Source organism: Thalassobacillus hwangdonensis (genome assembly GCF_042675915.1).
GTDB classification, from domain to species: domain Bacteria; phylum Bacillota; class Bacilli; order Bacillales; family Halobacillaceae; genus Thalassobacillus_A; species Thalassobacillus_A hwangdonensis.
In genome coordinates this window covers 115,064-227,189 of record NZ_JBHTKL010000006.1, presented here as the reverse complement: position 1 = coordinate 227,189, position 112,126 = coordinate 115,064, and the positions used below count along the sequence as shown (strand labels likewise).

Below are 112,126 nucleotides of genomic sequence, written 5' to 3'. Positions count from 1 at the left end.
AGGATGATTCCTGGTTGTTCGAGGAATATAAGTGGGACAATGGGGTGGCTCATAACCTTTATTACCTCTGGTATCACGTAATGGAGGATGAAATCAGTCATCGCGGTCAAATCAGAGCTATGCTGAGGCAAATGAACCTCTAAAGTAAAGAAAAGATTGCGCTGCATGCGTACGCGTGATATAGTGGATGAGCGATGAGCTAATTGCATAAGACGGACGATATGCTTCGTGCTAAACGATGAATGTGGTCATCGGTCGATCCGCCGCAATATCGGAGAGCTTCCCCAGTGATGGGGAAGCTTTTTTATTTGTCCAGGAACTGAATTGTGGGTAACTTCTGATAGTATTTTTTAAATTGACTACCCTATACTCGACATTTTCCTGATGGTGCATAAAGGTTTTTCGAATGTTTTAGGGCAAGCTCCTCCAGGGTATTGATGAATATAAGAGAGGAGTGATCTTATGTTATACCTATTAGCCATTCTGTTACCACCCGTTGCCGTATTGCTGACTGGTAAACCGATGAAAGCTTTGCTGAATCTTGTGTTGACGATCATTTTCTTCGTACCTGGAGCTGTACACGCAGCTTTGGTAGTGAAAGATCATAAAAATGCGAGAGCAGGTGTTTGAATCTTAATATAGGTTGGAAGGCTGTAAGGGAACTTGCAGTCTTTTTTTATTGTCTGTAAAAGTACCTCTAAGATGCTTTCAGTAATTTTTGTTCCCCTGTCGTTAAATCGACATATTCCACAATCGTCTTTTTTCCTTCATACATATGTTGGGAACAGACGGATGCTGATGTATAGAATTCCTCTAATTCTTTCTGATTACAATCGACCATGTATTTTTTGAATTGAACCCGGTTGGCTGTTGTTTGGATCAACGTATGCGTCAATGTATAGGATTTTTCGATCGACTTATCGAATACACTCCACTTGTCACAAAACCACCTTGTTTCATCCTGATGTTCCGGCAACTGCTTCAGGAAGTGGTCGATGACCTGTGCGAAAGTGATGGACTCGCACCCGTTCAGCCATGTTCCGCTGTGCTCGACCTTTTTTTGATACGCACCAATCAATTGTAAAACGGATAACGCAGTTCTACGATACTTGGGCAGTTGATATAAATGATAAAGGACTTCATCTACAAGATGCTGCAGAAATTGTTCGGAAGTATCACTGTATCGCATGTCTCCCACCTCCCATTAGTTGATGTTCATTATATATTAATTGAAAACGATTATCAATATCATTTACCTATTGACGTTGAGAATGATTTTCAATTATACTTTATGGCACAGAAGACAAGGAGGTTTATTCCATGGACTCGGTTTTTATTACAATGGAGGAATTCCAGCATCAGATTGATTGCTTTTGTGCATCTCAAAAGCATGTGAATACTATCTACTTTCAAGTAGGTGACGAAATTGTTGTGACGGAGGAATTCAAATATGTGGATCAGCTGGGATGGTATGTGAAGGTCAAAGTCAGTAATACCTACCAGTTCTTCATCGCTACGGAGGACTTGGAAATGTACTATGAAGCTGGAAAGATCGCTTCAGAAACGGACCGACAGCTTTCCATCAACTATTTCCAATTCAAAGTCGATCAGGCGTTGGAGGAAAAGAACGAGGAAGCCTTCCTTTTTTATGTGAAGCAGCTTGAAAAATACCAACAGGTCAGTGAAAGCCTAAATACATAAAAGAAAAGAAACACTTGAAACCAGGAGCACGAGTTGCACCTGGTTCTTTTTTATGCGGAACATCAGGGCTTGCAAAAATACTTAACCAGGTGTACTATTCAATAAGTGATATTTTCGTATAGGGGAGATTTATTGTGTTGGATCAGGAAAAGGTGGCACTAATTACGGACCTGGAAAAGTCGATGCGTTCGTTCATCCGGGATTTCAGGAGACAATTGAACGAAGTTTTGGGAGAAAATTTCACGAGCAGTGAGTTTTCTTTCTTGCGTGCAATCAGTGAGGATAAAGAGCAGCGGGTGACTTCGCTTGCTGCACTGCTCAACGTATCGAACAGCCACGCAACATCGATTACCGACCGGCTGGTGGAAAAAGAATTGATTACAAGAGAACGCTCAACCGTGGATCGAAGAGCGGTTGTGCTTGCATTGTCTGAAAAGGGAGAAGCTCTATTCAAAGCGCTTGATCAGAAGCGGGCTGCTTATATGAATGAACGGTTCGAAAAGCTTACGAAAGAAGAGATCAGGCTCATGATCGATATTTTCAGTCGTTTATAAGTTTAGCTGCAACCAAGGGAGAGAGAAATGTGGAACATCTAGAACAAAGACAGAAGATCATCATCATGCTGGCGATCATGGCTGCCATGTTGTTTGCTGCACTGAATCAGACGATTGTCGGTACAGCATTGCCGGTCATCGTCGCTGACATTGGTGGAATGGATTATTTCAGTTGGGTATTTACGATTTATATGCTTACCACGAGTATTACGGCCATCCTTGTAGGAAAATTGTCTGACACGTACGGTCGTAAACCTTTCATTCTAGTAGGAATCGGTATTTTCATCATTGGATCATTCATGTGTGGAACATCGACGAATATCTATCAACTTATCATTTACCGTGGCTTTCAAGGCTTTGGTGGCGGAATGATCATGTCAACTGCATTCACTGCAGTAGGTGACCTATTCCCACCACGTGAACGCGGACGCTGGCAGGGACTGCTCAGTTCCGTCTTCGGTCTGGCAAGTGTGTTCGGTCCGACCATGGGTGGTTACATTGTGGACGTCTGGCAATGGAACTGGGTATTCTGGATATTCCTCCCGTTCGGTATTGTGGCATTCGCGATGATCTGGAAGCTGTTCCCGAATGTCACGACAGACGAAAAGGCTTCTGTCGATTTTGTCGGAGCGGTGCTGTTATCATCAGCGATTATCCCATTATTGCTGGCATTTTCATGGGCAGGAAAAACTTATGCCTGGGATTCGGTCACGATCATCGGACTGTTTACCTGGTCCGTTATCGCATTGGTGCTGTTCATCACCGTTGAACGGAAAGCGAAAAATCCAATCATTCCGTTGAAATTGTTCAAAAACAGTATTTTCACGATTTCCAATGTCGGTGGCCTACTGATGGGGATGGGCATGTTCGGGGCGATCATGTATATGCCGTTCTTCATTCAGGGGGTCCTCGGAATTTCGGCTACCAAAACAGGGTTCGTCATGATGTCGATGATGCTTAGCATGGTGACGACGAGTACGATTGGTGGACAGCTGGTAACCAAAACAGGAAGATATAAAATTTTCGCCATTGTAGGTTTGTTGACAATGGGCGCGGGGATGTACTCGATGTCCACGATGACCATCGACACGACATTGACCGGTGCAGTGATCAATCTCGTCATTGTCGGCCTTGGATTAGGATTGACGTTCCCTGTACTGACACTTGCTGTGCAAAATGCAGTTGAGCATAAATACCTTGGTGTAGCGACTTCTGCTTCCCAGTTCTTCCGCCAGGTGGGTGGAACGATCGGAGTATCTGTGATGGGAGCGATCATGAACGTCGTCATGGCGAATAAAATGGAAGAGATGATGGCATCCTCTGGTGGAGCAACTGCGAATCTAGGAAACTTGCAGGCGATGGAAGACCCTCAAGTACTGATGGATCCTGATAAAGTAGCCCAAGTGAAAGAAAGTGTGCCTCCAGAAGCGGTACCGATGTTCGAACAGGTCATTGCATCGATGCGTGAAATTCTAAGTACAGCACTAAGTGGTTCGTTCTTGTTCGGGACATTCATTTTAGGAGGAGCTTTCCTGATTATCATCTTCCTGAAAGAAATACCGTTGCGTATGACGAACGAAACGCCAGAATCAAAGGTGGAAACTCCTTTGGAAAGTTCCAAAGCAAGTTCGTAAGAGAAAGCTTGAGGCAGCAGCCTCAAGTTTTTTTTGTATGTAATGCCTTTGATCCATAGATTGCCAGTCCACCAATAAAGAAAAAGAAGAATGCAATCGGAAAACCGCTGGCCACGACGAAGGACATCGCGAACACGTACCCACCGACTGCATAGTTTACCAGATTCGTACTTTTTTATGGCCGTCCCCGACTCAAATCACTCCCCATTTTTGATGAATTACGATAGAATATAATCAGAATATTCCGTCGATTACAGGAGGGTAAATATGAAAGCACCTTACATAAAGGAAGAGCATGAAATCCTGCGTCAGTCATTCCGAAAGTTTCTGGATAAAGAATGCTATCCATTTTTCAATCAATGGGAAAAGGATGGAGCAATCCCTCGAGCGTTCTGGAATAGGCTCGGCTCAGAGGGGTACCTGTGTCCATGGCTGGACGAAAAATATGGAGGATTCGCTGCTGATTTCGGTTATTCGGTTGTGATCAATGAAGAGCTCGAAAAGGTTGGGACAGGGATGATCGGCATCGGGTTACATAATGATATCGTCGTGCCTTACCTCCACCATTACGGATCTGAAGAACAGAAGAAAAGGTGGCTGCCTAAGTGTACGTCAGGTGAAGTGGTGACAGCAATAGCGATGACTGAACCAGGTGCCGGATCGGATCTCGCTGGTATCCGAACGACTGCCGCCCGGGAAGGGGATACGTATATTCTTAACGGGGAAAAAACATTCATTACCAATGGAATCCATGCAGACCTGATCATCGTCGTTTGTAAAACGGACCCGAAGACAGAGCCTGCACATAAAGGGATCAGTCTGCTCGTGGTAGAACGGGATACGCCAGGTTTTTCGAGAGGAAAGAAGCTGGATAAAGTTGGTCTGCACAGTCAGGATACAGCTGAACTGATTTTTGAAGATGCTCGTGTACCAGCATCCAATCTGTTAGGAAACGAAGGGGAAGGGTTCTATTATTTGATGCAGCAACTGCAGCAGGAGCGGCTGATTGTAGGTATCGGCGGAATTACTGCAGCTGAACGAATGCTGGAGCTGACCATCAACTATGTAAAGGAGCGTAAAGCATTCGGGAAGACGATTGCCTCCTTCCAGCATACGCAGTTCCAGCTGGTAGAGCTGCAGACAGAAGTGGAACTCGGGCGTACCTTCCTTGATCGAATAATTGAAGCGCACATGAACGGGGAGGATGTCGTCAAAGAAGTCTCGATGGCGAAATGGTGGATTACCGACCTCGTCAAAAAGACATCCTCGATTTGCATGCAACTGCACGGGGGATATGGGTATATGGAAGAATACGAGATTGCCAGACGATTCCGCGATGCACCAGTGGCAGCGATTTACGCAGGATCGAATGAAATCATGAAGACCATCATTGCGAAGAAAATGGGGTTGAGCTGAGGATGGGGAAGCCGCTCGAGGACATTCGCGTGCTGGATTTTTCGAGGTACATACCGGGTCCTTATGCAACGTTAAGATTGGCAGAGCAGGGGGCAGATGTCGTATTGGTTGAGCCTGCAAATGGGGAACCTTCACGGACGCTGAGCTTCCAAAAAGACGGGCAGGGACTTGGGTTTCTTGTCCATAACCGCATGAAGCGCAGCATCGCGCTGGACTTGAAGGATGATAAAGATAAGGAAATTGCTAAGGAGCTTGCAATGAAAGCGGATGTGATTGTGGAAAGCTTCCGGCCCGGAGTGATGGAGCGGATGGGTCTTAGTTATGAATCATTGAAACAGCTGCACCCAAGTATCATCTATTGCTCGATATCCGGTTATGGTCAGCATACGGCAGGGTTGCGCCATCTGGGGAGTCATGACCTGAACTATATGGCGGTGTCAGGCATACTCAGTCAATTGAAAGATGAGCAGGGAAAGCCTGTCCATCCTTCCATCCAGCTGGCAGATTACATAGGTGGATTGGCAGCCTCTGAAAAGATAATGGCAGCCCTGATCCAACGATTCCGCACCGGAAAAGGAGCAGCCATCGACCTTTCATTGACAGACAGCTTGTACTCGATGATGAATATGAACCGTGTCATTCATGATGAGGCAGGATATCCTCGAGGGATTCGCGAAATAAGTGGAGAGTATGTATGTTATCACATCTATGAAACGAGCGATCAGAGGTATGTTGCCCTGGCCGCTTTGGAAAAGAAGTTCTGGCATGCCTTTTGCCGTTTAGCAGGTAGATCTGATTGGTTGGATCAACAGTTTGCGAAAGCGGAGAAAGGATCTTCCATATATGAAGAAGTAAGCGCTTACTTCAAGCGGTATCCTCTTTCAGAGTGGACGGAAATCTCAGTGCAAGTGGACTGCTGCCTGACACCGGTACTGGAGATGGGGGAGCTGGATCAGTGGCCGCTTCTGAAAGCTCGAGCACTCCAATTGGAAGCGGATGGCCTGAATCAGATCGGTACTGTTTTTCCCTCGGAGAAAGCAGGTGGGGAAGCACCCCGGCATGGGGATCATGGTGAACAGATTATACAGGAATGGCTGCAAACGACAAAAAATCATTTACATATCAGGAGGGAATAAAGGATGAGAGAAGTTGTCATTGTAGAAGCAGTAAGAAGTCCGATTGGAAAACGTAATGGAGGATTGAGCAGGAAACGTCCGGATGACCTGCTGGCAGATGTCATGAAAGAATTAGTGAATCGAGCGAACGTGAATCCTTCTGAAGTTGAAGATGTAATTGCTGGTTGTGTTACACAAGCCAGCGAACAGTCCGGGGATATCGCAAGGGTTGCGGCACTGATTGCCGGCTTTCCAGTTGAAGTCCCTGGTGTGACGTTGGATCGCCAGTGCGGTTCCAGCCAGCAGTCTGTACATTTTGCTGCGCAGGCTATCGCGAGTGGAGATATGGACACGGTGATTGCGTGTGGTGTAGAAAATATGAGCCGGGTTCCGATGTTTTCAGCTATGAGAGGTGCGGCATATAGCGAGCGACTGACTGAAAAATATGAAATCATTAACCAGGGATTATCCGCCGAACGCATTGCAGATAAATGGAATCTCTCCAAAGAGGAACTCGATCAGTTTTCCGTGGAAAGCCATGAAAAAGCACTGGCTTCGATCGAGGCAGGCAAGTTTGAAAAAGAGATCGTTCCTATTGAAACCGTGGATGAAGATGGAAATGACGTTACGATTACAAAAGACGAAGGACCGAGACCGAATACCTCTTTGGAAACATTGGCAGGGTTGAAGCCGGCTTTTCAGGAAGAGGGGAAAATCACTGCCGGTAACGCCAGTCAAATCAGTGATGGTGCATCTGCTGTCTTACTGATGTCCAAAGAGAAAGCAGAAGCACTAGGATTGAAGCCAAAGTTCAGGATCGTAGCAAGGAGTGTAGTCGGCTCCGATCCAACTTTGATGCTGACTGGCCCACATCCTGCCTCAATGAAAGTTTTGGCTAAAGCAGGGCTCGGTGTCGAGGATATCGACCTCTTCGAAGTGAATGAAGCGTTTGCCCCTGTGCCGATGTTCTGGCTGAAAGAAACAGGTGCAGATCCGGCACGTTTGAATGTCAATGGTGGGGCGATTGCATTAGGTCACCCGCTTGGTGCGACAGGGACCAGGTTGATGACTACGCTCGTCCACGAACTGGAGCGAAGCGGTAAGCGTTATGGATTACAGGCCGTTTGTGAAGGCATGGGGATGGCGAATGCCACCATTATAGAGAGGCTGGAGGTGTAGCAGATGGAACTGGCAAATTTGACAGCGATCGTTACTGGTGGAGCTTCCGGCTTAGGAGAGGCTACTGTCCGAAAAATCATCGCTGCAGGTGGAAGAGCAGTAATCGCAGATAGAAATGAGGATGGAGCCGCTGATCTTGCACAGGAGCTGGGGAACCGTTGCATTTTTCATTCCACCGATGTGACATCGACGAGTGATATTGAAGAGCTTCTTGAATTGACCCTTGATCAATTCGGTGCTGTCCATGTGTTGGTCAACTGTGCTGGAATCGGAGTCGCAGAGAAAGTACTTGGAAAAGAAGGACCGCATGACCTTGGCAAGTTTTCCAAAGTGATTGAAGTCAACCTGATCGGAACCTTCAACATGATCCGGATGGTCGGGGAGCGGATGAAAGAAAACGAAGCGAATGGCGATGGAGAGCGCGGTGTCATCATCAATACTGCTTCCGTTGCTGCCTTCGAAGGCCAGATCGGCCAGGCCGCATATAGTGCTTCAAAAGGTGGGGTGGCAAGCATGACGCTGCCGATCGCCAGAGAATACGCCCGCTATGGTATCCGTGTGATGACGATTGCGCCGGGACTGTTCGATACACCGATGTTCGCTTCTTTGCCGGAAGCAGCCAGAGAAGCCTTAGGCAAAATGACCCCATTCCCGAGCAGATTGGGACAACCGGCTGAATATGGGAAATTAGTAGAAAGCATCGTCGGAAATCCGATGCTGAATGGGGAGGTGATCCGCCTGGACGGAGCGATCCGGATGCAACCGAAATAAGCACGATACCACCTGGGGCTACACTGTCAGAAGATGTTATCAATTATAGGAGGGGAACCATTAATGGGACCAACGATACGTAGCATGTTCGAACAGACAGTCGCAAAGTATCCAGACAAAGAAGGCTTAGTCGATCTGAGGTTAGGAAAAAGGTGGACGTTCAGAGAATGGGATGAAGAGGTGAACCGGCTAGCCAACGCTTTTCGTGCATCAGGTGTGGAAAAAGGGGACAGAGTCTCTACCGTACTTTTCAATACTGCAGAATTTGCGCATGTGCTGTTTGCCTGTTTGAAAATTGGAGCTATCTTCAATCCAATCAATTTCCGTTTAACTGAAAAGGAGATCACCTTCATTTTGGAGGATGCTGATCCGAAAATCGTCGTTTTTGAAAATGCGACCGCAAGGCAAGTGGCTGGAACAGCAAAAGCTTTGCAGGGGATCCAGTACTGGTCGATCGATCAGCATGAATTGTCCTTTGCGGTGAACTTCTACCAGCAGATGGAAGGGATGGAAGCTACGCGTCCCGACTGTGAGCTTTCAGAGGATGATACGTATGCAATCATGTACACCTCAGGAACCACAGGCTTGCCTAAAGGCGTGCTTCACAGCCATCGGGATATGATCGACCAGGCGGTGATTATGGCTGGCGTCGTCCAGGTGACAGAAAGAGAACGCGGTTTGGTGACCGCCCCAATTTTCCATTGTGCAGAACTGCATTGTGCATTTTTCCCACGGGTGATGATGGGAGCGACCAACGTCATCATGCATCATTTTGATCCGAAAGCGGTACTTACTTATATTAAAGAAGAAAAAATCAGCTCGTTTTTTGCTGCACCGACAATGTGGAACATGATGCTGCAGGAAGATCTGACAAATGCTGATTTTTCCGACTTGGAAATAGGATTCTATGGTGGTGCTCCGATGGCACCTGCGCTCGTGAAGCAGCTTCATGACAAGATGGGCATCAAGCTGCTTCAGGCATACGGCATGACAGAAATGGGACCTGCCATTACTGCGCTGATGGAAGACGAGCAGCTCGTGAAAGCAGGATCGGCTGGACGAGCCATTCTCAATCATGAAGTGCGCGTGGTGAGGACGAGAGAGGATGGACCTTCTGAGCCAGAGGACATTTGCGGGCCGAATGAATTGGGTGAAATCATCGTCCGTGGTCCAAGCATGATGCAAGGGTACTACAAACGCCCGGAAGCTACAGAAGAAGCAATGTACAAAGGGTGGTACCACTCAGGTGATATCGGTGCATTTGATGAAGACGGCTATCTGTGGGTAAGTGACCGCGTCAAAGATATGATCGTATCAGGTGGAGAAAATATCTATTCCCGCGAAGTAGAAGATGCACTGTTCGATCATGAACTCGTCATGGATGCAGCAGTGATTGGAGAACCGGATGAAATGTGGGGCGAAACTGTAGTGGCCTATGTCGTTAAAAAGGATGAGGCGCTGACGGCGGAGGAATTGGATGAGTTCTGTACGTCGAATAACCGGTTGGCGAGGTATAAGCGTCCGCGTAGGTATGAGTTTGTCAGCGAACTGCCGAGGAATGCGAGCGGGAAGTTGCAGAAGTTCAAGTTGAGGGAGCAAGTGAAGGAAATGTAATAGGAAAAGCCAGTGGGCGATGTGCTCACTGGCTTTTTTGCTTTTTACTCAGGTTGTGGAATGGCACAACGGTTAACAATAGTTGAATTGACTTCGAAAGTACCTTTGAATCGAACAAAGCGGTCTGTACAGCGCCCTGCATCATCATTGGCGTCAGAAGTGATTTCCCGGAAATTTTTGCAGTTGAACAATCTAGCATCTGGACGTGAAGTGTTTCTAATTAACATACATGCATTTGGACCATTCAGAATGTCATTTAAGCAATCACAAACTCTCTGCGCTTCTTCTATAGACTGTGCAACAAATACTGTGTTGTCAAAGCAAACCATGCTTGTGCAGCAGATTGCATAAGATCTGTCACCGTCAGTATTACATACACCTGGGGAATCGAAGCGCCATTCAGCCTGGTAAGGCATACAACCCTTGATTACCACTGCGTATAACGTGATGGTTGGTGATTCAGAATTAGTCATACATGGGATAGGAACCTCACACTCTTCTACTCTACATGAAAGGCAAGTAGGGTCATAAGTCAATCGTTCATCATCAGGGTTTGTGCTGAAGTCATTATTGAAGAAAGTAGGAACTTGTTCTACACAGCAATAGTCTACTGAAAAATCACATTCACATGAATTTACTGGAGTAGGAGGAATTTCAGCAGAACTAGAGCTGCTTGAACTACTTGAGCTACTGGAGGATTCCAAAACTTCTATTTCTTCCCAGTCTGAGTGTCTGCCATTATTGGTGTTCTTCATCAAAACAATCATCCTTTCTAATGATTTTAGTTTTCTGTACAAGATATTCATGGAAAGGATTTAAGGTATAAGCTTAAGCCTACGGATAGTGAAGATAGGCAAAAAATGGTTTATTGCTGATGTAGGATAAGTGTCTTTTCTCTTTCGTGTGCCTTTCATATACATATTAATAAAGGTGATAAGGAGTGAATAGCTTGGGCCCAGACAAAGATAATGGGAATGTGGCCAAACGAAGGTATCCAAAGCGGAAGGGATGCGGCTGTAATCAGAGTAAGAAAGTTAACGTTAACGTGAAGCGAGAGGATGTCATAGAAGAGTTGTCTAGCCACGAGGAGTCGTCGGATAAACTGTTAGAGCGAATCAAGAAGTTCTTCTTGTGAAAATTTTATGGGCGAAATTTTGGATTTATGGGCGAAAAACTGGATTCATGAGCGAGTTTTGGAATTTATGGGCGAAAACCCGAATTTACGGGCGATATTTCACATTTATGAACGAAACCGCAAATCCTCTCCACAAAAAGATGACTGCTTCAGGCAGTCATCCTACTTACCATTCAATTGTAGCTCCGCCAACCCGTTTCACCCCACGGATTCCGGACACGTCTTCCACAAGCTGAATCAAGGCGCGGTCTTTTTGTTTAGCTTCAATCATTACATCGATCTCCGCATCCATCTCTTTCAATTTTTTCAAAAACGGCTTTAAGAATTCAAGATCTACATAATCCGCATGGCTGCGGTAGGCATTCTCTGATTTAGGCGAGGAAACGTGGACCTTAGGAGGGTAACCCGTCCGCTTCCAAGTGGCGAAAATTCTCGGCAACAGTTCATCGAGATCCTCTTCCTCATCATGATTCGCCATGTAATGGTGATAATCGAACATCAATGGAATGTCTTCGTTCTCACAGATAGCCAGCGTTTCGGTGGTCGTATAGGTTTTATCATCATTTTCCAACGTCATTTGCCGTTTCACTGGTGAGGGAAGTTGTTTTATATTTTCATAAAAACGTGCAGTCGCTGCATCTTTGTCTCCATAAGCGCCACCAACATGGATATTAATATGCCCCTGTTGGTCAAGCCCCATCGCTTCAAGCAAACAGAAGTGATATTCCATATCATGTACAGCATTTTCAGTAACGTGAGGCTTGTCACTCGTAAACAATGTGAACTGATTTGGATGAAAACTGACCCTCAACTTATGCTTCTTCACAAGTGCCCCAATTTCTTTATACAGATCTTTGAAAGGATTAAGATAATCCCAATCGACTTCCTTATGAGTTGCAAGTGGAACAATCGATGAAGACATCCGATACAGGTGAATTTCATGGGCAATGTTATAGTAAATCGCTCTGATTGTATTGTTCAAATTCGCTCTTGTCGTATCTTGCAGCTTTTCCATTCTTTTTTCTTTATCTAATTCACTCCAGCGCTTGAATGTCATTGTTTTGGAGGGGGTGGAATCCCACAGGTTCAATGCGTTTGCTACGTAGCCGAATCGAATGATCATACAATTACTCCTTTATGAAAAGTCCTAACGGTACTTTCCCCTTTTTCAGGAGATTTAAAGGTAATGATGTGCTGTAAGGTATATAATGGAAAAAAAGGAGGGGTTCCATGAAGAGGCATGAAGCGTTGTATCCATTGTCTCATCACCACCATCATGCACTGGTCAATGCAGTCGAATTGAAAAAAGCAGGTACGGAAAAGTCGAAAAAATCGTTACAGCAGCTGCGGAGGGACGTCATCGATTTTTGGGAAAAAGATGGACGTGATCACTTCAGAGATGAGGAAGAAGTGCTGCTGCCACTTTACGCCCGCTATGCATCAGTCGATCAGAAGCCTATAGCTGAAATGCTGATCCAGCACATTCAAATTCGTGGAAGAATCCAGGCAATCAGAGATCAGGAGAAAGTCAATGCAGACCAGTTCAGGGAGCTAGGGGAGCTACTCGAAACGCATGTAAGATTGGAGGAGCGGACGATTTTCCCGATGATCGAGGAAGTTGTACCAGAAAAATATCTCCATCAGGCGAATGGTAAATTCCATAGGGATTCCGTGAGTGGAAAATAAAAAAGATGCCATCCTGCTGAGGGTGGCATCTTCTATGATTAGAAATTCAATGCATTAGATAAGGACGATGTAATCTGCACATCACTGAAAGTAATACCGAGCTTGGCTGACGTGTTAGCAATTTCAGGACGCATACCGGAGATGTGTGGAGTGATTCCAAGCAACTTCAAAGCCTGGAGCAAATTTGAAATCTGATGGGCCACCATTGTATCAATCGAAGCAACGCCAGAAAGATCGATGTAAAGATCCGTCACTTTTTTTTCTGCGCATTGCTGCAGTGTTTGTTCAAGGATGACACCTGCACGTTCGCTATCGATTTCTCCAATTACAGGAAGTAAGGCTTTCTTGTCATCCAATGCGATGACTGGTGCACTTAGTTCTCTGATGATTGCCTCTTTTGCTTTCAATAATTCCTTGGAATTCTCATTGGCTGCTTGAACGTAATCAATCACAACCTGATCGAACATGCGAATGACAAGGTTGGTCCATTGATCCAGCTGGTCTTGAGAGACTTCATGCTCTTTGGCGAATTGCTTGACATATCCTAAGTATTGGAAACGTACACGTTTGAATTCGCGGATAACGTAATGGCTTGGGGTACGTAAATGCTCTTCATCGCTGGCGATCCACTGCAGCCATTTATCGAATTTCTGAAACCAGATTTCTTCGTCCTCTACAAAGATATTTGCAAAATATTGATGGAATTGGTTATTTTGTTCTTTCAATTGCTCAGTTAAAGTCGGATTTGTATTTGCATAGACAGATATTGGATCATGTTCCTCTAACGTCTCATACCAAGAATTCGTCATTTCATCGGCATGTCCCAGCAAATAATCCCTTAAGGCCTCATTCATATTCAATGATATTCCCTCCACAACCCATAGTAATGCTTAACAATAAGGTTTACCCTCCACAAAAGGTGTTAAAACTTATTTTGTCGTTTTTTTTACAAGCTGATAAGCAAAACAACGGAAACGATTGGAATGGCGCTGATTAATCCGACCGTGACGATCATTAAGCTTTTAAATTGAGGCTGGTATTTGGTATCGATGGAACCCAACGTATCCCTTCCAGACATCAATGTTTTCAAGACGATAGCAATATAGACAATAATGATGATTGCTATAGGTATGGTCGGGTTGAATTCCGCATTTTCCAATTGAGTCATGGCGAATACAATCAATAGAATTGGTATAACTTCCACGATTGCTGTGGCGATGAAGAGCTTTGTCTGAACCTTTTGTAAGAAGGCTGCGTCAATCTCTCTGTTCGGAAAATAACTGATTGCTTTCTGATAGGATGCAAAAATACCGATAACTGCGATCAGGCTGGCGATAACGAGTAAATATTCCATAATTCCTCTCCTTTTTCAATTTATGTACCATACTTATAGTATAACGGATTGCTAGCTTATGGAAGGGGCATTATGATAGGATAACGGAAGCGATAGAGAGGACGTGTAACGATGAAGAAAAACATCAAACTGATTGCATTGGATATGGATGGAACGCTTGTCAATGACGATGGCGGAGTGTCCGATGAAAATGCCGCGACCATTAAAAAGGCGAAAGAAAAAGGAATACATGTCGTATTGAGTACAGGACGTCCACTGGATCATTGCCGTGAGATTGATGATCTACTCGGAAGATCTTCCTATATCATTACCGTCAATGGCGGAGAAATCTATGATGAAAACTTTACGTTGGTCGACAGCAACCCTTTGGAAGCTAGCCACGTTCGACGCTTGTGGGAGATGACGAAAGAGCATGATGTTCACTTCTGGTCGACCACTAAACAAGGAAGGTTCAACTCCAGGGAGCCGTTTGAAAAAGAAGTGGAAGACTACGAATGGCTGAAATATGGGTTCGATATCGTAGATGATGCAGCTCGTGAAAGAGTGTTGGAAGAGCTTCATGCGAACCCTGAACTTGAAGTCACCAATTCCAGCCCGACCAACATTGAAGTGAATGCGATCGGAGTCAATAAAGCAGCCGCATTGGCGAAGGTGTGCAAGTGGCTCGACATCACGATGGATAATGTGATGGCCTGTGGAGATAGTTTGAATGACATCGCTATGATCCGCGAATCCGGCTTCGGCGTCGCGATGGGAAATGCTCAGGACGTAGTCAAAGATGCTGCTGATTGGGTAACTGCAACGAATGTCGAGCACGGCGTTGCGCGTGCAATCGAAAAAGTACTGGAAAGCTGAGTAGCCGAGGGGGCTACTCGGTTTTTTTGTGGTGGCGTTTATGACCGATAATCCCCACCTCTTGACAGAATCACTAAAAAAGCCCTGCATCTACAGGGCTTTTTCAACTTCCTTCATCTGCTCCAGGTGACGGAGCTCGTGCCAACCGATGAATTCTACCCATTGATCGAGGGTCATGTCACCGAACGCTGGATGAGGCATTGTATATTTCTCTAATGTCGCTTTATCTTTATTGTGAACTAAGAACAACGTGGCCTCCCGGGATTTAACTAAGGCGTCTTTCGCTTCAGACAACGTGGTAAACCTTCCGGCAGGTCGCAGCCGTTCTGGTGCTTCCACCTTATGCGAGCGGTCTGTCGTACGGTGGATCGGCTTCGATTTTGCAGTCGCCTGCTCACCAGTCTTCATCACGTGGTTAAGGCCCTTCACTACGGATTTTTCAATTAAGAAGAGGTGCTCCAGCGTTTCTAAAATGGACCATTCCTCTTCAGAAGGTCTTGTGGCAGCCTGCTCGTCGGTCAAGCCGTCGATGAATTGAAAAATCTGATCTCGTTTCTCCTCTAACTCATACATGCGATTCACCCTTCCTTTTCTCTGAGTCTATCATACAAGCTCCTGCCCTCACCAAACATAAGCTGCATCGCTTTATTTCGGTACCCGACTTCGATAAGATGAATGCACATCATGAAAATGAGGTGGACATTCTGTGAAAAACATACATAGTGACGTCTTGCAATTCCGAGGGACACATTATGATTTTGGAGTTATGCAAGGCGCACAACTGAAAGATTCTTTACTCGTAAAAAATAGAGAAAAGCAGTGGAAGATAAGAAAACCGAGGTTCAAAGTCGAAGCAACGGAAGTAGAACAGGCGATCAAGCGTTTCACGCCAGGGGTCTGGGACGAGCTTATTGGCATTCGCGACGCAATCGACTGGCCACTCGAACGCGTTCTGATGGAATTCGGCGGATACCGAGTCCCGTTGAAACCTTCCGGCTGCTCGATCATGACCGGGGAGAATTACTTCGTGCGGAATTATGATTATCAGCCAAAAACGTATGAAGGGCGTTATATCTTTTTCCAACCGACGGATCAGGGCTATGCGATCGCTGGTCCCACCCAGCGGATTACCGGTCGTATGGACGGAATGAATGAAAAGGGGCTCGTGATAGGCTACAATTTCATGCATCGCAAAAAACCGGGACCGGGATTCATCTGCTGTATGATCGGCAGGCTAATTCTTGAGAGCTGTGCGACGGTGGAAGAAGCGGTAGGCATGCTGAAGGAAATTCCGCATCGTCATTCGTTCAGCTATATCGTCTATGATACAAGCGGACAAACCTTCGTAGTGGAAGCTTCTCCTAGGGGAGTGAAGGTTCGCACGTCCAATGTCTGTACCAATCATTTCGAAATCATGCAGCATGAAAATCGCAACCATCTCGTCGATTCGCTTAAAAGGAAGAATGTACTTGATACAGAGGGACCCCAAATCTCGGAAGCTTATGATGCATTCCGGTTGATGAATGATCCAGATCGGGGCCTGTTCTCTGACCAATATAAAAACTGGGCTGGAACGATCCATACAACCGCCTACTTACCACACGAAATGAAGACATGGATTGCGCTAGGAAGCGACCAGCAGCCGCAGGAATTCGATTTTGGAAAATGGCTGAAAGGTGATCCTATTCAAACTGAACGTATCGAAGGTGAAGTAAATACGGACCTGCCTTTCCCACATATGGATGAAAATGCTAGGTAAATCGTTTTAGCACTCAGTCAATAAAACTGGGTGCTTTTTTGTATGCTTTCAATAGTTGATTCATCCATACACGGTGGGGTATGTTGGCGTATTATGAAGTATAGTCCTAGCTTGGACTAAATTGATAAAATGAAGGAGTGAGAAGTATGGCTTGTGGAAATTGTCCGGATTTGAATCCTGATATTTGTGTCAACGGCATCTACGGCATTACTTTTCTGAATGAAGAAATCGTCGATGGAACGACCCGAATAACGTATGAAGTATGTTCCTGTACAGCGATGGCACAGCCTGATATCAGCAATATTCAATTTGAAATCTGTCCCGTTGGTGATTTTCCTTCGCTTGATGCAGAAGCAACGCTTGAAGCGAACTCAGAAATCATTTTCGAAGTGGACAGGACTACTGTAGGTGATACAGAGTATATTAAGTTGGACTTTGTTGCAGATATTTTTGAAGAACAGGAATGCTATAATGTTGTGCTTGTCTACGATGGCGAATTCGAAGTCGGAGAAGGTATGATTGATTTACTCGTGAAGGCTGGAAGCGGTCCTGAACTGCCTGGAATCGTTCCTGGTCTGTCCGAATGTGAAACCGGAGAGTGCCCAACGGATTGTGACAATACAGAGGATTTCGAGTGTACAATTGAAGTTCCTTGTGATGACTTTGTCTTAGATGAGGAAACAGCACTTGCAGCTATTTGTACGGATACACTAGTGTGTACAGATTCCAGTTGTGTGTCCTTTATCGAAGTTTGTGGAGAAGTCTGTGAAATAATGGTTCCATTGAGAATCATCACTGGTAACTTGTCAATTTTGACTTCCGTTGAGTTCACAAGATGTGAAGGGGATCAAGAACAGCGTGTTGCACTTGGCTGTGATGTGACAATACCTGTAGAATTTATCTGCCCGACATGTCCAAATGGTGAACCACCATTGTGTCCAGAAGAATTGGACGTTTGTAGCTTGATTACAATTTCAGATGTAACTGCTACGCAAAATGATGATGGTACAGTAACCATTTCAGGAAGTGTGTCTGCGAATTGTAATGGAGTTTCGTCAAATTGTGGATAACACATCACCCACTCTTTTTTAAGAGTGGGTTTTTTACATAAAAAATGATACACCAAAATACAGCCCCGCTGCTACTCCGCCTGCAATCAACGCAGGCTTAAGTTTGAACTTCGCATAATTGATCGCATTGAGGTTCAAAATTCCGGCAGTCGTATTCGTATTATCACTAAGCGGAGAGGAGAAAGCGCCGAACGTCCCGCTGGCAAAGACTGCTCCGATGACGATGGGAAGGGAGCTGCCTGCTGCAACTGCGATGGAAACGCCGACTGGCATGAGGATGCCCCAAGTGCCCCAGGAGGATCCGATGAAGTAGGAGAGACTGCATCCGATCAGGAAGATGAGGACTGCGACGAAAGCACCAGGGATCCATTCGAACCATGAAGCGATCGTTTCGGAAAAATTCAATGCCTCCGATCCTGCGCTCAATCCCCACACCATCGCCAACAGCAGAATGACGCCCATCATATCGTTCCCGCCATCAATCAGGAATTCCATCATTTTTTTCAAAGGCTGGCCGCTGATCTTCAAATAGACGACGAACCAGATCAACGTAAGCACAACAGCCAGTACCATTGCATCCAACACGTTTGCATTGATAAGCGCCTGCAGTCCGGTTTCGTCCTTTTTCAACCCGAGCATGTACATGAGGAAAAATGTCAGCAGGATGACGCTGGCCAGTGGCAGGATCAGATTCCAAGGTTTGGCGGGCAAGTCCTTGGCTACACATGGGTGGCAGTCCTCCCATGAGTCATCCTGTTCTTCATCTTCTGGATTTTCCGCATCGGTGGCCTGTTTTTTCGATCGATGGAAAAAGCTTAGGTAAAAACCGATCAGGAGCATGGAAATGGCAAAAAAGTTGAACGGAATGCTGCGAATGTACAGCATGTATGCGTCTCCACTCGTCCCTGCCTGCTGGAGGGACAACTCGATGACGGAGGTCATGTAGCCGACAAACGCGGTGGCAACAGGAATCAAAACGACCAAAGGAGCAGCCGTTGTTTCGATGACGAACCCCAATTCCTGTTTCGTCATCGGTATTTTCTTAAGCATTGCTTTCATCACCGGGCCGATTGTCACAATCCGGAAGCTGGGAGCGGCGAACGTTCCAATTGAGGAAACCCATGTAAGCGTGAAAGCACCGCGTTTATCTGTGATTTTTTCAGTGGCAAGCTGGACGAATCCTTTGATGCCACCTGCCATCTTAATCAATCCTATCAAAGCAGAAAAACCGTACAGGAACAGGATGATTTTCAGGTTATTTTTATCCGTCAGCCCTTCAATGATGAAACTCAGTGTTGTCGTCATGCCGCCGAGCCAGTCCGGCTCAGTCAAATATCCTGCGACAATGACACCGAACAATAGGCTTGGGATGACTTGTTTCGTCCAAATGGCCGCAGCTACCACGACTAAGAACGGAATGATTGCAATCCAGCTCATTCTCGTACCCCTTTTCACATTTACTTCCTTATAGGTTGCGGGATACGAAGCTGAATTATTCCATTAAAAAATACCCGGCTGCTTTGAGTAGCAAAGTGCCGAGTATTTCATCCATAATGGTGACTGTCTGACATCATCTCACACCTGACCTCTTCCGTTTTTTGTTCGTCAACTTCTTTAATTTTCGTAAGTCTTCTCCCAATAAATCTACCGGAATGTTTTCCGTGAATCGTTCACGGTGGAATTTCTCCGCGAAGGTCTGGTCCTTTTCGAGAAAATTGGACTCATGCTCAAGCTGCTTGTCATCCGCCATCCGTCCACCCCCTCCACATAGAACTCGATTCTCTGAATTTTATGTGAAAGAAGTGGCGGCTATGCTTGCCACGGAATAAAATTTTCAGGGCTTAAATCAGCATGTTGCTCATAATATAAAAGGAGACCTTTTTAAGGTCCCCTGTCATTGATCATTCGGAATGTCGCAACTGTCGTCCGTGCATACGCCGGTTGCTTCATTATCGGATGACACCGTTTCAAACACGGGCTGTTGCTGTTCTTCGTCCCATGCTTTGCTCAGTGCATTTTTGAAGACATCGACCGGTTGTGCGCCAGAAACCGCGTACTTCCGGTTGATGACAAAGAATGGAACACCTTGTACGCCGATGGTGCGGGCTTCAGCTTCGTCTTTACGGACAGAATCGGTATAACGTTCGCTAGCTAACACCTCTCTGACTTCTGCTTCGTCCAGACCTGCATCCAGAGCCAGCTCCGTAAGTGTGTCATGGTCTCCCATGTTCTTGGCTTCTGTGAAGTAGGCGTGGAAGAAGCGCTCGTGTACTTCTTTTTCAACACCTTTGTCTTTAGCAAGGTGAGTGAGACGGTGGGCATCGAGTGTGTTGGTTGGGATGACATCATCAAATCGGAAATCGAGTCCTACACCTTTTGCCTGCTCCACCATGTTGTCACACATCTGCTTCGCTTGTTCAATGCTTGTGCCATACTTGCTCGCTAATCGTTCATACATGACAGATTCGGTGTTCTTTTCTGCACCAGGATCCAGTTCGAAGCTTTTGAATTCGATTTCGACTTGATTCTTTCCTTCGAAATCAGCTAAAGCTGCTTCTAGACGACGCTTACCTATATAACAAAATGGACATACAATATCGGACCAGATTTCAATTTTCATATGGGACACCTCTTTTGATTTTTTACATAAACTTGCTGTCAGTTTAACACGGAAGAGGGGGTGGGGCTTAACGATACGCTTGATGTGCCTATTTATCTCAAATTCTAAGCTTTGGGCTTTACAGGACTGTTGAAGGCATGTATAATTCCAATTAAATATTAAAAATACAACATAAACTTCTTATCCAGAGAGGCGGAGGGACTGGCCCTTTGATGCCCGGCAACCATCGGATCGATCGCGATCTGAACGGTGCCAATTCCTGCAGGAACCTAGTGATTCCTGAGAGATGAGAGGATCGTAAGCATACATTTACGACCCCCTTTCTTATGGATAAGAAAGGGGGTTCTTTCGTATAGAAAGAGCGCCACGATCTCTCGGAAAGAAGTGGAGTTTGTAGCGAAAGGAAGATGTAAGATGGCAACAGCGATTTTTGCAGCAGGGTGCTTCTGGGGAGTGGAAGCATGGTTTGAACGAATTGATGGCGTAGTGGAAACGAAGGTTGGATACACAGGTGGGAAGGTGGACCGACCTTATTATGAACTCGTAAAAACAGGGAAGACCGGTCATGCTGAGTCAATCAAAATCGACTATGATGCTTCCGTGATTTCTTATCAACAGCTGGTGGATGCGTTCTTCGAGTGTCATGACCCGACCTCGAAGAATCGCCAGGGCGAAGATGTAGGATCACAATATCGATCCGTCATTTTCTATCTGGATGAGAGTCAGCGTTATATTGCAGAGGAAAAAATCAAGCAATGGAATGAAAAAGGTGTATTCAAAAAATCGATCGTTACAGAGGTGGCGCAGGCAGGAACCTTTTACGATGCGGAGGAATACCACCAAAAATACTTGCAGAAGAACGGATCTGCTGCTTGTGGAATCGTGTGATGGCTACCCATCACACGATTTTTTTGAATATAGATAAAGCCCATCTGATTTTTTCGATTCAGGCCAACCACGAAAGGCGAAGGTATTCGATAGAATCCAGCCTTCATAGGTTCGTAAATTCTCCTGCAGTTGAATCATTCCACCAGTATAGAGGTAACAATATAAGAAGTCATACGTATCTAATGATTCGGTGAGGAAGTTTTTCCTTAAAATGACCAGGTTGTCCTGTGGCTGTAGCAGCAGTCGTAACTTCATATAAAGGTATGGAACCGGAGACGTTTCATAGGCTGTGATCCTAGTGTCAGGGAAAGCTTTTGCAAAAGCGAATGCTACTGTTCCCCAGCCAGCCCCGAGTTCAGCGATGCTCGCTGGCTTCACCTCTTTTGTATAAGCCAACACCTTTTTGATGGTCCGGCGTGATGTCGGTGTGGGACCGATCCCATTTTTCCAGGTGTATAGTAAAAGAGAAACAAGTGTCAATGTCGTGAATAGCAGGACGAAAAGGGGTAAAATGATATCAAGGATTGCAATCACCTCTAAAGGAAAGGATGGATCCTCCATGCAGATGGTCCACACAATGGAAGAATTGGAACATACTATCCATCATCATACGATGGCGCTCGTCTACATATCAAGACCGAACTGTTCTGTATGTCATGCATTGCTGCCCCAGGTGGAATTGCTGCTTGAAAGCTATCCTGAAGTGAAAGCTGTGCATGCCGACGCGGATGAAATTCCGGAAGTCGCGGGTGCTTTTTCGATTTTTACCGTCCCGGTCATCATGGTCTTTCTTGAGGGTAAGGAAATGTTCAGGGAAGCACGGTTTGTGCCGATGGAATCATTGGAGCGACAATTAAGCAAAATTTATAATGCGATACTATAAGTGTCTTTTGGCAGGGGGTCATTCGACCTAATTCTTTTAGGTGGATACTCCCCTTTTCGTGTCGAATTGCAGACTTTTTTGACGATTGCTATATAATTGGTAGCAAAGTGAAGGAAAGGGGAATATTCGTGGGAGAACTGAACGTAATAAAAAACGATACACAGCTTGCATTAGCAAAGAACAATTCTACGAGTATCCGTCTGCTTGAAGAAGGTGACGGAACGGAAATCATGAAACAGACGATCAATAAGGACAAGATGTTCTACGTCTATCCAAATGATGACCCGAATACCCTTGAATTCTTTTATATCTTATCAGGTGAAATTGAGTGGGATGAGGACGGAAAGCGGGTAAAGCTTGGACCGAATGATTCCTATTCTACCAGAGGATTGAAAAAGCCCGTACTGTTTGAAACGATTACGGACGTCACCTATTTGTGGTTCACGACTGCACCGATTTTCCATCAGATCAGTAAGAGCATGGCGGACTTATGGGAGTTCATCCAGATGGTCGACAGCGAGCAGAAGTTTGCGTATGACCACAGTGAACGGGTGGCGAAATATAGTATTAAAATTGCGAAAAAGCTGGAGTTTGGTCCAAAGCGACTGCAGGACATGTTCCATGCAGCGTTTTTACACGATATCGGAAAGCTGAACGTCTCAGATCATATTTTGAATAAGCCAGGCAAGTTGACGGAGCGTCAGTTCAATCAGGTTAAACGGCATCCGGTAGATGGTGCGAATATGATGGTAGGCTCAGCATATGAATCGATTTCTGATATCATCCTGGAACATCATGAACGGCTGGACGGTTCCGGGTATCCACGTGGGATGGAGGGAGATCATATCTCGCTTGAGGCGAAAATCATCGCTGTGTGTGACAGTTATGATGCGATGACCGAAAATAGAGTATACCGGACACCAATTACACCTGGGGATGCAATAGATGAAATAAAGCGTCTGTCCGGAAAGCTATATGATCCACTAGTCGTCGATTTTTTTGAACAAATATTGAAGGAAGACAAAATACTTTCAGAGTGAGCAGGGGCGTGGGCCTCTGCTTCTTTTTATTGTCTGAAATGGGGGACTGAATCCGCGCTTTCTTTCCTGAACCATGATACCAGTCCATCATCGTAGAGGCGACACCTCTTTTATCCGATTGCATAGGTTACTAAAAACATAAGGTGTGTGAACCGGATGAATGAAGAAGTGACCAAGGTTAGTCTTCCTGAGGATGCGGGCCCGCATGCGGATGCAAATGTGGAGTGGTGGTATTTTTATACGTTTTTACATTCAGATCGACGAAATCGCTATGCACTGATGGGTTCTTTTTTCAGGGTGGGAGAACTCGAGCCTTCCTGGACGAAAGGGCATTACCTTATTTATACGCTGATTGATTTAGAAACTAACAAAGCGACGCACGGGTCATGGATGGATAAAGGGCTAAAACGGAACATGCTTGCTTTTTATTTACCGGTGTACATGATGCTCAACCCAAAGGAAACGGATATGTGGCGCCTGTATGGAACGATGTTGAAAGGTGATTTGCCTAAACCTCATTCGTTTATGAAGAAAAGTACAGTCTATTCTGATCCAGTAAAATTGGAATACGAAAAGCACAATCTGGTTTTTCTTGGAGAGGAACAGGACAACTTTGAGTTGGTGCTTCAAGACAAAGCGATGAACATTGAACTGCAGTTTGTGCCGACCAAGCCGATCACACTGGTCGGTGGTGATGGAAAGCCTGATGATTTATATTACTATTCGTTCACAAGGAACCGCGTACAAGGAAAAGTGAACATGGGGAAAGGGACGGAATTTGTCCGAGGGGAAGGATGGTTCGATCATCAATGGGGAAAGGATTACAGTCTCGCAAAAGGAAGGGGCTGGAATTGGTTCGGTATTCAATTGGATGATGGGCGTGAACTGTTGTTGAATGAATTCCGTAGCCAGGATGGAAAAACATCTGCTCCGATGGCAAATCTGATTCGCTTTGACGGAAAGACAGTGCTTTCCAACAATGTAGAATTTGAACCTCGGAAGTATTGGAAAAGCATTCGTACTGGAGCTAAGTATCCGGTCGAATGGTTGATCCGCCTTCCGGATTTCTCTATGAAGCTTTACGTTCAGGCGATTTTTCCGAAGCAGGAAATGGAGATTCTGGGTCCGATACGAGCCATATGGGAAGGTGCATGTACAGTTCAAGGAAGAGAAACGCTTAGGAATGGCACGAAGGTAGCTTTGTCGGGGAAAGGTTTTTCTGAATTGGTGGGATACGCAAAGGCTAGATGAGATAGGCGATTAACCAGTATTGGGTGCTATGCATAGGATATTGCAAACGTGAGAGTGACTCTCGAAAGGATGACACCAATATGGTTTTGACAGCCGCCCACTGGGCTTATGCATTTGTGACGATTGCAGTTATCGTGACGATGATTTTCCGCAGAGGGGTCGTACTTCCGACATTGGTCGGTACATTTCTCGTCGCCTGGATTTACAGTGGGAGTATTGTCGATGGCTTTACTTCCGTATTCAATGCGAACCTGACTGCCGCTAAAGAATTATTCAGCATCTTCCTTATCATTACCTTCATGGTTGCATTGTTGCATGCGTTGAAAGATATGGGAGCGGATCGGCAAATGATCGCTCCGATACAGAAACTGATGACAAACGGGCATATCGCGTATCTGATTCTGATGGTCATTACGTTCGTCATCTCATTATTTTTCTGGCCAACACCTGCCGTACCGTTGATTTGTGCTTTGCTGGTTCCGGCGGCTGTAAGAGCCGGGCTGCCGATCATGGGAGCGGCAATGGTCGTAGCTTTGGCTGGGCAGGGGATGGCGTTATCGTCTGACTATGTGATCCAGGTAGCGCCGACGTTGAGTGCTACTTCTGCTGGTGTCGATGCAGCCATGGTTGCTGATAAAGCTTTGGTACTATCGTTGATTACCGGTTTGACCGCTTTGACTTTGGTGTACTTGGGCATTCGCAAGCATATCCGCAAACCGGGAGATCCTGCGAATGAAAAAGAGCTGAAAATTCTTGAAGGTAAGCGGGAAACTGGTGATTCATCCGATGGCAAAGGGAGCTCTAAATGGGGTAAAACCTTTGCAGTGCTTGTTCCTTTATCGATGCTTGCGGTCATGATCTACATGGTTTCCACGAAGTTCAGTGGTGGACGTATGGGTGGATTCGAAGGTGGAGACGGTGCAGCATTCATTGGTGGAGTAGCAGTTCTCCTACTGGCACTTGCAACGCTCGCTTATGGAAAAAGTAGCGCACTTGATCGCATCAGTGAGCATATCGTGGATGGTTTCGTCTTCGCTTTCAAGGCGATGGGGCCGGTCATACCGATAGCAGGATTTTTCTTCCTAGGAAGTGGAGATTTCTCGGCAAGTATCCTATCTTTAGGTGAAGAAGCAGGGCCTGCATTCCTGTTTGATCTCGTGCAACAGGGACAGACGTTCATACCGGATAACATCGTGCTTACTGCATTTGGCATATTGATCATCGGTATCATCACTGGACTTGATGGCTCAGGATTCTCGGGACTTCCACTGACAGGAGCGTTGTCTGGTGCGTTATCCTCCGGAGCAGCGGATGCATCGACACTCGCTGCCATCGGGCAAATGGGATCAATCTGGACTGGTGGAGGCACGCTGATTGCCTGGTCGTCGCTCGTAGCGGTAGCCGGTTTCTGTGGGGTGTCGGTGATGGAATTGGTACGGAAAAACTTCATCCCGGTCATGATTGGACTCGTACTGTCTACGATTGTCGGTATACTGATTTGGTAGAGTGAGGAATAGATAAAAGCGCTTGGATTTTATTCCAAGCGCTCTTGGCATGCCTTATTTTGTTTCCCACAGCCTTTGAACATTTACTAATTCGTTATCTTGAAATTCCATTCTATAGATATCAGGTTTCGATGTGCTATGTAAAAAATTGAGGTCATATTTGCTATCGAAATACTTCATCATCAAAGTCATAACTAAGCCATGGGTCCCTATGACAATTTTTTTGTCCTTAAAGGTTACTAAAAGGTCTTTTAAAACTTTCACAGCCCGTTTTTGACAAGCGGTATTGGACTCCGCGCCCTCTAAAGTGAAATCGGGTTGCTTGAACGATTTTTCCAAGAGTGGAAGTAGCTCCTGATCAGAAATTCGATTACCTTCAGATGAGAATTCCCGTTCTCTTAAATCTTCGTAAACTAAAACTTCCTTCCCTAGTTGTTCAGCTAACTTCTCAACTGTTAAGATGGAACGTTTGTATGGGCTTGAAATGACCGCATCAACGCCTTCATTTTTCAATATGTCGACCAGGCGATGCGACTGTTCCTGCCCTTTTTCAGTCAAATCTCTTGTTCTTTCATTTCCTTCTTTCGGTGAATCCCCATGTCTAACCATGTAAACAAATGTACTCATGATTTTCCTCCACATTCGTTCTTACTTTTTTTGACTCTAATAGTTTAACATTTGTTTATAAGGAACAGTTTTGCGGTAATGATAAACTAACTACTTTTTATAGGAGGGTTTTGCAGCTATGCCATGGGATACGAATGATTATCCGGATTCTCTGAAGAACCTTGATACATCAGTAAGAAAAAAAGCGATCGAGATTGCCAATGCGATGATCGATGAAGGCTATGATGAAGGTCGTGCGATTCCGATTGCCACCGAACAGGCGAAGGAATGGTATGATAACGCAAGCGAGAAGGAAATCAACGCGCAGAAAAATAAATCGGACCAGGCATTGAAAGAGCGGGATGAAGAGGACAAGCAGTATGATTCCCGTCCGGAGCTGCTTGAAAAAGGGCAGCATGTCGTCGCTCATGACGATGGTTGGGCGGTCCAGACGGAAGATGCGAAGAAACCTTCTGAAGTATTCGATTCAAAAGACGAAGCAGTCAAACGTGCCAAAGAGATCGCAGAAAATAAAGGGACTAAAGCGGTCATTCATAAGAAGGACGGCAGCATCCAGAACCAGCATACCTATGAAAGTCGATAAGCACCGAAAGGCTATCCCAGTAGAGGATAGCCTTTTATTATGCATATTCACATCACCGCGTTAAACCGGTGGGGGACAGTCCCTCACCAGAGCACTGCGGTGATGCTTTAATTGGTTGAGGGACTGTCCCCCCTTCTATTCACCGTTGGTGGTGGTGCTTCATATGTATAGGGTAGATGGGCGGAAGTGAGGGGAAGGATATGCATGCGTATTGGCTGATGGGATACTTAGGTGAACAGCGACGAACCGAACGGCAGCAGTACATCCTGGATGGCAAGCATGGGGATGTCGATGGAGGTGGAGTGAAGGATGCTGTGTACCTGACTGGAACCATGGAGGAAGGAAGTGCTTTCGCGGAAGACATTTCCCTTGTTGTTGAATTTAGTGAATCTGGCAATCGATCCGATGTATCATTGCCAGTAGATGTAGGATACAATGCCAGTCTTTTTCTCGGAGATTTCAACAAAGACGGGACACTCGATATCAAAGTGAATACGGAGACAGGAGGGAGCGGAGGGTATCAGAATACTTATATTTACACAATAAAGGATGAAGTACCTCAGCTCATCTTCAGTTCAGATGATTACAATGATCAAATTAACTATCGAGCTAAATACCTTGATCAATTCAAGTTACGTGTAAGTGACCTGCAGACAGATCGTGATTTCATTCTAGATCTTTTTCACAAGCGACCCGAATATATGGAGATGGATATTTATGATGAAGAAGGAAATCTCCTACAGTCAAAAGAAGCATATGTCAGTTATATCGATCGAGGGGTATTCCCGGTTCTTCGAGGGCCGGAGGCAGTGTACGATTTATTGATCAGCAGGAGGATTGTAGGTCTGACAAACGCTGATACACTTGGATACGTCAACACACTGCTTACCTGGAATCCTTCGCTGAAGAATTTTGACCTGATTCTCACAGAAGTCTCCATCACTGGGTATCTAGCTGATGAGTAATAAAGAAAATCCCTCCTTCATAGGATAATAAGAGAATGATGGGAGGGAGGATCATCCATGAGCTACTATTATTACTATCCCACGGATACTCGCCAGCAGGATAAGCTGATCCAGGACATTCAAAAAGCTATCAACGGGGAATTTAGTGCGATCCAATGTTACAGCCAGCTGATCGACCTGGCACCTACTAAGGCTGAAAAAGATCGCATCCGTGAAATTAGAAAAGATGAACGCAGGCATCTGCAGACCTTCAGTCAAATCTACACAAGTTTGACGGGAAGACAGCCTGATCCACAACAAACGGAAGAGTGTCCCCGTACTTACCGTCGCGGACTGGAAGCAGCATTCAGGGATGAACAGGAGACCGCGGACTTTTATCAGGACATCGCAGATGAAGCAGCCATGTACCCAGTGGTAAGTCAGTCGTTCAGAAGGGCTGCGGCAGATGAACAGAACCATGCAGTATGGTTTCTATCCTTCATCATGCAAAATAAACGGGAAGAATAGGCAGACATCAGCGTCTGCTTTTTCTATTTCATGGTACAATAGGGGCAACTTATTTTTGAAAGGTACGTGAACACAACATGACAGCAAATGGACAGAACAGAAAAGACATCAAGCCCGGGTTGGAAGTGGATATTGTGCTGAAAAAGGACCAGCGCTCAGGGAAGTTGACACGTGGAGTCGTAAAAGATATCCTGACGAATTCAGCTACACATCCTCATGGGATAAAAGTGAGACTGCAAGATGGACAGGTTGGAAGAGTGAAGGCCGTTCACTAGGCCGGTATGATAAGAAGTATCTTTTTTCTTAATTAAGAACATGCGAAAAAGTGAGTGAGGGGAAGATTTCATGAGGTTATGAGCATGGAACTTCTTGAACGGCTTTATATGGTTGTTTTCTAAAAAGAACAAAAATTGTATGATTACCTTAGGATTCTTAATTAAGAACGGGGGTTCAATCATACGGTGATTCGACTGACTGCCAGCTCATATATCGGTTTTCTTAATGGGAGAAAAATAGAACTAAGAAAATTGGAAGATGATTTGTGTGTACTGCACATTGATGAAGAGCAGCGTGGGATTTGTTCCTTTCGGTATGTAAAGGAACGTATCGAGATTATGGAGCGAATGAAGTATATGAGGAAGAACCTCACGAAATATGTATATGAAACCGAACCTTCTGTACAATTCGAATGTAGAGGATAAAATTGGACGAGCGGACCCGACTTATGTCAGATCCGCTCTTTTTATTAAACGTTATGAAATGATCAGGAACTTGCACACTTCGCAAGTGTGAATCAAAAATTTAAATTGCCGCGGTACTATTCCGTCTTTGGTAGTTTTCTTACTTAAACGACGCAAGCCCTACCTCTCTTGCATCCTTACGGCTCCGAAGCCGATCCAGTGTGAATAAGTCTTTCAAAAACATAGCAGAATGCCATATCGTTAACCTTACATTTCTTTCCGTTCAAGTTGCTTTATATAGCAACATCACCTAACAATACACCAAAAACATATCGATGTCAACAGCTATTTCATGTATTATCTATGTTTTCGAAACAACTACCTGACGGCTGCGTACTTATTTGTAATCTTGATCATATTTATCTTCGCTTGAAGAATCATCTTTGCTCTTTTCACCTTTTCGTTGTTCCTGCTCTTCTTTTTTGATTTCATCCAAAGGTACTGGATCGTCCAGTTCATCTTTGATTTTTTCGCGCTCGTTGCGTTTATCCTTTTTATCGCTCATCCCATCACCTCTATGTCAATTTCGCTGACGATATTCTCATTCCTCGTTCGGGCTTTTGTTAAACCTTTTTCCATAAAAAAACACAGCATCCCTTGTATGCTGTGCTATCGACTGCTTTTTAATTTATTTTTTAACGATTGGACGAACTTAGTGTGATAAATGACATCGATGGCTGTACTGATTACCAGCCCGTGCAAAACGACTCCGAAAATCGTCAGCACGACGATGATGAAGCTCCCGATAGGTGTAGAAGGTTCGAATTGGGAATGACCGAAGAAGGTGAGGGTGGACAACGCACTGATCAAAGCCTCCCAATAGCTTTCCAGGTCTTCTTCCAATTGATAAAGGGGAATGATTGCCAGAAAAACGATGACGGCAGTAGCTGAGGCAACTAGCAGCAGGTGCTGTCTTTTCAGGTATTTGATAAACGGCATTGTGTAGTACTTCGTAATGGATTTCAATCGTAGTAAATGTAAAATACGTGCGAACCTTGCAAATTGAAAAACGGCATCCAAAGGGATGGCTGCGATGACAATGAACGGGTTTGACTTGATGAATTCCCATTTCTTTTCACTATTCCAAAATCGATAGACAAAGTCCATGAAGAAAATCGCCCATGTGAACCAGACGAGGAAGGTATCGTAAGCGATACTTTTCCAAATCGTTGCAACAGAAAGGGTTGCCAGCAGAATCATGAAGATCTCATAAGCTGTTTTCGTCTTTGTCCGTTCATCTTTGAATATTTTCTTAAGTATGTTCATCTTACTCAACCCCACCTTGCACTCTATCATTCTATTATGAATGAAATCGGTCGGGAATAAAAGCGTAGGAAAAAGGTTCCGGTGGAGTCGCTTAAGTTAAGACATCAGCTTTTTACCGAAACGTTTCAGCTTTCCCAGTTTGCGTGATAAATAGATTTTTTTCGGTTTGAGGAATCCGTCCCTGAAGTAATAGGTATGCTGGTATGGAGAATCCGTCCTCCATACCCCTTTCCGATACTGTTGCCTGACATATTTCCGGAAAGGGAAGCTACGATACTGATCAGGATAATAATTATCTTTGGAATGGATGAATGGATAATCGTAAAGCCTGCCCTGGTATACCAACTGCAAATCTGGAGCGTGTCTGAAATCATCCGGTGTGACCAGCGCGCTTTCCTTATCGAATAGCTTCACTCCTGCGCGCGTAAGCACTTCAGCTACAAATTGTGAGCAAAAATATGACGCAGGTACTTGAATTGGACGGTTGAGCGGCACGCCAAGTACACCGATATAGTTGTACAGGTAGTTTTTATATTTTTTTTCGAACGCCTGGATGATCCGTTCCACTTTTTCAAATTTACGCTTAGGCAGCTTCAGTTTATATACTGCACAGGTGGAGGAAGGGTACCAGCTGAACGTGCCGGTTACAAGGTCTTCCTTCACAAACCCGCCCCAAAATGGATTAGTGGGCTTTCGTCGTCCGAAGCTGTATAAATTGCGGAATTCTTTATCGAGAGAAATCGAAGAATGATTATAAGGTGCGTCAGTTACGGTCTTGATCGCCTGATTGAAAAATGTGCCTGTGTTGGTCAACAGTATGTAGATCGCTTTCACGGAGCCCACCCTTTCCAGATTAGGAAGATAGGTCTATTTTATCGAAAGTTGTGAAAATATGGAATATAATTTGTCAAAAAATCCCCGGTTTTAAGACCGAGGATTGGTTATCAATTTACTATGCTCGTTCGAAAGGCTTGATCATGCCGTAAATCGACTCCGTGTAAGGCATTGCTAAACCGACAGCATCACCAAGGCGTAATGCGCCGCCATGCAAGTGCTCGACCTCCAATGTCAAACCCTTTCGTCGGTCCTGGTGCATTGATGAGGTAGATTCATAGCCGAAGTTTTCAAGATTTCCAAACGCTTTATCTACGTGGGTGTCCGTTAATGAGATTCCATGTTTATTCGCAAGGTCCTTCATTTCCTCAAGAACCATACGGGCGAGATGGAATGTCTCAGGATGTTCACGCACTGCACCGATTGGAAGATCCGTCGCTGTCGTTATTCCTGAGAAAGCGTTGATGAACATGTATTTACTCCAGAGATCTTCTAGGATTGACGGGCTTTGTCTGCCATCCATATTGGCTTGACTGCAAGCCAATGCAAGCTCTTCCGCGATTGCCTGCTGTGACTGATGAAGTGCTCCGAAGACTAAATCGTGAAATGGACTGGAATGGACGACATGTCCCTTATCATCAAGCGTGGCAATGATGTAGGATAACCCGCCCATAATGGCGGACTCGCCGAGTTCCTTTTGCAAAATAGAGATGTGCTCCATGCCGTTTAGGATCGGAAGCACTTTTGCGCCTTTATTCGTTAAGTGCTTCAATTGGTCCAGTGTTCCGGATAAGTGATAGCCTTTGACCGCAAGCAGAACAAGGTCCGCTTTCTCAATCGATGTGATATCGGTCGTGACTCGCGGCTGCTTGATTTCATAATCTCCCTGTGTACTGTGAAGGAGTATGCCATGTTCTTTGAGCTGGGCAGCTCTGCGTTCTCTTACGTAGAAGGTGACATCATGTCCTGCCTCTTCCCATCTTGCTCCGAAATAAGCACCGAGTGCTCCCGCTCCGATCACTACAATTTTCATCTTTCCACCTCCAGTGTTGATGCTTTTATCGTATCATAGATTGGTTGTGTAGCAGGCGGGCGGGGGCTTGTGAGCGAAACTTTGGATTTATGAGCGAGATTTCAGATTTATAGGCGATATTGGTAGATTTGTGAGCGACATCCTGGATTTGTGGGCGGAAATCAGATTTTATGAGCGAAAGGCTCATTCGAGAAAATAATAGCGGTTCTTTTTCGCGCCAGCTGACCTTAAATTCATATCCGACAGCAATCTTTTTACAGTATTTCTTGATTGTACTAGCAAAAAATCTCTCGCATCCTTGTTGCAGATTTTCTTGCTGAATAGAAGCTTGTAGTCATTAAATGCTGCCTGATGAGCAACTTTTGATGTTTCATTACAATGCTTACAACTCCACTTTCCATACAAACGAATCATAGGAATCACCCCACAGCTAGGGCAGCTAACTCCGATTTGAATTTCCTCTTTTGTTAAGCTGAATCTTTCGAGGATATTGGGATCATAGGGGGAGTGGTGGGTGAGAAATAACTGAGTCAATCGGTTGATATCGTCAGAATTAATGGCTTTATTATGATGAGTTGCGTGAATCTGCTTAATGGATGCAGCCAAGTTCTCTATGCGTGTTGTTTTAAGGCGTGCGTCAGCGTAGTCGGGGGAGGACTTGATGACGGAGGTTCGATTTGTGAAGACGACAAGCGAATCGATAGGCAAGGAAGGGAAGTGATGATGAAGTAGCCATTCGGATAAGTGGATGCGGTGGCGTTCTGCCTGTGATACAGGGTCCGGAAGCCCTGATTGTATTCCTTCTTTATCACGAATCAGTTGGCGGTGAATGCCATCAAGGAAGCTGGTTCCTGAGATGTTTTTCACTTCGAAGATTAACACATAGCGTTTTGTGAGGAGAACTGCATCAAGTTGGAAGTGGAAATTTTCATATAAAGGGAGTCGGAGGTCGAATAAAATCCGTGAATCAACATCAAGTGGAAGTTTCGAGAGTAGGGAGTACAAAGCTTTTTCACCTGCATAGCCAGCTGAAATGCGTGCATGCGTGTCGATGATCTCTTCTCGTTTAGGTTGTGCAGTGGGGATGCGTTTTTTTAACACCTCCAATTGTTCTAGAAATACTGGTTTGGATAGGGGTTTTACAATCATAAGCTTCACCTCTTTTAATGGATTCGCCGTAGTTTTGTTCAATCCTCTGAGGTTGCAGAAATTCGAAGAGTTGGTGTTTTGAGCGAAATTTTGAATTTGTGAGCGAAATCGGTGTTTTTATGAGCGGAAATTTGAATTTATGAGCGGAAATCCGAATTTATGGGCGGAAATCAGGTTTTATGAGCGAACGCACCGCCGCACCGCACCACCCAATCAAATAAAAAAGGACAACCATCAAGGTTGTCCTATCCTGTCACATCATATTCAGATGGGCTGGGTGCATTGAAAGTCGAACTCAGCATCTTTGAGATATCCACCGTGTTTTGAAGCTTATTTCCAAGATGGACGACAAGATCGTCTGTTTTCGAGCGTTTCATGACCTCTTTATAATGCGTTTTCGACTTGAAGTCGGTCTGTACAAGGTACACCTGTTCATGGTCTTCGACATCCATGAGATCCAGGAAGCCCATCGAACCATGACTTCCAGTAAGGAGATCGCCACAGAACAGACGATGATCAAGTGCCCCGTGCTTCACAAGCATTTCGCCCGTCTTGCGCTGAATTTCAAGAAATTCTTGTTCCTCTTCTGTCTTTACTCGGAATACGCATAGAATTGTATACATATCGAATTCCCCCATTTTCCAATGTTATCTATTTCAACATTTATTGCAAAAATCCTGCCTGATATTTAGAAAATGAGTAAAATTAATCGCGTTTGCGAGATGCACTCGATACTGCTGCGTCAATGACGAGCACAATTGCAGTCAACGTGTGGAGCATCCATCCGAGAATCGGGATGACTCCAAGCAGGTTGGCTACCATTCCAATGACGCTTCCTACGCTGAAACGGCCGTCCTTGATTGAAAACCCGAGTGTTACCGCGTGGAATATGAACATGAACAGAAGTGCCTGCCAGCCAGACCCGAGAATGAATAAACCACCCACAATAGGAATGGCCAATAACCCTTCCAATATTCCTGTAATCCATTTTAAAGCTGTAGAGATCATACCATCACATCCTTACAAATATAGATGATTCCTACTATAATTATATACTTTTCCATAAAAAAAGCACAAAGCATAACCATGCTTTGTGCTGAAACGTGTTTTATTTTGCTGCTTTTTGAAGCTTCATGATCATCTTCAACGAGCGGCCTGTACCGATTGCAACGGACTCCAGCGGGCTTGGTGCCATGTGGACCGGTACGACGATCTCATCCGAAAGCCATGCCTGCATTCCTTTCAGCAAAGATCCACCGCCTGTAAGAATGACTCCCTGGTCTACGATATCCCCACTAAGTTCAGGTGGGCAGTCTTCCAAGGTAGCACGGATCGTTTCAAGGATCTGCTCCAGCGACTCGCGAAGTGCATGCTGGATTTCTGTTGATCTTAGCTCAATGGTTTTTGGAAGACCTGTAACCATGTCTCTTCCGCGTACTTCCATCGTTTCTTCCTTGTGGTCGATCAGCGCATAACCGATTTCCATCTTGATGTTTTCTGCTGTACGTTCACCAATCAGGATGTTGTACTCTTTGCGGACATATTGGATGATTTCGTCGTCCATCTTATCTCCGCCCATACGGATGGAACGGCAGGAGACGACACCACCGAAGGAAATGATGGCTACTTCACTTGTTCCACCACCGATGTCGACGATGACGTTTGCGACTGGCTCATCGACTGGAAGATCCGCGCCGATTGCTGCTGCAATCGGTTCTTCGATCAAATGCACGTGCTTTGCTCCGTAACTTTTAACCGCATTGTCGATCGCACGGCGTTCAACAGATGTAGAACCGGACGGTGTACAAACGACGACTGTAGGCTTTCGCATCGATACACCAGTTGTCTTGCTTGCCTTTTTCAGGAACGCTTTCAACATTTGTGCTGTCATATCATAATCAGCGATTACGCCATCTTTCAACGGGCGGACAGGGATGACGTTCCGTGGGGTTTTACCGACCATAAGCTTGGCTTCTGCTCCGACAGCTACGACTTCTTTCGTTTCCGTGTTAAAAGCGACGACGGATGGTTCATTGAGGATGATTCCTTTGGACTTGGAATAGATGAGTATATTTGCAGTACCTAAATCGATACCGATTTCTGCATTAGATAACATTAGACGTACCTCCATAGATGACAAATTCTCTTATACACATTCTCGAAGATACTACATATTCTGGGGGTTTTCCTAGTGGTAATAATTGATAGTTGTAATTTCGGACTTTCTACTCAGGATGTATGCTATAAAGCTATGAAAAAAGGCAGGGGGATACCCTGCCTGATCAAGTGATTTATTCCTTCTCGGCTAATAGGTTTGCAAGTATGTGTTTTTTATACTTTTCAACCTTTCTGCCTTGAATCGTGTTCACACCGTTTTCTTTCAATTTTTGTACGTACCAGCCTTTGCTTCCTACGTGCATCTCTATCATCCTTTCGTTAGTAGTTTCGTTTCATTTCCGAATGCGATTGCCATTGTAACATCTCATTTTTTAGGTTTAAAGGGGTATACAGGAGAAAAATCCATTCTTTTTCCAGAGATGTGGTGTGAAGGTGCAGGACGATGTATAATGCAGGGTATAGAGATTCAAAGGAGCGCAATTATGAACGAATATTTAAGTCATCAGGAGATTATAGATAAATGCAGAAAATTGAATGAAACCTATGAATTGGATCCAGGTTTTTTTGAAGCGATTGTAGATGAGCTGTTAGATAGCGACAAAGATACCGAAAGTGTCATTCTTGATGGCTTCAAACGCCTGTTGAGTGAAGTCGACCATGAAATCAACCGGATGGAAGCCTCTGTCGGGATGCAGCCGAGCTGTTTCAAAGGCTGTGCTTTTTGCTGCTATTTTCCGATCATCATTACGAAAATGGAAGCGAAAATGATGCTGAAGGAAATCGAGAAGTTTCCTTCTGATCGGAAAGAAAAAATCTATCAGCACTGGGAGTCCTATTTTGACGAGCATAAAACGAAGTTGGACACCGCTCTTGGGATGGACCTGAATGGGGAAGACACGAAGCTGAATTACAAGCGATTGAACCTTCCTTGCCCGATGCTCGATCCGGAAACAGAGACATGCATGGCTTATGAAATCCGTCCGATACCGTGCAGAACGTACTTGAATTACGCCAATCCGAAAGTTTGTGCGGAGAATCATATGCCTGATGAACCGTTCAGTTACGAATTTTTGTACGAACATTATATGGCGGGTATCAATGAAATTATGCAGGCGCTTTATGAGAACGGTGAAGAGCTGTTCGTGGATTACCCGAGTGACGTGTGGAGTTATGATTATTTGCCAGCCTGGATCAAACGAAGGGATGAGATGGAGGATGACTCGTTATAACGTATGTTCCATCAATGTCGGAAAACCGATGGTAATGGAAACCTCCCACGGTGAGGTGGAAACAGCTTTTCAGAAAAAGCCAGTAGATGAGCCTGTCTATTTAGGTGAGCTGCATTTTGATGGGGATGAACAGGCGGATAAAAAGCATCATGGGGGTCCGGATCGCGCGGTCTGTCTTTATCCTGCTGATCATTACCCTTACTGGGGGGAAAAGTATGGGAAAGAGTTTACCTTTCCTTCGTTCGGGGAAAATCTCTCCGTAGCAGGTATTGATGAGGATGCATTGTGCATCGGGGATGTTTTTCAATTAGGAGAGGCAAGGCTCCAAGTGACCGAACCCCGTCAGCCTTGTTATAAAATTGCCCGGACGCATGAGCTGGACGATTTCCCTGCTCAAGTGATGAAAACTGGATTTACTGGGTGCTATTTACGTGTGCTTGAACCTGGCCAGGTAAAACCGGGTGATGATCTTAAACGGATTGAGAGTGATGCCCGGCAAGTCACGATTACGGAAGTGAATGACGTGAAGTATCATGACCGGGACAATAAGGATAAGATTAAGAGAATACTGGAATGTGAGGCGTTGGCTGCGGGGTTGAGGCAGTCATTAGAGAAGAAACTTGTAACATACGATTAACAGTCTGTAATAAAGCGAAAGCGTTGACAAAGGTGTCAACGCCTTTTTTTATGTAAAAAATAGAGAGATAACCAGCACCTTCCAGTTTATACCGTGGATGGTATGTGGTGAGACGTCTGATAATTCAAGGAACTTGCAGGTGTTGGGTGGTTAGTAGGGCTGGATGGAAATCTATGGTCGGATTGTTACGAAAAACGGATGCTATGATGTTGATGTAGCAAAAAAAGCAAAAGGAGAGGATCATCAACATGTTCAAAAAAATCACTACAGTTGCTGCTCTTTCTACAGCATTAGTATTCGGGGGCGCAACAGCAGCCAATGCACAATCCGATAGCGGGCAGCAAGCTCAGCCATCAGCAAAAGTATTCTATAAAGTACAATCTAACTTCGGAGCGGGATCATTCTCTGAAGAAGATATCAATAAATTCGTAAACAGCTTTTTGAAAGATTATCAGATTGACTGGAAGCAGTTCCAGACACCTCAGGCTCCACAACAACAGCCTAAACAAGAAGCACCTGCAAAGCCTAAGGTAGAACAGCCTAAAGAAGAAGCTCCTAAAGAGCAGCCGGCAGAGCAGAAAGCAGAAGCACCTGCGGCACCAGCTCAGCCAGCTCCACAACAACAGGAAGCTCCAGCTGAAAAACCAGCTGCAGAACAGAATCAGAACAGTCAATTGAACGAATTTGAACAACAGGTAGTAGAGTTGACGAACCAGAAGCGTCAGGAAAACGGTCTTCAGCCATTGAAAGTAGATACAGAGCTTAGTAAAGTAGCGCGTGAAAAGTCTCGTGACATGGCGCAGAATGGTTACTTCTCTCACAATAGCCCGACTTACGGTTCTCCATTCGATATGATGAAGCAATTTGGTATTGATTACCGTACTGCTGGAGAGAACATTGCGAAAGGTCAGCGTTCTCCTCAGGAAGTAGTCAATGCATGGATGAACAGTGAAGGTCACCGTAAGAACATCTTGAGCAGTGACTTCACACACATTGGTGTAGGCTATGTAGAAAACGGTAACGTATGGACACAACAATTCATCGGAAAATAATAGATTATGCATAAACCGTGCATATTCGGGGACAGTCCCTCACCACTTTAAAGTGGAGAGGGACTGTCCCCTTTTCTGCTATAATGATAGTGTAATTATTTCTAATAGGGGGGATGCGCGATGGATTTCACTTCTATTGTCGAGGAAAAGATCAAGCAATCGATTCAAAACGGTGAACTGGATAACCTGCCCGGAAAGGGAAAGCCCTTGCCTAAAGATGATTTGGAGCATATCCCGGATGAGCTGAAGATGGGTTATCGTATCCTGAAGAACGCTAATATCCTGCCTGAAGAATTGCAATTGAAGAAGGAAGTTGTCAGTTTGGAAGAAATGATTGCCTATTGTGAGGATCCTGAGCAGAAGGAGAAATATAGACGTCAGCTGACAGAAAAACAACTGAGATTTCAAATGATGATGGAGAAGCGGAGGATGAAGCAGTCATCCGCATTCCGGACATACGGAAATAAAATCAACAACCGAATGGGATTATGAATAGGGGGACAGTCCCTCAGCGCTTTAAAGCGTTGAGGGACTGTCCCTTTTTATGCATAAATTATTAGTGTGAGTGATTACTCACTTTACAAATTTCCACTACTCGTTATAATAGAAGTGAGTAATCACTCGCTTGGAGGAGGGGTCATATGAATGAGGTCATCAATCTTCACAACGTAGCTCACTCATTTGGAAAGGAAGTAGTACTGGATAATGTAGATTTATCCGTTAAGAATGGAGAAATTTTCGGTTTGTTGGGGCCTTCTGGTGCTGGAAAAACGACACTGGTGAAAATCATAACTGGAATTTTGAGCCCTACCAGGGGAACGTCCACTGTTCAGGGGACCATAATGCCTTCATTGCAACAGATGAGGAAAATTGGATTCATGGCGCAATCAGATGCTTTATACACAGAACTATCAGGGCGAGAAAATCTGGACTTTTTTGCATCTATTTATGAGATGAAAAAGACAGAGAGAAAAAATGCCATTCAGAAATTCGGTGCAGTAGTGGATCTACTGGACCATTTGGATAAACGCGTTGAAAATTACTCAGGTGGAATGAAAAGAAGGCTGTCACTGGCAGCTGCACTTCTTCACGAACCTGATGTGTTGATCCTGGATGAACCAACGGTTGGAATTGATCCTATTTTAAGGCAATCGATTTGGAATGAACTATATCGTTTAAAAGAAAGCGGAAAAACGATCATTGTCACCACCCACGTGATGGATGAAGCAGAAAAATGTGACCGATTGGCATTGTTAAGGGACGGATCGATCATTGCGCAGGGGACGCCTAATGATCTCAAACACAATGTTCAAGTAGATTCCATCGAGGAAGCATTTCTTCAATACGGAGGTGCAGGCAAATGAAGACGATTGCAATGATCAAACGAATTCTTGCCCAGTTCAGACGTGACAAGCGAAGCATTGCATTGATGATCGCTGCACCACTTTTAGTTTTGACATTAATGTGGCTGGTATTGGATGGGGATACGTATCAACCTGAAATTGCGATAATTGATGTTCCTGCCCCTTTTCAAACAGCACTTGAATCAGGCGATGCCGTAATTGAAACAATGTCCCAGGATGAAGCAGATGAAGCTCTGGAGGAGAAAGAAATAGATGCTACGATCCAATGGAGTGAAAACAAACCTGTGGTAAAGCTCGAAGGAAGTGATCCGAATGCTAATGCAGCCGTTCAAAAGCTGCTTCAGCAAACGAGTAAGTCGATGGCATCCGATCAACAAACCATTGATCCAACGATCAAGTACTTGCATGGTTCTTCCGATCTGAATCTATTTGATAACGTCGGTCCGGTCCTCATCGGATTTTTTGTTTTCTTTTTCGTGTTTATTGTAGGAGGGGTGTCGTTTTTGCGTGAACGTACCCAAGGGACTTTGGAGCGACTGTTATCCACCCCGCTAAAAAGATGGGAAATTGTCGTAGGTTATCTAGGAGGGTTTGGAATCTTTACGATCGTCCAGTCCTTGATCATTGCTGCCTATGCGATCTATGGTCTTGGCATGTTCATGGACGGAAGCTTCTGGTATGTCATGCTTGTCACCTTCCTGCTCGCAATGACTGCACTGAGCCTTGGCACGCTATTATCTGCTTATGCAAAAAATGAGTTTCAAATGATCCAGTTCATTCCTTTGGTCATTGTCCCTCAGGTCTTCTTTTCCGGAATGTTCAACCTTGACACGATGGAGCCCTGGGTTCGAGCAATCGGCAAAGTGATGCCGCTCACCTATGGAGCAGAAGCGTTGAGGGAAGTAATGATCCGTGGAAAAGGAATCGAAGAAATATACGTTCAGTTGGTAATTCTTATCGGGTTCGCCCTGGTGTTCATCTTGCTGAATATAGTGGCATTGAAACGGCACCGCAGTCTATAATAGAGGAATGAAGCGATAGGAGGGGCAGAATATGGACGAAAAACAGTATTTGCAGCAATTGATCGAAGCTGCAGAAAAAGAACCCGATCTTACACCTAAGCAAGCGAAAATTCTCGAAGCTGCGATCGAGATCTTTTCGGAAAAAGGCTATGCTGCCACCTCGACAAGTGAAATAGCAAAGAGGGCGGAGGTAGCGGAAGGAACGATTTTCCGTCACTATAAAACTAAGAAAGATTTGCTGCTGTCCATTGTAATGCCAATGATTACGAAGGTCGCGATGCCGTTTTTTGCTACCCATTTTATTAATCAAGTATTTGCAGAAGCACCTTCTGATTATAAGGACTTATTAAGGAAAATCATGCGGAACAGATATGAGTTTGCCAAAAAAAATGTGCCGATGTTGAAAATTCTTCTTCAGGAAGCAGCCTTTCATAATGAAATACACACTGCCTTTAAAGGGGTATTCATGGAAAAGGCTTATCCACGCTTCAAAGAATTGATTCACAAAAACCAGGAGGAAGGGATTTTGGTTGATTTTCCCGTCCACACGATCATTCGAATGACGATGACAACGATATTCGGTTTTTTGATTACAAGATTCATCATCATGCCGGATGCAGACTGGGATGACGAAGCAGAAATGGAACGGACAATCGAATTCATGCTCCACGGCTTATCAACTGAATCATCCAATAAATGAATCCAAAAGCCTCGCCAACCCGGCGAGGCTTTTATACTGTAAAGCAATGGGGGGACAGTCCCTCAGTGCTTTAAAGCGTTGAGGGACTGTCCCCATTTATGCATGTTTCGTGTATAATGGGGGGTGAAATTGAAGGGGGATTCATCGCAAATGAGGGGACTTTTTACATATACTTATGCTTTTTCTTATTTGTTCCGGAGCATTCCGGAATTACGAAAGGTAAAGAAACTGCCGGCTGATATGCCTGCCAAGGAAAAGGATGAAGCGATTTTTGCAATGCCGAAACATTGGGCAAGAGGAGTTGTCCGACAATCCGGGTCAACAGTACGCGTCATTAACGAGGATCGAATGCCGGAGGGACCTGCACTGCTTGTGGCCAATCACCAAGGGAATTTCGATATTCTTGCCCTGCTTGGCCATTTACAGAAACCGTTTGGGTTCATCTCAAAAATCGAAATGGAAAAGTGGCCGGTCGTAAAAGGCTGGATGAATGCGATCCACAGTGTCTTCATCGATCGTACAGATAAACGGCAGGCAGTCCGGGCGTTAAACGGAGCTATCGACAACCTGAAAAACGGTCACTCCATGCTGATTTTTCCGGAGGGAACACGATCGAAATCGAGCGACTTACTCCCTTTTAAACCGGGAAGCTTCAGGCTGGCTGTCAAAGCAGGTGTCCCGATTGTCCCTGTGGCAATCGACGGTAGTTATAAAGTAATGGAACAAAACGATGGGAAAATCAAACCGGCGGATATCTACTTGAACGTATGCCACCCGATTAATCCGTCAGAATATGCAGATCGCAAACTTCCGGAACTATCTGCAGAAGCAGAAAGCAAGATAAAAGAAGCGATCGATGAATTAAAAGTGATCCAAGAGAATTAAAGGAATTTCAATCGTAAACACTTCAATCAAGGAGGCGTTTGTCCATGTGCGGAAGGTACACACTGCTGGCTGAAGAAGTTGAGATTTTACGTGAATTTGGGCTGGAGCATCGTATAAACGGATACACACCAAGGTACAACATTGCGCCGGGTCAAAAAGTAGTAGCAGTCATCCATGATGGAAATGAAAAACGAGCGGGTTTTCTCAAGTGGGGACTTGTTCCCGGCTGGGCGAAGGATCCAAAAATAGGCTATAAGATGATCAATGCCCGCAGCGAAACTGCTCACGAAAAGCCGAGCTTCAAGCGTCTGATGACCAGTAAGCGCTGTTTGATCATCGCCGACAGCTTTTATGAATGGCAGCGCAACGGTAAGGAAAAACAGGCAAAGCGAATTTCGTTGAAGGACCGCAGTCTGTTTGCGTTTGCCGGTTTATGGGATAAGTGGGGGAGCGAGGATGAAGAATTGTTTACCTGTACGATCCTCACTCAGGATGCGAATTCCTTCATGGAGCCGATCCACAACCGGATGCCGATCATCCTTCCGAAAGAAATGGAAGACGAGTGGATCAGTCCTACTAAGTGGAAGCCTGACCAAGCGCTTCAATTTCTTCAACAAATGGAAATGGAAGACCTTGATGCTTACGATGTGAGTGATTACGTCAATTCCGCGAAGAACGAAGGTCCGACGTGTATCGAGCCAATTGCAAACTAAGATGGTCCATCCTGCGAGCATGTGAAAATATTCGCAGGATGGATTTTTTATTGAAAATTTGTAGGGATTCCTGGTCGATCACTCGTCAAGTAATATAGAGAGAAAAGCGATCGAAAGGAGGGGGCTGACATTCAGGAGGAACTTCTAATCAAGCATGCCAGAAGCGGCAACCAGCAAGCGATCCGAGTGCTGGTGGAACGATACAAGCATCACGTTTTTAAAGTCGCGTATGGTGTCGTGCGGGATGAGCGTCTTGCAGAAGACCTTGCGCAGGAAACATTCATTAAAATGATGGACGCCCTCCCCGGTTATCGATCAGAAGGGTTCAAAACATGGCTGAGCAGAATTGCATTGAATAAAGCGATTGATCATAAGCGCAAAGAAGCGAGACGGAAAGAGGACTTATCAGATTCTACATATGAACAAACGATTCACATCAGCGAAAGTGCAGAACAGGAAATGCTCCAGAAAGAATCAATCAGGAATATAAGGCGTCACCTTGATGGCATTCCGAAGAATTTTCAAGGTGTCGTCAAGGCCTACTACCTCGATGGGAAGTCCTATGAGGAAATCGCACAGACCTTTGACCTGGCTGAAAAAACGGTGGAAATGCGACTCTACAGAGCGAGAAAGTGGATGAAGCACAATTGGAAGGAGGAGAATTTCTGATGAAGCATCTCACAGAAACACAGCTGTCTGCCTATCTATCGGAAACTATGGACGAATCAGAAAAGCTTGCATTGGAACACCATCTCGAACAATGTGAATCCTGCTTCCATGACTATTTGACCGCCATGGAGGAGTGGGATCCGGCTATCACCTTATCTGGGTCTTTCACAGACGAAGTAATGACTGTCATAGGAGATCAGGTAGCTCCATCTCAACCAGCATCCAGCAAAAAACGGATGTGGATCAATTTTTCAGCGGCAGCAGGTTTGACGCTGATCCTGACAGTCTCAGGGCTGTTTCATGAAATGGTTTCATTTGCAGATCAAAAAGAATTCAAGCAAGCTCCATCCATTACCGAGAAGATGATGACTCAGACGAATGAGCTGCTGGATGGAATGAAAAAGGGGGACGACAAAAATGAATAAATCACCGATCATCGCTTTTTTCCTGGCGTTCATACCAGGGTTCGGACATTTATATTTCGGTAAAAAATTGAGAGGGCTTTTCTACTCATTCGCATTCTTTGGAACGTTGTTTCTAAGCGCTTTTATCCTTATGGAGTTCGGGACGTACAACGACCCATTAGGTTATCTACTTTTAATGGCTGCTGCTTTTATTTGGGGCATTAACATACTCGATATGATTATATCCCTGCTAATGGAAATGAACATACTAAGCGTTCAGGCGGCACGCCAAACGAATCCAGACACGTCCAACACGGCGAATCCTGCAAACCCTCAACAGCATGAAAGGTTCTACACGATTTTGTTATCTTTCATTCCGGGGGTAGGACATTTCCATCTGGGGTTGAACCAGCGTGGCCTGACTTTCCTTGCCGGGTTCGTCGGGATCGGTACGATGATTTTCTTTGTGTCGATCATCACCAACCAGGGAGGCTTTCTGGTATTTCTTTTGGCTTTGCCAATCATTTGGATTTACAGTCTGTTTGATGCCATCCAGTCATTGAACCGAATGGAGCAAGGGGAAGAAGTCAAAGACCGGACAATCATGGATGACTTTGAAATGCATCGACAAAGTGGCAAAAAGAATACGATGATTGCAACGATCCTGTCCATGTTCCCAGGAGCTGGCCACTTGTACCTTGGACTGCAAAAGCGCGGGGTGCAACTGATGATCGGATTCCTATTGTCGATCTATATTCTTGATGTGCTTCGCCTTTCGCTTTTCCTTTTCCTGATTCCTGTCATCTGGTTTTTCAGCTTCTTTGATGCACTTCAACAGGTGAGCCGTGTTAATGAGGGGACAGCTGAAGATATACCTGTCGTGAAGCATCTGTTCAACCATAGAGGATGGATCGGTATTGGACTGTTTTTCTTCGGGGCATATTACTTATTGGGAGAATTGATTCTGCCTTTATTCGCAAATCAGTTGCAATATTACTTCCCGGCCGAAATCGGCTTTTACTATGAACGGTATTTGCAAATTGGTGTTGTGAGTCTGGTTATGATCGGCCTTGGACTGAAGCTGATGATTTCTTCCAGGAAAAAATCCGGGACCACCAGTCAGGATTATAGAATGAACTAGGCATAAAGGCACCTTGAATTCGTTTTTGAAAAGACTATCTTTCCCATGGGATAGTCTTTTTTTCATGTGACATTTCGGGTATAATAATGGAAAGGTTGTCGATAAATGTAAAATCATGCATACAAAGGTGGAGTCTATGACTATCTTGAATCTGGATACGGTATTTGATCGAGAGAAAATCTCTTCTTTGATTCACTCCCTCGAAGATGAAGCAAACAACCAAGCAACTCAATTGAAAATTGAAGAACTGAAAAAACTCATCCATACATATATTTCAACCTATCATGATTTGAAGTATGCGCTGGATCAATCGACGACCATCACGGTAACGGATAAAAATGGTGTGATTACTTATGTTGACAATCACTTTTGCACCCTGTCCAATTATGAGCGGTCAGAACTGATCGGCAGGAATCACCGGATGTTGAAGTCAGCTCACCATGAAGAAGCTTTTTTTCAGGAAATGTGGGAGACCATCCTGTCTGGGAAGGTCTGGTATGGGGATGTTTGCAACCGCAATAAGCATGGGGAAACCTTCTGGTTGAAAACAACCATCGTCCCGCTTTTGGATGAGAGTGACAAGCCGCATTCCTTCATCGCTTTCCGGACCGACATTACAGAGAGCAAACGGATGGAAGGTCAATTGATCGACGCAATGAAAAATGACTTCAGGAGAACCGTCAATGCGATGGTGAACCTGATCTTCAAGGTCGAAGTCGATCAGGAAGGGGAATATTACTTTACACTTTTTGAAGGGAAACTGGCACATGAGCTTGGACTGACAACCGAGAAAGTACAAGGCAGGAAGCTGAAAGAGATCTTCGCTCCTGAAAAAGTAGCTTTCCTGAAAGATAAGTACGAACGAGCCTTCAACAATCAGGAGATTAATTATAAACATAAGTACAATGGTAAACATATTTACACGACGCTTTCGCCAATCATGGAACAAGGAGAAATGATTGAAGTGATCGGCTCTTCGGTGGATATCACTGTCCATGAGGAAGCGGAACTGCGGGTGAGGCACATGGCTTATCACGATGCACTGACGGATTTACCGAATCGGAGGAAGCTTCAGCTTGATCTGGAGCGCGCATTGAAGCAAGTGAATCATACTCAAGGTCAGGTTACTGTCATGTTCTGTGACCTGGATCGGTTCAAGTACATTAATGATGCGCTTGGACATAAGGCTGGCGATCAAGTGCTGCAAACTATGGCAGAACGTCTATCGGAAGTCATCGGTTATTATGGGGAAATCTACCGGATTGGCGGAGATGAGTTCATGATTGTCATGAATCATACGCTGACGGTGGAGGAAATCCGTGAACTTGGAAACGACATGTTACATAGTATCGGTCAGCCGATCATGCTGATGGGGAAAGAATTTTTCATCTCGGCAAGCATCGGTGTCGCTCAGTACCCGGAAGGGGGAGACACCCCGGAGAAGCTGATCGGCAATGCGGATATTGCAATGCACTATTGTAAAATGAACGGCCGTCATGGGCTGTTATTCTATACTGACCAGATGAATGAGTACTACAATGACCTTGTTTCTCTTGAAGGGGATCTCAGGGAAGCAATCAGCAAGAATGAGCTCGAATTGTATTACCAGCCTAAAGTGGATATCATCAGCGGGCAAATAAGCGGAATGGAAGCATTGGTCAGGTGGCACCATTACGAAAAGGGGTTCATCCCACCTAATAAGTTTATCCCTCTAGCTGAGGAAACAGGCTTGATCGTGCAAGTTGGAGAATGGGTATTAAAAGAAGCCTGTCGTCAGAATGAGGAATGGATGTCGCTTGGTTATGCGCCGGAAAGGGTTGCGGTCAATGTGTCAGCAGTAGAGCTGCAGCGCCATGACTTTTCTGCAAGGGTGAAAAGGATCCTTGAGGAGACAGGTATGCCTCCGCAACATTTGGAGATTGAAATAACGGAAAACAGTATCATGCAGAATACCGAAGAATGCATCAAAACGATGCAGGAGTTGAAAGCGATGGGCATTTCATTGTCGATCGACGACTTTGGGACAGGGTATTCGTCATTGGGATATTTACGGAAGTTTCCGATCAATTTCCTTAAAATCGATCAAAGCTTCATCAAAGACGTCGAAACAGACCCGAGTGATGCAGAAATCGTAAAAGCGATGATTCAGCTCGGTCATACGTTCCAGATGGAAGTAGTCGCTGAAGGAGTGGAAACAGCGTCTATTCTCGAATTTCTCGAAGAAATCGGCTGTGACCTTTATCAAGGATACCATTACAGCAGGCCACTACCGCCACATGAGTTCGAAAAAATGCTGATGCCGAAGCGGAGATATGAGGTAAGTGCTCCCGCTTCAGTACCCAGTCCGAAACTGGAAAAATAAAAAATCTCGGAAGTATCTGCTTCCGAGATTTTTTGTGTATTAAGATGAGTATTTTGCTTCGCGTTCTGCCTGCTTTTCCTTTTTCGCTACAGCAAGGAACTTCTTCGTTTCCGATGCTACTACTCCGGATAGGAAGAGAAGTCCAATCAAGTTTGGGAACGCCATTAGGCCGTTCATAATATCAGCAAATGTCCAGACAAGATCAAGTTGGACGATTGCTCCGACGAAGACGAAGCCAACAAATAGAATTTTGTAGATTCCCAAGCCTCTATCATTCGTCAGGTAACCGAAACACTTTTCTCCGTAATAAGACCAGCCGACAATCGTTGAGAAAGCGAAGAAGACAAGGCCGATTGCTACGATGTATCCACCTGCACTACCCAGGAAGACTTCGAACGATGCAGATGTCAAATCGGCACCATCAAGACCGCCACCGTACTGGTTCGCCATGACGATTGTCAATCCAGTCATTGTACAGACGATTAGTGTATCGATCAGCACCTGTGTCATGGAGACAAGCGCCTGACGACCAGGGTAATCCGTTTTCGCTGCAGCTGCTGCGATCGGTGCAGAACCTAGTCCTGCCTCATTCGAGAACACTCCACGAGCGACACCATAACGGATTGCCGTACCTAAAAGTCCCCCACCAATCGCGCTTCCAGTAAATGCATCGGTAAAGATCGTCGCAAATGCTCCTGGTACTAATTCCAAGTTCATGAAGATGATAATAAGTGCACCAATTACATAAAATAAAGCCATAATCGGAACAAAGAATGAAGTCACTTTACCAATACTCTTGATTCCGCCAAGTAACACTAGCGCTGCGAGCGCAGTAAGCACTACTCCAGTCACCCATGTAGGAATCGAGAATGTCTGAACGAGTGCGTCGGATACGGAGTTGGATTGCACCATGTTTCCGATTCCGAATGCTGCAATGGCACCAAAAAGGGCGAATAGGATTGCGAGCCATTTCTGTTTCAATCCACGTTCTAAGTAATACATCGGACCACCGGAGATCTGTCCGTTTTTGTCTGTGGTCCTGTATTTGACGGCAAGGATCGCCTCGGCATATTTCGTCGCCATTCCAAATACTGCAGTGATCCACATCCAGAATACTGCCCCAGGACCACCAAGAACGACCGCCGTAGCAACCCCGGCGATGTTACCGGTTCCGATTGTCGCAGCCATTGCAGTAGTCAATGCCTGGTAGTGGGAAATATCCCCTTTGGATTTCTTGTCCTGTTTGCCTGGGCTGAACGCAAGCTTCAATGCATAACCCAGCGATCGAAATTGAAGAAATCCCAATCGAAGCGTGAGATAGACACCGGTACCCACTAGAAGGATCAATAGAAAAGGTCCCCATACAATACCGGAAATCTGATTCAATACCTCTTGCATATTCAATTTCCCCCTGTCCTATAAAATTTGTATATATATAAAATATTCCGAAAATTTATGAAGAATGTCAAGCAGTTTCCTGAATTCATTCTTACCTTGTCCGGTTTATTGCCGTCAGGAAAGGGAATTCATTACGTATAGAGAAATACCGTATAATGGAATTTGAAAAGATGAAGAAAAGTTTGTGGAATGGGGGAGAGATATGATTAAGGTGTTATTTGTCTGTCTGGGAAACATCTGTCGTTCACCGATGGCGGAAGGGATTTTCCGAAACCTTGTTGAAAGAGAAGGATTAGAAAAAGAAATCAACGTTGACTCCGCTGGGATCGGTCATTGGCATATCGGTGACCCTCCGCACGAAGGGACACAAAAAATATTGTCACAGAACGGAATTCCTTTTGAAAACATGAGTGCAAGACAAGTGGAGGAAAAGGACTGGGATGAGTTTGATTACTTAGTTGCGATGGATGAAAAGAATATAAGTGATCTGCATGCCATCCGTAATGATGATGTCAGCCAGGTCCTGCGCCTGCTTGATCTTGTGGATGATTCAAAGGAAAAGGATGTCCCCGATCCGTACTTCACCAATAATTTTGATTATGTTTTCGAGCTTGTTTCAGAAGGGTCTAAGCGATTGTTGCAGAAAATAAAAAAAGAGCAAAATCTTTAAAAGGAGGAATTTATTCATGTCCGAGCATAAACTATGGAAAAGCATGTTGATTGGAGCGGCTGTCGGTGGAGTCTTTGCATTACTTGATCAGGGGACACGTAACCATGTAGTAAGTGGTGCTAAGCGGGCGGGAGGATCTGCCAGGAACTTCACCCAGCACCCATCAGAAGCGGTGCGAGCATTCCGACTGCAGTATGAGCAGTTTGGTTCGCGATTAGCGGAAGGCGCCCAGGATATATTAGAAGCATTGGAAAAGCTTGAAGACATTCTTGAAAAAGTAAGTGAAATCGATCAAGTAGCAGACGATGATTACAAAAGCGTGCAGCAGGATGCTTCGTAACAAGTAACGGAGGGGTAATATGGGCGAATGGAGACATATGAGTTTCGGCAAAGAATTTATGGCCCGATTTGGGGAAGATGATGTGGCAGGCATGGCAGCCCAGCTTGCCTATTTTTTCTTATTGTCCCTATTCCCCTTCATGATTTTCCTTGTAACGTTGTTAGGGTATATGAAAATCTCGACCGATCAATTATTGATCTTCATTTCAACCTACGCACCGAGTGAATCGTACACACTCATCCAGGAAAATGTGACGGAGCTTGTGAACAGCCGAAATGGAGGGCTCCTTTCCATAGGTCTGATTGGAACGCTCTGGTCTGCCTCCAATGGGGTCAATGCGATCATGCGTGCATTCAATCGAGCCTACGATGTGGAAGAGAGCAGGTCCTTTGTTGTCGGAAGGATCATTGCCATCATTCTGACGATTGCAATGGTCGTAATCATTGGGGTAGCTTTCCTGCTTCCCGTGTTTGGAAAGGCGATTGGTGTCTATTTATTTTCGTTTATCGGCTTCAGCGATGGGTTCATAGAAGCGTGGAATGCATTAAGATGGATCATATCGTCGATTATCTTTTTCGTCGTGCTGACGTTTCTATATGTGCTCGCACCCAATAAACGATTGAAGTTCCGCGAAACTGTCTATGGTGCAGTCTTTGCAACTGTTGGATGGCAGCTGGCTTCGCTGTTGTTCTCTTACTATGTGTCGAGTATGGGCAACTTTTCAGCGATGTACGGCAGTCTTGGTGGTGTCATTGTATTGATGATCTGGTTTTATTTTTCTGGAATCATCATAATTGTTGGCGGTGAAATCAATGCGATGATCCGGCGAAGAAGGATTGCCATATATAGCTGAGGTTGGCGAATAATGGCGCGATTATCGTGGCGGTTGTGCGGAAAACTAAAGAGGATTCCACTTTAGGAGGGAACCTCATGAGTAATAATAAACGTAATCACAATAATAAGAACAATAAGAAGCAGAAGACAGATGCTCCAAAGCATAAGACAAGCAGTTCTGCGAACAAACAGAACGATTTTCATTAATTGAGAAAAGGCTGGCACCGTGGTGCCGGTCTTTATTTTAGAATTAAAAAACAGCGCACCAACAAATGGTGCGCTGTAGTTAATTTATTTCAATAACCGCAATCCATTCAGGATGACGAGAATTGTGCTTCCTTCGTGTCCGATGACGCCTAAAGGCAGATCAAGTACCTGCAGGAAGTTTGAAATGATCAAAAGCATGATTACGCTGATCGAGAAGACGACATTCTGCTTGACGATTTTATTCATCCGTTGAGAAAGCTTGATCGCATTTGCAATCTTAGGGAGATCATTTTTCATCAGTACAACATCTGCTGTCTCGAGTGCCACGTCTGTACCTTCACCCATGGCAATCCCTACATTAGCAGTTGCAAGTGCGGGAGCATCGTTGATTCCATCTCCGACCATCCCGACGTTGTCGAAGGAGGCTTTCAATTTTTTCATCTGTTCGACCTTTTCTTCCGGTAGGCACTCTGCTACATAATTATCGATTCCGGCTTCTTCAGCAATGGCTTTTGCGGTGGTTTCATTGTCACCCGTCAGCATGACTGTATAAATGCCATTGGATTTCAATACTTGGATCGCCTGCTTTGCTTCTTCCCGAACCGTGTCTTTCAAGGCGATCAGACCGGCTATACCGTGTTCATCAGCGGCGAATACGACGGTTTTCCCTTGTTCGGCAAGGCGTTCTGCAATGCCATCATTGAATGCCGCTGCATCTTCTTCTCCTACAAATCCAGCTTTACCGATTTTCCATTTCATACCTAGTACTTCAGCGGTTACGCCGTTTCCGGCGATGTCCTGGACATTGTCCGCTGCAAGTTTCTCAAAACCGGAGACTCCGACTGAATGCTGTACGATCGCTTGGGCTAGTGGATGATTGGACTCACGTTCGATCGCATGAACAGCTGACAGAACGGCAGCTTCATCCGCTTCTTCACGTAGGTGGACATCTGTTACTTCAGGTTTTCCTTTCGTCAACGTTCCAGTTTTATCGAATGCAATCGCCTGAAGGTGGGAGAGGTTTTCCAAGTGTACCCCACCTTTGAAAAGCACTCCGTTCCTTGCTCCATTAGAGATAGCGGAAAGAGTGGCCGGCATGATCGATGCTACTAACGCACAAGGGGATGCAACAACTAACAGGATCATTGCCCGGTAGATCGTGTCCGTCCAGCTCCAGCCGAACAGGAAATGGGGAAGAAACATCATCACCCCTACGGCAAGCAAAATGACTTTTACATACGTGCCTTCAAACCGTTCAATGAACAGCTGGGAGGGGGATTTTTCACTTTGTGCGGATTGAACAAGCTGGATGATTTTCTGGAACAGTGTTTCATTGGTTGGCTTAGTGATTTCTACTGTAATGCTTCCGTTGATGTTCACCGTACCTGCAAATACTTCGTTATTTTCATTTTTCGTAACTGGCACAGACTCCCCTGTGATGGCACTTTCATCGATCGTCGTCATGCCTTTGACGACTTTTCCATCTGCAGGCACCCGTTCGCCTGCTTTTACAAGAATTCTGTCACCGATGGAGAGTTCGCTGACGGCAACCAATTGTTCTGTACCATCTGATATCAGCAACGCTTCTTCCGGCTGCAAATCCATCAGGGAGGAAATTTCCCGCTGGCTTTTATTCATCGTATATGTCTCGAGTGCACCGCTCAGTGCGAAGATGAAGATAAGTATCGCGCCTTCTGTCCAATAACCAATAATTGCTGAACCGACGGCTGCAAAAATCATCAGCATCTCGACATTCAATTCTTTATCAGCAATCGTTTCCTCGATACCTTCTTTCGCCTTCGCGAAACCACCAATGACAAATGCGAGTAAATGAAGGATGACATAAGCGGTACCCGACAGTTGATTTTCACCGATCCAGGCGGTGAGGATCAGAACCCCACTGAGGATGGCAGCGACCAGTTCCCCGTGAACCTTCATGAAAGCCATCAGTTTCATTTCCTTTAAATTGGATGAACTTGAACGATTACTACTAATTGCTCGTGCTTCAGTACTCAATTTTCTCAACTCCCTTTTTTAATTGAGAATGGTAATCAACGTCATTTACTTCTTGCATTCTAAATGAGAATGCGAATCAACATCAATTAGCCTGTAAAATTACGAAAGCTGCCACCTGTGTAGGGGACAGCGCATTTATTTAAAATAATTTTAATTTAGTATCTGTTATTATCATAGCACATTCTTCACTTTCGTCAAGCCGTTTTTACATTTACAAGGAAAAATTCAGCTTTGATTTTTTAGTGCAGACGATTTGCATTCAAATACTGCGGTTGCTATATTGAGTAGGTGTGTAAAAAATATAAGAGAGGGGCAACACCTATGAAAAACAAAGGACTCTTTTTCATACTTACTTTACTTACTGCCGTCCTCCTAGCAGCATGTGGCTCTGATAGTGAGCAAAATGCTTCAGGTGACGATAAGAAGGAAGACTCCGCATGGAGCGAGATCAAGGAGAAGGGCGAAATCGTCGTTGGTACTTCTGGAACGCTGTTTCCTGCTTCCTATTATCCTGAAGATTCAAATGAATTGACTGGATATGATGTAGAAATCATGCGTGAAATTGCCAAGCGCCTTGACCTTGAATTGAAATTCGAAGAATACGGCGTAGATGGAATTCTTGCAGCAATCAAGAGTGGCCGGATCGACATGGCAATCAATGATATGGAAGAAACTGAAAAACGTGCTGAAGAATTTACATTCAGTGAACCATATAAGTACTCCTATTCAACAATGATTGTCCGTGAAGACGACCTTTCCGGAATTGAAACTCTTGAAGATTTGGAAGGAAAGGTTGCTGGTGGTGCAGCAACGACGGTCTTCGCTCAGATTTCCGAGCACTTCGGAGCTGAATTGAAGACGTACGGAAATGTAACCAATGATGTATACCTGCGTGATGTCGAGCAGGGACGTACGGATCTGATTATCAATGATTACTACTTGCAGTCGCTTGCGTTGAAAGCTCTGCCTGAAATTGATGTAACCTTGCATCCTGACTTGAAGTTCTATCCGACTAGCTCATCTGTAGTCATGCCTAAGGATGCTCCTACACTTGAAGAAAAAGTGAATGAAACCCTTAAGGAAATGCGTGAAGATGGTACATTGACTGAGTTGTCCAAAGAGTTCTTCGGTGGAAAAGATGCATCCGAGAAACCGGAAGAGGATATCCAGGAAATCGAAGGCCTAGATCTATAGGTGATGGATGATGTTCGGTTATGAAATAAGCAGGGTGGAAGTCAGTGAGCTTTTCAACGCCGAAACTGCGTGGGAAAGTCTCCCGTTTGTGCTCGGGGGCGTTCCCCTCACAATTCTGGTCGCTGTTCTCGGTATGATACTTGGCCTTGTGCTGGGATTTTTCATTGCGGTAGCAAGGCGTTCTACCAATAGGATACTCAGGTGGCCCGCGCGTGTGTATATATCTTTCATGCGTGGGACGCCGATCCTTGTATTTCTGTTCATCCTTTACTTCGGGTTGCCCGTAGTAGGGATTGAACTTACCGCTATTCTTGCGGCTGTACTTGGGTTCGGATTGAACTCTGCTGCATATATCGCTGAAATCAACCGTTCCTCTTTGAACAGTGTCGATGAAGGTCAATGGGAATCCGCACAGGCACTCGGCTTCACTTATTGGACGACGATGCGAAGGATCATTCTGCCGCAGGCCACTCGCATTGCCATCCCGCCACTAGCCAATGTGTTTCTAGATTTGCTGAAGGCGACTTCATTAGCAGCTATGATTTCCGTGCCTGAATTGTTCAATAAAGCTCAGATCGTCGCAGGCAGAAACTATGATTCAATGACGATGTACATTTTGGCTGCATTGATCTATTGGCCATTGACGATGGTATTCTCAGCGCTTCAGGATTACTTGGAAAAACGATATGATAAATACTTGTAAAAATAATGCATCCCTGGCCGAAGCCGGGGATGCATTTTCTGATTTTCTTCACTTGTTATCCGCCAAATTCAAATTCTTCATACACATATGGTTCTTTCGGCTGTTCGATTTTTTCTGCTGTATCCATGATGATCAGTGGTAATGTCCACCCGTTGAACTCGACCTGTTCAAGCTTGCCTGACACTCTTACCCACTGGTCGTTCTTTAAGTTGGTTGCACCTCCACCTTCTGTAAGAATGCCGTAGATGGCACCGTCAGCGGCACAACAACTGATGCCGAATCGACCGACGACGATTTGTCCATCAGGGAAGCCGTCTTCTCTGAATACGAAGCCATTCATTTCAATCTCTTTCCCTGCAAAGAGATCCGGTGATTCCTCTAGTATCGAAATCACTCCGATATAGTTGTCTTCATTCATGACGATCCGTTCGCTTTGTAACAATTGTTCATATAACTCGGGGTACCTGACTTGTGGGGTGAGAATGACAATGTCCTCTTCATCAATCTCTACAAAATCATCTTCCGTATAAGTATCAGGTGTGATCTCATCAGTCTTATCACTGTCATCCAATTCAGGAGGGGCAGTGGATTCAGAGCGAGTGGTGACCCCTGGTTCGATTGTAGTCTCGGCAGAGCCTTCATTCGTAATCGTTTCTTTCGTTGAAGACGAGCGTACCTCATATTTGAAACCTTTACTTGCTGCTGCGGAGCTTCCCATCACATGATCGGAGAACATGAATCCGGTCACTATAGGAAGAATGAATAAACTGTAGACGAAAAACGATTTCCCTTTGGAACCCTGGTAGGTATGATGTACACAACCACAATCCGATTCCGCATCATCCTCTGCATTGCTGCGCAGGAATTGGATGCTTCCCAATAGGATGAGTACCGTAACGGTGAAGTAAAAATAAGGCATCATCCGTGGTGCGATGAATTTATAAATATCTCCTGTGATCAGAAGTTTGATAACAAGCAAAGTGAATCCTAACAGAATGACGCTTCTGATGAACTGATGATGGTTTCCGATTTTCGACGCCTCCTATACTAAAAAGTATTGATAAAGCACAATGACAGTGAATACGGTAGTCGTTACGATCAGGATGAAACGCAGAACGAATGCTGCTTTAAAGTAAGCCAGCATCAGAATCGTATTTTTAAGGTCGATCATTGGACCATAAACAAGAAAAGCGAGCAGGGAACTTGATGAGAACATTCCTTTAAATGTGGAAGCGACGAATGCATCCGCTTCTGAACAAAGAGATAGGAAGAAAGCTAGTCCCATCATGACTGCGGGTCCGGCAAGCATACCGCTTCCTAGGTCCAAAAGGAATTCCCGGGACATGAACGTTTGAATGCCACTGGCGACAAGCGCACCGATAAGAAGGAATTTTCCCATATCGAAAAACTCATCGCTGGCATGATATAAGGTTTCTTTCAGCTTGTTCGAATGTCCATGGTCATGTATATGCGTCATATGACTTCCTTCATTCTTCAACTGATTGGAGTTTCCGAATCGCTGATAAATGATTGCACCGATGATAAGTGAGATAACAAAAGCCAGTCCCATCCTCGCGTAGGCAATCGATAGGTCCGTCTGGAAGGCATAGAATGTTGATAGAAACACAATCGGATTCAGGATAGGTGCCGAAACCAGGATAACAAAACCGACATGTAGCGGCATCCCTTTTGTTATAAGTCTTCTGACTATCGGAACGATTGCACATTCACATATTGGAAAGATTGCTCCAATGACAACTGCTGGAAACAGAGCCAGCACCGGGTTTGAAGGGATGAACTTATTCAAGGTGTTCTCTTTCACAAACGTTTGAATCAGGGCTGAAATAAAAACGCCTAAGAGGACGAATGGTATCGCTTCAAGGAAAATGCTGAAAAATATGGTGTTCATATCGAGAAGGCGAGAGGGTATGTCGATTCTGTTTTTTATGTCCAGTTGATCAGCGAACAAGAAAAACATCAGGAAGATAAAGAGCAAAAGGTATCCTATGTATGTTTTATTCATGCGTAGATGTTGAAACAATCGGTTCCCTCCTGTATAGTATAATAGGATTTAAATAGTAATCACTTTGATTTAGCAACTATAATTAAATACAATTCTATGTGAATTGTCAATTCAAAATTCAACTGAAAAACAACACGATAGTGTGAGGGATAGCGATGAGTACTACTAAAAATATTTTAGAAATGAATCAGGTGTCTTTTAAATATGATAAAGAAATTGTCGTCAAGGATATCACGATGACAATAAAGCCAGGACAGTTCCTCGGGCTGGTTGGTCCGAATGGATCCGGCAAGTCGACATTGATCAAGCTGATGCTTGGACTGTTGAAGCCGACCAGAGGAGAGATCCGTCTGTTTGATAAACCGATCAAGCACTTCAGGCAATGGGAAAACATCGGATTTGTTTCCCAGAAAGCAAACAGCTTCAATTCCGGATTTCCAGCCACTGTACTGGAAGTGGTAAAGATGGGTCTGGTTTCAAAAACAGGCATGTTCCGCTTTTTCACTAAAAAAGACAAAGAAAAAGCGATTGAAGCATTGAAAACAGTCGAAATGGAAAAGTTCCTTCATCATCCGATCGGTGAATTATCTGGGGGGCAACAACAGCGAGTGTTCATTGCTCGAGCACTTGTAAGTGAACCTTCTTTTCTTATTCTGGATGAGCCGACTGTTGGGGTCGATGCGAAACACGTATCTGACTTTTATCAGTTGCTTCGGAAGCTGAACAAGGATAAGGGGATCACCCTGTTGATGGTGACGCACGATATCGGAACGATCACAGAGCATGCCAGTCATGTCGTCTGTATGAACAAAACGATCCATTTCCATGGTCATTCAGATGAGTACAAGGAATTTTCAGATGAAGACTTGAATCAGCTTTATGGTCATCCTGTCCAGCAGTTGAGCCATAACCATGCACATGAGGAAGGTGACCGGTCATGATTGAAAGCTTATTAAAATACGAATTTCTCCAGAATGCTGCCCTAGCTGGATTAATGATCGGCTTCGTCGCTCCTCTATTAGGTGTTTTCATCGTTGTACGAAGGCTATCATTGATTGCGGATGCCTTGTCGCATATTACACTTACGGGAATTGCGGCCAGTCTCCTGCTTGAAAAAAAGGTCACAGGTATCAACGATTGGAATCCTGTCTAAATGGGGATGGCTTTTTCGGTTGTAGGAGCGGTACTGATCGAGAAGCTGCGTAAAGTCTACAAACATTATGAAGAGCTTGCGATTCCGATCATCTTGTCCGGGGGAATCGGTCTTGGAGTCATTCTTATTTCACTTGCGGATGGTTTCAACACAGATTTATTCAGCTATTTATTCGGCAGTGTTACTGCAGTAAGCCGCTCTAATATGTACACCGTATTGATCATTTCAATTTTAGTTCTGATTATCGTAAGCTTGTTTTATAAGGAACTTTTCGTGCTGTCTTTCGATGAAGATCACGCATCGATTTCAGGAGTCAACGCGAAAATCATCCATTTCATCTTTATCGTGATGGTTGCGCTTGTGATTGCGTCAGCGATGCAGATTGTCGGAATCCTGCTTGTGTCCGCCATGATGACGTTACCTGTAGCAGCTGCGTTGCGGATTGCGAAAAGCTTTAAACAGACAATCGGTTTATCAATTTTATTCGGAGAATTTTCCGTCATTATCGGTTTGTTTTCTTCTTACCATTTGAGCGTTCCGCCTGGTGGGACGATTGTAGTTACCGCCATTGTTGTCTTGATTTTCAGTATCCTGTATAAGAAAGTTTCTGGTCAATTTTCGTTAAAGGGTGAGGCAATATGAACTTGGAAAAAGCGATACGTACCATGAAGGAAAGAGGCTATAAGCATACGAAGCAGCGTGAGCGCATCCTGGAGATATTCTCAAAGCAGGACCAATATATTGCAGCAAAGGACATTTTGAAGGAGCTGCAAAAAGATTTTCCTAGTGTAAGCTTTGACACAGTCTATCGTAACCTTTACCTTCTAGCGGATGAATCTATACTCGAGGCCACGGAGTTGGAAGGGGAAAAGCATTTCCGATTTCACTGTGATGCACACGGTCATCATCATCACTTCATTTGTACGGACTGCGGAAAAACAAAAGCAGTGGATTTTTGTCCGATGGAAACGATCGAAAGCAGTCTTAGTGGTTATGATGTTGCGAGTCATAAATTTGAAGTATACGGAAGATGCCCTCAATGCCAATGAAGGAAGGGCGCCTCTTGAACAAAGGGGCGCTGTTTTTATGAATTTGATAAAACGTAATCAATACTATTTACAAAACGTAACCATTACGATATAATCCTTTTTAGAGTGGAATTGGGGGGAGAAATAATTGAAAAATAAATCTATGATTCTTGCAATCTTATTGATATTTACGATGTTTTTGGCTGCTTGTGGGGAGGAAACGGCTTCATCAAGTAGTGAACAGGACGGCGTGTTGAAAATTTATACGACAGTTTATCCATTGCAGGATTTCGCTGAAAAAATCGGAGGTCGCCATGTCGATGTGGAATCCATATTGCCTCCTGGAGCGGATGCACACAATTACGAACCAGATACGAAGCAGATGATCGAACTTGCTGAAGCGGATGCCTTCATCATGAACGGTGCAGGTATGGAAGCATACGCTGGAAAAATTGCAGAGTCGATTGAAACAGAAGATGTAAAGATACTGGAAGCTGCGGAGGGCATCGACTTAAAACACCATACTCATAACCTTGAAGATGGGGAAGGCGAAAACCACGATGAAGAAGGTCATGAACACGAAGAAGAAGAAACACATGGTGAAGATGATCACGGCGAAGAAGGTCATGAACACGAAGAAGAAGCGCATGGTGAAGATGATCATGGCGAAGAAGAAGGTCATGATCATGAAGAGGATACGCATGCGGATGAGAATGCGGATGACCATGCCGGCCACGACCATGACGGAGAAGACCCTCACGTATGGCTTGACCCGATGAAATCAATTCAGCTTGCTGAAAATATCAAGGAACAGCTGGTCGAACTTAAGCCTGAAGAGAAGGAAACTTTCGAGGCGAATTTCGAGAAGCTGAAGACTGATTTGCAAGCATTGGATGAAGACTTCCACACGACGCTGGAAGCTCAGAAAAAGAACAAGATCATTGTCTCTCATGCCGCGTATGGCTATTGGGAAGAGGCATATGGAATCGAGCAAATCGCGGTGTCCGGATTGAGTCCGAGCGATGAGCCTTCACAGAAAGACTTGGAGAAAATCATAGATGCTGCTGAAGAACATGGATTGAAGCATGTCATGTTCGAACAGAATGTCACACCGAAGATTGCTGAGTTGATCCAAAAGGAAATTGATGGAGATGCTTTGCGGATCCACAACCTTTCTGTGCTGACAGATGCTGAGATTGAAGCGGAAGAGGATTATTTCAGCTTGATGCGAAAGAACCTGAACGTTTTAAAAGAGGCATTAGGTGAATAATTGCAAGAGCATGGACGTCCACCCATGCTCTTTTTTATGTTCCCATGACTGACTGGGACGGTTCGCGTTTTAAAATAGTGGCCATGAAGACCAGTACTAACAATGCGACGATCACGTAGAAGAAGGAAATACCAGGAAACAGATCAATGAATGTACCGCTTAGAAAAGGTCCGGCGATACTCCCCAGACTGAATGCGATTCCGCACATGATATTTCCTGCTGGAAGCAGGTTCTGGGGAAGTAAATCTGTCATATACGTGATTCCTAGCGAATAAAGCGAACCGACACAGATTCCTCCAAGTGCGAAAAGGATGAATAATGCTAATGCACTGGTCTCAAAGAACGCGGCACATATAAATACCAGTGCACCTGCTCCTACTACGGTTGAAATCACTGGTTTTCTCCCGATTTTATCACTAAGAATACCTAGTGGAATCTGGGAGAGCAGACTTCCGGCAGCGAAGCACGGGATGATCAGGGCAAGGGTGTTGACGTTAATCCCTGACCGCATACCATATACGGGGAAAATACCGTGTAACGTAGCTTCAAGGAAGCCGTATGTCATCGGTGGCAGGAATGCAACCCAGGACAGCCTGAGTGCTTTTCCGAAGCGTCCGATGGAACTGGTCATATGTGTCGTACTCGTATCCGACCCAGGCATCTGGTTTCTTACCCTGAACATCGTCGCCCAAACCAATACGCTCAACAAAGCAGACAGTAGGAAGGGCAGGTAGAAATGAACCGACAAGAGTGGTGTCATCAAAGGCCCGATCGCAAATCCGATGCTGAAGAATAAACCATAATATGCGATTTGCCGGCCTCGTTTTTCTAGTGGGGCCGTCGACGTAATCCATGTCTGGGTGCCGAAGTGCAGCATATGGTCGCCAATCCCGATCGTTATACGCAGCATGAACCAGAACCATAATGATTGCCAAAAAGGAAACAGCGTCATGGACGTGAAAACCAAAGCACCCCCGATTAGGATGATCGGTTTATACCCGAGCTTCTGCATCGGCTTCTCCATGAATGGTGAAGCTACTAAAACACCTATGTAAAGCCCTGTGGCATGGATACCATTGATGGAGGAAGAGATCCCCTTCTGCTCCAGGACTACTGCCAGTAAAGGCATCAGCATACCTTGTGAAAAACCGGATATCGTAACCATCGCAATCAATATCCAGAAACGTGTAGTTGGTGAAACCATCAAAGGTCCTCCTTTCGTTACTGACGGACAAAATTCTGGTCCGTCCTCAGGTTATATGCTATATTAACCGTTATCCACCATTCTAGCTTATTTTAGTGGTTATTCCAGTGCTTTTTTAGGTTATTATATAAGTAAATGGATGTAGTTTTTGATTCTAAAGAAGGAGTGGTTTTCATGGATTTTTATTTGAAGGAAAATGGTGTACGCACCTCTTTTGAGTTTGGTCAGTTGAACATTTCAGGCGACGAAACATACGGCTTCCGTCCGTATCAGCTAATGGTCTCATCCATCGTCGGGTGCAGTGTAGGTGTGTATCGTAAAATCCTGGACAAGCAGCGGGTCGACTACGAAGATATGAAAGTCACTGCGGATGTGAAACGAAATCCAGATCAGGCGAACAGAATCGAAGAAATTCATATTCATTATGTAATTAAAGGGCACCACCTGAATCAGGATAAGCTTCAGAAGAACCTCGAAGTTGCACGCAATAACTGTTCCATGGTGCAGTCCGTGAAAGATAGCATCAAGGTCGAAGAAACTATAGAGTGCCTTGAATTAAGCAGATAAGTAAACTGGAAAAACCGGACAACATTTTAAGGTTGTCCGGTTTTTTATTTTAATGACTTTGTTTTCCACTTACGGCCTCTTCAGAAAACAAACTCCAATCTCAAGCGCCATCCAATTTATTCAAAGCTACTTGATCTGTGTATAAGAACCCACTGCTTTTCAAAAGATAAACAAAAAAAGAAAGGTGGTCCCCATGATGCACAGATGGATCGGACCGATCATCGCACTAATCGTAATCTTCGCTTTCTTCCAAGTAGAACAGATCAATGCTGAAAAGAAAGAAGAAAAAGGCGCGCTCCCAAGTCACGTTCTCAATATCTCGAAAGACAATACGTATCCTAACTCGACTGAAGACCAGGTTGTATTGGAGCCGAGTGAGCTGACAAGAGAACTGATCAAAGACTCGGAGGTCAAAATCACCAACCCCCAGCTGATGGAGCTGCTGAATGAAAGTACATTGAAGCCCTCACCGCTTGCAATCGGTTATCGTGGAGAAATATTCCTTGGCAGATGGCCATTGAATTATCAATCGACAGAAACGAGTATCAATTGGGAGTACCAGGAAGTGAACACCAATCAGGTTGGTAACCACGGCGGTCAAGCCCCTGAACGCATGAGTTATGTGCAGAAGGAAGAAAAGCATATCAAAGGCGGACTTACAGCCAAGATCGACCATCCTGACCAGGTAAAGAAGATGATTCTGCTAGAAGCGCAGAATAATACGAAACTTCCTTTATCCTTCCATACCGTCATCGGTGAAGGAACGAAACAAAATAACACCTATGCGGTACCAGTCAACAAAAGCGGCATCCTGCTTGCATATGCACCTGCAGTCAATGAAAAAGGGACGGTTGCTTTCGGAGAAGTCTATATGAGGCTGAAGGGATCGAAGAAACAACTGATCGTTAAAAACGTTAAAAAGCAGGGGATCGGCGCATGGATTCCGATTCAGGATCATGTATCCTATTCCTTCCACATCAAATAAAAAAACAATCCGCTTACTCTGACATACGGTCAGGAGAAGCGGATTTCATTTCGATACGCTGTTCAGGCATCTGGATATTATGTTCATAAAGGGTCTCCGCCAGGATTCTGCGTGTTTCTTTCGCCGCTGTCCAGTAGACAAGATCCTCGACCAGGCCGGTTACTGTATATTGATACCCTCGATAGTTATCATTCAGCGAACCCATCCCATACAGTTGGAACGGTTCGATGGGTTTATCGGTCAGGTCTTTCTTCAGATAAGGCTCGAGTTCTTCATTCATTCGTTCACAAGCACCTTTTAATAGTTCGAACATTTTTTTCGGATCCTCATGGAAGTTCGTCGTGACGTGTTCAATCACCCGCATATGTTCGAAGTTGTAATTCTCAATCGTAGTGATTTGACCATTACTGATGGTAAGCAGCTTGCCACTCCATTGGCGTACTTTCAGGAAGCGTAAGCCTATGTCCGCCACAGTACCATGGAATTTACCATTGACTGTAATGAAATCACCCTTATGAAGCTGCTTCTCATATAAGAAAAAGATACCCGCGAAGAAATCCTTGATAAGGCTCTGGGCTCCGATTCCGATGATGACACCGAGCACACCGGCACCGGCCAGTACGTTCGCAACCTTTATTTCAAAAATGATATTAAGTATAAAAATGATGAACCCGAATGTAGCTGTATAGCTGATGATGGAGTTCAACATGGATTCCAGTGTTTTCTCTTTCCGTTCTTCGATGAAGTCTGTCCGTTTGAAGAAGGAACGGATGACTCTTCGCAACAGAAAGACTGCGATTAGTGTGATGATTGCGATTAGTATGATCTTAAAAAGCTTTGTCTCTGTAATGATTGCCAGGTCAAAACCGAAAATTTCCATAGTACCTATCCTCCTGGAATACAATTCCTTACCTATTATAGCATGAATCGACCGTTTTCATGCCCCGTGGACAAATCATAGGATTTCTACTATGATGGATGATGGTGTCAGCCTTTACTAATGAAACTATGAAGGAGCTTATGCATGTCCCAACAAGATAAATTACAGGATCTGAAATTGAGATTGGCTGCGTTCATGAATCGCATTGAAACGATGGACCCGGAAGAAACATCTGTCGAAGATATTGATCAGCTGATCGAAATGCTCGAAGACCTGGAGAAAAAGATGTAAATCGATGAGGAAGCCGTCCCTGAATGAAGGGGCGGCTTTTTATTATGAAGAAATGGGTAATCTATATGTAAAGATTTACAGGAATTTTATAATCGATGAGGGTTGATTTTTATAAAAACATGCTTTATCATGGTAAATCGTTAACGAACTAATGAGATGAATTATTTGTTTTATAAATGGAAAGGAGAATGTACTATGGCGTGGGCAGTTATCCTATCTGTTCTGGTCATGACGGTTCTCAGCCTACTGCGTGTCAATGTCATCATTGCAATCATTGCTGCGGCATTATCAGCAGGGTTATTGGCTGGAGAATCTTTGTCAGACTCATTGACCTACCTCGTTGATGGAATGGGTAATCAGGCGAGCGTAGCATTAAGTTATATTCTATTAGGAGCATTTGCAGTAGGAATCCGGTATTCAGGCATAACCAATTTGCTTGTGAATTACTTGATTCGTGCGTTGAAGGATAAGAGGGTCATCATGCTGCTGGTCATTGCCGGAGTGGCATCCTTATCTCAGAACGTAATTCCGGTTCATATCGCATTCATCCCTATTCTGATTCCGCCATTACTGAAGCTGTTCGATAAAATGAAAATCGATCGACGTGGGGTAGCCACAGCACTTACTTTCGGTCTGAAAGCACCTTATATCATGATACCGGCCGGATTCGGACTTGCTTTCCATGAGACAATCCAGGATGCAATGAAAAGCAGTGGAGTGAGTCTTGGAATCGACTCGATCGCGTTATCCTTGCTCATCCCTGGATCTGGAATGGTCGTCGGATTGCTGATTGCTGTATTTTTCACCTACCGTGGAAAACGTGAGACGGTAGGACAGGTCGATCACGACAGCTTTGATATCAGTGATATTCCTGAAGTGACGTTCAATTGGAAACATTCCCTTACCATTGTAGCGATTATCGGTGCATTGGCAGTCCAATTATTTACGGAAAGTCTTGTACTTGGAGCGCTGACTGGTCTTGTATTGATGTTCATCTTCTTGATTGTTCCGTATTCCAGTGGAGATAAAGTGGTCACGGAAGGTATCGGGATGATGGGGACGATTGCATTTGTCATGCTGATTGCGGCTGGATATGCAAATGTCCTGCAGCAGACTGGATCAATCGATCAATTGGTGGATGCAAGTTCATCGATGATAGGGGAAAATCAAGCATTGATTGCCTTCATCTTATTGCTGGTAGGCTTGGTTGTCACGATGGGAATCGGATCTTCATTCGGTACCGTACCGATTTTAGCAGCACTTTTCGTACCAATATGTGCAGCTGCTGGCTTCTCACCAATGGCGACTGCTGCGTTGATCGGTACAGCCGGAGCGCTTGGAGATGCTGGTTCCCCGGCATCAGATAGTACACTTGGACCGACCTCCGGATTGAATGCAGACGGAAAGCATAATCACATTTGGGATACTTGTGTACCTACTTTCCTTCATTACAACATTCCGTTGTTCATTTTCGGCTGGATTGCAGCCATGGTATTATAAACGAGCGAATCCTGGACGTAATGTCCAGGATTTTTTCTTTAAGAAAGTTTAACTTTAGCTACAAACCAAGTTTTTCTAATGCAATTAATGACATATTTCGTCCTCTCTGCTGCAAACTAAGAAAAAAGAAGGTGAGACGTTTGCCGAGAAAATGGACGATATTAATGATCAGTCTGCTCTGTCTGCTCATCCTACCTGTGAAAGCGGATGCCTTTGGCTGGGGATATAAAAAGAGCAATGGAGACCAACCGCCGGATGTGGGGATGTATGGACCGCTCATCCAGAAATATGATGGATTTTATGTGGACCCATCTGGTGATAAAGAAGTCTATCTTACTTTCGACAATGGTTATGAGGAAGGCTACACCGCATCAGTACTTGACGTTTTAAAAGAAAAGAAAGTACCAGCGACTTTCTTTATTACCGGTCATTATATTAAGAGTGCTGAGGATTTAGTGAAGCGGATGGTGGATGAGGGACACATTGTTGGAAACCATTCCTGGCATCACCCTGATTTTACAGAAGTATCAAGGCAGAAAATGAAGGAGGAGTTGGACCGTGTCGAGCAGGCTGTCGCTGATTTGACGGACCAGGAGGAGATGCTCTACATGCGTCCTCCGCGCGGCACTTTCAATGCAAATACATTGGAGTGGACAAGGGAAATGGGGTATATCCATGCGTTCTGGTCAATCGCTTTTGTTGATTGGAATACAAATCAACAGAAGGGGTGGCAGTACGCCTATCGAAGTGTGATGGACCAAGTGCATCCAGGCGCAGTCATTCTCCTTCATACAGTGTCCAAAGATAATGCAGAAGCACTCGAGCGGATGATTGACGGGATGAGAAAAGAAGGGTATGAATTCAAAAGCCTTGATCATTTGATGATGAAACGCATGCTGCCAAAAGGAATTTATCAATTTTAAAATGAAAAACACTACACACCTATCAGGTTGCGTAGTGTTTTTTAATTTAAACAAATTTAACTTTCGTTTTCTGAAGACTCAAGTTTGAAATAAGTATGGATTGTTTCAGAGCAAGGTAATAGGAGATCCAGAAAAGGGGCCTAGGCGAGACCCCGCAGGAAGTGAAACGACCGAGGAGGCTCGCCAGCTCCCCCACAGGAAAGCGGGTAGTTTCCCAGCCGCCTTATCCAATTATTCCGCAACATCACCTAATTATCTTGAAATCGCAATGATGAGATTTTACAAAACCAAAGTGTAAAGGAGGTACCATTTATTGCTATACTAGTCGAAAAGAGGTGAGGCATATGTGGAAAGAAAATGTCGAAGCAAAAAGTTTTTATGATTTTGATTATACATTGATGCGGTTTTCACTCGATCCCTTGACAAGGCTGGATCGCGAAGAAAGATGGGTGGATGTCCCTGTAAAGCTCGGAGAGGAGAAGCATATCGTGCGAATCCAAGCTACAGGAACAACACAGGAACCGAGCTTTGAAATCATTGGTGACAGCTTTGAGAAAAAGCAGGCGTTGCTTGATGAAGTATTCAAACTGTTTCAATGGGACCGCGATCTTGAAGCAGTCCACAAGCATTTTCTGGATACCAACTTGAAGCAATTGTTCCTGGCACATCCTGGTACCCCGATCGTCAAAGATTTTCATTTGTACGATTGCCTGATGAAAACGATCATCCATCAGCAGCTGAATATGAAATTCGCGATTACCCTTACTACACGGTTTGTCCAGAGTTTCGGGGAAGAAAAGGATGGAATCTGGTTCTACCCCACCCCTGAAAGAGTGGCTGAACTACCATATGAAGCCCTGAGGGAAATGCAATTCAGTCAGAGGAAAGCGGAATATGTCATCGATACATCCAGGATGATTGCAGAAGGAGAACTGAACCTGGAAGAACTAGCAGAACAGCCGAATGATACCATCATGAATCGAATGGTCAAGCTGAGAGGGGTTGGTCCTTGGACGGTAGAGAACTGGATGATGTTCGGCCTTGGTAGGGAGGATCTTCTTCCAAAAGCGGATATCGGCATCCAGAATGCATTGAAATTTTACTGGGAAAAGGATGAAAAACCATCGATCCAGGAAATAGCGGATCGAAGTGAAACATGGTCACCATATCGAAGTTATGCCTCCCTCACTTTGTGGAGAAGCATTGAAAGCAACTGATAACCGCCTATCTTAATTCCGGAATAAAAATGAGTATAATTACCTATTAATCATTTGCAAGTTTTGTCGAAAAAATCCATTTATACTTAGAAACGTTATAATTATGCAGTATTTTATTCGACAAAAGCATCCATAATCCCTATTGAAAAACAGGTTCATATTTCCTTTTTTGCAACAATTATGTAAATTAGCGTTCAAAATCTTGGAAAACTTCGTTATAATTATACCTGCATCGTGAATTTTGGAAACTATTCAAGATGGTAGTCCTATTAAGATGAGGAGAGGTTTTCCAATGATGTTGAGTGAGAGTGTTCTGGAAAGTATCACTGAAGACGATGTATTGACTCTGACAGAAATCAGTGGCGTCAATGCGTGTATCATTTATCCAGCCATGGAGAAGGTCCGTTGCAATCGTCATATGCAGGATGTTACGCATATGAAGCCAGAGATTTCGTTGGATACCTGGGTCGATTTATTTTATGTGTATGATCAGCTAGGTGTCAGACATACCCTTTCTGTTAATCATGTGCAACAAACTTCAGAGATCAAAGCACGAATCTTTCATAACCAACAACATCAATGGATGAACTGTACCTTTGTAAGATTGTCGAATAATCTTATAGCTGTCATCATGAAACCTGCCGATCTAGATGAAACTAAACATATCGATATGGGGAAAAATGAGCTATCCGGAGACCTTACTGATCTTGGGAAAGGGTACCCCCCTCACTGGCATTCCTCCCCTAAAACTACAGAGAAGCTTAATGCGAGGGCATTTGAAATGCACCGACGTATGAAAGATATGGCTGAAAGCTTTCCGCATGGTCTCGGTATCCTGAATAAAGAATGGGAAATCATTTACACAAACCCAGTAATGGATGACATCATGGGAAGAAGCTTGAAGGAACACTACAAGACGAAGCTGTGGGACCTGTATCCAGTATCGGAATACTCGGCTTTTTACCAGCATTTTTATCTTGCCTTCGAAACGAAGCAGACGGTGACGTTCGATGCTCCGATTCTGCGAAGTGGAATTCAGGCAAAAGTAACCGCTTACCCAACCGATGATGGACTGACGGTGTTCATGCAGGATATCACGAAGAAAAAAATGTATTTGAAAGCATTGCAAGAGTCGGAGAAACGTTTTTCCCTGCTTGCAAATAATATTAAAGATGTCTTCTGGATTTGCGACGAAAAAATGTCGAATGTCATTTATATGAGTAATGCTTTCAGAGAGGTTTTCGGAGTAGAGAATCGAAATCAGATGATGCGTGCAGACATTTGGAAAGATCTTGTAGATAATGAAACATACACAAAGGTCAAATCCGCTTTTTCCAAAATGGTGGAAGAGGAACGCCAGATCGAGTTCAAAGTAACGACCCCTGAGGGAGAGGAAAAGTGGATCCGTACACATGGCTTTCCTGTCCGTGACGGTGAAAAACATTATGTGGTGGGCATTCATGAAGACATAACCGACTCCAAGGAAATGGAATCGATCATACGAAAATCCGAGCAGTTATCCGCCATTACCCAGATTTCAGCAGGAATTGCGCATGAAATAAAAAACCCTCTCACAGCGTTAAAAGGATTCATGCAACTTGGCATGGCCAACCCTGATAAGATTGAGACCTATTATGAAATCATGATTAATGAGATCAACCGGATGGAAGCGATCGTTTGTGACTTTATGCTGCTGGCTAAGCCGGAAAACTCGATTGAATTAGAGGATGTGAATATCGAGAATACGATATCTTACATTCTTGAATTGTTCAGTACGCAGATAGAAGACAGGAAATTGAATGTCCATACCCGTTTCGATATGGAAAATAAGCACCTTCAAACTGATCCCAAACGGCTCAAGCAGATACTAATCAATGTTATAAAAAATGGGTTGGAAGCTGTCGCTGAAAATGGAACACTCGATATCCTGGTCAAATGTGAGGGACATCAAGCTTCCATACGCATACAGGATGACGGCAAAGGGCTATCGGAAGAGCAGCTTAATCGCCTTGGCGAACCCTTCTTCACTACTAAAGAAGACGGTACTGGTTTAGGAATCATGGTTACAAAGAAAATGGTCAGTGATTTGAATGGTGACATCCAATATAACAGCAAAGTAGGCGAAGGAACGGAAGTGACTGTACTATTACCTTCTGCCTGTAAATAAGAGGTTAGATCAGTAATCCCCATACCAAGTTATGGGGATTTTTTCTATGGACTTTATTTGCCCACTTTTTATGCCATTCCGTATCTGTATAAAGGTAAAACGCTTCCATTTTAAAAGTTAATATTTTTTTGAACAAAACTGTTTACAAACGTGCTAAGCGTATTTATAATACCCGATTGTGACGAATTATTTGTCGTAAAAACACGCATTAACATTTTTACGTAAGGGGGCTTTCTGATGCTGAAAAAAGTCTGGTCTTTTTTGCTGATGAATTTAGGAGCGTTTGCCGTAGCGACCAATGTGCATTTCTTTCTTTCACCAAATGATCTTGCCACTGGAGGTGTCAGTGGGCTCTCGATCGTCTTAGATAAAGTGGTACCAGGATTATCGCTTGGTATCATCATGATCATATTGAATATCATATTATTTGTAGTCGGACTTATTTTCCTTGGATTTCAATTTGGAGCGAAAACGATCTATGCAAGCTTTGCTTTGTCCTTCATGGTTTGGGGACTTGAAGTGTATGCTCCGATGGAACAGGCATTGAGTGATGACATCCTGATCCAGCTGATCATCGGTCAGATCATTGCGGCGTCAGGAATGGCGCTTGTATTCCACCAGGGTGCATCTACAGGAGGTACGGACATACTGGCAATGATCCTGAACAAGTACTTCTCGATCGATGTCGGCAAAGGGGTCCTGTTCTCAGACATTGCCATCGCTGCATCTTCGATCTTCCTGTTTGGACCGACCGTCGGGATGTATGCATTCTTTGGTGTCATTCTGAATGGAATAGTCATTGATTATGCACTTCAGCAGTTCGATGATAATAAAGAGATCGTCATCATCAGTAAAGAAAGCGATGAAGTGCGCAGTTTTATTGTAGAGCAGCTCGGTAAGGGAGCGACGATCCACACTGCACGCGGCGCTTTTAATTATGAAGATAAGGAAGTTATTACAACGATATTGGGCCGGAAAGATTTCACACGATTGAAGAAATATATTTCCGCTGTCGATCAAACAGCATTCATCACTGTCCATTCGATGAATGAAATATTAGGGCAAAATTTTAAACGATTAGCTTAATGTGAGAAAGGTGTGCCGAATGTGGCACACCTTTTTCTATGGAAAGAAACTTTCTGCGACTGCAATCAAGTGTGCTTTCGAATAATCATGATCTCCATCCAACAATTGGAGTTCATAGCTGACACCTTCAGATGACCAAATGAGTGTTTTACCATCATCGGATTCGATATAGGACCCGGTCTTGTTTCCAATTTTTATCCCTTCGTACTTATCCGTGTTTATAGAAGCAACTTCTGCATCCATGATCATTAGTGAGAGTCGGTTTTCCTCCTCGCCAATGAACACGATTTCGATCATGGGGAGGGAGAGGGGAGAATGATAGACTTCGAAGCTGGAGACATCGAACGGGAGTTTATGTGGGAGCTGCATTTGGAAGTTGACGTGCTGAATTTCCTGCTTCAGGGATGTCGGATTGAATTCCTCAAGCTCTGGGATTCGACCTGAACAACCTGTTACTAGAATACTCATCATGATCATTGCACCTATGTACTTGCGCATCAACATCCTCCTCTGCTGGAAGTCTTTCTAAGTAATCTACGAAAACAGAGCCTAATTTAGAACGGAACTATAGATACCCTACGAATGAAATATATTCATAATTTTGAAAATTTGTTATAATGAATCCATCCTGAGCGTATGCTCAATAGATTTTGGGAGGGGATGTTCGAATGGAACGAGAAGAATTGATTGCACCTCAAAAATATAATGTAGTAATGGAATTCGAAAAACATGCGAAAGACCCGAACCGAAAAGCGATCCTTTGGGAAGATGAACAGGGGAACAAGGCGGAGATTACATACGCTGATCTGATGAAAAACGCAAATAAAATTGGAAACGCTTTCTTGGAAAGTGGTCTTAAGCGTGGAGATAAAGTACTCGTCATGATACCGCGCCTGATTGAAGCATATGGAGTATATATTGCAGCATTGAAAGCAGGGTTGGTAGTCATCCCAAGCTCAGAAATGCTGAGAAAGAAGGACCTTCAGTACCGAATCTCTCATGGAGAAGTGAGAGGTGTCATCAGCTATTCCCCGTTTGCAGAGCAGTTTGATGGAATTGAAGAAATGAAGTTCTTGAAGATGTTTTCGGTGGGAGGGGCTGTGGAAGGCTGGACCAATCTCGATGAAGTGACAGCGAGTGAAGCTGGTGCAGAATTGGAACTAGCAGAAACAGATCGCGATGACATGGCATTTTTGTCTTATACTTCTGGCACAACCGGCAACCCTAAAGGTGTCGTGCACACTCATGGCTGGGGATTTGCTCATTTGAAAACTGCAGCAAGCAGCTGGCTGAGCATTGAAGAAGGCGACACAGTATGGGCAACTGCAGGTCCAGGATGGCAGAAATGGATTTGGAGTCCGTTCTTATCCGTGCTCGGCTCTGGAGCGACAGGACTGGTCTATCAAGGTAAATTTGAACCGAAGACCTATCTAGGTCTCTTGGAACGTTATACAGTGAATGTGCTTTGCTGTACGCCGACAGAATATCGTCTGATGGCAAAAGTGGACAACCTGGCAGACTATAAGCTGCCTGCGCTTCACAGTGCAGTATCAGCAGGCGAGCCATTGAACAGGGAAGTCATAGACACATTCCAGAAACATTTCAACGTTACAGTTCGCGATGGATATGGTCAAACAGAAAACACTTTGCTTGTAGGGATCATGAAAGACCTGGAAGTCCGCCCAGGTTCCATGGGGAAACCAACTCCTGGTAACAAGGTTGCAATCATTGATGAGCTCGGTGAACCTGTACTGCCTGGAGAAGTCGGTGATATTGCCGTCCACCTTGATACGCCTGCACTTTTCAAAGAATACTATAAGGACCCTGAACGTACCAAGATGTCTTACAGGGGAGATTATTACGTGACCGGTGATCAGGCATCGATGGATGAAGATGGGTACTTCTGGTTTGAAGGACGGAGTGATGATATTATCATCAGTTCCGGTTACACGATTGGACCATTCGAAGTGGAGGATGCCCTAGTAAAGCACCCTGACGTACAGGAATGTGCGGTGGTTGCAAGTCCCGATGAAGTGAGGGGACACATCGTCAAAGCCTTCGTCGTCCTGAAGGAAGGGAAGCAAGGTGACGAAGTACTGGTGAAAGAATTGCAGGAGCATGTGAAAGAGTTGACAGCTCCTTATAAGTACCCTCGAAAAATCGAGTTTTTATCCGATTTACCGAAGACGACCTCTGGAAAGATCCGAAGGGTAGAGCTTCGTCAAAAAGAAGTACAACCGAAATGATACAGATTGTACTGGGCAGCCGAGCATTTGATGCTTGGCTGCCTTTCTTAAAGGAATAAAGTATAAGAAAACACTAAGGCTTTCGCTATAAGTACATTGCGACAAGCCAAGTTTTTCTAATGTTGAGGGGGAGTAAAATAACTGGTCCTAAAGCTTCTTCCATGTGTTAAAATTGAATTGCAATCAAAAGGGGGAGAAATGGATGAAGAAAGCAGCGAAATCCATTGCATTGATTCTTGTGTTAGGAATGGCGGTAGCGTTCATCCCACTTGAGGTGAAAAGTCCAGAGCCGGAGAAGGAAGAAGAAGCTGTACTGCACGGTTCTTTCGAATTCAACGTATAAACTGAATAATGCAGTTTTATTCTTTTACATAGAAAGGTGTCGAATCGATGATACGGGAAGCAGGATTGGAAGACGCGGCTGAACTCGCACGTCTGATAACCTTACTAGGTTACCCGACTTCACCAGAAGAAATGGCATCGAGGTTTGCGAAGATTCACATGAAGCCTGACTATCAGACATATGTATATGAAGAGGACGAGCGGTTGGTCGGTATGATCGGAATGATCCACAGTTTTCATTATGAGAAAAACGATACGTACATCCGCGTTGTTGCTGCAGTCGTTGAAGCAGACAGAAGAGGGAAAGGGATCGGGAAATCTCTCTTCATGCACGCCATGCGATGGGGACATCGTAAAGGAGCGAAGGCGATTGTACTCAACAGCGGGAATCGAAAAGAGCGGCAGGAGACCCATGAAATTTATCGCAAATGGGGATTCGAAGGAGCTGCAACTGGTTTTTATAAAAAAATCACCACCCAGGATCTTGGCTTAAAGTAATCAAGATTAAGTTAAGGTTAAATTGTCTTTATCTATATTTTTTTTAGAGATGGTCAATGCTATAATAAGATGGCTATTATTCAGACGCGCGGGGTGAGCACGTGAACAATCGATTTATCCACCTCTTCAATATTGCAGTAGGAGTACTGCTTGTGGTTGAAGGAGGCATGTATATATTCATGAATAACAAAGAAGGTGGCTTCCATCTTCGGAGTATCCTTGTAACTGCACTGCTTTTACTGGCGTGGGGGATGTCTTATATCAAACAGGTGAAAAGTGACAATAAGACGTCCTGGTTGATTGTGACGATCATCATCATGATTCCGATGATTCTGCCTTGGGTATTTTTCATTTAAGTAAGATAACAAACCGGCAAAGTGCTTGGTTTGTTATTTTTTTGTCTTTTTGGCTCCTTTTGTCGAGGAATAGGGTATGACTAATACTAGTGTAATACCGTTGAAAAAATAGACGAAAGGATGAGAGTATGTGCGTACACGAATCATCGATTGGCCGACTTTTATTGGAGCATTCCTTTTACTGGTAGGAGTAACAATTCCATTAGTACTCTTCCCGGATGCAGGGAAAGAGTTTGTGGATAAGGCGAACGCATTGATGACTGGTAATTTTGGTGTTTTATATCTAGTCATGGGACTTATCGTGTTTTTCTTTTTAATCTACGTAGCGTTCAGTGCTAATGGGCATGTCAAACTTGGAGCAGAAGACGAAAAGCCTGAATTCAATACATTTTCATGGGCAGCCATGCTGTTTGCTGCCGGAATCGGTTCAAGCATTCTGTATTGGGCTGTCATTGAGTGGGCCTATTATTATCAAGGGCCACCTTTCGGACTTGAGCCTGAGTCAAAAGAAGCGATCCAATGGTCCACCGCATATGGAATCTTCCATTGGGGACCAATTGCTTGGGCAATCTACACCTTACCGGCATTGCCAATTGCTTATTTCTATTATGTCAGGAAAAAACCTGTACTAAAAATCAGTGAAGCGTGCCGCCCTGTTTTGGGACGGGCAGTAGATGGTCCGATCGGGAACATCATTGATATCCTGTTCATGTTCGGTCTGCTTGGAGGTGCCGGAACAACCCTCGCTTTAGGTACACCGATGATTGCAGAGGGGATAAGTGAATTGACCGGGATTGGAGTCAATTTAGGCTTGCAGACCTTCATTCTAATTTTATGTACAACCATCTTCGCCATCAGTGCTTATTCAGGACTGAAAAAAGGGATAAAAATACTCAGTGATATCAACTTGTGGCTGGCGTTATTTCTATTGGGCTTTGTATTTCTGCTTGGCCCTACCAGATTCATTACTGAAACAACTACAAATAGCTTGGGTATTCTTCTCGACAACTTCTTTAAAATGGCAACATGGACAGAGCCGTTTGGTAATTTCGCTCAATTCGAAGAAACGGAATTTCCAGAGACATGGACAGTTTTTTACTGGGCATGGTGGTTGGTCTATGCACCCTTCGTTGGATTGTTTGTCGCGCGCATTTCACGAGGGAGAACGATTCGCCAAATGATTCTTGGTACGATGATCTATGGGACGCTTGGATGTGTCCTCTTCTTCGGAATCATGGGCAATTTCGGACTTTATTTGCAGCTGTCCGGAAGTTATGATGTGATCGGTTTCATGAATGAAAATGGAGCACCGGCTACGATCATCCAAATCATCAATCAGCTTCCATTAGCGAAGTTCATGGTACTTATTTTTACAGTACTCGCCATCATCTTCTTGGCAACGACCTTTGATTCGAGTTCTTATATCCTGTCTGCTGTGGTTCAAAAAGAAGTGGAAGGAGAACCGCTCAGGTGGAATCGGTTGTTCTGGGCATTTGCACTATGCCTTCTTCCGCTAGTACTAATGTTCCTCGGTGGATTAGGCACGTTGCAGACAGCCAGTATCGTCGGAGGCTTCCCGCTTATTATTATCATGTTCCTGCTGGCATGGTCTTTCATGAAAGCATCCACCCAGGATATCGTGGCTTCTGAAGGTTATGAGGAAAAAACGATTCACATCAATCGAAAAAGGATCCTCGAAAAATTGAGAAGAAAAAAGCAGGATTCGGATAAAAACGATTAATTGATATAAATGGGAATCCCAACACCTGATTATTCACCTTGAATAGAAAAAACCTCTGCACAATAAGTGCAGAGGTGAAGGTTAAAACATATAAATTGTAATGTATAGGATACCTGCCAACAAAGAAGAGCCTCCAATTCCATACAAGAAATCTTCACGGCCAAAACTGATTCTCGTTTTCATGGTGCGATACCTCCTAAGTATAATCGTACAAAAAATGTTATGAGAACCAACAAATCATAGAATAGCTGCTATGTTAATCACATTCCCTCGATGTAATGAGATTGAAACCTGAATGAAATGATTTTAAGTAAAATGGTTCTTTTGAAGTGTCCTCTACTTATTAGACGTAATTTGTCGTGAAAAAGTTTCATCCACTTCCCTTTGAATAAATGCTTTACATAGGCGGAAAGATGGAGTTGGAACATCCTCACACATTAAAGTTTGAAATATTATTGCTTTTCCAGAATAATGTTAAGTGTGGAGGGGATTTGAATGGGGTTTAAAGTCATAGCAAAAAATTCAAGTGATACCATAATTGATTTCATGAGCAGCGGTGTTAATGAAGAACTGACATTCCACACGATGGAAGAAGCAGAAACATTCATCGAAGATATGAAAAGTCAGGGAGGACTTCAAGCTTCCTACCACTACTCAATTGAGGAAGTATAATAGATTATTTAAGCTGAGGAGTGAAATGCTCATGGAAAGGTTGAATGAAGAGGAGAAGGCACAGGGGCTGGCAAAACTGGACGGATGGAAGCTGGAAGATGAAAAGTGGATCACGAAGAAGTATCGATTCAAAGCTTACCTTTCAGGTATCGAGTTCGTCAATCAGGTTGCCGCCTATTCTGAAGATATCCAACACCACCCATTCATCAGCATCGATTATAAATTGGTGACGCTGAGGTTGACTTCCTGGCGGGCAAAAGGTCTGACTGACTTGGATTTGACCTGCGCGAAGCAGTATGATTCCTTCTATGACCAAATCATCAAAGAGTAACAATTTCATATACTCACATAATGAAATCGTATATATAAGAAACGCATGCAGCACTTGTGGCTGCATGCGTTTTATTCTTATTGAATGAGAAATCAACTGGCCTTATGATCTTTTCTTTCGATTTCACCGTAATTGAGCTGATCAATCATTTTGTCTGCCTGCACAGGTTTCTTCGTCATGAAGCTAACTACTACCGTTGCAAGTGCAGCAACGAGGAAGCCGGGAACTGCTTCATACGTAATTCCGAAAAGAAGGTCTGCAGACAACTGTTTCATATCTGGCAGAAAGCTGAATGTCCATTCCGGCTGCTTCTTCACTAAAATGACCGTGAGAAGACCGAAGATCATTCCTGCCAGTACACCAGGTCCTGTCGTACGTTTCCAATAGAAAGTCAAAAGCAGTACAGGTCCAAAACAAGCCCCTAACCCGCCGAATGCAAACAATACCATCCAGAAAACGAATTCCTGAGCTGAAAACGCGAGCCATACAGACAATGCCATGATTACTACAATGGAAAGGCGGCTGTAAAGAACGAGCTTTTTCTGTGGGATGTCTTTTTCTTTTGCAAACAGTTTATCGAAAATGTCTCTTACTGCTGCACTTGCTCCTACAAGCAACTGACTGTCAGCACTGGACATGATTGCTGCCAGGACAGCTACAAGCAGGATCCCCATGAAGAATGGGTTGAGCAATTCTTCCCCGAGTGAGGTGAAGAGCGCCTCAGAGTTGGCATTTGGAAGCGCATCGACAGATTCGAAGAATGCACGCCCAGATAGACCGACCCATATTGCACCCCATCCCATGATTACGTTCCATACGGTTCCGATCATTGCCGCCTGACGCATCTCTTTGACATTTTTCAGCGACATGTAGCGTACAAGGATATGAGGATTACCAGGACTTCCTAGTGCAATTCCCAACAACCCTGCAATAGCACCGAAGCCGAACAGCCAAAGGTTAGTGAATCCGCCGCCTTCAGATGCTAATGCATCGATGATTGGTCCGATACCACCGAGCTCAATGATGGCGATAATCGGCAAAACGACGAGTGACAAAAACATGAAACATGCTTGAAGCACATCCGTTTTACTTACCGCATGGAATCCGCCAAGCATCGTATAAAGTAAAATGATGGCAGCTGTCAGCCACATTCCGTTCGTCACCGAGATTCCCAGGCTGGAAGAAAAGGCAGTTCCTCCGCCAACAATCTGACTTCCTACATAGGCAACCATGAAGAAAATGATGATGATGGAAGAAGTGATACGAAGCAGCTTCAGACGATCACCATAGCGATTTTCCAAAATATCCGGAATCGTAATACTGTCCGTTTGTTCACTAAAGATCCGGAAGCGTCTTGCAACATAGAAGAACATGAACACTTCCATCGTTATGTACCCGGTAATTGCCCAGACTGCGTTCAGTCCAGTAGCAAACGCCGTACCCGTCACACCTAAAACCAGCCACGAACTTCGTCCTGAACTGACGGCACTCAATGCTACAGTGAATTTATTAAGATTACGTCCCGCCAGGAAAAAGTCAGTAAGTCCACCTGCACTTTTTCTGGAACTCATCGCTCCGATTACAATCAGGATGAGGAGGTATAAGATCAGGATTCCTACCGTTAATGGGTGAGCATTCATTCATGATCCCCCGCTTTCTTTCCTGTGTGGATGTAGGCTGCCACACCGAGCCCAATGATGCCGATCGGGATGATGAACAATCCCAAAATCATGTCGAATGTCATACAATAAACTCCTTTTCTGTAATTTTGTAGTGCAGCATCATTTTAACAAAATTTTCAGAAAATTGTTAGCGTTTTCTGTCCCTTTTTACAACATGTAAAAAATATATGGAATGTAGTTAGAAAAAAAGTCCATACCACTTATAGGTGGTATGGACAGGATGGTTCAATTTACTTCGATGATTTCTTCTTTGTGACCGTGGATTTCTTCGTTTTCATAGTGGACGTTAACTGTATAAGTACCTGCGGATGGGAAGGTGTAGTTCCCTGTGAATTCTCCATCCTTCGTCCGCTCCGCATCGACGAATAGGTGCTTTTCCAGCTGGTCTGAAGAAATTTCAAATTGAACATTCACATCATTGAAGGGTTGATCGTCCTTATTAAGGTGAACCATCAATTCATTCTCTTCGCCAGCTTTCCAATCTTTATCAGATACGAAGTGGGCGGCTACCTCACCTTCATAAGAATGACCTTCATCATCTCCGTGCGAATGCTCCTCATCTTCTTGATCATGCGAATGTCCTTCTTCGCTACTTGCTTGTGTATCAGCTTCCGGATCCTTCACTTCAAACTCTTTTTTTGGCATGACGTGCATATCTCTCGCCTGGGTATGAGCATAAAGAGAGTACGTGCCGGCGTCTGTGAAAGTGTGTTGGATCTCGTAAATCCCTTTTCCTTTTGACTCGGCGTCGATCTTCTGGTGCTCTTCTTCTGTAGCGCCATCGCGCCAAATTTCGAATTCGACGTACTCGGCGTCATTCACTTTTTCATCCCCTAGGGTGACTTCTGCCTGGAACGTCACTTCTTCGCCCACTTCGATTGCTTCAGGAATGCTCACTTTCGTATCGATCATTTCCACATTGTCGGCGCTCTCTTTATCATCATCCGAGCCGCAGGCAGTAAGGATAAGCAACAATGCAGTTAAGGACACAAATAGTAGTTTCTTTTTCATTATGATAGCTCCTTTGAGTGTTCGGCTGTATTTACAATTATAGGTTATCATGTTCATTGTACGAAAAACTATGACTCATAGGGGCTATACCTGTGACGACTTTATGAATTAACTTTCGATCCAACGATTTTCATACGCAAGTCTGGTAAGTTCGACCCGACTTTTGACATGGAGCTTGCGATGGATATTCTTCAGATGATTTTTCACTGTGTACTCCGAAATGTGAAGATGAGTGGATATCTGCTTATTGGTGGCACCGGAAGCAGCCAGTTTCATAACTTCCTCTTCTCTTGATGTCAATGGCGGACGTGTGGCTCCGGCGGTGTTCCCTAAAAGTGTGGAAAGGGTCTGGTCGACAAGGCCTTTAGAAAAGCTTTTCGTTTCTTCCATTACCGCATCCATATAACTCTTCCAATCGATAGGGGTGACATTCTTCAAAAGGTATCCCTGTGCACCCTCTTTTAAAGCTTCAAATAAATGGACACTATCATCTGAAACTGTAAGGATGATGATTTTGATTGATGGGAACGCTGCTTTGATCTCTCGAGTGGATTTCAACCCGTCCATCCGTGGCATGTTGATATCCATTAAAATCAGGTCGGGTTCCAGCGACTCAGCCATTATGATGGCTTCTTTTCCATCAAGGGCTTCACCGATGATTTCATAGGTGTCAAACGTGCTTAATATCTCTCTGATTGCTTCCCTGGCATCGGCATGATCGTCTGCAATCAATACTTTGTAGACTTTTTCCATATCAATGTTTCACCTCGACTTTTACAATCGTTCGATCATCGCTTCTTTTTATTTGCAAGTGCCATCCCATCTGCTGCGCCCGTTCGTTCATTATATCAAGCCCGTAATGTGTATCTTCGGGTGAGTATTCATAAGGGTCATCTCCATCATCCGAAACAGTGTACCTCCATCCAGATTCGTCGGGAGAAGCTTCGATTACGATGTGAGTTACATCGGTGGCATGCTTGATGATATTCGTCAGCGCTTCTCTAATGATGAAATAGGTTTGCACTTTTTCTTCCATTGACCATTCCTCATCATTCAATTCCCAGTTGATATCGATCGTGGCATCCGGAAGCTCTGCCTGCACTCGTTCAACTAGTTCTTTCAATGTCGTGTGCCAGCTGTGAATGATTGGATTGGGCTTTCTGAGCTGTTTGATGGATTGGCGGACATTTTTTTGGATATTTTGCATCGCTTGTTTCAGGTGAGTGATTTGTTTTCTGTTATCGTCATTGGTTTCTCGCTCCAGACGATCGATTTTCACACCAAGTAAAAATAAAGATTGGGAGATCGAATCATGTAACTCGCTCGAAATGGCTTGACGTTCCTCCATGATCGCTTTTTTCATCTTTTCTTCTTCGAGTTCTTCACGCTGTTTCTCCATAAGCTTGAATAGTTGACGGTTTATGACAAGAGAAATGACTAACAATAGTATAGGAGTCAGAACGTTTCCAGTGTTCATTGAAATGATCGAAAGGAGGAACTCATGTCGGATATATTCCCACAAGCCGATCATCACGGCTGGTCCGACAAGGATGAGCCATTTGATCTGTTTATATGTCATGGAAGACCACCTCATTTGCATCTAGTTTACTTCAAAAGTCGAGGATGACAAACCTACAATTATTGTATAACATTGGAGAATTATGTGTTATACTAGACAAGTTGAATAATTTTTCAGTGATGAAAAGAGGAGCGTGTGCTTGATGCAACACAGAAATGATATTCGTAATATTGCAATCATCGCCCACGTTGACCACGGAAAAACTACCCTTGTAGACCAGATGCTTCGCTATTCTGGAACATTCCGTGACAACGAACATGTCGATGAGCGTGCAATGGATTCTAATGACTTGGAAAAAGAGCGTGGTATTACGATTCTAGCAAAAAATACTGCGATTAATTATAACGATACACGAATCAACATCATGGATACACCTGGTCACGCAGACTTCGGTGGTGAAGTAGAACGTATTCTGAAAATGGTAGACGGTGTTTTGCTTGTCGTTGATGCGTATGAGGGCTGTATGCCACAGACTCGTTTCGTATTGAAAAAGGCGTTGGAGCAAAAGCTGACACCGGTTGTCGTGTTGAACAAAATCGACCGTCCGAGTGCCCGTCCGGAAGAGGTTGTCGATGAGGTCCTTGACCTGTTCATCGAACTAGGTGCGGATGACGAACAGTTGGAATTCCCGGTTGTCTATGCATCTGCATTGAACGGAACTTCCAGTGAAGAGCCAGAGTTGGAAACACAGCAGGAAACAATGGATCCAATCTTCCAGACAATCATGGATAACATTCCAGCACCTGTAGATAACTCAGTAGAACCACTGCAGTTCCAGGTGACATTGCTTGATTACAACGAGTACCTTGGGCGTGTAGGAATCGGTCGTGTCTTCCGAGGCAGCATCAAGGTTGGCCAATCCGTCGTTCTCATGAAGAAAGATGGATCTGTGAAGAACTTCCGCGTTTCGAAGATGTTTGGTTTCATCGGTTTGAAGCGGGTGGAAATCCAGGAAGCGAAGTCAGGTGACATCGTCGCTCTGGCAGGACTTGAGGATATCAACGTCGGTGAGACTGTTTGTCCTCCGGATCATCAGGAAGCAATGGAAATCCCACGTATTGATGAACCGACCTTGGAAATGACGTTCCTTGTGAACAACAGTCCGTTTGCAGGCCGTGAAGGTAAATATGTAACCTCTCGTCAGATTGAAGAACGTTTGATGACACAGTTGGAAACAGATGTGAGTCTTCGTGTAACACCGACATCTTCACCGGATGTCTGGACCGTTGCAGGACGCGGAGAACTTCACCTGTCCATCCTTGTTGAAAACATGCGTCGTGAAGGCTTTGAATTGCAGCTTTCCAAACCGAAAGTAATCTTGAAAGAAGTAGACGGAGTGACTTGCGAGCCGGTAGAACGCGTACAGATTGATGTCCCTGAAGAGTACCAGGGTGCTGTCATGGAATCAATCGGAATGCGTAAAGGTGAAATGCAGGATATGGTCAACGACGGAAATGGTCAAGTACGTCTTGAGTTCATCGTTCCTTCCCGTGGACTGATCGGATACTCTACCGAGTTCCTATCCCAGACACGTGGTTACGGAATTTTGAACCATACTTTCGATGGCTATGCACCATTGACTCAAGGCCAGGTCGGGGGACGTCGTCAGGGTGTGCTAGTTTCCCTTGATAAAGGAAAATCATCCACTTACGGCATCATGAACCTGGAGGATCGTGGTACGATTTTCGTTGAGCCTGGTACAGAAGTGTACGAAGGAATGATCGTCGGAGAACACAACCGTGAGAATGACCTTACCGTCAATATCACGAAAGAAAAGCACCTGACGAATATTCGTTCTGCAAACAAAGACCAGACAGCTACGATCAAGAAGACTCGGAAGATGACGCTTGAGGAAGCGATCGAATATTTGGACGATGACGAGTACTGTGAAGTAACTCCGGAATCAATCCGAATTCGTAAGAAAATCCTTAACAAGAACGAACGTGAAAAAGAAGCGAAGAAGAAAAAACTTCAGAACGCTGAAAAATAATTACTGTTCAGAAATCCGCGGGGGAGCCCGCGGATTTTTTTATTTAGGTTAAAGACTTTCTAACATGACCAGAATTCCGCTAACATAGAAGTAATAGATAGATGGAAGGAAGTGTGACGAATGAAAGTTGGAGTCCTGAACGAAATTACCCGCCATCCGGTCAAATCGATGACAGGAGAGGTCGTCACGTCTACCCATGTAATGCCGTATGGCCTATATGGGGACCGCAGTCATGCAATCAAAGATTTATCAAGAACAGATAAATATCTGACGATTACTCAATTTCAAAAGCTCGCCAAGTACCGGGCTGAATTTACCGGTGACGAGTCAATGGAGAAGTATCCACCGGTGAAAGTGACTACTCCTTCCGGTGAAAAAGTCATGTGGGAGGGGCAAGCGTGGTTGAAGGAAATTGAGACTCAGTCGAAACGTTCCCTTTCGAAGGTACAGTATGAGCCGCGACATGTCCCACTTGGAGCGATAGAGGAAGAGCATGTATTGATTGTGACGGATGCTTCAATTGAAAAGCTGAAAGATATCTGGGGACAGGAAGCGGATCATCGCAGGTTCCGTCCGAATCTACTTATATCGCTGGAGAAAAAAGAACCCTTCATTGAGGATGCATGGTTCGGAAAGACGCTTCGGATCGGAGATGAAGTGGAGCTGCAAGTGTTGCGCCACTGTGAACGCTGCATGATCATCACAGTCGATCCCGAAAATGCCGAACGTGACCCGGAACTTTTGAAAAAAATCGTTGAAAGAAGGAACAATCACTTCGGCGTTTATGCGAAGGTGCTGAAGACCGGGAAGATTCACGCCGGAGACGAGGTTGATTTGGTTGATGCGGAGTGATTGGAATAACTTTCCCCGTTTATCGCACAACTTCTGTGTTTATTTAAACAAGTTTGAGAGTTTTTTAAACAACTTTTGCACTTTATCGAACAAGTAGGCTGTTTTTTTACACAAACAACCGCTCAGGCAATAGAGGTCACCCTTCTGCCTGAGCGGTTTCTTTTTCCTGCTGCTGATCTTTGATCAATTTGGATATGTACACGAATCCAAGCATCGCAATCCCGGTCATTCCCCAACTGAATACTTGCCTGGCAATCAGCGCCTGATCAAAGGCTTCTACGCCATAACGTTGGATGAGCCATGTTTTGATAAGTGCGAGTCCGATGCTTCTGAGAGCAAAGCCAAAGGTCACGAGCTTAAAGATGAACAGAATCTTTTTCTGGTAGAATATTTTCTTCATTTCCTTACGGTCAGCGCCTTGCAATTCTACCAGATCCAGAGAAAAATAAAGAAAAATCGGCCGGTTGACTAGAATGGTCAGCAGATAGAAAGCCGCCATCGCATAAGCATAGTACACGTTGTTCCATAGCATTTGCATTGCAGAACCTGCAAGCACATCTACCAGCGTACCGATTATCAATGATCCGAGAAGAAACATCCCGAACAGGTTCACTTTTTTCACTAAGTAGAAACGGTAGAAGCTGTACAGGATTCCAGGTACAGTCGAAAGCAGCATTGCATAATAATCGCCTATGTATTCCCTGAGCATGTTCCACACGATCAGCGGGATGATGGCATAGCATAGCACATCCCACAGAACTATATTCTTCTGCATCACGCTTCCCTCCTTATATTTAGACTAACATAATATGGAAAAGTGTGAATGCTCTTGTTACGTGCACGCCCCGCGTAGATGTTATTTGTACAAATAAGAGTAGTATTTAAACAAAACGAGAGGTTATTTAAGCAAAGTAGCTGGTTTATAATACAAATCCGCTCCCTTATTTAACAAAACTACCAAGTTATTATACAAACATGAAGTTCCCCACCGCCCACATGCAAGAATCATAGTTTCGACAATTTTTTTGTAAAAAATTGAAACGTATCTGGTACTTATCTCGTATTAATGAGGAAAGCAAGTTTATGGAGGTGTTTTAATGGCTGAAGCTGCTATGCAGTTGAAGAATGTTAAGAAGCGGATTCGAAACAAGGAGATCATCAAGGGCCTTGATTTCAGTATATATCCAGGGGAAGTCTTCGGTTTTCTTGGGCCGAACGGAGCGGGTAAAACGACTACGATCCGTATGATGGTCGGACTGATGGAACTTTCTGAAGGCGATGTATTGATTGAAGGGAAAAGTGTGAGGAAAGATTTCAAAGGTGCGATCCAGCATGTCGGGGGAATCGTCGAAAACCCGGAAATGTATCCGTTCCTCAGTGGATGGAAGAACTTGATGCATTTCGCAAGAATGGTTCCTGGTGTTACGAAAGAGCGTGTACAGGAAGTTGTCGACCTCGTTGGTCTGAATAAAAGGATCAAAGAAAAGGTGTCCAAGTATTCCTTAGGTATGCGTCAGCGTCTTGGGATTGCTCAGGCGTTGCTGCACAGCCCATCGATCTTAATTCTTGATGAGCCGACAAACGGTTTGGATCCATCCGGAATCCGTGAAATCCGCCATTACATAAGGAAGTTAGCAGAAGAGGAAGGCGTGGCAGTCATCGTTTCCAGTCACATCCTTTCTGAAATGGAACTGATGTGTGATCGGATCGGTGTCATCAAGGAAGGCGAACTGGTGACGATCCAGACCGTCGCAGATGCTACCGAACAATCGGAACTTAAAGAGGTTTACCTTGAAGTGGATCCAATTGATCAGGCGATGACATCCCTACAAGGTCTGCTTGAAACGGAAGTGAAACAGCAGGAAAATAAACTGATCGTGTCAGCACGCAGAGAAGAAATTCCTCGCTTGCTGAAGCAGTTGGTGGAGAGCGGTATTTCCATATATGAAGTGAACGTCCATCGCTCCACATTGGAAGATAAATTTTTGGACTTGATTGGAGAGGGAGCAATTGAATAATTTTTTCCAACTTGTACGTAATGAACAGATGAAATTGTATTCGAAAGTCTCCACTTGGGTGATGGTTGGTCTGCTTGCGCTTTTCGTCATCGGTTTTGGTGCCGTCATGAAATTCACAGGAGATTTCACCGCACCTCCTACAGGAGATAATTGGAGAGAAGAATTACAACAGCAGAACGAACAATATAAAAAGGATATGGAAGAAGTGCCTGAGTTCAGCCAAGGGTTTATCGCTGAACAGTATGAACTGAATGAATACAGGCTGGAAAACGATATCGAACCTGCGGGCTACAATGCATGGAAATTCGTTCAGGAAAACCGCGCCAACATTTCCTTCGTGAGTTTGTTCATCATTATCGTTGCAGCTGGTATCATTGCGAATGAATTCAAATGGGGAACCATAAAATTATTATTGATCCGTCCGATATCAAGGACGAAGATCTTATTCGCCAAATATGTGTCGGTACTGACATTTGCGCTGACGTTGTTATTGTCGGTAATTGTTTTGTCGTTCATCGTAGGTGCCATCTTATTTGGACTTGAAAATGCTGGGCAGCCATTCCTGTACTATCAGGATGAAACAGTGAAAGAGGTTCCTGTCGTTCAGCATATCTTAACGCAGTATGGCTTAAGTTCTGTCAATTTGTTGATGATGGCTACTTTTGCATTCATGATTTCAGCTATTTTCCGTAACAGTTCGTTATCCATCGGGTTGGCAATTTTCCTGATGTTTGCCGGAAGTTCAATCGTTGCGTTTTTCTCTGATTACAGTTGGGCGAAGTTCATTCTGTTTGCAAACACAGATTTGTACCAGCACGTGTACAGCACGCCTATGATTGATGATTTAACCTTGACGTTTTCGGTAATTGTGTTGTGTGTGTATTTTATTTTGTTCATGGCGGCGTCGTGGCTGGCATTTACGAAACGTGATATTGTTAATACTTAATTAGGGGAGGAATAGATTATGAAACGTACAGTAGAAATCGTTCTAACTATTATCGGGGTAGTTTTATTTGCTGCATCTGCAGCAATCGGTGGATGGTTGTTAAGTCAAAAGGATAATCCAGAGTTCCGTCAAGGGTTGGAAGAAGGTTTGAATCAGCCAGGTACAGATACCGGAGGAATGAATGCGGATCAGATTCTTGAAATGTTGAGTAACGGTGTCCAAACGTTCATCATCATTACCGTAATTGCCACTATTCTTGGTATCCTGGCAGTCATGCTATTGAAAGGTGATAAAAAACCGAAGACCGCTGGTGCCATCCTGCTTGTAACGTCCGTTCTAGCAGCAATCATCACTTTAGGTGTCGGTGTGTTCCCTGCGTTGTTCTACTTCATTGCAGGTATCGTCGCACTTGTCCGTCGTAAAAAAGTCGTTTATGATGATTGATCATGACATAATAGAACCCCCGCCGAATCGGCGGGGGTTTCTTATTTCACTTGATCCTGATCCCATTTGTAAGAATAGAAACGTTCTTTCGTCACCCACTTCAGGGCTTCCGGGTCATCCACCTTCAATCCTTCTTCAATCATCTCCAATATCCTTGCTGTTTGGGATATATGTGCCCGCATCGCATCGAGTTTTCGCTCTCTAACCGATTCGATATCATAAACGACGTCCGGCTTCCCGAGTTCTTCCAGTGTATTATTCGCAAATGCAAGACAGTGGAGCTTTGGACGTTCACTCTCATCCATTTCTCTCACCGCGCGAACAACTGCTCTGGCCGTCGCTTCATGATCCGGGTGCACGGCATAGCCAGGATAGAACGTGATGATCAGCGAAGGGTCCAATTCCTTGATCAAATCTCTTACCAGTTGGGTCATTTTTTCGTCATCTTCGAATTCGAGTGTTTTATCACGTAATCCCATCATCCGTAGATCTTCGATTCCCATTGCTTTTGCAGCAAGCTTCAATTCCTCTTTGCGGATAATAGGCAATGTTTCACGGTTGGCGAACTGTGGCTTTCCTAGATTTCGTCCCATTTCACCTAATGTTAAACATGCATAGGTCACAGGTGTGCCCTGGTCGATGAATGAAGAAATCGTGCCTGAAACCCCGAATGCTTCATCATCAGGGTGAGGGAAAATGACCAGCACCTGACGTTCTTTCTGTCCCATGTCTTCCACTCCTTTACATCACACGTATCCATTTATTCTGTAAATCTTATTATTACGTAGTTTGTATCCTTTTTAAAGTGAAATGTTTATGTGTACCAGTAAAAAGGAAAACTACTTCCAGATGTGACGATCATTAAAGAATATGGAAGGGGTAGATCACTTGAATACTAGAATTGAACATTTGGTTTCCTGGATTCAAAAAGAAGTGAAAGATGCCGGAATGAAAGGAGCGCTCGTCGGTGTCAGTGGAGGGATCGATTCAGCCGTGGTTGCGAATCTTATCCAACGCGCATTTCCGGATAATTCACTTGGGGTGGTGCTCCCAATCAACCAGCGAGTGGAAGACCAGGAAGATGCACTGGCTGTCATCGAAGAAGCCGGTCTGAAATATAAAGGCATCGAACTTACGGAAAGTTACAAAACGATCTATAGGGAAATACAGGATCAGTTGAAGGACGAATGGAATGAAGATGCCGAGCAGTTGAATGGGGCCAACCTTCAGGCAAGGCTACGGATGAGTACGTTATATTCCGTTGCAGCGAATTACAACTACTTGGTCGTCGGTACCGATAATGCTGCAGAACATCATACTGGTTACTTTACGAAGTATGGTGATGGTGGTGTCGACCTTGTCCCACTGATTCATATGACAAAAGGTGAAGTAAGGGAAATGGCGCGTTACCTTGGTGTACCATCACAAGTCGTTGAGAAGAATCCAAGTGCCGAACTATGGGAAGGACAATCGGATGAAGAAGAGATGGGTGTCTCCTACGACACCATCGATGCTTACCTGAAGGGAGAAGATATCCCTCAGGAAGACAAGAAGAAAATCGATGAGATGCATGCACGGACGAAGCATAAACGCTTGACACCAGCGGAACCACCAGAGTTCGAGTAATCACGGGGGGATAAAATGAAACAGTCCAAGACAGCGCTATTGATCATCGATGTCATTAATAAAATGGATTTTGATGGTGGAGAGAATCTGCTTGACCATGCTTTGCCAATGGCGGACCGTCTTCAGGCATTTAAGAAACGGGTGAAGGAAGCAGGTTTTCCGGTGATTTATGTTAATGACAACTTCGGGTTATGGCAGGATAACGCAGAAGAAATCATCGAAGAATGTAAGCAAGGAAGAGGAAAGCCTGTAATTGAAAAAATGCAGCCGGATGAGGATGACTTCTTCGTCATCAAACCGAAGCATTCAGGATTTTTTGGAACGCAATTGGACATCCTTCTCCATCAGATGGGAGTTGAACAATTGATCATCACCGGTCTTACTGGAGATATGTGTGTGCTTTTCACTGCAAATGGTGCGTACATGCGGGAATATGATCTTTTCATTCCAGAAGACTGTGTTGCCTCTGAGCAGGAGGAAGATAACAAAAATGCATTGGAAATTATGAAGCGGTCTCTTTTTGCTGATATGACACAGAGTGATGAATTGGATTTGGACGCTATGAAATGATTGACATTGACAGGTCGGCTTCGAATCGCATATGATAATAGCAGAAGGTCTTCGGACCACCATTTCAAACTCTCTAAGGAGTATGTTTTATGAGTGTGAGTGTTCTTAACTAACCCGTAATCGAATACGGTCTTGAAAAGTTTTTTTGACATGCAGACATGCAGGTCTGTTTCGTGTTGCTTTTCAAGAACAGTTGAGAACAAGCATGTATAGCGATAAAGAATTTATATGAATTCTGGCTATGACGTTCTTTGTCATAGCCTTTATTTGTATAGAAATGGTGGTAGAAGAAGACCGCAGGAACAGGAGGGATCCAGTTTCTGCACATCACATCTGCCTGCTTTAGCCGCGATAAGCATTAGCTTGTCGTGGCTTTTTTTAATGGCAGAAAAAAGGAGCAACGATTAATAATGAATACTCATACTTTTGAAACATTGGAATTTGATACGATTTTGAAGGAAGCATCCCATTATGCGTTTACTGAAAAAGGGAAGGAAACAGTGAAAGCCACTCGACCTTCACTGAATAAGCGCCAGATCGAACGGTGGCTGGAGGAAGTGACCGAAGCGGTTGAAGTGCTGCGAATCAGCAGCAGTGTTCCGATCCACAGTCTTGATGATGTATTGCATATTCTTGAGTATGCGGGAAAAGGCATGTACATTCGGTCGGATCAGTTTACGAAGCTGTTATCCTTCCTTGACCATTGCACTAAGCTGAAGCGGTTCATGGAAGATAAGACATACGCTGCACCAACGATCAGCAGCTACGCTTATTCGATAGAAGACTTATCAGAATTGGAAGCGGAAATTCAGCGATGTCTGAGACATGGGCAAGTCGACGATTATGCGACGAAAGAATTGCAGAGGGTCCGCAAGCAATTACAGATCCAGCAAACGAGATTGAAAGACAAAATTCAGCATATGGCGAAATCGGCAAAATATAAAACAATCATGCAGGAGCAGACAGTAGCTGAGAAGAATGGACGATTCGTGTTGCCGATCAAACGGGAACACCGCAATAAAATCAATGGTGCAATCATCGATCAATCAGCATCAGGAGCAACACTTTTCATCGAGCCTTCAGAAATCGGGGAAATGCAGGAAGAGATCCAGATGCTACGGATGGCAGAAGAGCATGAAGTGGAACAGATCCTCTACTATTTGACAGGCTATGTCATGGAACAGGAGCATGCATTGAAGATTGCAGTGGACACGATGCACCAGTACGATGTCATTTTTGCGAAAGCGAAATACAGTTTGGCATTGGATGCGACAGCACCACAATTGAATGAATCCTACTTGATCGATTTGAAAAGCGCAAGACATCCATTGCTTGGAAAGGATGCCGTGCCGCTTACGATCCAATTCGGTGAAGGAGATCACGCGCTGATTATCACCGGACCGAATACTGGCGGGAAGACGGTGACGCTGAAAACCATCGGTCTGCTTACATTGATGGCACAGTCCGGATTGCATGTGCCTGCAGACGAAGGGACTTCCTTGCACATGTTCCAGCAGATTTTTGTAGATATCGGTGATGGCCAGAGTATTTCAGAGAACTTGAGTACGTTCAGCTCAAGACTGGTGAACATCATCGATATTCTACGCGAAACGAATGATCATACGATGGTATTACTGGACGAATTGGGATCAGGAACAGACCCCGGTGAAGGAATGGGGCTTGCGACTGCGATTCTGGAGCAGCTGTTTGAAAAGGGAGCGACGATTTTCGCTACGACCCATTACAGTGAGATGAAGGAATTTGCAGAAGAAAAGCAAGGGTTCATGAATGGATCAATGGAGTTCGATATTGAAACGTTGAAACCGACCTATCGTCTGCTGCTCGGGCAGACAGGGAAAAGCCAGGCGTTTGAAATCGCTATGAAGCTTGGCATGCACCCAACTATTTTACGGCGTGCCCACCAAATCACCTACAAAGAAGATAGAGAGTTTGATGTCGAGGAACAGCTATTGAAGCAGGCAAGCATGGAAAAACAAATCTCCGTGAACCGTTATGCCAGAAGAAAGCCGAAACAACAGGAGAAGGGAGATCAAAAGTATCAGCAGGGAGATAATGTAACAATCATGGCAACAGGGGAAACGGCAATCGTTTATAAGGGTCCGGACGAAAAAGGGGATTATATCGTTCAGGTCAAAGGGGAAAAGCAGAAAATTAATCATAAACGGATCAAACTGCATATCCCTGCCAGCGAATTGTATCCTGATGATTATGACTTCGATATCATTTTCAAATCCACGGAGTACCGAAAAACGAAAAAACAGATGGAGCGCAAATATGTGGAGGGTCAAGTACTCCACGATGAAGAGTGAGCTGGCACATTCAGAGATGCAAGGCAGTGGAAGGTATCATTTAAGCCATGGTATAGTATGGAAAACAGCTGGCTAAGGAGGAATTCCGATGAAAAGAAAGACGAAAGGTATCATCATCGCAGTGATCATCGGTTTGATCGGTGTTTTCCTGATTCCTGAAGCTTATGCCTATTTGACGAAAAGAAATTATGAAAGTGAAGCTATTATGGCAGAGGATGTTCCGGAAGGGTATGAAGTAGCTACCTTTGCCGGCGGGTGCTTCTGGTGTATGGAACCCCCTTTTGAAAAGTTGAAGGGAGTAGCGGAAGCCGTATCTGGATATACAGGGGGAGACCTTGAGAATCCGAGCTATGAGGAAGTTTCCGGCGGTGGAACCGGCCATGTGGAGGCAGTCCAGGTTTACTATGATCCTGAAGTCATCACTTATGAGCAGTTGCTCGATGTATTCTGGCGACAAATCAATCCTACTGATGATGGCGGACAATTCGTCGATCGCGGTTTCCAGTACACCTCAGCAATCTTCTACCATGATGAACAGCAGAAGGAAGCAGCGGAAACCTCGAAACAGGCGATATCTGAAACTGGTCGGTTTGATGAAGAACTAGTGACACCAATTCAGCCAGCAGAGGAATTCTACCGGGCGGAGGAATACCACCAGAATTATTATAAAAACAATGAACTGCGCTACGACTTTTACCGAAACGGTTCTGGACGTGATCAGTATCTTGAAGATATGTGGGGAGAAGACCTTGAGCTTGACCTTCCAAAAAAATAGCAAGAAAAAAACGCTTGGATTAAATTCCAAGCGTTTTGTTATGATACGAGCTTCAAGCCTACGACTCCGACGATGATGCATCCGATGAAGGACAATCGTTTCACATCGACACCTTCTTTAAAGAAGATGATCCCGATTATGACCGTTCCAGCCGACCCAATCCCTGTCCATATGCCATATGCCGTTCCGACAGGCAGACTCAGTAAAGATACTGAAAGGAAATAAAAGCTGCAAAAAGCAGCCACAATCGCTGCGATCGTCGGTTTCAATATCTTGAATCCATTCGATTTTTTCATGAAGAACATTCCGACCATTTCAAAAATACCTGCAAAAATCAAAGATACCCATGTCATCAGGAGCACCTCCTTAGTGTGTAGTTTCTGAAGGGACATTTTGGGTGGAAGTCACCTTCAGGCCAATGATTCCTGTAATGAGGATGATGATGAATAACAGTTTTGTAAAGCTGACTTTATCTCCAAGCATGAGAATACCGATTATTGTCGTACCGATTGTGCCTATCCCAGTGAAAACCGCATAACCGGTGCCAATATCGATTTCCCTCAATGCCTTAGTGAAAAAGTAAAAACTGATAAAAATAAGCGCGACTGTAATCGCACTGATCAGCGGCTGCGTGAATCCCTCAGACAGCTTCAACCCCATTGCCCACGCTATTTCAAACAACGAACCGACTAATAAATATACCCATGCCATAATTTTTCACCCCTAAATTTCAGGATGTTGGATTCCCAACCAGAATACTTTCCAGCTCGCTTCCTTGCGAAGAAGGTATTCATCTTCCCCGTAAAAATGTCGTTCCAAAAACAACCCGTCAATAACCGTATAGAACGAAGCGGTCAATGTTTCAAATGGGAGATCCCGGATTACCGCTTCTTCTTTCCCTTTATGGAATACGTCTTTCAGAATTTCAGTGAATGTTCCTTCGACTTCTTTGAATTTTTCCTTGATGACTTCAGCGAAGCACTCCGGCGGGAAAAACGTCACGCGCTTCCAGAACAAGCCAACTTCTGATGTTGCCATCCGTTCATTGTACTGCTCGAATAGTTCGCGCAATTGTTCCTCACAAGTCAGGTCGGAGGCAATCTTCAATTCCTCCGAGAAAAATGCACGCTCCCGACGGATAACTTCATCCAATACCTCACGGAAGATATCCTCTTTACTGTTGAAATGATTGTAGATCGATGGCTTTTTGATTCCGACAGTCTTAGCGATATCGGATAGTGCTGTATCTTCATAGCCGAATTGGCCAAACATATCTAATGCAACATTCAATATTTTATCTTTCGTCATATTCGACACCTCAGTTTCGCTAACTAACGTTCGTTAGTCTATTCTAACACTTGTAAAAATAGGTGTCTATCCTTTCTTTTTGGAAAAATAAACAAGTTTGTATTGTTTAATAGAGGGAAGACGAACTATAAGAGATAACAGAAAATTCAGCAATATTTTACAATAAAGGAGAATGTGGACCTGTGCCTACAACCATTTTTACATTGGATCGATACGAAGGTGGCTACGCTATACTGATCGAAGAAGGGGTAGAATCGAACCAGCTCCTCGTCTTGCAGGAGCGACTGATCGAGTTCGCCGAGGCTGGCGATGTACTCTCCATCGAATTCGATGTGATCGGCAATTTGAGTCAGGTGAAAGTATTGAAAAAGAGAGAATTGGAAGAACTGTAAGAAGTGGAGCATTTTCACTTGTCCGGTTTGTGGACGAGCTGGAAATGTTTTTTATTTTTGTGATTCGGTCATATTTTCGGTTTTTCGGTCAACATGCGGGTGAATTCGGTCATAATTCAGTAAAATCGGTCAAAAAAGCAGAAAGTCGGTCATAATCCAGAGCGAGTCGGTCAAGACCCACCTGCCTGCGAGATACCAGCTGGAAATTGTGATATACTACAAACAAATGTTCTGAAGGCGGGAGAGTGTATGGAGGAATTATTGACTGGATTGAATGAATCGCAGCAGCAGGCAGTGATGGAAACGGAAGGCTACATCCGGGTGATTGCCGGGGCAGGGTCAGGCAAGACGAAGGCACTGACCCATCGGTACGCATTTCTCGTGAATGCGCTAGGCATTGAACCTTCTAATATTTTATGTGTCACGTTCACGAACAAAGCGGCCCATGAAATGCGCAGAAGGGTGAAGAAGCTGATTGGCGGAGAGCAGGATACTGGCTTCATCACTACGTATCATGGATTTTGTGTGCGCGTGCTTAGAGAGGATATCCATCGGTTTTTCTATCCGAAGAACTTCGTCATCCTTGACGTCGAGGATCAGAAGACACTGTTAAGGGAAATTTTCGAAGATCTCGGATTGAAGCTGAATGACAAGACGTTCAAGCGCATCCTTGATAAGATCGGGATGCTGAAAGGGAATACGCATTATGTGAATCAGATGATTACGAGGGATGCGATGGTGCCTTTAGACGATGCAGGTGATTTGGACAGCCAGATCATCCAGCTGTATTTAAAAAAGCAGAAGCGTGTCTTCGGGCTTGATTTCGATGACTTGATCAATTTTACCTTTGTACTATTCCACAAGTATCCGAAGGTATTGGGAAAATGGCAGGATCGCTTGTTCTATATTCAAGGGGACGAGTTCCAGGACAGTAATGAAAAACAATTCGAGCTGATGCGTATGCTGGCGGAAAAGCATCACAACCTTTTTGTTGTCGGTGACCCTGACCAGACAATTTATGAATGGCGCGGAGCGGATCCGAAATACATGGTCGAGTTCCAATCCTTTTTCCCGGATGCCCAGACGATTTTCCTTAATCAGAATTACCGTTCGACTCCTGAGATCCTTGCAGTGAGTAATTCTCTGATCAAGCACAATGTCTTCCGGGTCGATAAAGAGATGATTACCGAAAATCAAGAAGGGCTGAAGGTCATCCATTATCACGGGAAGGACGAGAACGAGGAAGCGAAGTGGATTGTCGACAAAATCGAAGATCTGCTTAAGAAAAAACAGGCATCGAAAGATGAGATTGCCATCCTGTATCGGGCGAATTATTTATCACGCTTCATTGAGCAGGCGCTTATCAAAGAGAATATCGACTACACCATTTTTGGCGGCTTCAAGTTTTTCGATCGGATGGAAATCAAAGATGCAATTGCACATCTGCGTATGATCGCATTTGGTGATGATCTTTCTTTTGCCAGAATTGTCAATGTTCCCAAGCGGCAGATAGGGAAAAAGCGAATGCAGTTCCTGCGTGAACGTGCGGAAGCGGACGGGCTTACGTTGTATGACACGTTGAAAAAGTACGTCGATCATCCACGCCTGCAACGGACACAGGCACAGCAGTTCATCGATGCTATCGAATCCCTGCGCTCCCGTAAAAAGGACAACCATGTTTCAGAGCTGTTGCAGGACGCGTTGCAGCGGACAGGGTATGAGGCCTATATCAGGGAAGATGGCGACCAGGAACGTCTCGATAACCTGACTGAACTGCTTCATTCCATTGTGCAGTACGAGCAGACGATGGGAGAAGACATAGAGTTAGAAGAATATCTGCAGATGCTGACGCTCTATACGGATAACGATTTGGAAGGCAAATCAAATACCGTTAAGCTGATGACGATTCACACGGCTAAAGGGTTGGAGTTTCCATATGTCTTCCTTGTAGGTATGACAGAAAGTGTACTGCCGAATGTGCGTACCCTCAGGGATCGTAAGGAGCGTGGCTTGGAGGAGGAACGTCGCCTTGCTTATGTTGGTATGACACGAGCGGAAAAAGAATTGTACCTGACAGAATCGGAAGGTTATCAGAGTGGTGGCGTGAAGAAATATCCATCCAGATTCATTTTTGAGTTGGATGAAGATGCCTATCAGCGAATCGGGATTCTCGATGAAGAACTGGAAAAAGAAGCCAAGGAATATATTAAAGCAGCCTATGGTACGGACCGGGTGGCAAATGAGCAAGGCCATCCGAAAGGGACAAAAGTGCGTCATCCCGTGTTTGGCGAAGGGGTGATTGAGGAAATAGATCATAAAAAGAATACGTACCTCATATATTTTGACAATTTGAAAGCCCCAAGACCGATCAGCAGGAATTTTAAGCGATTGGAAGTAATTGATCAATAGAAGGAGGGAGTTCTTGGCGGATTCAATAGTAAATCCTTTCATGGATCACCTTGATTTAATCGTATTTATCATCAGTGTACTTATCATAAGATGGCTCATTTTGTTCGTAACAAAAAAATGGAGCAACTACAGAGCCAAGATAGTTCGTGTTCATATGATCGTGAAAAGCTTGATCAACTGGGTCACTTTCTATGGGATCGTCATCTATCTTCTCTTTTATTTTCAAAGTTCAACTTGGATGCTCGATGGGATTTTCAATATTGGCCAGGAAGAAGTATCGATTTTCCTTATCATTCTGGCAGTGTTGATTGTATCCATTACAAACCGGGTTTCGGCACTGGTAAGAGATTACCTTTTTCCAACCGTCTATAAGAAATATGAACTCGATCGTGGTGTCCAGTTCACTTTTGATAAAGTATTTCATTACATCGTGATGGTACTGGCAGTCATCATCAGTCTTTCCACTGTAGGGTTTGAATTAAGTGCTCTTACAGTTTTTGCTGGAGTAATCGGTGTCGGAATCGGATTTGGATTACAAAATATCGCCTCCAATTTCATCTCCGGTATCATTATTCTATTTGAGAGACCGATCAAAGTAGGAGACCGTGTGATTGTGAATGATATCATTGGCGATGTGGTAAGAATAAATATGCGTGCCACTGTCATAAAGACATTGGATAATGAGCATATCATTGTGCCGAACTCCTATTTCCTGGAGGAGCATGTGATCAACCGTTCTTATAGTGATAAATTGATGAGGCTTGTCATGCCTGTCGGGGTTGCCTATGGAAGTGATGTGGAGAAAGTGAAGCACGCTTTGATGCAGGTGGCTGCTGATGAAGCAGAGGTATCAAAGACAGTCCTGCGTCACCCTGAACCGTTTGTCTATTTTAAAGAATTCGGGGATTCGTCATTGAACTTCGAGTTGTTCGTCTGGATAAGTAATCCGCAACATGTCATTATGGTTCGAAGTAATTTGAATTTCCGTATCGATGCAATCTTCCGAGAAAAGGGCATCGAAATTCCTTTCCCGCAAAGAGACTTGCACCTTCGCAGCGTCGATCAGCATGTGCTGGAGGGTATATTGAATAATGAAAAAGGCAAAGAGTGAATGATGCTCTTTGCCTTTTTTGTTCAATACCGGATTGGAGCTCTCGATTTGGGTTTGTGAGGCTTTTTATCTTCAGCTTCTCCATTGAGCTTGTCATAAATTTTGACTAACTGATGGTAGATGGCGAGCAATACTGCCAAAATGGCACCAAGTAGTATGGTACCGCCAAACCCATCACCCACTATTGCCAGGAAAAAGGCAGCTCCGATACAGATGATGAAATAGATATACAAAACCATAGTTCTTAATCTCCTTTAAGTTTAAATCTTGTTGCTGATAGGAGGAGGTTAATCCTAGGAACCCTTAGCACCAATACGCTGTACAACTTTAGAAGCAGTCAGGTTTGCAAATTTCGCAGCTTCGATCAAGTCTTTTTCTTCCATATAATTTTTAAGGAAGGCTGCGATAAAGGCATCCCCGGCACCAGTCGTATCAATGGCTTCAATCGTAGGTGCCGGGATTACATGAATGTTGTTTTCAAGCATAACCATGCACCCTTCACTGCCTAATTTAAGGACCGGGTGGCGCACGATGTCTGAAAGTGCAGCTAGAACTGCCTTAGGCTCCGTTTCACCTGTCAGCAGTTGTCCTTCTTCAAGGTTTGGGAAGAAGTAGTCGATCCCATCTATAAACGAAAGCATCGTCTGTTTGTGGTTTCTCAGGAAGTAGGTGGAGCTAGGGTCGACGGCAATAGGTACACCGTGTTGTTTTGCAATTTGTTTAGCAGTTTCAAGTGCTTCTCTTGTTGTATCCTCAAAAAGGCTGTAACCGGACAAATATAAACAGGAACTATCTTTGATCGTATCCTGCGCATGATGAATCTGCTGCATATTCAAATGGCGATTCGCGCCACGGTCCGTGAACATGGTGCGCTCGCTTTCCTCATCATCAACAAGGATGACGATTTTTCCTGTTTCGTGCGTTTCGTCACGGTGAAGCTTCAATGTGACACCGATATCTTCTGCGTGACGGATTAAGAAATCTGCATTCACATCATCTCCGACCCTGCCGATCAAGGTGGACCGTCCGCCGGTAAGTGCAATCCAGGAGGCAACGTTATTTGCCTGCCCACCAGCATGAGTCGTGATGGAAGATTCCGAGTCGGTAGCAAAATGCATCCCATTATGCTTGACGATGATGTCGACAACGAGGTCTCCAATGACAGTGATCATTTCTGATGACACACTGCGAGCTGTGCAGCAACCTTTGCATTGTTTTTCATAAGAGCGATATTCGCTTTCAAGCTTTCTCCGGCTGTTGCGTCTTTGATATGTCCGAGCAGGAACGGCGTGATATCTTTTCCTGTTATGCCACGCTGGTCTGCTTCAGTCAAGGCATGGTCGATGATGCTCTGGATATGATCGCGATCCATGGCGTCGGCATCAGGGACAGGAACGGCTACGTGGACCGCCTGCTCCAGACTCAAGTGGTGTTTGATCTTCATGATTTTCGCCAGTTCTTCTTTCGTAATGGAAGGAACTTCGTGTTCGGTTTCGCGGAAATAGAATCCAGGGTATCGATCGGTTTCATAACCATAGACAGGGACGCCTAACGTTTCAAGAAACTCCAGCGTCTTAGGAATATCGAGGATGGATTTCACCCCTGCCGATACGATGCAGATGTTACATTTGGAAAGGGCCACAAGGTCCGCAGAAATATCCATATGATCCGCGACACCGCGGTGTACACCACCAAGCCCGCCTGTTGCGAAAAAGTGAAGGCCAGCCTGTTGGGCAGCATAAGCCGTTGTGGCTACTGTTGTAGCACCAGTCTGTTTCTTGGCAAGTACGCCAGGAAGGTCCCGGATACTTGTCTTGATTACTCCTTCCTCAGTTGCGAGTCTCTCAATCTCGTCTTTCGTAAGGCCGACTTTGATCTGTCCATCCATCAAAGCGATCGTAGCTGGTACAGCACCTTCGTTTCGGATGATATCCTCAACCTCAATCGCCATGCTGACATTATCCGGATAGGGCATACCATGAGAGATGATGGTGGATTCGAGCGCTACCACCGGTTTTTTATGTATGATTGCATCTAACACTTCATCACTGTATTGCATCGTTTTCATGTGATTACCTCCCTTTGCCTTTGGGGTCATTTTACAACAAAAGTGTAAGCGATAACAGGAGGAATATTCGCAATTCATCAAGAATTCAAAAATAGAGGGGAACAGTCCCCCGCCACTTTAACGCGTCAACGCAGAGCGGGACAGTCCCTCACCACTTTAAAGCGTTGAGGGACTGTCCCTTGAAGGAGGATGATTTGGATGAATTATAGAATCAGAGAGTATGTTGAAGAGGATTTTGAGTCGATTCATAATCTGAATGAATTAGAGGGCTGGAGTAATCTTGTTGAGAATCATGAACAAACAAAACAAGCGTGGAATCACTCACCAATCACCCTGGTAGCAGAAGGGGAGGACTCAACGATCATCGGTTATCTGAGAGGATTGACAGATGGTAGTGTAACGGCATATATATGCGAAATGTTGATTAATCCTGAAGCAAGAGGGGAAGGTATTGGACATGCATTATTAACCAGCGTTCATGATCGCTATCCGACCTGCCGTATTGAAATGCTGGCTTCAACCACTTCAAAATCATATTATGAGCAGCAAAGCTTCCGTACCTTCTATGGTTTCCGGAAAGCATCACAAGAATGGTAAAAGGAAAGGAATTGTGTGCCGATGACAATCAAGTTCTCCAAAATGAATGAACAGGACTTCAAGGAATTCTATGATGTAGCAACTATCAATTTTGCCAACGACAAAATCAATAATGGAAGCTGGCCCGAACAGACAGCGCTTGAACAATCAAAAGAGGCGTTTCAATCCCTGCTGCCGGATAATGAAAAAACAGAGAATCATTACTTGAAAAATATCCTTTTCATGGACAGGAAGATTGGGTACATGTGGTACGCAATCAATTCTACTGAACCTTCTCCACATGCCTATCTTTACGAAATATTCATCAACCCGGAGTTTCGAGGAAAAGGATTCGGGACAGAAGCGATGCGGTTATGCATGAAAGAAATTGAACAAAAAGGAATCGATGACGTGTGGCTGCATGTTTTCGGCCATAATCACGGAGCGTTGAAGCTCTATCAGCAGCTCGGGTTTGAAACCACCGATTACACGATGAAGGCAAGCGCAAAACAATTCGACCATTAAAAAGAGCCTGGGATCGCTCCCAGGCTCTGCTTTTATATATTATGATTTATCAACGTAATGGGCGATTTTCGCTCCAGTTGAACGTGGCATGAATTTTGCCAAATACGCACCCGATTTATTTACGGCGCCAGGAATGACGACCCGCTTCCCTTTGACAAATCCTAGGAAGCCAGCTCTAGCGACAGCTTCTGCGGACATCGTATTGTTACGCAACTTGATATGATCCGCCTGTGCAGTTGAGAAGAAGTTCGTTTCTGTCGCTCCAGGGCAAAGGGTTGAAACGGTAACGCCTGTACCTCGCAGTTCCTCCACCAATGCTTCTGAAAAAGACAACACATATGCTTTGGACGCATAATATACCGCCATTTTAGGACCAGGCTGGAAAGCGGCGGTGCTTGCTACATTCAGCACGCCTTTTGGAATATCGAATAGTGGCGCATTCTTCATGTCCTTCAGGAAATAGTGGGTCAATTCGGTCAACGCAGTAATATTCACCTGAATCATTTCCTGCTGTTTTTCCATTGCAAGTTCATCGAAGTCTCCGTTCAAGCCAAATCCTGCATTATTGATAAGTACCTCGACTGTTCTTCCTTGCTGCCTAACTTTTTCATAAAGCTCTTTGGCTGCACCTGGTTTACTCAAGTCCTGTGTCAGGATGAGGACAGGATGGTCTCCAAGCTCTTCTTTCAGCTTGATCAGTTTATCCTCTGAACGTGCTACGATGATCAGTCCATAGCCTGCTTTCGCAAACAGCTTGGAGAACTCATAGCCGATTCCACTGGATGCGCCGGTAATCAGTGCCGTTGGTTTCATTTTTTACCACCTCGTTTTAGTTGGTTACTTTAAGTCTATAGCCCTTCCTGTGTATTAACAAACATCAATGCGCATTAATACTTTAAGCAAGTTCCTTAGTTCGGAAGACGAATGTTGCAGCCAGCAGTAAAATAACGACACAAACGATTGTGACCGCTGCAGTTCCCCATAAGTCACTGGACACCGAGCCGTCCACCAGCATTGTTTGAATATAAGGACTTAACTTTGTGGGACTGTAATCCAATGCGTGCCCGAAAATATTGGAGACGATATTCAGTACGATAATGGTTAATACAGACAAAAATCCGACGAGTCCAGGGGTTTTGAACAAAGTGTTCATGAAGACAGTGATACTTACAACCAGCACGATCCACATCCCGTAGAAAAATAAGGCCCACAAAAAGTCTGTGAAAGGGATCGGGTCAAATAAAAGATTGGTATAATACCAGGCTGCAGCCATACCGATTGTAAGAGACCCCAGTGCCAGGACCAGTGTACCTGCCCATTTGGCAAGTATATAGATTCCATGGGAGACCGGCTTCACAAGGACCAGTTCCGCTACACCACTTTTCCGCTCGCCTGCAATCAAGCCCATCGACATCAGCACGATGGTAAGCACACCCAGTTGACTGAACTGTCCGATACTCATCATCAGAATTTCCGGTGAGGAAGGTGTCGGAATGTCGATAGTCGCTCCATCCGGCAGTCCACCGACAGCTTCAAGGATTTGAGGCAGATAGTATGTAGATAACGGATCCATGATTCCTAATAGAATGAATACGATCGGCACCCAAATCCATTTGAAATTACGCGAGATTTCCATCATTTCTCTTTTGAAAATGGTGGTAAACTGTCTCATCATTCTTTCACCACCTTCATGAATAGATCTTCCAAGGTCGCTTTTCCAACTTCAAAACGACTTACCGGCCAGTTGTTCGTCTGAACAAGCTGAAGCAGCTGCTGTCGTGCCTGGTCCATATCAGAAACATAAATGTGCCATTCGCCTTTATCCAACTCAACATGGTCCACGGATGGCAATGCAGCCACTGCTTGCTTATCTGCTTCGAAACCTGCTTCCAGACGCATGTCAATCTTGTCGACGCGGTGCCGGTCTCTTACTTCGTTCATTGAGCCAGACTCGACGATTTCACCTTTATGAAGCAGAATCAATTCATCACTGACTTCTTCAGCATCGTTGAGAATATGGGTCGAGAACAATAACGTCGTTTCCTCTTTCAGCTCTTCCATCAGCGTCAGAACCTCCCGGCGGCCAATCGGGTCTAGTGCGGACACAGGTTCATCCAGCATCAGCAGCTTCGGTTTATGAATCATTGCCTGTGCAATGCCCAGTCGTTGTTTCATCCCCCCTGAGTACTTTCCGATCCTTCGGTTCTTCGCATCTGCTATACCTACACGTTCAAGCAGTTGGTCCGCCCTTGCCGATGCCTCAGTCATGGATAGATGAGCGAGTCGTCCGACATAAACGAGAAATTCCTTCCCAGTCATCCAGTTATGGAAGACTGGATGTTGAGGGAGGTAACCAATCTGCGAACGGATGTCCTTGCCTTTCATTCCCTCGAAGTGAATTTCCCCGCCTGTCGACCGGATCAGTCCGGATAACATTCGTAATGTCGTCGTCTTCCCCGCACCATTCGGTCCTAGCAGTGCGACACATTTCCCGGGTGATAATTGAAAGTCGATTCCTTTTACAACGGGAGTTCCATCATATTTTTTCTGTAAATTTTTCACCGTAATCATTGCCATCAGTTCTGCTTCCTTCCGATTACGAAGTAGAGGATCGGTCCGATAAGGCTGATCAAAATGATGACGAATAACCACATGAATCTTGGGCCGTTCGTTTCTTTGTTTTTCGCCCAGTCGATCAAAGCTACGATCATCAGAATAAGTTCAAGGATGATGATCGGAGCGATCAATCCCCAGTTGACATTTGCTAATTCTTCCATCATGTGTAAAACCTCCTTTATCCTTATTATCATTTACGTTTGCTGCAGAAAAAAGGTTGCAGTTTTTCATAATTTGTTCCGAAAGATTGACATTGGTCATACGATTATTTAAACTAGCATACAAGTCAGAGTAGTCAGATAAGAGTTTAGCAGAGTTGAGAATGAGTGAGCAGAGTTGAGGCAGATGGATGAGTGGAGCTGAGCGAGTACAGGGACGTCAGGGAGAGCCTGAATGGTCGCCTTACCAAACCATCATTATTTCATCCACTATTTTTCCTCAACGTCTCATTCTCCATACCCATATGGAGAGGTGAAGACGATGACCACGCTAGAAAGGTTTATTCAAGATGCCTATACGCATCGAACCATCCCTGTCATGGAATCCTTTTACACGGATACATTGACACCCATTCACATGTTTCAGGCAATGAAAGAAGAGGCAGTCTATATACTGGAAAGTCAGGATCCGGAATCGCCCTGGTCGAATTATTCTTTCATCGGAATGGATCCGATGTTGAAAATCGAACAGCAGTCGGGTCTATTTGTCATTTGCGATTTTGATAAAAAAGTGAAGAAACAATATCAGACATTACAACAAGCGTTTGACGCTGCATTCGAAACACTTGCAGTGAAAGAACCTGATATACCGGTCCCATTTCGTGGAGGGGCAGTCGGCTATATTGGATACGACTCCATTTCCGATTTTGAACCTGTGGAACCGAGACACACAGAAGCTACCAAACTTTCAAACTATCACTTCCTTTTTTGCCGAACATTGATCGCCTATGACCATCGAACGAAAGAAACGACATTGCTTACTTTTGCCAGGATGAATGGGAATGAATCACGCCAACAGCAAATCCGACATTTTGAAACTTCCATACAACGATTGACAATGATGAAAGAACAACTGAATAAGGCTGGAAACACCCATGATTTGATGCTGCCACTCCAGAGTGACGAATCCAAGATGGTACCGATGGAAAGTAATTACACAAAGGAGAGGTTCATCGAACACGTCGGAAAAATCAAAGAGTACATTCACGCGGGAGACATTTTTCAGGCGGTCCTATCGCAACGCTTTGAGAAAGAAACGACATTGGACGGCTTTCAGCTGTACCGTGTGTTGCGAAAAGTGAATCCATCCCCTTATTTATTTTATTTGAATTTTTCAGGAGTAGAAGTGGTGGGCAGTTCTCCGGAACGTTTACTACAGGTGCAGGACGGCAAGCTTGAGATCCATCCGATTGCCGGGACAAGAAAACGGGGGTCCACTACAGAAGAAGATGATCGATTGGCTACAGAATTGCTAGCCGATGAAAAAGAGCAGGCCGAACATCGGATGCTCGTCGACCTTGCCCGAAACGACATCGGTAAGGTTGCAGCCTACGGAAGTGTTGCTGTTCCAGAGTATATGGTGATTGGGCGGTTTTCCAAAGTGATGCACATCATCAGTAAGGTGACCGGGAAGCTCAGAGAAGGCATTCACCCAATCACTGCTTTGCAGGCTGCATTCCCTGCAGGCACCCTATCGGGAGCACCTAAGGTTAGAGCGATGCAAATCCTCAGAGAGCTTGAACCAACTCCAAGACATTTATACGGAGGAGGAATCGTGTATGTAGGTTTTGATGGAAACATCGATTCCTGTATCACGATCCGGACGATGACCCTTCATGAAGGAAAAGTATGGATCCAGGCCGGAGCGGGTGTGGTAGCCGATTCCGACCCTGAGAAAGAGTATGAAGAGACGATCAATAAGGCAAGCGCATTGAAAGAAGCGATTACGATAGCAGAGCGAGTATTTGAGTCGAGCAGAGAAGGAGTGGAGCAGATATGAACCCATTTTTGACGAAAGTGGTGGAAGGTAAAAGCCTTTCAGAGCAGGAAGCTTTCGAGGTCATGGATCAGATCATGCATGGAGCCGTAACAACTGGACAGTTGATGAGTCTGTTAAGTGTATTGCGCTTCAGGGGTGAAACGGTGGCAGAGCTTACCGGGTTTGCCAGAGCGATGCGGGAGAACATGACCAAGCTTGAAACGGATGATGATGATGTCGTCGACACATGCGGGACTGGTGGAGATGGCAGTTCAACCTTCAATATTTCCACTGCAGTTGCAATCGTACTGGCGAGTATGGGTGTGAAAGTAGCAAAGCATGGCAATCGCAAGGTTTCTTCTAAAAGCGGCAGTGCAGATGTACTTGAGGCGCTTGGGATTCCGATCGATGCATCCCCCGAACAAGGTGCACGAGCTCTTCGGGAAAAAGGAATGACGTTCATGTTTGCTCCGACGTATCATCAGGCGATGAAGCATGCGGTCCCTGCACGTAAAGAACTGGGCTTCCGGACGATATTCAACCTGCTTGGTCCACTATCAAATCCCGCTCAGGCAAAGCGGCAATTGATCGGGATTTACGATACTGCTTTCGGAGAAAAGGTTGCGGAGACCTTGAAACAACTGGGATCTAAGCATGTATTGCTCGTAGCCGGTCAAGACGGGCTTGATGAAATTACGATTACAGGTAAAACGGATATTGTTGAATTGAAGGATGGAGGTATCAAGAGATACACAATGACACCTGAAGATGTCGGACTTGAACGAGGCGAAATCAGTGATATCCAGATTGGTACTCCTGATCAAAGTGCAGCCATTATTCAGGACATCATGAAAAATCACGCAAATCAGAGTGCTAAGAATATCGTGCTTCTCAATGCCGGGGCAGGTCTTTATGTGGCAGGGAAAGCGGAAACGATCCAGGAAGGTGTTGAAAAAGTACGCAATGCGCTGGCTACAGGCAGTGTCCTAAGTTATTTTGAAGCGATCACAGAAAAGGAGATGCAGAAATATGCTTGATACGATTCTAGCAATTAAAGCACAGGAATTGCAGACTGTTGTCCTTCCTGAGGCTCAATCAGTCACGAAAAGATCACTCTATGAATCTTTGAAAGCAACTCCCTACGGGCCAGGGCTGATTGCCGAAGTGAAGAAAGCTTCCCCTTCCAAAGGGATTATCCGCGATGATTTCAATCCGGTCGTCATCGCCAACGACTATAATAAGGCAGGCGTGCAGGCGATTTCTGTGTTGACGGACCAGCATTTCTTTCAGGGGCATCGGGATTTTCTCACTTCCATCAAACAAGTGGTCGATGTACCGGTGCTGCGCAAGGACTTCATCATTCACCCGATCCAAATAGAAGAAAGCGCAAGAATCGGAGCAGACGCGATTTTATTGATCGGAGAGGCGCTGGAACCTGAACAGTTGCAGGAACTTTATCTTCAGGCGAAGGAGTTTGAGATGGAATCGCTCGTCGAAGTGCACAGTGAGGAAGTGCTAGAAGGTATACTGAAGCAATTCACTCCAGACATCATCGGCATCAATAATCGCAACCTGAACACATTTGAAACGAACCTCTCCCAAACAGAAAAAATTGCGAAACTAGTTCCGGAAAGCAGCCTGCTAATTTCAGAAAGCGGCATTTACACAAATGAAGATGTTCGCAGAGTGGCTGAAGCTGGAGCCGAGGGCATTCTAGTCGGTGAATCACTGATGAGACAGGATAATCTCCGGCGTGCGGTGAATGAGCTGATGAAAGGAGATGCTTCATGAGTATCGTCAAATTGTGTGGAAATCGTTCAGAACAGGATACCAGACGCAGTGGACAATCGGACGCTACACACCTGGGGTTCATTTTTGTAGAAGGTACGAAGCGGAATGTAGCAGCGGAAGAAGTCGGTAGGTGGGTGGACCGGATCCAGCCAGTTCAAAAGCTTGCCGGGGTATTCGTAGAACCGTCAACTGCTCAAGTTGCAGAAGTTCTGAAACACGTTCCGCTTGATATCATCCAGCTTCATGGGAACGAGACCGTTTCTGAGGTATTGAAGATGAAAGAAACCTTTGCAGTCGATGTTTGGAAGGCGATTCATCATGATGGACACGGGCAAGAAAAGATGGAGCTTTTTCGTGGAACGGTAGATGGCTATGTCATCGATGCAAAAGTGAAAGGGGCTCACGGTGGTACAGGTGTCACCTTCGACTGGGAAGCTGTTCCTGCTTATGTGAAGACGGCAAAAGAGCAGCAGGTTCCCTGTCTGATTGCAGGTGGCATCACGCCAGCAAATGTAGCGGAGGTACTCGCGTTTCATCCGGATGGGGTGGATGTATCGAGCGGAACGGAGACGAACGAAGCAAAAGATGAAACGAAAATCTATACACTAGTGAAAGAGGTGGCCAACCATGCAGCACGTATATCCTGATCAGAAAGGCCGATTCGGAGATTTTGGCGGAAAGTATGTACCTGAGACATTGATGGCACCCCTTCAGGAGCTCGAAGCAGCTCTCGATGAAGCGGTGGCGGATAGGAGTTTCATAGAAGAGTACCATCACGTCCTGCAGGAATATGCCGGGAGACCGACCGCATTAAGCTACGCTGATAAACTTACCGAAAAGCTTGGCGGAGCGAAAATCTACCTTAAGCGAGAGGACTTGAACCACACCGGTGCGCACAAATTGAACAACGCTGTCGGCCAGGCACTGTTGGCGAAACGGATGGGAAAAAGGAAGATCATTGCAGAGACAGGAGCAGGTCAGCATGGAGTTGCATCCGCCACTGTCGCAGCAAAGTTCGGACTCGAATGCAAAGTGTTCATGGGTGAGGAGGACATCCGGCGCCAGGAACTGAACGTTTTCCGGATGAAGCTACTTGGAGCAGAAGTGGTTCCTGTTTCCAGTGGGAACGGGACATTGAAGGATGCGACGAACGAGGCGATCCGTTATTGGGTTGCCAACTGTGAAGACCACTTCTACTTGATCGGTTCTGTTGTCGGACCACATCCGTATCCAAGAATGGTCCGTGATTTTCAGCGGGTGATAGGAGATGAATCGAAAAAGCAATTTTTACAAGTCGAGGATCAGCTTCCAGAGCGGATTTACGCGTGTGTCGGAGGGGGCAGCAATGCAATGGGAATGTTCTATCCGTTTTTACAGGATGAGGTAGAACTTGTCGGTGTAGAAGCTGCCGGAAAAGGTGTTGGCACACTTGAACATGCAGCCACACTTTCAAAAGGAAGTCGCGGCGTCATCCATGGGTCGCTGACGTTTCTTCTGCAGGATGAACACGGACAGATCACTGAACCGTACTCGATTTCTGCAGGGCTTGATTATCCGGGTATCGGCCCGGAGCATGCGTATTTGTTCGACTCAAAGCGTGTACGCTATGAAGCGGTGACGGATAAGGAAGCGCTTGACGCATTGAAGCTGTTGACTCAGACAGAAGGTATCATCCCTGCGATTGAGAGTGCTCATGCGCTGGCACAGGCGTTCAAAGAGGCACCGGAACTTCCGGAAGCTGCTACGATTCTGATTAACTTATCCGGCCGAGGTGACAAAGATATGGCGACATTGATGGACCACTTTCAGGAGGAGGTATGACATGCTGACACAAACAAGCTTCCAAGGAAAACTGGAAAAGACGAAAGAGCTGTTCATCCCGTTCATCGTCGCTGGCGACCCGACACCTGAAGCCACGATCGAGCTTGCATTGAAGCTTCAGGAAGCAGGAGCGGATGTACTGGAGCTTGGTATTCCGTATTCCGATCCATTAGCAGATGGTCCTACGATCCAACGGGCAGCCAAGCGTGCGTTGAAACAAGGGATGTCGTTGAGAAAGGCAGTGGAAATGGTTCCGGCAATGAGGGAAGCTGGATTGGAGATTCCTGTCGTCATTTTCACGTATTACAATCCTGTGCTGCAGATCGGGGAAGAAGCGTTCATCGAGTTGATGAAAACGAACGGAGCTGAAGGTGTGCTCATTCCCGACCTTCCACATGAGGAGAGTGCCCCTATCCGGAAACTGGCGCGGAAGAATGACATCGAATATATTTCCCTGGTGGCACCGAATTCAGAAGACCGCATCCAGTTGATTGCGGAAGAAGCGAGCGGTTTTTTGTATTGTGTATCTACATTGGGTGTAACCGGTGAAAGAAATGAAGTGTCAGATGAGGTGCTGGCGTTCATAAGAAAAGTGAAAGCATATAGCAACGTGCCGGTTGCTGTCGGCTTCGGGATTTCAACGAATCAGCATGTCCACCTGATTCGGGAGCATGCCGATGGGGTGATCATCGGCAGTAAAATCATCCGCCTGATAGAAGAGGAACTGGATGGGCTGGAAGAAAATAATCCGAAGTCGTTAGAGCGTTTTTATGAAGAAGTTCGCAGTTTAGTAGAGTGAGTGAAGGTGAGCAGAGGATAGCAGAGAGGAGTAGAGCAGATGATTTATATGATCGATCACTATGATTCGTTCACGTATAATCTGGTCCAGTATTTAGGTGAACTGGGCCAGGAGATAAGAGTAGAACGCTATGACGAGGCAACGATTGAAGCAATTGAAAAAGAAGCACCGGAGTTGATTTTCCTTTCGCCAGGTCCATGTTCACCAAGTGATGCACCGCAGACGAAACGGATCATCGAGCACTTTAAAGGGAAGGTTCCGATTTTCGGAGTGTGCCTTGGCCATCAGGCAATTGCTGAAGCGTTCGGTGGAAAAGTAATCCGTTCAGAAAAGCTGATGCACGGAAAGTCTTCTTTCATCCATCACGAGGGGACCGGAATTTATCAAGGACTGAAATCACCAACAGAAGCGATGCGCTATCACTCGTTGACCGTCGACTTGAAGTCGCTGCCTGATTGTTTCGAACTGTCTGCTGTTACGGTGGATGGGGAGGTTATGGGCATATGTCATAAAACGTATCCGATTGAAGGTGTACAATTTCATCCGGAGTCAATTGGAACTCAGGAAGGAAAGAAAATACTGAGCAACATGCTGAACATATATTTTAAAAAAGAAATCCTTGCTGTCCGGTGACAGCAAGGATTTCTTCAGCTTTCAGCTGATTGTAAGTCATTTTTCTTTTCCGAACGGTTGATGACTGCTGCACCAACGATATCACCGATGACGTTGGAAGCAGTTCCTGCCATGCCGATCAAGACATCGACCCCGGCAATCAGTGCAACGATTTCAAGTGGCAGGTCGAACATCGTCAGCACCGCTGACAAGGTGACAAGACCAGCAGCTGGAATTCCTGCTGTACCAATCGATAGAAGCGTACCTACAAGTACGATTGTCAGGAAGTCCATCGTGGACAGCTCGAGTCCAGTGACATTTGCCGCGAAGACAATCGATACACCCATCCGAAGCGCACCACCATCTGAATTGAAGACGGCACCGATAGGAAGGGAAAAGTTTGCGATCCGCTCGGAAATACCTGCT

The 112,126-nt window shown here is 44.7% G+C and carries 125 protein-coding genes, 1 pseudogene and 1 riboswitch (2 of these 127 cut by a window edge); of the genes and pseudogenes, 82 read left to right on the top strand and 44 right to left on the bottom strand.

What is annotated here, in order from left to right:
* Both ACFQ2J_RS16675 and ACFQ2J_RS16670 read left to right on the top strand, forming a co-directional pair.
* Window positions 1-143, top strand: the final stretch of a protein-coding gene (locus ACFQ2J_RS16675) for a DinB family protein (RefSeq protein ID WP_386063198.1). The gene continues 373 nt to the left of window position 1, outside the view; only the last 143 of its 516 coding nucleotides appear in the window; its start codon lies off the left edge, out of view; its stop codon occupies window positions 141-143.
* Window positions 144-462: 319 nt separating this feature from the next.
* Window positions 463-630 (top strand): YqaE/Pmp3 family membrane protein, encoded by a 168-nt coding sequence (locus ACFQ2J_RS16670; protein ID WP_386063195.1) that lies wholly within the window; start codon window positions 463-465, stop codon window positions 628-630.
* 67 nt (window positions 631-697) lie between these two features.
* On the opposite strand, the gene ACFQ2J_RS16665 is transcribed toward ACFQ2J_RS16670, so the two are convergent.
* Window positions 698-1,189 (bottom strand): hypothetical protein, encoded by a 492-nt coding sequence (locus ACFQ2J_RS16665; protein ID WP_386063192.1) that lies wholly within the window; start codon window positions 1,187-1,189, stop codon window positions 698-700.
* A gap of 131 nt (window positions 1,190-1,320) precedes the next feature.
* Between ACFQ2J_RS16665 and ACFQ2J_RS16660 the strand changes: the two genes are divergently transcribed.
* The 8 genes from ACFQ2J_RS16660 to ACFQ2J_RS16625 all read left to right on the top strand — a co-directional run bounded on the left by ACFQ2J_RS16660 (window position 1,321) and on the right by ACFQ2J_RS16625 (window position 9,984).
* A complete protein-coding gene (locus tag ACFQ2J_RS16660; RefSeq protein WP_386063190.1) occupies window positions 1,321-1,701 on the top strand; it encodes a hypothetical protein in 381 nt (126 codons plus the stop codon).
* 134 nt (window positions 1,702-1,835) lie between these two features.
* Window positions 1,836-2,255 carry a MarR family winged helix-turn-helix transcriptional regulator gene (locus ACFQ2J_RS16655; protein WP_386063187.1) on the top strand — a complete coding sequence of 140 codons (420 nt, stop codon included), beginning with the start codon at window positions 1,836-1,838 and terminating at the stop codon, window positions 2,253-2,255.
* Between the two features lie 29 nt (window positions 2,256-2,284).
* Window positions 2,285-3,889 (top strand): MDR family MFS transporter, encoded by a 1,605-nt coding sequence (locus ACFQ2J_RS16650; RefSeq protein ID WP_386063184.1) that lies wholly within the window; start codon window positions 2,285-2,287, stop codon window positions 3,887-3,889.
* 267 nt (window positions 3,890-4,156) lie between these two features.
* Window positions 4,157-5,305, top strand: coding sequence for an acyl-CoA dehydrogenase family protein (locus tag ACFQ2J_RS16645; protein WP_386063181.1), 1,149 nt, complete (start codon window positions 4,157-4,159; stop codon window positions 5,303-5,305).
* Window positions 5,306-5,307: 2 nt separating this feature from the next.
* Window positions 5,308-6,441 carry a CaiB/BaiF CoA transferase family protein gene (locus ACFQ2J_RS16640; RefSeq protein WP_386063178.1) on the top strand — a complete coding sequence of 378 codons (1,134 nt, stop codon included), beginning with the start codon at window positions 5,308-5,310 and terminating at the stop codon, window positions 6,439-6,441.
* 3 nt (window positions 6,442-6,444) lie between these two features.
* Complete coding sequence (locus tag ACFQ2J_RS16635) at window positions 6,445-7,599, top strand: thiolase family protein (protein ID WP_386063175.1); 1,155 nt, start codon at window positions 6,445-6,447, stop codon at window positions 7,597-7,599.
* A 3-nt stretch (window positions 7,600-7,602) separates the two neighbouring features.
* A complete protein-coding gene (locus ACFQ2J_RS16630; RefSeq protein WP_386063172.1) occupies window positions 7,603-8,370 on the top strand; it encodes a 3-hydroxyacyl-CoA dehydrogenase in 768 nt (255 codons plus the stop codon).
* Window positions 8,371-8,433: 63 nt separating this feature from the next.
* A complete protein-coding gene (locus ACFQ2J_RS16625; protein WP_386063169.1) occupies window positions 8,434-9,984 on the top strand; it encodes a fatty acid--CoA ligase in 1,551 nt (516 codons plus the stop codon).
* 44 nt (window positions 9,985-10,028) lie between these two features.
* Here ACFQ2J_RS16625 and ACFQ2J_RS16620 read toward each other — a convergent pair whose 3' ends face one another.
* Window positions 10,029-10,739, bottom strand: coding sequence for a hypothetical protein (locus tag ACFQ2J_RS16620; protein WP_386063166.1), 711 nt, complete (start codon window positions 10,737-10,739; stop codon window positions 10,029-10,031).
* Between the two features lie 194 nt (window positions 10,740-10,933).
* Here ACFQ2J_RS16620 and ACFQ2J_RS16615 point away from each other — a divergent pair, with 194 nt between their 5' ends.
* Window positions 10,934-11,119 (top strand): hypothetical protein, encoded by a 186-nt coding sequence (locus ACFQ2J_RS16615; RefSeq protein WP_386063163.1) that lies wholly within the window; start codon window positions 10,934-10,936, stop codon window positions 11,117-11,119.
* Between the two features lie 166 nt (window positions 11,120-11,285).
* On the opposite strand, the gene uvsE is transcribed toward ACFQ2J_RS16615, so the two are convergent.
* Window positions 11,286-12,242 (bottom strand): UV DNA damage repair endonuclease UvsE, encoded by a 957-nt coding sequence (gene uvsE / locus ACFQ2J_RS16610; RefSeq protein ID WP_386063160.1) that lies wholly within the window; start codon window positions 12,240-12,242, stop codon window positions 11,286-11,288.
* A 107-nt stretch (window positions 12,243-12,349) separates the two neighbouring features.
* Here uvsE and ACFQ2J_RS16605 point away from each other — a divergent pair, with 107 nt between their 5' ends.
* Window positions 12,350-12,805 carry a hemerythrin domain-containing protein gene (locus tag ACFQ2J_RS16605; protein WP_386063157.1) on the top strand — a complete coding sequence of 152 codons (456 nt, stop codon included), beginning with the start codon at window positions 12,350-12,352 and terminating at the stop codon, window positions 12,803-12,805.
* A 38-nt stretch (window positions 12,806-12,843) separates the two neighbouring features.
* On the opposite strand, the gene ACFQ2J_RS16600 is transcribed toward ACFQ2J_RS16605, so the two are convergent.
* Together ACFQ2J_RS16600 and ACFQ2J_RS16595 are read right to left on the bottom strand one after the other, a co-directional pair.
* Complete coding sequence (locus tag ACFQ2J_RS16600) at window positions 12,844-13,659, bottom strand: STAS domain-containing protein (protein ID WP_386064011.1); 816 nt, start codon at window positions 13,657-13,659, stop codon at window positions 12,844-12,846.
* A gap of 92 nt (window positions 13,660-13,751) precedes the next feature.
* The gene (locus tag ACFQ2J_RS16595) at window positions 13,752-14,159 is read right to left on the bottom strand and encodes a hypothetical protein (protein ID WP_386063154.1); all 408 of its coding nucleotides are present in this window, start codon (window positions 14,157-14,159) and stop codon (window positions 13,752-13,754) included.
* A gap of 111 nt (window positions 14,160-14,270) precedes the next feature.
* Between ACFQ2J_RS16595 and ACFQ2J_RS16590 the strand changes: the two genes are divergently transcribed.
* Window positions 14,271-15,014 (top strand): Cof-type HAD-IIB family hydrolase, encoded by a 744-nt coding sequence (locus ACFQ2J_RS16590; protein WP_386063151.1) that lies wholly within the window; start codon window positions 14,271-14,273, stop codon window positions 15,012-15,014.
* Between the two features lie 90 nt (window positions 15,015-15,104).
* Here the strand turns inward: ACFQ2J_RS16590 and ACFQ2J_RS16585 are convergent, their stop codons facing one another.
* The gene (locus ACFQ2J_RS16585) at window positions 15,105-15,587 is read right to left on the bottom strand and encodes a DinB family protein (protein ID WP_386063149.1); all 483 of its coding nucleotides are present in this window, start codon (window positions 15,585-15,587) and stop codon (window positions 15,105-15,107) included.
* Between the two features lie 133 nt (window positions 15,588-15,720).
* Here ACFQ2J_RS16585 and ACFQ2J_RS16580 point away from each other — a divergent pair, with 133 nt between their 5' ends.
* Entirely contained in the window at window positions 15,721-16,773 is a 1,053-nt protein-coding gene (locus ACFQ2J_RS16580; protein WP_386063146.1) for a C45 family autoproteolytic acyltransferase/hydolase, read from the top strand.
* A gap of 146 nt (window positions 16,774-16,919) precedes the next feature.
* A complete protein-coding gene (locus ACFQ2J_RS16575) occupies window positions 16,920-17,843 on the top strand; it encodes a hypothetical protein (protein ID WP_386063143.1) in 924 nt (307 codons plus the stop codon).
* Between the two features lie 33 nt (window positions 17,844-17,876).
* Here ACFQ2J_RS16575 and ACFQ2J_RS16570 read toward each other — a convergent pair whose 3' ends face one another.
* From ACFQ2J_RS16570 to ACFQ2J_RS16560, 3 genes are all read right to left on the bottom strand, one after another.
* Window positions 17,877-19,280, bottom strand: coding sequence for a Na+/H+ antiporter NhaC family protein (locus tag ACFQ2J_RS16570; protein ID WP_386063140.1), 1,404 nt, complete (start codon window positions 19,278-19,280; stop codon window positions 17,877-17,879).
* Between the two features lie 133 nt (window positions 19,281-19,413).
* Window positions 19,414-19,593, bottom strand: a complete 180-nt coding sequence (locus tag ACFQ2J_RS16565) for a hypothetical protein (RefSeq protein WP_386063137.1) — start codon at window positions 19,591-19,593, stop codon at window positions 19,414-19,416.
* Window positions 19,594-19,737: 144 nt separating this feature from the next.
* Window positions 19,738-20,463 (bottom strand): DsbA family oxidoreductase, encoded by a 726-nt coding sequence (locus tag ACFQ2J_RS16560; protein WP_386063134.1) that lies wholly within the window; start codon window positions 20,461-20,463, stop codon window positions 19,738-19,740.
* Window positions 20,464-20,640: 177 nt separating this feature from the next.
* Window positions 20,641-20,756, top strand: a riboswitch (SAM riboswitch).
* 121 nt (window positions 20,757-20,877) lie between these two features.
* On the opposite strand from ACFQ2J_RS16560, the gene msrA (ACFQ2J_RS16555) reads away from it, so the two are divergent.
* On the top strand, window positions 20,878-21,351 hold the full coding sequence (gene msrA / locus ACFQ2J_RS16555) for a peptide-methionine (S)-S-oxide reductase MsrA (protein ID WP_386063131.1): 474 nt from the start codon (window positions 20,878-20,880) through the stop codon (window positions 21,349-21,351).
* Between the two features lie 3 nt (window positions 21,352-21,354).
* Here msrA (ACFQ2J_RS16555) and ACFQ2J_RS16550 read toward each other — a convergent pair whose 3' ends face one another.
* Window positions 21,355-21,912 carry a hypothetical protein gene (locus ACFQ2J_RS16550; protein ID WP_386063128.1) on the bottom strand — a complete coding sequence of 186 codons (558 nt, stop codon included), beginning with the start codon at window positions 21,910-21,912 and terminating at the stop codon, window positions 21,355-21,357.
* Between ACFQ2J_RS16550 and ACFQ2J_RS16545 the strand changes: the two genes are divergently transcribed.
* From ACFQ2J_RS16545 to ACFQ2J_RS16530, 4 genes are all read left to right on the top strand, one after another.
* Window positions 21,911-22,234, top strand: a complete 324-nt coding sequence (locus ACFQ2J_RS16545) for a thioredoxin family protein (RefSeq protein ID WP_386063125.1) — start codon at window positions 21,911-21,913, stop codon at window positions 22,232-22,234. The genes ACFQ2J_RS16550 and ACFQ2J_RS16545 overlap by 2 nt on opposite strands.
* A gap of 128 nt (window positions 22,235-22,362) precedes the next feature.
* Window positions 22,363-23,274: an HD domain-containing phosphohydrolase gene (locus ACFQ2J_RS16540; RefSeq protein WP_386063122.1), complete on the top strand. Its 912-nt coding sequence runs from the start codon at window positions 22,363-22,365 to the stop codon at window positions 23,272-23,274.
* A 156-nt stretch (window positions 23,275-23,430) separates the two neighbouring features.
* On the top strand, window positions 23,431-24,525 hold the full coding sequence (locus tag ACFQ2J_RS16535) for a lipocalin family protein (RefSeq protein ID WP_386063119.1): 1,095 nt from the start codon (window positions 23,431-23,433) through the stop codon (window positions 24,523-24,525).
* Window positions 24,526-24,605: 80 nt separating this feature from the next.
* Window positions 24,606-26,030, top strand: a complete 1,425-nt coding sequence (locus ACFQ2J_RS16530) for a hypothetical protein (RefSeq protein ID WP_386063116.1) — start codon at window positions 24,606-24,608, stop codon at window positions 26,028-26,030.
* Window positions 26,031-26,084: 54 nt separating this feature from the next.
* Here the strand turns inward: ACFQ2J_RS16530 and ACFQ2J_RS16525 are convergent, their stop codons facing one another.
* Entirely contained in the window at window positions 26,085-26,657 is a 573-nt protein-coding gene (locus ACFQ2J_RS16525; RefSeq protein ID WP_386063113.1) for a histidine phosphatase family protein, read from the bottom strand.
* A 118-nt stretch (window positions 26,658-26,775) separates the two neighbouring features.
* On the opposite strand from ACFQ2J_RS16525, the gene ACFQ2J_RS16520 reads away from it, so the two are divergent.
* The 4 genes from ACFQ2J_RS16520 to ACFQ2J_RS16505 all read left to right on the top strand — a co-directional run bounded on the left by ACFQ2J_RS16520 (window position 26,776) and on the right by ACFQ2J_RS16505 (window position 28,987).
* Window positions 26,776-27,240, top strand: a complete 465-nt coding sequence (locus ACFQ2J_RS16520) for a DUF2188 domain-containing protein (protein WP_386063110.1) — start codon at window positions 26,776-26,778, stop codon at window positions 27,238-27,240.
* Between the two features lie 200 nt (window positions 27,241-27,440).
* Window positions 27,441-28,205 carry a VCBS repeat-containing protein gene (locus ACFQ2J_RS16515; RefSeq protein ID WP_386063107.1) on the top strand — a complete coding sequence of 255 codons (765 nt, stop codon included), beginning with the start codon at window positions 27,441-27,443 and terminating at the stop codon, window positions 28,203-28,205.
* Between the two features lie 57 nt (window positions 28,206-28,262).
* Window positions 28,263-28,712 (top strand): ferritin-like domain-containing protein, encoded by a 450-nt coding sequence (locus ACFQ2J_RS16510; protein ID WP_386063104.1) that lies wholly within the window; start codon window positions 28,263-28,265, stop codon window positions 28,710-28,712.
* Window positions 28,713-28,789: 77 nt separating this feature from the next.
* Entirely contained in the window at window positions 28,790-28,987 is a 198-nt protein-coding gene (locus ACFQ2J_RS16505; protein WP_386063101.1) for a YwbE family protein, read from the top strand.
* An 802-nt stretch (window positions 28,988-29,789) separates the two neighbouring features.
* Here ACFQ2J_RS16505 and ACFQ2J_RS16500 read toward each other — a convergent pair.
* The 9 genes from ACFQ2J_RS16500 to ACFQ2J_RS16460 form a co-directional block, all read right to left on the bottom strand.
* Window positions 29,790-29,957 carry a hypothetical protein gene (locus ACFQ2J_RS16500; protein ID WP_386063098.1) on the bottom strand — a complete coding sequence of 56 codons (168 nt, stop codon included), beginning with the start codon at window positions 29,955-29,957 and terminating at the stop codon, window positions 29,790-29,792.
* A gap of 104 nt (window positions 29,958-30,061) precedes the next feature.
* Window positions 30,062-30,718 (bottom strand): hypothetical protein, encoded by a 657-nt coding sequence (locus tag ACFQ2J_RS16495; RefSeq protein WP_386063095.1) that lies wholly within the window; start codon window positions 30,716-30,718, stop codon window positions 30,062-30,064.
* 96 nt (window positions 30,719-30,814) lie between these two features.
* Window positions 30,815-31,552, bottom strand: coding sequence for a hypothetical protein (locus tag ACFQ2J_RS16490; RefSeq protein ID WP_386063092.1), 738 nt, complete (start codon window positions 31,550-31,552; stop codon window positions 30,815-30,817).
* Window positions 31,553-31,670: 118 nt separating this feature from the next.
* Entirely contained in the window at window positions 31,671-32,585 is a 915-nt protein-coding gene (locus tag ACFQ2J_RS16485) for a ketopantoate reductase family protein (RefSeq protein WP_386063089.1), read from the bottom strand.
* A 183-nt stretch (window positions 32,586-32,768) separates the two neighbouring features.
* Entirely contained in the window at window positions 32,769-33,734 is a 966-nt protein-coding gene (locus tag ACFQ2J_RS16480; RefSeq protein WP_386063087.1) for a nuclease-related domain-containing protein, read from the bottom strand.
* A 245-nt stretch (window positions 33,735-33,979) separates the two neighbouring features.
* Window positions 33,980-34,357 carry a DUF1428 family protein gene (locus ACFQ2J_RS16475; protein ID WP_386063084.1) on the bottom strand — a complete coding sequence of 126 codons (378 nt, stop codon included), beginning with the start codon at window positions 34,355-34,357 and terminating at the stop codon, window positions 33,980-33,982.
* Between the two features lie 82 nt (window positions 34,358-34,439).
* Window positions 34,440-34,742 (bottom strand): hypothetical protein, encoded by a 303-nt coding sequence (locus ACFQ2J_RS16470; protein WP_386063081.1) that lies wholly within the window; start codon window positions 34,740-34,742, stop codon window positions 34,440-34,442.
* A gap of 100 nt (window positions 34,743-34,842) precedes the next feature.
* Window positions 34,843-35,850, bottom strand: coding sequence for a rod-share determining protein MreBH (gene mreBH / locus ACFQ2J_RS16465; RefSeq protein ID WP_386063078.1), 1,008 nt, complete (start codon window positions 35,848-35,850; stop codon window positions 34,843-34,845).
* A 175-nt stretch (window positions 35,851-36,025) separates the two neighbouring features.
* Window positions 36,026-36,154, bottom strand: coding sequence for a YflJ family protein (locus ACFQ2J_RS16460; protein ID WP_386063075.1), 129 nt, complete (start codon window positions 36,152-36,154; stop codon window positions 36,026-36,028).
* 180 nt (window positions 36,155-36,334) lie between these two features.
* On the opposite strand from ACFQ2J_RS16460, the gene ACFQ2J_RS16455 reads away from it, so the two are divergent.
* The 13 genes from ACFQ2J_RS16455 (at window position 36,335) to ACFQ2J_RS16395 (ending at window position 48,030) form a co-directional block, all read left to right on the top strand.
* On the top strand, window positions 36,335-37,081 hold the full coding sequence (locus tag ACFQ2J_RS16455; protein ID WP_386063072.1) for a YkgJ family cysteine cluster protein: 747 nt from the start codon (window positions 36,335-36,337) through the stop codon (window positions 37,079-37,081).
* Window positions 37,068-37,718: an MOSC domain-containing protein gene (locus tag ACFQ2J_RS16450; RefSeq protein WP_386063070.1), complete on the top strand. Its 651-nt coding sequence runs from the start codon at window positions 37,068-37,070 to the stop codon at window positions 37,716-37,718. Before ACFQ2J_RS16455 ends, ACFQ2J_RS16450 begins: the two co-directional genes overlap by 14 nt.
* A 248-nt stretch (window positions 37,719-37,966) precedes the next feature.
* Window positions 37,967-38,770, top strand: coding sequence for a CAP domain-containing protein (locus ACFQ2J_RS16445; RefSeq protein WP_386063067.1), 804 nt, complete (start codon window positions 37,967-37,969; stop codon window positions 38,768-38,770).
* Window positions 38,771-38,890: 120 nt separating this feature from the next.
* Entirely contained in the window at window positions 38,891-39,262 is a 372-nt protein-coding gene (locus tag ACFQ2J_RS16440; protein ID WP_386063064.1) for a DnaJ family domain-containing protein, read from the top strand.
* 149 nt (window positions 39,263-39,411) lie between these two features.
* Complete coding sequence (locus ACFQ2J_RS16435) at window positions 39,412-40,134, top strand: ABC transporter ATP-binding protein (protein WP_386063061.1); 723 nt, start codon at window positions 39,412-39,414, stop codon at window positions 40,132-40,134.
* Window positions 40,131-41,156: an ABC transporter permease gene (locus tag ACFQ2J_RS16430; RefSeq protein ID WP_386063058.1), complete on the top strand. Its 1,026-nt coding sequence runs from the start codon at window positions 40,131-40,133 to the stop codon at window positions 41,154-41,156. Before ACFQ2J_RS16435 ends, ACFQ2J_RS16430 begins: the two co-directional genes overlap by 4 nt.
* Before the next feature lie 31 nt (window positions 41,157-41,187).
* Window positions 41,188-41,856 carry a TetR/AcrR family transcriptional regulator gene (locus ACFQ2J_RS16425; RefSeq protein WP_386063055.1) on the top strand — a complete coding sequence of 223 codons (669 nt, stop codon included), beginning with the start codon at window positions 41,188-41,190 and terminating at the stop codon, window positions 41,854-41,856.
* A 150-nt stretch (window positions 41,857-42,006) separates the two neighbouring features.
* Window positions 42,007-42,741, top strand: coding sequence for a lysophospholipid acyltransferase family protein (locus ACFQ2J_RS16420; protein WP_386063052.1), 735 nt, complete (start codon window positions 42,007-42,009; stop codon window positions 42,739-42,741).
* A 44-nt stretch (window positions 42,742-42,785) separates the two neighbouring features.
* Window positions 42,786-43,454, top strand: coding sequence for an SOS response-associated peptidase (locus ACFQ2J_RS16415; RefSeq protein ID WP_386063049.1), 669 nt, complete (start codon window positions 42,786-42,788; stop codon window positions 43,452-43,454).
* A 129-nt stretch (window positions 43,455-43,583) separates the two neighbouring features.
* Entirely contained in the window at window positions 43,584-44,123 is a 540-nt protein-coding gene (locus tag ACFQ2J_RS16410; RefSeq protein ID WP_386064008.1) for an RNA polymerase sigma factor, read from the top strand.
* Window positions 44,123-44,548, top strand: a complete 426-nt coding sequence (locus ACFQ2J_RS16405; RefSeq protein ID WP_386063047.1) for a zf-HC2 domain-containing protein — start codon at window positions 44,123-44,125, stop codon at window positions 44,546-44,548. Before ACFQ2J_RS16410 ends, ACFQ2J_RS16405 begins: the two co-directional genes overlap by 1 nt.
* Complete coding sequence (locus tag ACFQ2J_RS16400; protein ID WP_386063044.1) at window positions 44,541-45,668, top strand: hypothetical protein; 1,128 nt, start codon at window positions 44,541-44,543, stop codon at window positions 45,666-45,668. The genes ACFQ2J_RS16405 and ACFQ2J_RS16400 overlap by 8 nt, the downstream gene beginning before the upstream one ends.
* Window positions 45,669-45,804: 136 nt before the next feature.
* Window positions 45,805-48,030, top strand: coding sequence for a sensor domain-containing protein (locus ACFQ2J_RS16395; protein ID WP_386063041.1), 2,226 nt, complete (start codon window positions 45,805-45,807; stop codon window positions 48,028-48,030).
* A 39-nt stretch (window positions 48,031-48,069) separates the two neighbouring features.
* Here ACFQ2J_RS16395 and ACFQ2J_RS16390 read toward each other — a convergent pair whose 3' ends face one another.
* Window positions 48,070-49,428 (bottom strand): alanine/glycine:cation symporter family protein, encoded by a 1,359-nt coding sequence (locus ACFQ2J_RS16390; protein WP_386063039.1) that lies wholly within the window; start codon window positions 49,426-49,428, stop codon window positions 48,070-48,072.
* 202 nt (window positions 49,429-49,630) lie between these two features.
* On the opposite strand from ACFQ2J_RS16390, the gene ACFQ2J_RS16385 reads away from it, so the two are divergent.
* The 3 genes from ACFQ2J_RS16385 to ACFQ2J_RS16375 are packed head-to-tail and all read left to right on the top strand — an operon-like array spanning window position 49,631 to window position 51,291.
* Window positions 49,631-50,098: a low molecular weight protein-tyrosine-phosphatase gene (locus tag ACFQ2J_RS16385; protein ID WP_386063037.1), complete on the top strand. Its 468-nt coding sequence runs from the start codon at window positions 49,631-49,633 to the stop codon at window positions 50,096-50,098.
* Window positions 50,099-50,114: 16 nt separating this feature from the next.
* Window positions 50,115-50,438, top strand: a complete 324-nt coding sequence (locus ACFQ2J_RS16380; RefSeq protein ID WP_386063035.1) for a YtxH domain-containing protein — start codon at window positions 50,115-50,117, stop codon at window positions 50,436-50,438.
* 19 nt (window positions 50,439-50,457) lie between these two features.
* Window positions 50,458-51,291 (top strand): YihY/virulence factor BrkB family protein, encoded by an 834-nt coding sequence (locus ACFQ2J_RS16375; protein WP_386063032.1) that lies wholly within the window; start codon window positions 50,458-50,460, stop codon window positions 51,289-51,291.
* A 272-nt stretch (window positions 51,292-51,563) separates the two neighbouring features.
* Here ACFQ2J_RS16375 and ACFQ2J_RS16370 read toward each other — a convergent pair whose 3' ends face one another.
* On the bottom strand, window positions 51,564-53,495 hold the full coding sequence (locus ACFQ2J_RS16370; RefSeq protein ID WP_386063030.1) for a heavy metal translocating P-type ATPase: 1,932 nt from the start codon (window positions 53,493-53,495) through the stop codon (window positions 51,564-51,566).
* A 321-nt stretch (window positions 53,496-53,816) separates the two neighbouring features.
* Between ACFQ2J_RS16370 and ACFQ2J_RS16365 the strand changes: the two genes are divergently transcribed.
* Together ACFQ2J_RS16365 and ACFQ2J_RS16360 are read left to right on the top strand one after the other, a co-directional pair.
* Window positions 53,817-54,689 carry a transporter substrate-binding domain-containing protein gene (locus ACFQ2J_RS16365; RefSeq protein ID WP_386063027.1) on the top strand — a complete coding sequence of 291 codons (873 nt, stop codon included), beginning with the start codon at window positions 53,817-53,819 and terminating at the stop codon, window positions 54,687-54,689.
* 10 nt (window positions 54,690-54,699) lie between these two features.
* Window positions 54,700-55,392: an amino acid ABC transporter permease gene (locus ACFQ2J_RS16360; protein ID WP_386063024.1), complete on the top strand. Its 693-nt coding sequence runs from the start codon at window positions 54,700-54,702 to the stop codon at window positions 55,390-55,392.
* Window positions 55,393-55,447: 55 nt separating this feature from the next.
* Here ACFQ2J_RS16360 and ACFQ2J_RS16355 read toward each other — a convergent pair whose 3' ends face one another.
* Together ACFQ2J_RS16355 and ACFQ2J_RS16350 are read right to left on the bottom strand one after the other, a co-directional pair.
* Entirely contained in the window at window positions 55,448-56,389 is a 942-nt protein-coding gene (locus ACFQ2J_RS16355; protein WP_386064006.1) for a TIGR03943 family putative permease subunit, read from the bottom strand.
* 45 nt (window positions 56,390-56,434) lie between these two features.
* Window positions 56,435-57,415: a permease gene (locus ACFQ2J_RS16350; protein WP_386064003.1), complete on the bottom strand. Its 981-nt coding sequence runs from the start codon at window positions 57,413-57,415 to the stop codon at window positions 56,435-56,437.
* Window positions 57,416-57,570: 155 nt separating this feature from the next.
* Here ACFQ2J_RS16350 and ACFQ2J_RS16345 point away from each other — a divergent pair, with 155 nt between their 5' ends.
* From ACFQ2J_RS16345 to ACFQ2J_RS16330, 4 genes and pseudogenes are all read left to right on the top strand, one after another.
* Window positions 57,571-58,356 (top strand): metal ABC transporter ATP-binding protein, encoded by a 786-nt coding sequence (locus ACFQ2J_RS16345; protein ID WP_386063021.1) that lies wholly within the window; start codon window positions 57,571-57,573, stop codon window positions 58,354-58,356.
* A pseudogene (locus tag ACFQ2J_RS16340) lies at window positions 58,353-59,210 on the top strand (metal ABC transporter permease). The gene ACFQ2J_RS16345 and the pseudogene ACFQ2J_RS16340 overlap by 4 nt, the downstream one beginning before the upstream one ends.
* Complete coding sequence (locus ACFQ2J_RS16335) at window positions 59,207-59,617, top strand: Fur family transcriptional regulator (RefSeq protein ID WP_386063018.1); 411 nt, start codon at window positions 59,207-59,209, stop codon at window positions 59,615-59,617. Before ACFQ2J_RS16340 ends, ACFQ2J_RS16335 begins: the two are co-directional and overlap by 4 nt.
* A 127-nt stretch (window positions 59,618-59,744) precedes the next feature.
* Complete coding sequence (locus ACFQ2J_RS16330; RefSeq protein ID WP_386063015.1) at window positions 59,745-60,866, top strand: metal ABC transporter solute-binding protein, Zn/Mn family; 1,122 nt, start codon at window positions 59,745-59,747, stop codon at window positions 60,864-60,866.
* A gap of 34 nt (window positions 60,867-60,900) precedes the next feature.
* On the opposite strand, the gene ACFQ2J_RS16325 is transcribed toward ACFQ2J_RS16330, so the two are convergent.
* Window positions 60,901-62,070, bottom strand: coding sequence for an MFS transporter (locus ACFQ2J_RS16325; RefSeq protein WP_386063013.1), 1,170 nt, complete (start codon window positions 62,068-62,070; stop codon window positions 60,901-60,903).
* Between the two features lie 174 nt (window positions 62,071-62,244).
* Here ACFQ2J_RS16325 and ACFQ2J_RS16320 point away from each other — a divergent pair, with 174 nt between their 5' ends.
* Window positions 62,245-62,637 (top strand): OsmC family protein, encoded by a 393-nt coding sequence (locus tag ACFQ2J_RS16320; protein WP_386063011.1) that lies wholly within the window; start codon window positions 62,245-62,247, stop codon window positions 62,635-62,637.
* Between the two features lie 193 nt (window positions 62,638-62,830).
* Window positions 62,831-63,622 carry a YfkD family protein gene (locus ACFQ2J_RS16315; RefSeq protein ID WP_386063008.1) on the top strand — a complete coding sequence of 264 codons (792 nt, stop codon included), beginning with the start codon at window positions 62,831-62,833 and terminating at the stop codon, window positions 63,620-63,622.
* A gap of 13 nt (window positions 63,623-63,635) precedes the next feature.
* Here ACFQ2J_RS16315 and ACFQ2J_RS16310 read toward each other — a convergent pair whose 3' ends face one another.
* Entirely contained in the window at window positions 63,636-64,502 is an 867-nt protein-coding gene (locus ACFQ2J_RS16310) for a mechanosensitive ion channel family protein (protein ID WP_386063005.1), read from the bottom strand.
* Between the two features lie 144 nt (window positions 64,503-64,646).
* On the opposite strand from ACFQ2J_RS16310, the gene ACFQ2J_RS16305 reads away from it, so the two are divergent.
* The 6 genes from ACFQ2J_RS16305 to ACFQ2J_RS16280 all read left to right on the top strand — a co-directional run bounded on the left by ACFQ2J_RS16305 (window position 64,647) and on the right by ACFQ2J_RS16280 (window position 71,686).
* Entirely contained in the window at window positions 64,647-64,793 is a 147-nt protein-coding gene (locus tag ACFQ2J_RS16305; protein ID WP_386063002.1) for an SE1561 family protein, read from the top strand.
* Window positions 64,794-64,988: 195 nt separating this feature from the next.
* Complete coding sequence (locus tag ACFQ2J_RS16300) at window positions 64,989-66,293, top strand: Na+/H+ antiporter family protein (protein WP_386062999.1); 1,305 nt, start codon at window positions 64,989-64,991, stop codon at window positions 66,291-66,293.
* Between the two features lie 164 nt (window positions 66,294-66,457).
* On the top strand, window positions 66,458-67,216 hold the full coding sequence (pdaA, locus tag ACFQ2J_RS16295; RefSeq protein ID WP_386064000.1) for a delta-lactam-biosynthetic de-N-acetylase: 759 nt from the start codon (window positions 66,458-66,460) through the stop codon (window positions 67,214-67,216).
* A gap of 344 nt (window positions 67,217-67,560) precedes the next feature.
* Complete coding sequence (locus tag ACFQ2J_RS16290; protein WP_386062996.1) at window positions 67,561-68,433, top strand: DNA-3-methyladenine glycosylase family protein; 873 nt, start codon at window positions 67,561-67,563, stop codon at window positions 68,431-68,433.
* Window positions 68,434-68,725: 292 nt separating this feature from the next.
* Complete coding sequence (locus ACFQ2J_RS16285; protein ID WP_386062993.1) at window positions 68,726-70,600, top strand: ATP-binding protein; 1,875 nt, start codon at window positions 68,726-68,728, stop codon at window positions 70,598-70,600.
* A gap of 237 nt (window positions 70,601-70,837) precedes the next feature.
* Window positions 70,838-71,686 (top strand): YitT family protein, encoded by an 849-nt coding sequence (locus ACFQ2J_RS16280; RefSeq protein ID WP_386062990.1) that lies wholly within the window; start codon window positions 70,838-70,840, stop codon window positions 71,684-71,686.
* Window positions 71,687-71,722: 36 nt separating this feature from the next.
* On the opposite strand, the gene ACFQ2J_RS16275 is transcribed toward ACFQ2J_RS16280, so the two are convergent.
* Window positions 71,723-72,184 (bottom strand): DUF4367 domain-containing protein, encoded by a 462-nt coding sequence (locus ACFQ2J_RS16275; protein ID WP_386062987.1) that lies wholly within the window; start codon window positions 72,182-72,184, stop codon window positions 71,723-71,725.
* 170 nt (window positions 72,185-72,354) lie between these two features.
* On the opposite strand from ACFQ2J_RS16275, the gene mbcS reads away from it, so the two are divergent.
* The 7 genes from mbcS to ACFQ2J_RS16240 all read left to right on the top strand — a co-directional run bounded on the left by mbcS (window position 72,355) and on the right by ACFQ2J_RS16240 (window position 77,872).
* On the top strand, window positions 72,355-73,932 hold the full coding sequence (gene mbcS, locus ACFQ2J_RS16270; protein WP_386062984.1) for an acyl-CoA synthetase MbcS: 1,578 nt from the start codon (window positions 72,355-72,357) through the stop codon (window positions 73,930-73,932).
* Between the two features lie 202 nt (window positions 73,933-74,134).
* Entirely contained in the window at window positions 74,135-74,275 is a 141-nt protein-coding gene (locus ACFQ2J_RS16265) for a hypothetical protein (RefSeq protein WP_386062981.1), read from the top strand.
* 47 nt (window positions 74,276-74,322) lie between these two features.
* Window positions 74,323-74,772 (top strand): GNAT family N-acetyltransferase, encoded by a 450-nt coding sequence (locus ACFQ2J_RS16260; protein WP_386062978.1) that lies wholly within the window; start codon window positions 74,323-74,325, stop codon window positions 74,770-74,772.
* Between the two features lie 101 nt (window positions 74,773-74,873).
* A complete protein-coding gene (locus ACFQ2J_RS16255; RefSeq protein WP_386062975.1) occupies window positions 74,874-75,128 on the top strand; it encodes a hypothetical protein in 255 nt (84 codons plus the stop codon).
* A gap of 130 nt (window positions 75,129-75,258) precedes the next feature.
* Complete coding sequence (locus tag ACFQ2J_RS16250) at window positions 75,259-76,869, top strand: BCCT family transporter (RefSeq protein ID WP_386062972.1); 1,611 nt, start codon at window positions 75,259-75,261, stop codon at window positions 76,867-76,869.
* Window positions 76,870-77,364: 495 nt separating this feature from the next.
* The gene (locus tag ACFQ2J_RS16245) at window positions 77,365-77,541 is read left to right on the top strand and encodes a hypothetical protein (protein WP_386062970.1); all 177 of its coding nucleotides are present in this window, start codon (window positions 77,365-77,367) and stop codon (window positions 77,539-77,541) included.
* A 31-nt stretch (window positions 77,542-77,572) separates the two neighbouring features.
* Window positions 77,573-77,872, top strand: coding sequence for a 4a-hydroxytetrahydrobiopterin dehydratase (locus ACFQ2J_RS16240; protein WP_386062967.1), 300 nt, complete (start codon window positions 77,573-77,575; stop codon window positions 77,870-77,872).
* Between the two features lie 92 nt (window positions 77,873-77,964).
* Here ACFQ2J_RS16240 and ACFQ2J_RS16235 read toward each other — a convergent pair whose 3' ends face one another.
* From ACFQ2J_RS16235 to ACFQ2J_RS16220, 4 genes are all read right to left on the bottom strand, one after another.
* Window positions 77,965-79,512, bottom strand: a complete 1,548-nt coding sequence (locus ACFQ2J_RS16235; RefSeq protein WP_386062964.1) for a sodium/proline symporter — start codon at window positions 79,510-79,512, stop codon at window positions 77,965-77,967.
* 267 nt (window positions 79,513-79,779) lie between these two features.
* Window positions 79,780-80,565, bottom strand: a complete 786-nt coding sequence (locus ACFQ2J_RS16230; protein WP_386062961.1) for a FixH family protein — start codon at window positions 80,563-80,565, stop codon at window positions 79,780-79,782.
* A gap of 108 nt (window positions 80,566-80,673) precedes the next feature.
* Window positions 80,674-81,318: a response regulator gene (locus tag ACFQ2J_RS16225; RefSeq protein WP_386062958.1), complete on the bottom strand. Its 645-nt coding sequence runs from the start codon at window positions 81,316-81,318 to the stop codon at window positions 80,674-80,676.
* Between the two features lies 1 nt (window position 81,319).
* Window positions 81,320-82,144 (bottom strand): sensor histidine kinase, encoded by an 825-nt coding sequence (locus ACFQ2J_RS16220; RefSeq protein WP_386062957.1) that lies wholly within the window; start codon window positions 82,142-82,144, stop codon window positions 81,320-81,322.
* A gap of 142 nt (window positions 82,145-82,286) precedes the next feature.
* Here ACFQ2J_RS16220 and typA point away from each other — a divergent pair, with 142 nt between their 5' ends.
* Together typA and ACFQ2J_RS16210 are read left to right on the top strand one after the other, a co-directional pair.
* Window positions 82,287-84,134: a translational GTPase TypA gene (gene typA / locus ACFQ2J_RS16215; RefSeq protein ID WP_386062956.1), complete on the top strand. Its 1,848-nt coding sequence runs from the start codon at window positions 82,287-82,289 to the stop codon at window positions 84,132-84,134.
* 120 nt (window positions 84,135-84,254) lie between these two features.
* Window positions 84,255-84,986 carry an MOSC domain-containing protein gene (locus tag ACFQ2J_RS16210; RefSeq protein WP_386062954.1) on the top strand — a complete coding sequence of 244 codons (732 nt, stop codon included), beginning with the start codon at window positions 84,255-84,257 and terminating at the stop codon, window positions 84,984-84,986.
* Window positions 84,987-85,122: 136 nt separating this feature from the next.
* Here the strand turns inward: ACFQ2J_RS16210 and ACFQ2J_RS16205 are convergent, their stop codons facing one another.
* Window positions 85,123-85,761, bottom strand: coding sequence for a VC0807 family protein (locus tag ACFQ2J_RS16205; protein WP_386062951.1), 639 nt, complete (start codon window positions 85,759-85,761; stop codon window positions 85,123-85,125).
* Window positions 85,762-86,083: 322 nt separating this feature from the next.
* Here ACFQ2J_RS16205 and ACFQ2J_RS16200 point away from each other — a divergent pair, with 322 nt between their 5' ends.
* The 3 genes from ACFQ2J_RS16200 to ACFQ2J_RS16190 are packed head-to-tail and all read left to right on the top strand — an operon-like array spanning window position 86,084 to window position 88,394.
* Window positions 86,084-87,004, top strand: coding sequence for an ABC transporter ATP-binding protein (locus ACFQ2J_RS16200; protein ID WP_386062948.1), 921 nt, complete (start codon window positions 86,084-86,086; stop codon window positions 87,002-87,004).
* Window positions 86,997-87,950 carry an ABC transporter permease gene (locus ACFQ2J_RS16195; RefSeq protein WP_386062945.1) on the top strand — a complete coding sequence of 318 codons (954 nt, stop codon included), beginning with the start codon at window positions 86,997-86,999 and terminating at the stop codon, window positions 87,948-87,950. Before ACFQ2J_RS16200 ends, ACFQ2J_RS16195 begins: the two co-directional genes overlap by 8 nt.
* A gap of 18 nt (window positions 87,951-87,968) precedes the next feature.
* Entirely contained in the window at window positions 87,969-88,394 is a 426-nt protein-coding gene (locus tag ACFQ2J_RS16190; protein ID WP_386062942.1) for a DUF4064 domain-containing protein, read from the top strand.
* Window positions 88,395-88,435: 41 nt separating this feature from the next.
* Here ACFQ2J_RS16190 and bshB2 read toward each other — a convergent pair whose 3' ends face one another.
* Complete coding sequence (gene bshB2 / locus ACFQ2J_RS16185) at window positions 88,436-89,122, bottom strand: bacillithiol biosynthesis deacetylase BshB2 (RefSeq protein ID WP_386062940.1); 687 nt, start codon at window positions 89,120-89,122, stop codon at window positions 88,436-88,438.
* Window positions 89,123-89,282: 160 nt separating this feature from the next.
* Here bshB2 and nadE point away from each other — a divergent pair, with 160 nt between their 5' ends.
* The 4 genes from nadE (at window position 89,283) to msrA (ACFQ2J_RS16165) (ending at window position 93,695) form a co-directional block, all read left to right on the top strand.
* Window positions 89,283-90,020: an NAD(+) synthase gene (gene nadE / locus ACFQ2J_RS16180; protein ID WP_386062938.1), complete on the top strand. Its 738-nt coding sequence runs from the start codon at window positions 89,283-89,285 to the stop codon at window positions 90,018-90,020.
* Window positions 90,021-90,035: 15 nt separating this feature from the next.
* Window positions 90,036-90,590: a cysteine hydrolase family protein gene (locus tag ACFQ2J_RS16175; RefSeq protein WP_386062935.1), complete on the top strand. Its 555-nt coding sequence runs from the start codon at window positions 90,036-90,038 to the stop codon at window positions 90,588-90,590.
* 410 nt (window positions 90,591-91,000) lie between these two features.
* Window positions 91,001-92,920: an endonuclease MutS2 gene (locus tag ACFQ2J_RS16170; RefSeq protein WP_386062932.1), complete on the top strand. Its 1,920-nt coding sequence runs from the start codon at window positions 91,001-91,003 to the stop codon at window positions 92,918-92,920.
* A gap of 88 nt (window positions 92,921-93,008) precedes the next feature.
* The gene (gene msrA, locus ACFQ2J_RS16165; RefSeq protein WP_386062930.1) at window positions 93,009-93,695 is read left to right on the top strand and encodes a peptide-methionine (S)-S-oxide reductase MsrA; all 687 of its coding nucleotides are present in this window, start codon (window positions 93,009-93,011) and stop codon (window positions 93,693-93,695) included.
* A 38-nt stretch (window positions 93,696-93,733) separates the two neighbouring features.
* Here the strand turns inward: msrA (ACFQ2J_RS16165) and ACFQ2J_RS16160 are convergent, their stop codons facing one another.
* The 3 genes from ACFQ2J_RS16160 to ACFQ2J_RS16150 are packed head-to-tail and all read right to left on the bottom strand — an operon-like array spanning window position 93,734 to window position 95,003.
* Window positions 93,734-94,048, bottom strand: a complete 315-nt coding sequence (locus ACFQ2J_RS16160; RefSeq protein ID WP_386062928.1) for a DMT family transporter — start codon at window positions 94,046-94,048, stop codon at window positions 93,734-93,736.
* Between the two features lie 13 nt (window positions 94,049-94,061).
* Window positions 94,062-94,406, bottom strand: a complete 345-nt coding sequence (locus ACFQ2J_RS16155; protein ID WP_386062925.1) for a DMT family transporter — start codon at window positions 94,404-94,406, stop codon at window positions 94,062-94,064.
* Between the two features lie 12 nt (window positions 94,407-94,418).
* Window positions 94,419-95,003: a TetR/AcrR family transcriptional regulator gene (locus ACFQ2J_RS16150; protein ID WP_386062922.1), complete on the bottom strand. Its 585-nt coding sequence runs from the start codon at window positions 95,001-95,003 to the stop codon at window positions 94,419-94,421.
* Between the two features lie 182 nt (window positions 95,004-95,185).
* On the opposite strand from ACFQ2J_RS16150, the gene ACFQ2J_RS16145 reads away from it, so the two are divergent.
* From ACFQ2J_RS16145 to ACFQ2J_RS16135, 3 genes are all read left to right on the top strand, one after another.
* The gene (locus ACFQ2J_RS16145) at window positions 95,186-95,395 is read left to right on the top strand and encodes a hypothetical protein (RefSeq protein WP_386062920.1); all 210 of its coding nucleotides are present in this window, start codon (window positions 95,186-95,188) and stop codon (window positions 95,393-95,395) included.
* Window positions 95,396-95,644: 249 nt separating this feature from the next.
* Window positions 95,645-97,804, top strand: a complete 2,160-nt coding sequence (locus tag ACFQ2J_RS16140; protein ID WP_386062917.1) for an ATP-dependent helicase — start codon at window positions 95,645-95,647, stop codon at window positions 97,802-97,804.
* A gap of 13 nt (window positions 97,805-97,817) precedes the next feature.
* Complete coding sequence (locus tag ACFQ2J_RS16135) at window positions 97,818-98,915, top strand: mechanosensitive ion channel family protein (protein WP_386062914.1); 1,098 nt, start codon at window positions 97,818-97,820, stop codon at window positions 98,913-98,915.
* A 23-nt stretch (window positions 98,916-98,938) separates the two neighbouring features.
* Here the strand turns inward: ACFQ2J_RS16135 and ACFQ2J_RS16130 are convergent, their stop codons facing one another.
* The 3 genes from ACFQ2J_RS16130 to ACFQ2J_RS16120 are packed head-to-tail and all read right to left on the bottom strand — an operon-like array spanning window position 98,939 to window position 100,983.
* Window positions 98,939-99,154 carry a hypothetical protein gene (locus ACFQ2J_RS16130; protein ID WP_386062911.1) on the bottom strand — a complete coding sequence of 72 codons (216 nt, stop codon included), beginning with the start codon at window positions 99,152-99,154 and terminating at the stop codon, window positions 98,939-98,941.
* A gap of 54 nt (window positions 99,155-99,208) precedes the next feature.
* Window positions 99,209-100,087, bottom strand: a complete 879-nt coding sequence (locus ACFQ2J_RS16125; protein ID WP_386062908.1) for a carbohydrate kinase family protein — start codon at window positions 100,085-100,087, stop codon at window positions 99,209-99,211.
* Window positions 100,084-100,983, bottom strand: coding sequence for a pseudouridine-5'-phosphate glycosidase (locus ACFQ2J_RS16120; protein ID WP_386062905.1), 900 nt, complete (start codon window positions 100,981-100,983; stop codon window positions 100,084-100,086). Before ACFQ2J_RS16120 ends, ACFQ2J_RS16125 begins: the two co-directional genes overlap by 4 nt.
* Window positions 100,984-101,181: 198 nt before the next feature.
* On the opposite strand from ACFQ2J_RS16120, the gene ACFQ2J_RS16115 reads away from it, so the two are divergent.
* Window positions 101,182-101,580: a GNAT family N-acetyltransferase gene (locus ACFQ2J_RS16115; RefSeq protein ID WP_386062903.1), complete on the top strand. Its 399-nt coding sequence runs from the start codon at window positions 101,182-101,184 to the stop codon at window positions 101,578-101,580.
* 21 nt (window positions 101,581-101,601) lie between these two features.
* The gene (locus tag ACFQ2J_RS16110) at window positions 101,602-102,084 is read left to right on the top strand and encodes a GNAT family N-acetyltransferase (RefSeq protein WP_386062900.1); all 483 of its coding nucleotides are present in this window, start codon (window positions 101,602-101,604) and stop codon (window positions 102,082-102,084) included.
* Window positions 102,085-102,123: 39 nt separating this feature from the next.
* Here ACFQ2J_RS16110 and ACFQ2J_RS16105 read toward each other — a convergent pair whose 3' ends face one another.
* From ACFQ2J_RS16105 to ACFQ2J_RS16090, 4 genes are all read right to left on the bottom strand, one after another.
* Window positions 102,124-102,897, bottom strand: coding sequence for an SDR family NAD(P)-dependent oxidoreductase (locus ACFQ2J_RS16105; RefSeq protein ID WP_386062897.1), 774 nt, complete (start codon window positions 102,895-102,897; stop codon window positions 102,124-102,126).
* Window positions 102,898-102,979: 82 nt separating this feature from the next.
* Window positions 102,980-103,759 (bottom strand): ABC transporter permease, encoded by a 780-nt coding sequence (locus tag ACFQ2J_RS16100; RefSeq protein WP_386062894.1) that lies wholly within the window; start codon window positions 103,757-103,759, stop codon window positions 102,980-102,982.
* On the bottom strand, window positions 103,756-104,661 hold the full coding sequence (locus ACFQ2J_RS16095) for an ABC transporter ATP-binding protein (protein ID WP_386062891.1): 906 nt from the start codon (window positions 104,659-104,661) through the stop codon (window positions 103,756-103,758). The genes ACFQ2J_RS16100 and ACFQ2J_RS16095 overlap by 4 nt, the downstream gene beginning before the upstream one ends.
* On the bottom strand, window positions 104,661-104,864 hold the full coding sequence (locus ACFQ2J_RS16090) for a PLD nuclease N-terminal domain-containing protein (protein WP_386062888.1): 204 nt from the start codon (window positions 104,862-104,864) through the stop codon (window positions 104,661-104,663). The genes ACFQ2J_RS16095 and ACFQ2J_RS16090 overlap by 1 nt, the downstream gene beginning before the upstream one ends.
* Before the next feature lie 316 nt (window positions 104,865-105,180).
* Between ACFQ2J_RS16090 and trpE the strand changes: the two genes are divergently transcribed.
* From trpE to ACFQ2J_RS16055, 7 genes are read left to right on the top strand one after another with little or no spacing between them, the layout of a single operon-like run.
* Entirely contained in the window at window positions 105,181-106,698 is a 1,518-nt protein-coding gene (gene trpE / locus ACFQ2J_RS16085; protein WP_386062886.1) for an anthranilate synthase component I, read from the top strand.
* The gene (gene trpD / locus ACFQ2J_RS16080; protein ID WP_386062883.1) at window positions 106,695-107,714 is read left to right on the top strand and encodes an anthranilate phosphoribosyltransferase; all 1,020 of its coding nucleotides are present in this window, start codon (window positions 106,695-106,697) and stop codon (window positions 107,712-107,714) included. Before trpE ends, trpD begins: the two co-directional genes overlap by 4 nt.
* Window positions 107,707-108,468, top strand: a complete 762-nt coding sequence (gene trpC, locus ACFQ2J_RS16075; protein ID WP_386062880.1) for an indole-3-glycerol phosphate synthase TrpC — start codon at window positions 107,707-107,709, stop codon at window positions 108,466-108,468. Before trpD ends, trpC begins: the two co-directional genes overlap by 8 nt.
* Window positions 108,465-109,115 (top strand): phosphoribosylanthranilate isomerase, encoded by a 651-nt coding sequence (locus tag ACFQ2J_RS16070; RefSeq protein ID WP_386062877.1) that lies wholly within the window; start codon window positions 108,465-108,467, stop codon window positions 109,113-109,115. Before trpC ends, ACFQ2J_RS16070 begins: the two co-directional genes overlap by 4 nt.
* On the top strand, window positions 109,096-110,289 hold the full coding sequence (trpB, locus tag ACFQ2J_RS16065; RefSeq protein WP_386062874.1) for a tryptophan synthase subunit beta: 1,194 nt from the start codon (window positions 109,096-109,098) through the stop codon (window positions 110,287-110,289). Before ACFQ2J_RS16070 ends, trpB begins: the two co-directional genes overlap by 20 nt.
* A 1-nt stretch (window position 110,290) precedes the next feature.
* Window positions 110,291-111,088, top strand: a complete 798-nt coding sequence (gene trpA / locus ACFQ2J_RS16060; protein ID WP_386062871.1) for a tryptophan synthase subunit alpha — start codon at window positions 110,291-110,293, stop codon at window positions 111,086-111,088.
* A gap of 39 nt (window positions 111,089-111,127) precedes the next feature.
* Window positions 111,128-111,721, top strand: coding sequence for an anthranilate synthase component II (locus ACFQ2J_RS16055; protein ID WP_386062868.1), 594 nt, complete (start codon window positions 111,128-111,130; stop codon window positions 111,719-111,721).
* Window positions 111,722-111,735: 14 nt separating this feature from the next.
* Here the strand turns inward: ACFQ2J_RS16055 and ACFQ2J_RS16050 are convergent, their stop codons facing one another.
* On the bottom strand, window positions 111,736-112,126 hold the 3' end of the coding sequence (locus ACFQ2J_RS16050) for a dicarboxylate/amino acid:cation symporter (protein ID WP_386062865.1). 851 nt of this gene lie beyond the right edge of the window; only the last 391 of its 1,242 coding nucleotides appear in the window; its start codon lies off the right edge, out of view; its stop codon occupies window positions 111,736-111,738.

Excerpts from the sequence above, each read along its gene's own strand:
- ACFQ2J_RS16670 (WP_386063195.1), top strand. The coding sequence starts at position 463 with ATGTTATACCTATTAGCCATTCTGTTACCACCCGTTGCCGTATTGCTG.
- ACFQ2J_RS16665 (WP_386063192.1), bottom strand. The coding sequence starts at position 1,189 with ATGCGATACAGTGATACTTCCGAACAATTTCTGCAGCATCTTGTAGAT.
- ACFQ2J_RS16660 (WP_386063190.1), top strand. The coding sequence starts at position 1,321 with ATGGACTCGGTTTTTATTACAATGGAGGAATTCCAGCATCAGATTGAT.
- ACFQ2J_RS16645 (WP_386063181.1), top strand. The coding sequence starts at position 4,157 with ATGAAAGCACCTTACATAAAGGAAGAGCATGAAATCCTGCGTCAGTCA.
- ACFQ2J_RS16640 (WP_386063178.1), top strand. The coding sequence starts at position 5,308 with ATGGGGAAGCCGCTCGAGGACATTCGCGTGCTGGATTTTTCGAGGTAC.
- ACFQ2J_RS16635 (WP_386063175.1), top strand. The coding sequence starts at position 6,445 with ATGAGAGAAGTTGTCATTGTAGAAGCAGTAAGAAGTCCGATTGGAAAA.
- ACFQ2J_RS16630 (WP_386063172.1), top strand. The coding sequence starts at position 7,603 with ATGGAACTGGCAAATTTGACAGCGATCGTTACTGGTGGAGCTTCCGGC.
- ACFQ2J_RS16625 (WP_386063169.1), top strand. The coding sequence starts at position 8,434 with ATGGGACCAACGATACGTAGCATGTTCGAACAGACAGTCGCAAAGTAT.
- ACFQ2J_RS16620 (WP_386063166.1), bottom strand. The coding sequence starts at position 10,739 with ATGAAGAACACCAATAATGGCAGACACTCAGACTGGGAAGAAATAGAA.
- uvsE (WP_386063160.1), bottom strand. The coding sequence starts at position 12,242 with ATGATCATTCGATTCGGCTACGTAGCAAACGCATTGAACCTGTGGGAT.
- ACFQ2J_RS16605 (WP_386063157.1), top strand. The coding sequence starts at position 12,350 with ATGAAGAGGCATGAAGCGTTGTATCCATTGTCTCATCACCACCATCAT.
- ACFQ2J_RS16600 (WP_386064011.1), bottom strand. The coding sequence starts at position 13,659 with ATGAATGAGGCCTTAAGGGATTATTTGCTGGGACATGCCGATGAAATG.
- ACFQ2J_RS16595 (WP_386063154.1), bottom strand. The coding sequence starts at position 14,159 with ATGGAATATTTACTCGTTATCGCCAGCCTGATCGCAGTTATCGGTATT.
- ACFQ2J_RS16590 (WP_386063151.1), top strand. The coding sequence starts at position 14,271 with ATGAAGAAAAACATCAAACTGATTGCATTGGATATGGATGGAACGCTT.
- ACFQ2J_RS16585 (WP_386063149.1), bottom strand. The coding sequence starts at position 15,587 with ATGTATGAGTTAGAGGAGAAACGAGATCAGATTTTTCAATTCATCGAC.
- ACFQ2J_RS16575 (WP_386063143.1), top strand. The coding sequence starts at position 16,920 with ATGGCTTGTGGAAATTGTCCGGATTTGAATCCTGATATTTGTGTCAAC.
- ACFQ2J_RS16570 (WP_386063140.1), bottom strand. The coding sequence starts at position 19,280 with ATGAGCTGGATTGCAATCATTCCGTTCTTAGTCGTGGTAGCTGCGGCC.
- ACFQ2J_RS16565 (WP_386063137.1), bottom strand. The coding sequence starts at position 19,593 with ATGGCGGATGACAAGCAGCTTGAGCATGAGTCCAATTTTCTCGAAAAG.
- ACFQ2J_RS16560 (WP_386063134.1), bottom strand. The coding sequence starts at position 20,463 with ATGAAAATTGAAATCTGGTCCGATATTGTATGTCCATTTTGTTATATA.
- msrA (WP_386063131.1), top strand. The coding sequence starts at position 20,878 with ATGGCAACAGCGATTTTTGCAGCAGGGTGCTTCTGGGGAGTGGAAGCA.
- ACFQ2J_RS16545 (WP_386063125.1), top strand. The coding sequence starts at position 21,911 with ATGCAGATGGTCCACACAATGGAAGAATTGGAACATACTATCCATCAT.
- ACFQ2J_RS16550 (WP_386063128.1), bottom strand. The coding sequence starts at position 21,912 with ATGGAGGATCCATCCTTTCCTTTAGAGGTGATTGCAATCCTTGATATC.
- ACFQ2J_RS16535 (WP_386063119.1), top strand. The coding sequence starts at position 23,431 with ATGAATGAAGAAGTGACCAAGGTTAGTCTTCCTGAGGATGCGGGCCCG.
- ACFQ2J_RS16530 (WP_386063116.1), top strand. The coding sequence starts at position 24,606 with ATGGTTTTGACAGCCGCCCACTGGGCTTATGCATTTGTGACGATTGCA.
- ACFQ2J_RS16525 (WP_386063113.1), bottom strand. The coding sequence starts at position 26,657 with ATGAGTACATTTGTTTACATGGTTAGACATGGGGATTCACCGAAAGAA.
- ACFQ2J_RS16520 (WP_386063110.1), top strand. The coding sequence starts at position 26,776 with ATGCCATGGGATACGAATGATTATCCGGATTCTCTGAAGAACCTTGAT.
- ACFQ2J_RS16515 (WP_386063107.1), top strand. The coding sequence starts at position 27,441 with ATGCATGCGTATTGGCTGATGGGATACTTAGGTGAACAGCGACGAACC.
- ACFQ2J_RS16510 (WP_386063104.1), top strand. The coding sequence starts at position 28,263 with ATGAGCTACTATTATTACTATCCCACGGATACTCGCCAGCAGGATAAG.
- ACFQ2J_RS16505 (WP_386063101.1), top strand. The coding sequence starts at position 28,790 with ATGACAGCAAATGGACAGAACAGAAAAGACATCAAGCCCGGGTTGGAA.
- ACFQ2J_RS16500 (WP_386063098.1), bottom strand. The coding sequence starts at position 29,957 with ATGAGCGATAAAAAGGATAAACGCAACGAGCGCGAAAAAATCAAAGAT.
- ACFQ2J_RS16495 (WP_386063095.1), bottom strand. The coding sequence starts at position 30,718 with ATGAACATACTTAAGAAAATATTCAAAGATGAACGGACAAAGACGAAA.
- ACFQ2J_RS16485 (WP_386063089.1), bottom strand. The coding sequence starts at position 32,585 with ATGAAAATTGTAGTGATCGGAGCGGGAGCACTCGGTGCTTATTTCGGA.
- ACFQ2J_RS16480 (WP_386063087.1), bottom strand. The coding sequence starts at position 33,734 with ATGATTGTAAAACCCCTATCCAAACCAGTATTTCTAGAACAATTGGAG.
- ACFQ2J_RS16475 (WP_386063084.1), bottom strand. The coding sequence starts at position 34,357 with ATGTATACAATTCTATGCGTATTCCGAGTAAAGACAGAAGAGGAACAA.
- ACFQ2J_RS16470 (WP_386063081.1), bottom strand. The coding sequence starts at position 34,742 with ATGATCTCTACAGCTTTAAAATGGATTACAGGAATATTGGAAGGGTTA.
- mreBH (WP_386063078.1), bottom strand. The coding sequence starts at position 35,850 with ATGTTATCTAATGCAGAAATCGGTATCGATTTAGGTACTGCAAATATA.
- ACFQ2J_RS16460 (WP_386063075.1), bottom strand. The coding sequence starts at position 36,154 with ATGCACGTAGGAAGCAAAGGCTGGTACGTACAAAAATTGAAAGAAAAC.
- ACFQ2J_RS16455 (WP_386063072.1), top strand. The coding sequence starts at position 36,335 with ATGAACGAATATTTAAGTCATCAGGAGATTATAGATAAATGCAGAAAA.
- ACFQ2J_RS16450 (WP_386063070.1), top strand. The coding sequence starts at position 37,068 with ATGACTCGTTATAACGTATGTTCCATCAATGTCGGAAAACCGATGGTA.
- ACFQ2J_RS16445 (WP_386063067.1), top strand. The coding sequence starts at position 37,967 with ATGTTCAAAAAAATCACTACAGTTGCTGCTCTTTCTACAGCATTAGTA.
- ACFQ2J_RS16440 (WP_386063064.1), top strand. The coding sequence starts at position 38,891 with ATGGATTTCACTTCTATTGTCGAGGAAAAGATCAAGCAATCGATTCAA.
- ACFQ2J_RS16435 (WP_386063061.1), top strand. The coding sequence starts at position 39,412 with ATGAATGAGGTCATCAATCTTCACAACGTAGCTCACTCATTTGGAAAG.
- ACFQ2J_RS16430 (WP_386063058.1), top strand. The coding sequence starts at position 40,131 with ATGAAGACGATTGCAATGATCAAACGAATTCTTGCCCAGTTCAGACGT.
- ACFQ2J_RS16425 (WP_386063055.1), top strand. The coding sequence starts at position 41,188 with ATGGACGAAAAACAGTATTTGCAGCAATTGATCGAAGCTGCAGAAAAA.
- ACFQ2J_RS16420 (WP_386063052.1), top strand. The coding sequence starts at position 42,007 with ATGAGGGGACTTTTTACATATACTTATGCTTTTTCTTATTTGTTCCGG.
- ACFQ2J_RS16415 (WP_386063049.1), top strand. The coding sequence starts at position 42,786 with ATGTGCGGAAGGTACACACTGCTGGCTGAAGAAGTTGAGATTTTACGT.
- ACFQ2J_RS16405 (WP_386063047.1), top strand. The coding sequence starts at position 44,123 with ATGAAGCATCTCACAGAAACACAGCTGTCTGCCTATCTATCGGAAACT.
- ACFQ2J_RS16400 (WP_386063044.1), top strand. The coding sequence starts at position 44,541 with ATGAATAAATCACCGATCATCGCTTTTTTCCTGGCGTTCATACCAGGG.
- ACFQ2J_RS16395 (WP_386063041.1), top strand. The coding sequence starts at position 45,805 with ATGACTATCTTGAATCTGGATACGGTATTTGATCGAGAGAAAATCTCT.
- ACFQ2J_RS16390 (WP_386063039.1), bottom strand. The coding sequence starts at position 49,428 with ATGCAAGAGGTATTGAATCAGATTTCCGGTATTGTATGGGGACCTTTT.
- ACFQ2J_RS16385 (WP_386063037.1), top strand. The coding sequence starts at position 49,631 with ATGATTAAGGTGTTATTTGTCTGTCTGGGAAACATCTGTCGTTCACCG.
- ACFQ2J_RS16380 (WP_386063035.1), top strand. The coding sequence starts at position 50,115 with ATGTCCGAGCATAAACTATGGAAAAGCATGTTGATTGGAGCGGCTGTC.
- ACFQ2J_RS16375 (WP_386063032.1), top strand. The coding sequence starts at position 50,458 with ATGGGCGAATGGAGACATATGAGTTTCGGCAAAGAATTTATGGCCCGA.
- ACFQ2J_RS16365 (WP_386063027.1), top strand. The coding sequence starts at position 53,817 with ATGAAAAACAAAGGACTCTTTTTCATACTTACTTTACTTACTGCCGTC.
- ACFQ2J_RS16360 (WP_386063024.1), top strand. The coding sequence starts at position 54,700 with ATGTTCGGTTATGAAATAAGCAGGGTGGAAGTCAGTGAGCTTTTCAAC.
- ACFQ2J_RS16350 (WP_386064003.1), bottom strand. The coding sequence starts at position 57,415 with ATGAATAAAACATACATAGGATACCTTTTGCTCTTTATCTTCCTGATG.
- ACFQ2J_RS16345 (WP_386063021.1), top strand. The coding sequence starts at position 57,571 with ATGAGTACTACTAAAAATATTTTAGAAATGAATCAGGTGTCTTTTAAA.
- ACFQ2J_RS16335 (WP_386063018.1), top strand. The coding sequence starts at position 59,207 with ATGAACTTGGAAAAAGCGATACGTACCATGAAGGAAAGAGGCTATAAG.
- ACFQ2J_RS16325 (WP_386063013.1), bottom strand. The coding sequence starts at position 62,070 with ATGGTTTCACCAACTACACGTTTCTGGATATTGATTGCGATGGTTACG.
- ACFQ2J_RS16320 (WP_386063011.1), top strand. The coding sequence starts at position 62,245 with ATGGATTTTTATTTGAAGGAAAATGGTGTACGCACCTCTTTTGAGTTT.
- ACFQ2J_RS16315 (WP_386063008.1), top strand. The coding sequence starts at position 62,831 with ATGATGCACAGATGGATCGGACCGATCATCGCACTAATCGTAATCTTC.
- ACFQ2J_RS16310 (WP_386063005.1), bottom strand. The coding sequence starts at position 64,502 with ATGGAAATTTTCGGTTTTGACCTGGCAATCATTACAGAGACAAAGCTT.
- ACFQ2J_RS16305 (WP_386063002.1), top strand. The coding sequence starts at position 64,647 with ATGTCCCAACAAGATAAATTACAGGATCTGAAATTGAGATTGGCTGCG.
- ACFQ2J_RS16300 (WP_386062999.1), top strand. The coding sequence starts at position 64,989 with ATGGCGTGGGCAGTTATCCTATCTGTTCTGGTCATGACGGTTCTCAGC.
- pdaA (WP_386064000.1), top strand. The coding sequence starts at position 66,458 with ATGATCAGTCTGCTCTGTCTGCTCATCCTACCTGTGAAAGCGGATGCC.
- ACFQ2J_RS16290 (WP_386062996.1), top strand. The coding sequence starts at position 67,561 with ATGTGGAAAGAAAATGTCGAAGCAAAAAGTTTTTATGATTTTGATTAT.
- ACFQ2J_RS16285 (WP_386062993.1), top strand. The coding sequence starts at position 68,726 with ATGATGTTGAGTGAGAGTGTTCTGGAAAGTATCACTGAAGACGATGTA.
- ACFQ2J_RS16280 (WP_386062990.1), top strand. The coding sequence starts at position 70,838 with ATGCTGAAAAAAGTCTGGTCTTTTTTGCTGATGAATTTAGGAGCGTTT.
- ACFQ2J_RS16275 (WP_386062987.1), bottom strand. The coding sequence starts at position 72,184 with ATGCGCAAGTACATAGGTGCAATGATCATGATGAGTATTCTAGTAACA.
- mbcS (WP_386062984.1), top strand. The coding sequence starts at position 72,355 with ATGGAACGAGAAGAATTGATTGCACCTCAAAAATATAATGTAGTAATG.
- ACFQ2J_RS16265 (WP_386062981.1), top strand. The coding sequence starts at position 74,135 with ATGAAGAAAGCAGCGAAATCCATTGCATTGATTCTTGTGTTAGGAATG.
- ACFQ2J_RS16260 (WP_386062978.1), top strand. The coding sequence starts at position 74,323 with ATGATACGGGAAGCAGGATTGGAAGACGCGGCTGAACTCGCACGTCTG.
- ACFQ2J_RS16245 (WP_386062970.1), top strand. The coding sequence starts at position 77,365 with ATGGGGTTTAAAGTCATAGCAAAAAATTCAAGTGATACCATAATTGAT.
- ACFQ2J_RS16240 (WP_386062967.1), top strand. The coding sequence starts at position 77,573 with ATGGAAAGGTTGAATGAAGAGGAGAAGGCACAGGGGCTGGCAAAACTG.
- ACFQ2J_RS16235 (WP_386062964.1), bottom strand. The coding sequence starts at position 79,512 with ATGAATGCTCACCCATTAACGGTAGGAATCCTGATCTTATACCTCCTC.
- ACFQ2J_RS16230 (WP_386062961.1), bottom strand. The coding sequence starts at position 80,565 with ATGAAAAAGAAACTACTATTTGTGTCCTTAACTGCATTGTTGCTTATC.
- ACFQ2J_RS16225 (WP_386062958.1), bottom strand. The coding sequence starts at position 81,318 with ATGGAAAAAGTCTACAAAGTATTGATTGCAGACGATCATGCCGATGCC.
- ACFQ2J_RS16220 (WP_386062957.1), bottom strand. The coding sequence starts at position 82,144 with ATGACATATAAACAGATCAAATGGCTCATCCTTGTCGGACCAGCCGTG.
- typA (WP_386062956.1), top strand. The coding sequence starts at position 82,287 with ATGCAACACAGAAATGATATTCGTAATATTGCAATCATCGCCCACGTT.
- ACFQ2J_RS16210 (WP_386062954.1), top strand. The coding sequence starts at position 84,255 with ATGAAAGTTGGAGTCCTGAACGAAATTACCCGCCATCCGGTCAAATCG.
- ACFQ2J_RS16205 (WP_386062951.1), bottom strand. The coding sequence starts at position 85,761 with ATGCAGAAGAATATAGTTCTGTGGGATGTGCTATGCTATGCCATCATC.
- ACFQ2J_RS16200 (WP_386062948.1), top strand. The coding sequence starts at position 86,084 with ATGGCTGAAGCTGCTATGCAGTTGAAGAATGTTAAGAAGCGGATTCGA.
- ACFQ2J_RS16190 (WP_386062942.1), top strand. The coding sequence starts at position 87,969 with ATGAAACGTACAGTAGAAATCGTTCTAACTATTATCGGGGTAGTTTTA.
- bshB2 (WP_386062940.1), bottom strand. The coding sequence starts at position 89,122 with ATGGGACAGAAAGAACGTCAGGTGCTGGTCATTTTCCCTCACCCTGAT.
- ACFQ2J_RS16175 (WP_386062935.1), top strand. The coding sequence starts at position 90,036 with ATGAAACAGTCCAAGACAGCGCTATTGATCATCGATGTCATTAATAAA.
- ACFQ2J_RS16170 (WP_386062932.1), top strand. The coding sequence starts at position 91,001 with ATGAATACTCATACTTTTGAAACATTGGAATTTGATACGATTTTGAAG.
- msrA (WP_386062930.1), top strand. The coding sequence starts at position 93,009 with ATGAAAAGAAAGACGAAAGGTATCATCATCGCAGTGATCATCGGTTTG.
- ACFQ2J_RS16160 (WP_386062928.1), bottom strand. The coding sequence starts at position 94,048 with ATGACATGGGTATCTTTGATTTTTGCAGGTATTTTTGAAATGGTCGGA.
- ACFQ2J_RS16155 (WP_386062925.1), bottom strand. The coding sequence starts at position 94,406 with ATGGCATGGGTATATTTATTAGTCGGTTCGTTGTTTGAAATAGCGTGG.
- ACFQ2J_RS16150 (WP_386062922.1), bottom strand. The coding sequence starts at position 95,003 with ATGACGAAAGATAAAATATTGAATGTTGCATTAGATATGTTTGGCCAA.
- ACFQ2J_RS16140 (WP_386062917.1), top strand. The coding sequence starts at position 95,645 with ATGGAGGAATTATTGACTGGATTGAATGAATCGCAGCAGCAGGCAGTG.
- ACFQ2J_RS16130 (WP_386062911.1), bottom strand. The coding sequence starts at position 99,154 with ATGGTTTTGTATATCTATTTCATCATCTGTATCGGAGCTGCCTTTTTC.
- ACFQ2J_RS16125 (WP_386062908.1), bottom strand. The coding sequence starts at position 100,087 with ATGATCACTGTCATTGGAGACCTCGTTGTCGACATCATCGTCAAGCAT.
- ACFQ2J_RS16120 (WP_386062905.1), bottom strand. The coding sequence starts at position 100,983 with ATGAAAACGATGCAATACAGTGATGAAGTGTTAGATGCAATCATACAT.
- ACFQ2J_RS16115 (WP_386062903.1), top strand. The coding sequence starts at position 101,182 with ATGAATTATAGAATCAGAGAGTATGTTGAAGAGGATTTTGAGTCGATT.
- ACFQ2J_RS16110 (WP_386062900.1), top strand. The coding sequence starts at position 101,602 with ATGACAATCAAGTTCTCCAAAATGAATGAACAGGACTTCAAGGAATTC.
- ACFQ2J_RS16105 (WP_386062897.1), bottom strand. The coding sequence starts at position 102,897 with ATGAAACCAACGGCACTGATTACCGGCGCATCCAGTGGAATCGGCTAT.
- ACFQ2J_RS16100 (WP_386062894.1), bottom strand. The coding sequence starts at position 103,759 with ATGATGAGACAGTTTACCACCATTTTCAAAAGAGAAATGATGGAAATC.
- ACFQ2J_RS16095 (WP_386062891.1), bottom strand. The coding sequence starts at position 104,661 with ATGGCAATGATTACGGTGAAAAATTTACAGAAAAAATATGATGGAACT.
- ACFQ2J_RS16090 (WP_386062888.1), bottom strand. The coding sequence starts at position 104,864 with ATGATGGAAGAATTAGCAAATGTCAACTGGGGATTGATCGCTCCGATC.
- trpE (WP_386062886.1), top strand. The coding sequence starts at position 105,181 with ATGACCACGCTAGAAAGGTTTATTCAAGATGCCTATACGCATCGAACC.
- trpD (WP_386062883.1), top strand. The coding sequence starts at position 106,695 with ATGAACCCATTTTTGACGAAAGTGGTGGAAGGTAAAAGCCTTTCAGAG.
- trpC (WP_386062880.1), top strand. The coding sequence starts at position 107,707 with ATGCTTGATACGATTCTAGCAATTAAAGCACAGGAATTGCAGACTGTT.
- ACFQ2J_RS16070 (WP_386062877.1), top strand. The coding sequence starts at position 108,465 with ATGAGTATCGTCAAATTGTGTGGAAATCGTTCAGAACAGGATACCAGA.
- trpB (WP_386062874.1), top strand. The coding sequence starts at position 109,096 with ATGCAGCACGTATATCCTGATCAGAAAGGCCGATTCGGAGATTTTGGC.
- trpA (WP_386062871.1), top strand. The coding sequence starts at position 110,291 with ATGCTGACACAAACAAGCTTCCAAGGAAAACTGGAAAAGACGAAAGAG.
- ACFQ2J_RS16055 (WP_386062868.1), top strand. The coding sequence starts at position 111,128 with ATGATTTATATGATCGATCACTATGATTCGTTCACGTATAATCTGGTC.